106 protein-coding genes and 15 pseudogenes (1 of these 121 cut by a window edge) are annotated in these 108,464 nt (G+C 70.1%); 50 read left to right on the forward strand and 71 right to left on the reverse strand.

The window, feature by feature from the left end; genetic code table 11:
• Positions 1–254: the 5' portion of a hypothetical protein gene (locus ACHMXE_RS20755; protein WP_395351085.1), read on the reverse strand. Its footprint begins 70 nt before the window's first position; only the first 254 of its 324 coding nucleotides appear in the window; the start codon lies at positions 252–254; its stop codon lies off the left edge, out of view.
• 65 nt (positions 255–319) lie between these two features.
• On the opposite strand from ACHMXE_RS20755, the gene ACHMXE_RS20760 reads away from it, so the two are divergent.
• Positions 320–862, forward strand: coding sequence for an SOS response-associated peptidase family protein (locus ACHMXE_RS20760; protein WP_395351086.1), 543 nt, complete (start codon positions 320–322; stop codon positions 860–862).
• A 336-nt stretch (positions 863–1,198) separates the two neighbouring features.
• Here ACHMXE_RS20760 and gloA read toward each other — a convergent pair whose 3' ends face one another.
• The 6 genes and pseudogenes from gloA to ACHMXE_RS20790 all read right to left on the reverse strand — a co-directional run bounded on the left by gloA (position 1,199) and on the right by ACHMXE_RS20790 (position 7,094).
• Positions 1,199–1,645 carry a lactoylglutathione lyase gene (gene gloA, locus ACHMXE_RS20765; RefSeq protein ID WP_395351087.1) on the reverse strand — a complete coding sequence of 149 codons (447 nt, stop codon included), beginning with the start codon at positions 1,643–1,645 and terminating at the stop codon, positions 1,199–1,201.
• 61 nt (positions 1,646–1,706) lie between these two features.
• Positions 1,707–2,402 carry a glutathione S-transferase family protein gene (locus ACHMXE_RS20770; protein WP_395351088.1) on the reverse strand — a complete coding sequence of 232 codons (696 nt, stop codon included), beginning with the start codon at positions 2,400–2,402 and terminating at the stop codon, positions 1,707–1,709.
• Between the two features lie 101 nt (positions 2,403–2,503).
• Complete coding sequence (locus ACHMXE_RS20775; protein ID WP_395351089.1) at positions 2,504–3,190, reverse strand: ABC transporter ATP-binding protein; 687 nt, start codon at positions 3,188–3,190, stop codon at positions 2,504–2,506.
• A pseudogene (locus ACHMXE_RS20780) lies at positions 3,187–4,895 on the reverse strand (ABC transporter permease). Before ACHMXE_RS20780 ends, ACHMXE_RS20775 begins: the two are co-directional and overlap by 4 nt.
• A 124-nt stretch (positions 4,896–5,019) precedes the next feature.
• A pseudogene (locus tag ACHMXE_RS20785) lies at positions 5,020–6,031 on the reverse strand (Fe(3+) ABC transporter substrate-binding protein).
• Positions 6,032–6,192: 161 nt separating this feature from the next.
• Positions 6,193–7,094 (reverse strand): annotated as a pseudogene (locus ACHMXE_RS20790) (LysR family transcriptional regulator).
• A gap of 82 nt (positions 7,095–7,176) precedes the next feature.
• Here ACHMXE_RS20790 and argC point away from each other — a divergent pair.
• The gene (argC, locus tag ACHMXE_RS20795; RefSeq protein ID WP_395351090.1) at positions 7,177–8,106 is read left to right on the forward strand and encodes an N-acetyl-gamma-glutamyl-phosphate reductase; all 930 of its coding nucleotides are present in this window, start codon (positions 7,177–7,179) and stop codon (positions 8,104–8,106) included.
• 26 nt (positions 8,107–8,132) lie between these two features.
• Here the strand turns inward: argC and ACHMXE_RS20800 are convergent, their stop codons facing one another.
• Positions 8,133–8,681, reverse strand: coding sequence for a PaaI family thioesterase (locus ACHMXE_RS20800; RefSeq protein WP_203202126.1), 549 nt, complete (start codon positions 8,679–8,681; stop codon positions 8,133–8,135).
• Between the two features lie 56 nt (positions 8,682–8,737).
• Between ACHMXE_RS20800 and ACHMXE_RS20805 the strand changes: the two genes are divergently transcribed.
• The 4 genes and pseudogenes from ACHMXE_RS20805 (at position 8,738) to ACHMXE_RS20820 (ending at position 12,812) form a co-directional block, all read left to right on the forward strand.
• Positions 8,738–9,193 (forward strand): MarR family winged helix-turn-helix transcriptional regulator, encoded by a 456-nt coding sequence (locus ACHMXE_RS20805; RefSeq protein ID WP_093340068.1) that lies wholly within the window; start codon positions 8,738–8,740, stop codon positions 9,191–9,193.
• A gap of 109 nt (positions 9,194–9,302) precedes the next feature.
• Positions 9,303–10,625, forward strand: a complete 1,323-nt coding sequence (locus ACHMXE_RS20810) for an MFS transporter (RefSeq protein ID WP_395351091.1) — start codon at positions 9,303–9,305, stop codon at positions 10,623–10,625.
• A gap of 28 nt (positions 10,626–10,653) precedes the next feature.
• Positions 10,654–12,070, forward strand: a pseudogene (locus ACHMXE_RS20815) (MATE family efflux transporter).
• Between the two features lie 34 nt (positions 12,071–12,104).
• Positions 12,105–12,812, forward strand: a complete 708-nt coding sequence (locus ACHMXE_RS20820) for an SDR family oxidoreductase (protein WP_395351092.1) — start codon at positions 12,105–12,107, stop codon at positions 12,810–12,812.
• A gap of 63 nt (positions 12,813–12,875) precedes the next feature.
• Here ACHMXE_RS20820 and ACHMXE_RS20825 read toward each other — a convergent pair whose 3' ends face one another.
• The 5 genes and pseudogenes from ACHMXE_RS20825 to ACHMXE_RS20845 form a co-directional block, all read right to left on the reverse strand.
• Positions 12,876–13,190 carry a hypothetical protein gene (locus tag ACHMXE_RS20825; RefSeq protein ID WP_203202122.1) on the reverse strand — a complete coding sequence of 105 codons (315 nt, stop codon included), beginning with the start codon at positions 13,188–13,190 and terminating at the stop codon, positions 12,876–12,878.
• A gap of 280 nt (positions 13,191–13,470) precedes the next feature.
• The gene (locus ACHMXE_RS20830) at positions 13,471–14,208 is read right to left on the reverse strand and encodes an aldolase (protein ID WP_203202121.1); all 738 of its coding nucleotides are present in this window, start codon (positions 14,206–14,208) and stop codon (positions 13,471–13,473) included.
• A gap of 36 nt (positions 14,209–14,244) precedes the next feature.
• Positions 14,245–14,808 carry a 2-dehydro-3-deoxy-6-phosphogalactonate aldolase gene (locus ACHMXE_RS20835; RefSeq protein ID WP_395351094.1) on the reverse strand — a complete coding sequence of 188 codons (564 nt, stop codon included), beginning with the start codon at positions 14,806–14,808 and terminating at the stop codon, positions 14,245–14,247.
• A gap of 82 nt (positions 14,809–14,890) precedes the next feature.
• Positions 14,891–15,794: pseudogene (locus tag ACHMXE_RS20840) on the reverse strand (2-dehydro-3-deoxygalactonokinase); the annotation flags it as partial.
• A gap of 8 nt (positions 15,795–15,802) precedes the next feature.
• Entirely contained in the window at positions 15,803–17,542 is a 1,740-nt protein-coding gene (locus tag ACHMXE_RS20845) for an IlvD/Edd family dehydratase (RefSeq protein ID WP_395351096.1), read from the reverse strand.
• 171 nt (positions 17,543–17,713) lie between these two features.
• Here ACHMXE_RS20845 and ACHMXE_RS20850 point away from each other — a divergent pair, with 171 nt between their 5' ends.
• From ACHMXE_RS20850 to ACHMXE_RS20870, 5 genes and pseudogenes are all read left to right on the forward strand, one after another.
• Complete coding sequence (locus tag ACHMXE_RS20850; RefSeq protein WP_203202117.1) at positions 17,714–18,463, forward strand: FadR/GntR family transcriptional regulator; 750 nt, start codon at positions 17,714–17,716, stop codon at positions 18,461–18,463.
• A 92-nt stretch (positions 18,464–18,555) separates the two neighbouring features.
• Complete coding sequence (locus ACHMXE_RS20855) at positions 18,556–19,122, forward strand: TRAP transporter small permease (protein ID WP_203202116.1); 567 nt, start codon at positions 18,556–18,558, stop codon at positions 19,120–19,122.
• Positions 19,119–20,420: a TRAP transporter large permease gene (locus tag ACHMXE_RS20860; RefSeq protein WP_208513005.1), complete on the forward strand. Its 1,302-nt coding sequence runs from the start codon at positions 19,119–19,121 to the stop codon at positions 20,418–20,420. Before ACHMXE_RS20855 ends, ACHMXE_RS20860 begins: the two co-directional genes overlap by 4 nt.
• A 61-nt stretch (positions 20,421–20,481) precedes the next feature.
• Complete coding sequence (locus ACHMXE_RS20865) at positions 20,482–21,489, forward strand: TRAP transporter substrate-binding protein (RefSeq protein WP_203202114.1); 1,008 nt, start codon at positions 20,482–20,484, stop codon at positions 21,487–21,489.
• 191 nt (positions 21,490–21,680) lie between these two features.
• Positions 21,681–22,878, forward strand: a pseudogene (locus ACHMXE_RS20870) (mandelate racemase/muconate lactonizing enzyme family protein).
• A 141-nt stretch (positions 22,879–23,019) separates the two neighbouring features.
• Here the strand turns inward: ACHMXE_RS20870 and ACHMXE_RS20875 are convergent.
• Positions 23,020–24,051 carry an endonuclease/exonuclease/phosphatase family protein gene (locus ACHMXE_RS20875; RefSeq protein WP_395351097.1) on the reverse strand — a complete coding sequence of 344 codons (1,032 nt, stop codon included), beginning with the start codon at positions 24,049–24,051 and terminating at the stop codon, positions 23,020–23,022.
• Between the two features lie 88 nt (positions 24,052–24,139).
• On the reverse strand, positions 24,140–25,927 hold the full coding sequence (locus ACHMXE_RS20880) for a DEAD/DEAH box helicase (RefSeq protein ID WP_395351098.1): 1,788 nt from the start codon (positions 25,925–25,927) through the stop codon (positions 24,140–24,142).
• 343 nt (positions 25,928–26,270) lie between these two features.
• Here ACHMXE_RS20880 and ettA point away from each other — a divergent pair, with 343 nt between their 5' ends.
• On the forward strand, positions 26,271–27,932 hold the full coding sequence (gene ettA / locus ACHMXE_RS20885; protein WP_395351099.1) for an energy-dependent translational throttle protein EttA: 1,662 nt from the start codon (positions 26,271–26,273) through the stop codon (positions 27,930–27,932).
• Positions 27,933–27,947: 15 nt separating this feature from the next.
• Here ettA and ACHMXE_RS20890 read toward each other — a convergent pair whose 3' ends face one another.
• The 5 genes and pseudogenes from ACHMXE_RS20890 to ACHMXE_RS20910 all read right to left on the reverse strand — a co-directional run bounded on the left by ACHMXE_RS20890 (position 27,948) and on the right by ACHMXE_RS20910 (position 33,268).
• Positions 27,948–28,385, reverse strand: a complete 438-nt coding sequence (locus ACHMXE_RS20890) for a carboxymuconolactone decarboxylase family protein (protein WP_395351100.1) — start codon at positions 28,383–28,385, stop codon at positions 27,948–27,950.
• Entirely contained in the window at positions 28,318–28,836 is a 519-nt protein-coding gene (locus tag ACHMXE_RS20895; RefSeq protein ID WP_395351101.1) for a MerR family transcriptional regulator, read from the reverse strand. Before ACHMXE_RS20895 ends, ACHMXE_RS20890 begins: the two co-directional genes overlap by 68 nt.
• 69 nt (positions 28,837–28,905) lie before the next feature.
• Positions 28,906–30,653, reverse strand: a pseudogene (gene pabB, locus ACHMXE_RS20900) (aminodeoxychorismate synthase component I).
• 47 nt (positions 30,654–30,700) lie between these two features.
• Complete coding sequence (locus ACHMXE_RS20905) at positions 30,701–32,215, reverse strand: TAXI family TRAP transporter solute-binding subunit (protein WP_395351102.1); 1,515 nt, start codon at positions 32,213–32,215, stop codon at positions 30,701–30,703.
• An 18-nt stretch (positions 32,216–32,233) separates the two neighbouring features.
• Entirely contained in the window at positions 32,234–33,268 is a 1,035-nt protein-coding gene (locus tag ACHMXE_RS20910; protein WP_395351103.1) for a P1 family peptidase, read from the reverse strand.
• 47 nt (positions 33,269–33,315) lie between these two features.
• Here ACHMXE_RS20910 and ACHMXE_RS20915 point away from each other — a divergent pair, with 47 nt between their 5' ends.
• Positions 33,316–34,758, forward strand: coding sequence for an NAD(P)/FAD-dependent oxidoreductase (locus ACHMXE_RS20915; protein WP_395351104.1), 1,443 nt, complete (start codon positions 33,316–33,318; stop codon positions 34,756–34,758).
• 167 nt (positions 34,759–34,925) lie between these two features.
• On the opposite strand, the gene ACHMXE_RS20920 is transcribed toward ACHMXE_RS20915, so the two are convergent.
• The 18 genes from ACHMXE_RS20920 to ACHMXE_RS21005 form a co-directional block, all read right to left on the reverse strand.
• Positions 34,926–35,216, reverse strand: a complete 291-nt coding sequence (locus ACHMXE_RS20920; RefSeq protein ID WP_395351105.1) for a copper-binding protein — start codon at positions 35,214–35,216, stop codon at positions 34,926–34,928.
• A 35-nt stretch (positions 35,217–35,251) separates the two neighbouring features.
• The gene (locus tag ACHMXE_RS20925; RefSeq protein WP_395351106.1) at positions 35,252–35,710 is read right to left on the reverse strand and encodes a DUF411 domain-containing protein; all 459 of its coding nucleotides are present in this window, start codon (positions 35,708–35,710) and stop codon (positions 35,252–35,254) included.
• A complete protein-coding gene (locus ACHMXE_RS20930; RefSeq protein WP_395351107.1) occupies positions 35,692–36,243 on the reverse strand; it encodes a hypothetical protein in 552 nt (183 codons plus the stop codon). Before ACHMXE_RS20930 ends, ACHMXE_RS20925 begins: the two co-directional genes overlap by 19 nt.
• A 39-nt stretch (positions 36,244–36,282) precedes the next feature.
• The gene (locus ACHMXE_RS20935) at positions 36,283–37,668 is read right to left on the reverse strand and encodes a multicopper oxidase family protein (RefSeq protein WP_395351108.1); all 1,386 of its coding nucleotides are present in this window, start codon (positions 37,666–37,668) and stop codon (positions 36,283–36,285) included.
• 1 nt (position 37,669) lies between these two features.
• On the reverse strand, positions 37,670–39,151 hold the full coding sequence (locus ACHMXE_RS20940) for a TolC family protein (protein WP_395351109.1): 1,482 nt from the start codon (positions 39,149–39,151) through the stop codon (positions 37,670–37,672).
• 77 nt (positions 39,152–39,228) lie between these two features.
• The gene (locus ACHMXE_RS20945) at positions 39,229–39,654 is read right to left on the reverse strand and encodes a hypothetical protein (RefSeq protein ID WP_395351110.1); all 426 of its coding nucleotides are present in this window, start codon (positions 39,652–39,654) and stop codon (positions 39,229–39,231) included.
• 26 nt (positions 39,655–39,680) lie between these two features.
• Positions 39,681–39,920 (reverse strand): hypothetical protein, encoded by a 240-nt coding sequence (locus ACHMXE_RS20950; protein ID WP_057596498.1) that lies wholly within the window; start codon positions 39,918–39,920, stop codon positions 39,681–39,683.
• A gap of 38 nt (positions 39,921–39,958) precedes the next feature.
• Positions 39,959–40,981, reverse strand: coding sequence for a glycerophosphodiester phosphodiesterase (locus ACHMXE_RS20955; RefSeq protein WP_395351111.1), 1,023 nt, complete (start codon positions 40,979–40,981; stop codon positions 39,959–39,961).
• A complete protein-coding gene (locus ACHMXE_RS20960) occupies positions 40,978–41,547 on the reverse strand; it encodes a DUF1439 domain-containing protein (RefSeq protein ID WP_203202097.1) in 570 nt (189 codons plus the stop codon). The genes ACHMXE_RS20955 and ACHMXE_RS20960 overlap by 4 nt, the downstream gene beginning before the upstream one ends.
• Positions 41,548–41,658: 111 nt before the next feature.
• A complete protein-coding gene (locus tag ACHMXE_RS20965) occupies positions 41,659–42,144 on the reverse strand; it encodes a GNAT family N-acetyltransferase (protein ID WP_395351112.1) in 486 nt (161 codons plus the stop codon).
• 29 nt (positions 42,145–42,173) lie between these two features.
• Positions 42,174–42,668, reverse strand: coding sequence for an AAA family ATPase (locus ACHMXE_RS20970; RefSeq protein ID WP_395351113.1), 495 nt, complete (start codon positions 42,666–42,668; stop codon positions 42,174–42,176).
• Between the two features lie 192 nt (positions 42,669–42,860).
• Positions 42,861–43,643 carry an amino acid ABC transporter ATP-binding protein gene (locus ACHMXE_RS20975; RefSeq protein ID WP_395351114.1) on the reverse strand — a complete coding sequence of 261 codons (783 nt, stop codon included), beginning with the start codon at positions 43,641–43,643 and terminating at the stop codon, positions 42,861–42,863.
• Entirely contained in the window at positions 43,627–44,280 is a 654-nt protein-coding gene (locus ACHMXE_RS20980) for an amino acid ABC transporter permease (RefSeq protein WP_395351115.1), read from the reverse strand. The genes ACHMXE_RS20975 and ACHMXE_RS20980 overlap by 17 nt, the downstream gene beginning before the upstream one ends.
• A 7-nt stretch (positions 44,281–44,287) precedes the next feature.
• Positions 44,288–44,950, reverse strand: a complete 663-nt coding sequence (locus ACHMXE_RS20985) for an amino acid ABC transporter permease (RefSeq protein WP_203202094.1) — start codon at positions 44,948–44,950, stop codon at positions 44,288–44,290.
• Between the two features lie 15 nt (positions 44,951–44,965).
• Positions 44,966–45,766, reverse strand: a complete 801-nt coding sequence (locus ACHMXE_RS20990; protein WP_395351116.1) for a transporter substrate-binding domain-containing protein — start codon at positions 45,764–45,766, stop codon at positions 44,966–44,968.
• Positions 45,763–46,536: a GntR family transcriptional regulator gene (locus tag ACHMXE_RS20995; protein WP_395351117.1), complete on the reverse strand. Its 774-nt coding sequence runs from the start codon at positions 46,534–46,536 to the stop codon at positions 45,763–45,765. The genes ACHMXE_RS20990 and ACHMXE_RS20995 overlap by 4 nt, the downstream gene beginning before the upstream one ends.
• Before the next feature lie 440 nt (positions 46,537–46,976).
• Positions 46,977–47,942, reverse strand: a complete 966-nt coding sequence (locus ACHMXE_RS21000; protein WP_395351118.1) for a Bug family tripartite tricarboxylate transporter substrate binding protein — start codon at positions 47,940–47,942, stop codon at positions 46,977–46,979.
• Positions 47,943–47,989: 47 nt separating this feature from the next.
• Positions 47,990–48,430: an OsmC family protein gene (locus ACHMXE_RS21005; protein WP_057596490.1), complete on the reverse strand. Its 441-nt coding sequence runs from the start codon at positions 48,428–48,430 to the stop codon at positions 47,990–47,992.
• Positions 48,431–48,717: 287 nt separating this feature from the next.
• Between ACHMXE_RS21005 and ACHMXE_RS21010 the strand changes: the two are divergent.
• Positions 48,718–50,414: pseudogene (locus ACHMXE_RS21010) on the forward strand (long-chain fatty acid--CoA ligase).
• Between the two features lie 9 nt (positions 50,415–50,423).
• On the opposite strand, the gene ACHMXE_RS21015 reads toward ACHMXE_RS21010, so the two are convergent.
• The gene (locus ACHMXE_RS21015) at positions 50,424–51,125 is read right to left on the reverse strand and encodes an aspartate/glutamate racemase family protein (protein WP_395351119.1); all 702 of its coding nucleotides are present in this window, start codon (positions 51,123–51,125) and stop codon (positions 50,424–50,426) included.
• Between the two features lie 11 nt (positions 51,126–51,136).
• Entirely contained in the window at positions 51,137–51,859 is a 723-nt protein-coding gene (locus tag ACHMXE_RS21020) for an SDR family oxidoreductase (RefSeq protein WP_395351120.1), read from the reverse strand.
• Positions 51,860–52,059: 200 nt separating this feature from the next.
• Between ACHMXE_RS21020 and ACHMXE_RS21025 the strand changes: the two genes are divergently transcribed.
• Positions 52,060–52,587, forward strand: a complete 528-nt coding sequence (locus ACHMXE_RS21025; protein ID WP_203202087.1) for a thermonuclease family protein — start codon at positions 52,060–52,062, stop codon at positions 52,585–52,587.
• Positions 52,588–52,706: 119 nt separating this feature from the next.
• Positions 52,707–54,609: pseudogene (locus ACHMXE_RS21030) on the forward strand (PhoX family protein).
• Between the two features lie 30 nt (positions 54,610–54,639).
• Here the strand turns inward: ACHMXE_RS21030 and ACHMXE_RS21035 are convergent.
• Together ACHMXE_RS21035 and ACHMXE_RS21040 are read right to left on the reverse strand one after the other, a co-directional pair.
• On the reverse strand, positions 54,640–54,891 hold the full coding sequence (locus tag ACHMXE_RS21035; protein WP_209545429.1) for a hypothetical protein: 252 nt from the start codon (positions 54,889–54,891) through the stop codon (positions 54,640–54,642).
• Between the two features lie 24 nt (positions 54,892–54,915).
• Entirely contained in the window at positions 54,916–56,262 is a 1,347-nt protein-coding gene (locus tag ACHMXE_RS21040; protein ID WP_395351121.1) for an NAD(P)/FAD-dependent oxidoreductase, read from the reverse strand.
• A gap of 175 nt (positions 56,263–56,437) precedes the next feature.
• Here ACHMXE_RS21040 and egtB point away from each other — a divergent pair, with 175 nt between their 5' ends.
• The 5 genes and pseudogenes from egtB (at position 56,438) to ACHMXE_RS21065 (ending at position 61,266) form a co-directional block, all read left to right on the forward strand.
• Positions 56,438–57,691 (forward strand): ergothioneine biosynthesis protein EgtB, encoded by a 1,254-nt coding sequence (gene egtB / locus ACHMXE_RS21045; protein WP_395351122.1) that lies wholly within the window; start codon positions 56,438–56,440, stop codon positions 57,689–57,691.
• A 2-nt stretch (positions 57,692–57,693) separates the two neighbouring features.
• On the forward strand, positions 57,694–58,734 hold the full coding sequence (egtD, locus tag ACHMXE_RS21050) for an L-histidine N(alpha)-methyltransferase (protein WP_395351123.1): 1,041 nt from the start codon (positions 57,694–57,696) through the stop codon (positions 58,732–58,734).
• A gap of 868 nt (positions 58,735–59,602) precedes the next feature.
• A complete protein-coding gene (locus ACHMXE_RS21055) occupies positions 59,603–59,887 on the forward strand; it encodes a DUF427 domain-containing protein (protein ID WP_209545435.1) in 285 nt (94 codons plus the stop codon).
• On the forward strand, positions 59,884–60,627 hold the full coding sequence (locus ACHMXE_RS21060; RefSeq protein WP_203202075.1) for a 2OG-Fe dioxygenase family protein: 744 nt from the start codon (positions 59,884–59,886) through the stop codon (positions 60,625–60,627). The genes ACHMXE_RS21055 and ACHMXE_RS21060 overlap by 4 nt, the downstream gene beginning before the upstream one ends.
• Positions 60,628–60,824: 197 nt before the next feature.
• Positions 60,825–61,266: pseudogene (locus tag ACHMXE_RS21065) on the forward strand (universal stress protein).
• A 40-nt stretch (positions 61,267–61,306) separates the two neighbouring features.
• Here the strand turns inward: ACHMXE_RS21065 and ACHMXE_RS21070 are convergent.
• Entirely contained in the window at positions 61,307–61,996 is a 690-nt protein-coding gene (locus tag ACHMXE_RS21070; protein WP_395351124.1) for an RluA family pseudouridine synthase, read from the reverse strand.
• A 203-nt stretch (positions 61,997–62,199) separates the two neighbouring features.
• On the opposite strand from ACHMXE_RS21070, the pseudogene ACHMXE_RS21075 reads away from it, so the two are divergent.
• Positions 62,200–63,394: pseudogene (locus ACHMXE_RS21075) on the forward strand (MFS transporter).
• A gap of 1 nt (position 63,395) precedes the next feature.
• On the opposite strand, the gene ACHMXE_RS21080 reads toward ACHMXE_RS21075, so the two are convergent.
• From ACHMXE_RS21080 to ACHMXE_RS21090, 3 genes are all read right to left on the reverse strand, one after another.
• Positions 63,396–63,686: a 2Fe-2S iron-sulfur cluster-binding protein gene (locus ACHMXE_RS21080; protein ID WP_203202073.1), complete on the reverse strand. Its 291-nt coding sequence runs from the start codon at positions 63,684–63,686 to the stop codon at positions 63,396–63,398.
• Positions 63,683–63,910, reverse strand: a complete 228-nt coding sequence (locus ACHMXE_RS21085; protein WP_395352731.1) for a VF530 family DNA-binding protein — start codon at positions 63,908–63,910, stop codon at positions 63,683–63,685. The genes ACHMXE_RS21080 and ACHMXE_RS21085 overlap by 4 nt, the downstream gene beginning before the upstream one ends.
• A 74-nt stretch (positions 63,911–63,984) precedes the next feature.
• Positions 63,985–64,134 carry a hypothetical protein gene (locus ACHMXE_RS21090; RefSeq protein WP_209545442.1) on the reverse strand — a complete coding sequence of 50 codons (150 nt, stop codon included), beginning with the start codon at positions 64,132–64,134 and terminating at the stop codon, positions 63,985–63,987.
• An 87-nt stretch (positions 64,135–64,221) separates the two neighbouring features.
• On the opposite strand from ACHMXE_RS21090, the gene ACHMXE_RS21095 reads away from it, so the two are divergent.
• From ACHMXE_RS21095 to ACHMXE_RS21105, 3 genes are all read left to right on the forward strand, one after another.
• The gene (locus tag ACHMXE_RS21095; RefSeq protein ID WP_395351125.1) at positions 64,222–64,740 is read left to right on the forward strand and encodes a GNAT family N-acetyltransferase; all 519 of its coding nucleotides are present in this window, start codon (positions 64,222–64,224) and stop codon (positions 64,738–64,740) included.
• Between the two features lie 161 nt (positions 64,741–64,901).
• A complete protein-coding gene (locus ACHMXE_RS21100) occupies positions 64,902–65,585 on the forward strand; it encodes a PepSY-associated TM helix domain-containing protein (protein ID WP_395351126.1) in 684 nt (227 codons plus the stop codon).
• Positions 65,586–65,727: 142 nt separating this feature from the next.
• Positions 65,728–66,624 carry a DUF808 family protein gene (locus ACHMXE_RS21105; protein ID WP_209545444.1) on the forward strand — a complete coding sequence of 299 codons (897 nt, stop codon included), beginning with the start codon at positions 65,728–65,730 and terminating at the stop codon, positions 66,622–66,624.
• Positions 66,625–66,636: 12 nt separating this feature from the next.
• On the opposite strand, the gene ACHMXE_RS21110 is transcribed toward ACHMXE_RS21105, so the two are convergent.
• Positions 66,637–66,855 (reverse strand): hypothetical protein, encoded by a 219-nt coding sequence (locus tag ACHMXE_RS21110; RefSeq protein ID WP_057597821.1) that lies wholly within the window; start codon positions 66,853–66,855, stop codon positions 66,637–66,639.
• A gap of 118 nt (positions 66,856–66,973) precedes the next feature.
• On the opposite strand from ACHMXE_RS21110, the gene ACHMXE_RS21115 reads away from it, so the two are divergent.
• From ACHMXE_RS21115 to ACHMXE_RS21125, 3 genes and pseudogenes are all read left to right on the forward strand, one after another.
• Positions 66,974–67,246: a DUF2164 domain-containing protein gene (locus ACHMXE_RS21115; protein ID WP_203202069.1), complete on the forward strand. Its 273-nt coding sequence runs from the start codon at positions 66,974–66,976 to the stop codon at positions 67,244–67,246.
• 97 nt (positions 67,247–67,343) lie between these two features.
• A complete protein-coding gene (locus ACHMXE_RS21120; RefSeq protein ID WP_395351127.1) occupies positions 67,344–67,748 on the forward strand; it encodes a hypothetical protein in 405 nt (134 codons plus the stop codon).
• A 49-nt stretch (positions 67,749–67,797) separates the two neighbouring features.
• A pseudogene (locus ACHMXE_RS21125) lies at positions 67,798–68,596 on the forward strand (enoyl-CoA hydratase/isomerase family protein).
• A 12-nt stretch (positions 68,597–68,608) separates the two neighbouring features.
• Here the strand turns inward: ACHMXE_RS21125 and ACHMXE_RS21130 are convergent.
• Both ACHMXE_RS21130 and ACHMXE_RS21135 read right to left on the reverse strand, forming a co-directional pair.
• Complete coding sequence (locus ACHMXE_RS21130; RefSeq protein WP_395351128.1) at positions 68,609–69,718, reverse strand: M14 family metallopeptidase; 1,110 nt, start codon at positions 69,716–69,718, stop codon at positions 68,609–68,611.
• Positions 69,719–69,756: 38 nt separating this feature from the next.
• Positions 69,757–71,067 carry an MFS transporter gene (locus ACHMXE_RS21135; protein WP_395351129.1) on the reverse strand — a complete coding sequence of 437 codons (1,311 nt, stop codon included), beginning with the start codon at positions 71,065–71,067 and terminating at the stop codon, positions 69,757–69,759.
• 151 nt (positions 71,068–71,218) lie between these two features.
• On the opposite strand from ACHMXE_RS21135, the gene ACHMXE_RS21140 reads away from it, so the two are divergent.
• Entirely contained in the window at positions 71,219–72,121 is a 903-nt protein-coding gene (locus tag ACHMXE_RS21140) for a LysR family transcriptional regulator (protein ID WP_057595638.1), read from the forward strand.
• On the opposite strand, the gene ACHMXE_RS21145 is transcribed toward ACHMXE_RS21140, so the two are convergent.
• The 5 genes and pseudogenes from ACHMXE_RS21145 to ACHMXE_RS21165 all read right to left on the reverse strand — a co-directional run bounded on the left by ACHMXE_RS21145 (position 72,122) and on the right by ACHMXE_RS21165 (position 76,749).
• On the reverse strand, positions 72,122–72,901 hold the full coding sequence (locus ACHMXE_RS21145) for an enoyl-CoA hydratase/isomerase family protein (protein WP_395351130.1): 780 nt from the start codon (positions 72,899–72,901) through the stop codon (positions 72,122–72,124). It lies immediately after the preceding gene.
• Positions 72,898–74,115, reverse strand: a complete 1,218-nt coding sequence (locus tag ACHMXE_RS21150; protein ID WP_395351131.1) for a CaiB/BaiF CoA transferase family protein — start codon at positions 74,113–74,115, stop codon at positions 72,898–72,900. The genes ACHMXE_RS21145 and ACHMXE_RS21150 overlap by 4 nt, the downstream gene beginning before the upstream one ends.
• A 35-nt stretch (positions 74,116–74,150) precedes the next feature.
• Positions 74,151–75,132, reverse strand: a pseudogene (locus ACHMXE_RS21155) (tripartite tricarboxylate transporter substrate binding protein).
• A gap of 67 nt (positions 75,133–75,199) precedes the next feature.
• Entirely contained in the window at positions 75,200–76,123 is a 924-nt protein-coding gene (locus ACHMXE_RS21160) for a LysR family transcriptional regulator (RefSeq protein WP_203202061.1), read from the reverse strand.
• The gene (locus ACHMXE_RS21165; protein WP_395351132.1) at positions 76,120–76,749 is read right to left on the reverse strand and encodes a glutathione S-transferase; all 630 of its coding nucleotides are present in this window, start codon (positions 76,747–76,749) and stop codon (positions 76,120–76,122) included. Before ACHMXE_RS21165 ends, ACHMXE_RS21160 begins: the two co-directional genes overlap by 4 nt.
• Positions 76,750–76,891: 142 nt before the next feature.
• Here ACHMXE_RS21165 and zigA point away from each other — a divergent pair, with 142 nt between their 5' ends.
• On the forward strand, positions 76,892–78,085 hold the full coding sequence (gene zigA, locus ACHMXE_RS21170; protein ID WP_395351133.1) for a zinc metallochaperone GTPase ZigA: 1,194 nt from the start codon (positions 76,892–76,894) through the stop codon (positions 78,083–78,085).
• On the opposite strand, the gene ACHMXE_RS21175 is transcribed toward zigA, so the two are convergent.
• Entirely contained in the window at positions 78,009–78,563 is a 555-nt protein-coding gene (locus tag ACHMXE_RS21175; RefSeq protein ID WP_256222257.1) for a Fur family transcriptional regulator, read from the reverse strand. The two genes, zigA and ACHMXE_RS21175, sit on opposite strands and share 77 nt — an antisense overlap.
• Positions 78,564–78,715: 152 nt before the next feature.
• On the opposite strand from ACHMXE_RS21175, the gene ACHMXE_RS21180 reads away from it, so the two are divergent.
• From ACHMXE_RS21180 to ACHMXE_RS21200, 5 genes are all read left to right on the forward strand, one after another.
• On the forward strand, positions 78,716–79,684 hold the full coding sequence (locus ACHMXE_RS21180; protein WP_395351134.1) for a cupin domain-containing protein: 969 nt from the start codon (positions 78,716–78,718) through the stop codon (positions 79,682–79,684).
• 136 nt (positions 79,685–79,820) lie between these two features.
• On the forward strand, positions 79,821–80,771 hold the full coding sequence (locus ACHMXE_RS21185) for a tryptophan 2,3-dioxygenase (protein ID WP_395351135.1): 951 nt from the start codon (positions 79,821–79,823) through the stop codon (positions 80,769–80,771).
• 33 nt (positions 80,772–80,804) lie between these two features.
• On the forward strand, positions 80,805–81,968 hold the full coding sequence (locus ACHMXE_RS21190) for an aromatic amino acid transaminase (protein ID WP_395351136.1): 1,164 nt from the start codon (positions 80,805–80,807) through the stop codon (positions 81,966–81,968).
• Positions 81,965–83,125, forward strand: a complete 1,161-nt coding sequence (locus ACHMXE_RS21195) for an FAD-dependent oxidoreductase (protein WP_395351137.1) — start codon at positions 81,965–81,967, stop codon at positions 83,123–83,125. The genes ACHMXE_RS21190 and ACHMXE_RS21195 overlap by 4 nt, the downstream gene beginning before the upstream one ends.
• A gap of 113 nt (positions 83,126–83,238) precedes the next feature.
• Positions 83,239–84,225, forward strand: a complete 987-nt coding sequence (locus tag ACHMXE_RS21200; RefSeq protein ID WP_395351138.1) for a Bug family tripartite tricarboxylate transporter substrate binding protein — start codon at positions 83,239–83,241, stop codon at positions 84,223–84,225.
• 8 nt (positions 84,226–84,233) lie between these two features.
• On the opposite strand, the gene ACHMXE_RS21205 is transcribed toward ACHMXE_RS21200, so the two are convergent.
• The gene (locus ACHMXE_RS21205; RefSeq protein WP_209545469.1) at positions 84,234–84,542 is read right to left on the reverse strand and encodes a hypothetical protein; all 309 of its coding nucleotides are present in this window, start codon (positions 84,540–84,542) and stop codon (positions 84,234–84,236) included.
• A 195-nt stretch (positions 84,543–84,737) separates the two neighbouring features.
• Between ACHMXE_RS21205 and ACHMXE_RS21210 the strand changes: the two genes are divergently transcribed.
• The 7 genes from ACHMXE_RS21210 (at position 84,738) to ACHMXE_RS21240 (ending at position 90,157) form a co-directional block, all read left to right on the forward strand.
• Positions 84,738–85,403 (forward strand): alpha/beta hydrolase, encoded by a 666-nt coding sequence (locus tag ACHMXE_RS21210; RefSeq protein ID WP_395351139.1) that lies wholly within the window; start codon positions 84,738–84,740, stop codon positions 85,401–85,403.
• A gap of 42 nt (positions 85,404–85,445) precedes the next feature.
• A complete protein-coding gene (locus tag ACHMXE_RS21215; RefSeq protein ID WP_203202051.1) occupies positions 85,446–85,793 on the forward strand; it encodes a putative quinol monooxygenase in 348 nt (115 codons plus the stop codon).
• A gap of 141 nt (positions 85,794–85,934) precedes the next feature.
• On the forward strand, positions 85,935–87,494 hold the full coding sequence (gene gshA / locus ACHMXE_RS21220; RefSeq protein ID WP_395351140.1) for a glutamate--cysteine ligase: 1,560 nt from the start codon (positions 85,935–85,937) through the stop codon (positions 87,492–87,494).
• A 200-nt stretch (positions 87,495–87,694) separates the two neighbouring features.
• Positions 87,695–88,081: a response regulator transcription factor gene (locus ACHMXE_RS21225; RefSeq protein WP_203202049.1), complete on the forward strand. Its 387-nt coding sequence runs from the start codon at positions 87,695–87,697 to the stop codon at positions 88,079–88,081.
• Between the two features lie 110 nt (positions 88,082–88,191).
• Positions 88,192–89,115 carry an SDR family NAD(P)-dependent oxidoreductase gene (locus tag ACHMXE_RS21230; RefSeq protein ID WP_203202048.1) on the forward strand — a complete coding sequence of 308 codons (924 nt, stop codon included), beginning with the start codon at positions 88,192–88,194 and terminating at the stop codon, positions 89,113–89,115.
• A gap of 108 nt (positions 89,116–89,223) precedes the next feature.
• A complete protein-coding gene (locus ACHMXE_RS21235; RefSeq protein ID WP_395351141.1) occupies positions 89,224–89,670 on the forward strand; it encodes a nuclear transport factor 2 family protein in 447 nt (148 codons plus the stop codon).
• Positions 89,657–90,157: a MerR family transcriptional regulator gene (locus ACHMXE_RS21240; RefSeq protein ID WP_395351142.1), complete on the forward strand. Its 501-nt coding sequence runs from the start codon at positions 89,657–89,659 to the stop codon at positions 90,155–90,157. The genes ACHMXE_RS21235 and ACHMXE_RS21240 overlap by 14 nt, the downstream gene beginning before the upstream one ends.
• Positions 90,158–90,160: 3 nt before the next feature.
• Here ACHMXE_RS21240 and ACHMXE_RS21245 read toward each other — a convergent pair whose 3' ends face one another.
• The 7 genes and pseudogenes from ACHMXE_RS21245 to ACHMXE_RS21275 form a co-directional block, all read right to left on the reverse strand.
• Positions 90,161–90,526 carry an HPF/RaiA family ribosome-associated protein gene (locus ACHMXE_RS21245; RefSeq protein WP_203202045.1) on the reverse strand — a complete coding sequence of 122 codons (366 nt, stop codon included), beginning with the start codon at positions 90,524–90,526 and terminating at the stop codon, positions 90,161–90,163.
• Between the two features lie 140 nt (positions 90,527–90,666).
• A complete protein-coding gene (locus ACHMXE_RS21250; RefSeq protein WP_395352733.1) occupies positions 90,667–91,374 on the reverse strand; it encodes a hypothetical protein in 708 nt (235 codons plus the stop codon).
• Positions 91,351–91,632 (reverse strand): annotated as a pseudogene (locus tag ACHMXE_RS21255) (hypothetical protein); the annotation flags it as partial. The gene ACHMXE_RS21250 and the pseudogene ACHMXE_RS21255, both read right to left, overlap by 24 nt.
• A gap of 105 nt (positions 91,633–91,737) precedes the next feature.
• Positions 91,738–91,968: a hypothetical protein gene (locus tag ACHMXE_RS21260; RefSeq protein WP_395353112.1), complete on the reverse strand. Its 231-nt coding sequence runs from the start codon at positions 91,966–91,968 to the stop codon at positions 91,738–91,740.
• Positions 91,969–92,030: 62 nt separating this feature from the next.
• Positions 92,031–92,654, reverse strand: a pseudogene (locus tag ACHMXE_RS21265) (tetratricopeptide repeat protein); the annotation flags it as partial.
• A 143-nt stretch (positions 92,655–92,797) separates the two neighbouring features.
• Positions 92,798–93,001 carry a CBS domain-containing protein gene (locus ACHMXE_RS21270; RefSeq protein ID WP_395351143.1) on the reverse strand — a complete coding sequence of 68 codons (204 nt, stop codon included), beginning with the start codon at positions 92,999–93,001 and terminating at the stop codon, positions 92,798–92,800.
• Complete coding sequence (locus ACHMXE_RS21275; RefSeq protein WP_395351144.1) at positions 92,998–93,225, reverse strand: CBS domain-containing protein; 228 nt, start codon at positions 93,223–93,225, stop codon at positions 92,998–93,000. Before ACHMXE_RS21275 ends, ACHMXE_RS21270 begins: the two co-directional genes overlap by 4 nt.
• Positions 93,226–93,494: 269 nt before the next feature.
• Between ACHMXE_RS21275 and ylqF the strand changes: the two genes are divergently transcribed.
• The 4 genes from ylqF to ACHMXE_RS21295 are packed head-to-tail and all read left to right on the forward strand — an operon-like array spanning position 93,495 to position 96,176.
• Complete coding sequence (gene ylqF / locus ACHMXE_RS21280) at positions 93,495–94,469, forward strand: ribosome biogenesis GTPase YlqF (RefSeq protein WP_395351146.1); 975 nt, start codon at positions 93,495–93,497, stop codon at positions 94,467–94,469.
• 11 nt (positions 94,470–94,480) lie between these two features.
• Positions 94,481–95,086, forward strand: a complete 606-nt coding sequence (locus ACHMXE_RS21285) for a Crp/Fnr family transcriptional regulator (protein ID WP_395351147.1) — start codon at positions 94,481–94,483, stop codon at positions 95,084–95,086.
• Between the two features lie 34 nt (positions 95,087–95,120).
• Positions 95,121–95,705, forward strand: a complete 585-nt coding sequence (locus ACHMXE_RS21290) for an anthrone oxygenase family protein (RefSeq protein ID WP_395351148.1) — start codon at positions 95,121–95,123, stop codon at positions 95,703–95,705.
• A 57-nt stretch (positions 95,706–95,762) separates the two neighbouring features.
• Entirely contained in the window at positions 95,763–96,176 is a 414-nt protein-coding gene (locus tag ACHMXE_RS21295; protein WP_395351149.1) for a PaaI family thioesterase, read from the forward strand.
• Between the two features lie 5 nt (positions 96,177–96,181).
• Here ACHMXE_RS21295 and ACHMXE_RS21300 read toward each other — a convergent pair whose 3' ends face one another.
• A complete protein-coding gene (locus tag ACHMXE_RS21300) occupies positions 96,182–97,411 on the reverse strand; it encodes an acyltransferase family protein (protein WP_395351150.1) in 1,230 nt (409 codons plus the stop codon).
• A gap of 193 nt (positions 97,412–97,604) precedes the next feature.
• Between ACHMXE_RS21300 and ACHMXE_RS21305 the strand changes: the two genes are divergently transcribed.
• Positions 97,605–98,573 (forward strand): LytTR family DNA-binding domain-containing protein, encoded by a 969-nt coding sequence (locus ACHMXE_RS21305; RefSeq protein ID WP_395351151.1) that lies wholly within the window; start codon positions 97,605–97,607, stop codon positions 98,571–98,573.
• Positions 98,574–98,777: 204 nt separating this feature from the next.
• Positions 98,778–99,980 carry an ammonium transporter gene (locus tag ACHMXE_RS21310; RefSeq protein ID WP_395351152.1) on the forward strand — a complete coding sequence of 401 codons (1,203 nt, stop codon included), beginning with the start codon at positions 98,778–98,780 and terminating at the stop codon, positions 99,978–99,980.
• Positions 99,981–100,002: 22 nt separating this feature from the next.
• Here ACHMXE_RS21310 and ACHMXE_RS21315 read toward each other — a convergent pair whose 3' ends face one another.
• Complete coding sequence (locus tag ACHMXE_RS21315; RefSeq protein WP_395351153.1) at positions 100,003–100,344, reverse strand: hypothetical protein; 342 nt, start codon at positions 100,342–100,344, stop codon at positions 100,003–100,005.
• A gap of 144 nt (positions 100,345–100,488) precedes the next feature.
• Here ACHMXE_RS21315 and ACHMXE_RS21320 point away from each other — a divergent pair, with 144 nt between their 5' ends.
• Together ACHMXE_RS21320 and ACHMXE_RS21325 are read left to right on the forward strand one after the other, a co-directional pair.
• Positions 100,489–101,553 (forward strand): GNAT family N-acetyltransferase, encoded by a 1,065-nt coding sequence (locus ACHMXE_RS21320; protein WP_395351154.1) that lies wholly within the window; start codon positions 100,489–100,491, stop codon positions 101,551–101,553.
• 126 nt (positions 101,554–101,679) lie between these two features.
• Positions 101,680–102,615 carry a succinylglutamate desuccinylase/aspartoacylase family protein gene (locus ACHMXE_RS21325; protein WP_395351155.1) on the forward strand — a complete coding sequence of 312 codons (936 nt, stop codon included), beginning with the start codon at positions 101,680–101,682 and terminating at the stop codon, positions 102,613–102,615.
• Positions 102,616–102,635: 20 nt separating this feature from the next.
• Here ACHMXE_RS21325 and ACHMXE_RS21330 read toward each other — a convergent pair whose 3' ends face one another.
• The 6 genes from ACHMXE_RS21330 to ACHMXE_RS21355 all read right to left on the reverse strand — a co-directional run bounded on the left by ACHMXE_RS21330 (position 102,636) and on the right by ACHMXE_RS21355 (position 108,405).
• Positions 102,636–102,770: a hypothetical protein gene (locus tag ACHMXE_RS21330; protein WP_395351156.1), complete on the reverse strand. Its 135-nt coding sequence runs from the start codon at positions 102,768–102,770 to the stop codon at positions 102,636–102,638.
• Positions 102,767–103,381: a restriction endonuclease gene (locus ACHMXE_RS21335; protein ID WP_395351158.1), complete on the reverse strand. Its 615-nt coding sequence runs from the start codon at positions 103,379–103,381 to the stop codon at positions 102,767–102,769. Before ACHMXE_RS21335 ends, ACHMXE_RS21330 begins: the two co-directional genes overlap by 4 nt.
• A 46-nt stretch (positions 103,382–103,427) precedes the next feature.
• Positions 103,428–103,673 carry a hypothetical protein gene (locus ACHMXE_RS21340; protein WP_395351159.1) on the reverse strand — a complete coding sequence of 82 codons (246 nt, stop codon included), beginning with the start codon at positions 103,671–103,673 and terminating at the stop codon, positions 103,428–103,430.
• Between the two features lie 17 nt (positions 103,674–103,690).
• On the reverse strand, positions 103,691–105,439 hold the full coding sequence (locus ACHMXE_RS21345) for a hypothetical protein (protein WP_395351160.1): 1,749 nt from the start codon (positions 105,437–105,439) through the stop codon (positions 103,691–103,693).
• A gap of 149 nt (positions 105,440–105,588) precedes the next feature.
• Complete coding sequence (locus ACHMXE_RS21350) at positions 105,589–106,488, reverse strand: peptidoglycan DD-metalloendopeptidase family protein (RefSeq protein ID WP_395351161.1); 900 nt, start codon at positions 106,486–106,488, stop codon at positions 105,589–105,591.
• Positions 106,489–106,590: 102 nt separating this feature from the next.
• The gene (locus tag ACHMXE_RS21355) at positions 106,591–108,405 is read right to left on the reverse strand and encodes a glutamine--tRNA ligase/YqeY domain fusion protein (protein ID WP_395351162.1); all 1,815 of its coding nucleotides are present in this window, start codon (positions 108,403–108,405) and stop codon (positions 106,591–106,593) included.
• Positions 108,406–108,464: the final 59 nt, after the last annotated feature.

Here is a 108,464-nt window from a genome sequence, read left to right on the forward strand (position 1 = left end):
CCCTCGTCGTGCCAGCACTCCCGCTGGATGCCCGAGATCAGCATGCCCGGTGCCTTCCCGTTCGGGAGGATGGTCGGCGTGGACATGTGGAGCATGCTGCGCATCCTCGCGGTGCCGTAGGCCTCCCAAAGGTCGGCCACCGGGGCATATGGCTCAGACTCGTGCATGCGGTTCATCTCGCCAAACACGACCATGCCGCGCATCGGCGGCGCGCGGCGGTCAGGCGCGATACGCTCGCCATCTTCGGCGAGCAAGGGGGTGACAACTGCGTAGAACACTGTACGAGCATACAGTATTAAAGCGGCGCAAAATCGACCGGATGTGCACCCGCTACATCACCCCCGAGGACCGTGAGATCGAAGCCTTCTGGGCGATCAACCGGAAGACCAATCGCCGCAACGACTGGAAGAACCTGCTGCAGGTGTTTCCGCTGTCAGGTGCAGCCTTCATACGCCGCGCGCGCGACGTGACGGAATACGAGCGGGAGATGGTTTTCGGGCAGTGGGGGATGATCCCGCCGTGGTCACCGACGCACATCCCTCAGGCGAAGCAGACCAAGGAGCAGAAGGAAAAGGACCAGCCGGGCAAGAGGCTCAGCACGGTCAACTCGCGCACGGACCGCATGGAGAAGTCCTTCACGTTTCGCAATGCGTGGAAGCGGGGGCAGCGGTGCATCATCCCTGCCAGCAGCTTCGATGAGCCCAACTGGGAGACCGGGAAGAATGTTTGGTGGCGTTTCCGCCGTTCCGACGCGAAGCCGTGGGGCCTGGCTGGTCTCTGGGACGTCTGGAAGGACCCCAAGACCGGCGAAGAGTGGACAGCTACACGATGCTCACCATCAACGCGAACCTTCACCCGTTGATGTCGCGCATGCACAAAATCGAGATCGATCGGAAGACCGGCCAAGAGATCTTCGACAAGCGGTCCGTCGTACCACTCGAGCAACACAACTTCGACCGGTGGCTGACGTGCACCGTGGACGAGGCGCGCCAGATGCTAGAGCTGCCTTCGGCTGACCTGATGGCGGCCGGCCCGGCTGCAGAGGGGGGGCGCCAGAGGCCGAGGAAGAGGCCGCTGAGCCCTGAAGACTACCGCGGTGCGCAAGGCCCGAGACACCGGGGGAGCCACCGATCCCCGCGCATCCGCAGCCCGTCAGGGTGCCCCACCCGAGCCATTGCCACGCACCCGGCCGAATTGGCTATGCCGCTCGCAAAGCGTCAGAATTGGCTTCCGATTGGCGGCTGTCTCCGTAAGTTGTTGATTTCTTTTCGATTAATTCGATCTTGTAGCCGTCGGGATCGGTCACGAACGCGATCACCGTGGTGCCGCCTTTCACGGGGCCGGCCTCGCGCGTGACGTTGCCGCCCGCGGCCTTGATCTTCTCGCAGGCCGCGTAGGCATCGGGCACGCCGAGCGCGATGTGGCCGTAGGCGGTGCCGAGCTCGTAGCTTTCGGTGCCCCAGTTGTAGGTCAGCTCGATCTCGGCCTGGCCGGGATTGCCCTCGTCGTAGCCGACGAAGGCCAGGCTGTACTTGTACTCGGGGTTCTCGGAGGTGCGCAGCAGGTTCATGCCGAGCACCTTCGTGTAGAAGTCGATCGAGCGCTGCAGGTTGCCGACGCGCAGCATGGTGTGGAGGAGTCTCATCGCGTGGAGTCCGTGGGTGTTGTCGTGGGAGCCCGCTATTGTCGGTCTCCCGGCGCCCCGATCAAGCCGCTCGGACTTCCTCGGCGCGCGTGAGCAGCAGCGACTCGTGCTTGCGCAGGAAGTCCATCAGGTGCTCGGGGTACTCGGGCACCACCGCCGCGCGCACGCTGGGCCGCGCGGCCAGCGCCCGGCGCCAGGCATCGACGCGCGGCAGGGCATCGAAGAGCTTCGAGTCGACGAGGCGGTCGAACACCTCGAAGTAGCGGAACACCGGCGCGAACACCGCATCGACCAGGCTGAGGCGCTCGCCCGCGAAGAAGGGGCCGGCGCCGAGCGCGGCTTCGACGCGCGCGAACTTGTCGGCCAGGGCCTGGCGCTTCTGCGCGAACACCTCGGCGTCCTTCGTGGTCTCGTAGCCCCAGAGGTCGGCCAGGATCGCCGAGCCGAACTCCATCCAGGCGCGGTGCTCGGCGCGCGCGAGCGGGTCCTCGGGATGCAGCCGCGCGCCGGGCTGGGTCTCCTCGAGGTACTCGCAGATCACGTTGCTCTCGAACAGCACGGTCTCGCCGCCGTCGGGCCGTTGCACGCGCAGCAGCGGCACCTTGCCCAGCGGCGAGATCGCGAGAAACCACTCGGGCTTGGCCGAGAGGTCGATCACGACGCGCTCGAAGGCGACGCCCTTTTCGTGCAGCGCGATCGCGGCGCGTTGCACGTAGGGGCACAGCAGATGGCTGACGAGGGTGAGGGGCTGGGACATGGACGGGCGCTCCGGATGAATCGGTGGGGCCGGATTCTTCCGGGGGCGAACAACCTTTTCCCGAAAAGCCCATTCGGCAAAAGAGCGTCCTGTGCTAGGCCTCAGCGGCTCGAGGTCTCGATCCAGCGCGTGATGCGCCCCCCATGCATCACGCCGATGCGGTCGGCCATGGCCTGCGCCTCGGCCTCGTTGTGGGTCACGAGGATCGCGGTCTGGCCGGCCTGGCGCAGGATCGCGCGCACCTCCACCGTGAGCCGTTCGCGCGTGGCGCCGTCGAGGTTGGAGAAGGGCTCGTCGAGCAGCAACAGCGCGGGCGCGGGCGCCAGCGCGCGGGCCAGCGCGATGCGCTGCTGCTGGCCGCCCGAGAGTTCGTGCGGATAGCGCTCGCCGGCCTCGGCCAGCCCGACCAGCGCGAGCATCTCGGCCACGCGTGCCTGCTGTCGAGCGCGCGGCAGCCGGCGCAGCCCGAAGGCGATGTTGCGCGCCGCGTCGAGGTGCGGGAACAGCGCGTACTCCTGGAACATCATGCCCACGCGCCGCGCCTCGGGCGGCAGGTGCTGCTGCGTCGAGGACAGCGTGCGCTCGCCGAGCCGGATCTCGCCCGCGCGCAGCGGCTCGAAGCCCGCGATGGCGCGCAGCACCGTGGTCTTGCCGCAGCCCGAGGGGCCGAACAGGCAGGCGATCTCGCCGGCCGCGAGCGCGAGCGAGAAGCCGTCGACCACGACGTGCGGGCCGCGCGGCGTGTCGTAGGCGAGGCGAAGGGCGTCGATGTGCAGGTTGGCGCTCATGGCGTGGCGGAGGATACGGGCTGGGGATCGGCCGCGTGCGCGGCCGCGAGCTGGCTGCGCGCCAGCAGCATCACGGGCAGCAGCCCGGCCGCCACGATCAGCAGCGCCGCGATCGCGCCTTCCTCGTAGGTGCCGCGCGCGGCCTCGGCATAGAGCCAGGTCGCGAGGGTGTCGAAGTTGGCGGGCCGCAGCAGCAGGGTGGCGGGCAGCTCCTTCATCGCGTCGACGAAGACCAGCAGCGCGCCAGCGGCGATCGAGGGCTGCAGCAGCGGCAGGTGCACGCGCCGCAGTGCGCCGAGGGCGCTCTCGCCGAGCAGGCGCGCGGCCTGCTCGATGGCCGGCGGAATGCGCGCCAGGCCGGCCTCGATGCTGCCGACCGGCATCGCGAGGAAGCGGATGGTGCAGGCCACCACCAGCACCACGCCCGCGCCCATCAGCGGCAGCCCCTGCCAGCCGAACGCGGTGGCGAGCGCGGCATCGAAGGCCAGCGCCGGCGTGAGCAGGCCGATGGCCAGCACCGTGCCCGGCACCGCATAGCCCAGCGTGGCCACGCGCGCGGGCCAGCGGCCACGCCGCGCGGCGCCGCCCTGGCCGCCCGGGTTGCGCGCGGCCCAGGCCACCAGCAACCCGGCCGCCACCGCGGCCACCGTGACGCCGGCCGCCAGCGCGATGGTGTTGGCCAGGCTCGCGAGCAGCCCGTGCGAGATGCCGCCGCCCTGGCGCAGCCGCTTGGCGCTTTCCCAGACCAGGTAGAGCGCCGGCGCGACGAAGCCGATCAGCACCGGCAGCGAGGCCGCCGTCGTCGCGGCCCAGGCCATGGCGCCGCGCAGCGGCCGCGGCTGCAGCGCGCGCATGCGCTGCGCCGAGCCGTAGCGCTGGTGGCGCCGGCCGTTGCGTTCGAGCCAGACCAGCGCGATCACCATGGCGAGCATGGCGCAGGCGATCTGCGCCGCGCCCGCGAGGTCGGAGCGCGTGATCCATGTGGTGTAGACGGCCACGGTGAGTGTCTGCACGCCGAGGAATTCGGAAGCGCCGATGTCGTTGAGCGTCTCGAGCAGCGCCAGGCTCAGGCCCACGGCCAGCGCCGGGCGCGCCAGCGGCAACGCGACGCGGAAGAAGGCGCCGCGCCGGTTCTCGCCGAGCATGCGCGCGGCCTCCATCAGGTGCGCGGGCTGGCTCATGAACATCGCGCGCGCCGTCATGTAGACGTAGGGATAGAGCACTAAGCCGAGCACGAAGACCGCGCCGCCCATCGAGCGCAGGTCGGGCAGGCGGAACTGGCGCGGGCTGTCGTAGCCCAGCAGCCAGCGGATCGCGCCCTGCACCGGGCCGATGGGATGCAGCAGGTCGAGGTAGGCGAAGGCGACGATGTAGGTCGGCATGGCCAGCGGCAGCAGCAGCGCCCAGTGCAGCACGCGCCGCCCCGGAAAATCGCAGGCCGTGACCAGCCAGGCGCAGCCGGTGCCCAGCGTCAGCACCAGCAGGCCGACGCCGCCCAGCAGCATGGCCGTGTTAGCGTGGCCTGCGGCAGCACGTGCGCGAACAGCGATTGCCAGTGCGCGAAGCCCTGGGCGCCGGGCCCGAGCGCGAGCCACAGCAGGGCGAGCACCGGCGCGAGCACGCCGGCCGCCACGAGCAACGCGGCCCCGCGCCACAGCGGGCCCACCGTCTGCAGCGTGCGGGGGCCGCGCGAGGCCCTCAGCATGATCTGCGATCGGAGAGAACCGGTCGATCCACGAGAACCGTTCGGGCTGAGCTTGTCGAAGCCTTGCGCGGCGCTTCGACAGGCTCAGCGTGAACGGTTTCTACTTCTCGAGCGCTCCCCGATCTCACTGGTCGAAGCCGACCTTGTCGACCAGCGCGCTGGCCTGCTTGCGGTACTTCGCGATCTCGGTCAGCGGCAGCGGATCGACCTTCAACTCGCCGATGGTCTGGCCGATGATCGGGTCGAGCGCGACACCCTTGCGCACCGGGTATTCGTAGTTGGCGTCGGCATAGAGGGACTGGGCCGGCTCGGACACCAGGAACTCGAGCAGCTTGACCGCGTTGGCGCGCTGCGGCGCGTTCTTCGCCACCGCCCGCGCCGCTGATGTTGACGTGCGTGCCGCCGCTCTTGGCGAAGGTCGGGCGCACCACCTTGATGGCATCGCCCCACTTGCGCGCGTCGGTGCCTTCCTTGGCGCTCTTCATCTGGCCCACGTAGTAGGAGTTCGCCAGGCCCACGTCGCAGATGCCGCCGAGGATGTCGCGCGCCACGTCGCGGTCGCCGCCGGTGGCCTTGCGCGCCAGGTTGGCCTTCACGCCGCGCAGCCACTGCTCGGTCTTGGCTTCGCCGTCGTGCGCGATCAGCGAGGCCACCAGCGCGGTGTTGTAGGGATGCTGGCCCGCGCGGATGCAGACCTTGCCTTTCCACTTGGGATGGGCGAGGTCCTCGTAGCGGAAGTTCGTGAGCGGCTGCGCCTTGTCGGCATAGAGCACGCGCGCGCGCATCGAGAGCGCGAACCACTGGCCATCGGCGCCGCGCAGGTTGGCCGGGATCGCCGATTCGAGCGCGGCCGACTTCACGGGCTGCGTGACGCCGCCGTCGACCAGGTCGACCAGGTTGCCGATGTCCACCGTCATCAGCACGTCGGCCGGCGAGCGCGCGCCCTCGGCCTTCACGCGCTCGAGCAGGCCGTCCTTCACGAACACCGTGTTGACCTTGATGTTGCTCTGCGCGCTGAAGGCCGCGATCAGCGGCTGGATCAGCGCCGGCTCGCGCGTGGTGTAGAGCGTCAGCTCTTCCGCCGCGTGCGCGGGCAGGGCGGCGATGGCGAGCCAGGCGCCGGTGGCGCCGATCAGGGCGTGTGCTGCGCGCGCGCGCCGATGCGTTGGGTCATGACGGGATCCTCCAGGGCGGTGATGTGTTCTAGGGCGATGCGGCGGCCGGCCCGCGGCGCCGATGCGAACGATTATCAACAGGGAGGAGAAGCGCGCGTCGTTTGGACTTACAAGCCGCAGGCTTACTCGCCCGGGCCGCCGCGACCCTTCGACGCCTGCAAGGCATCGAGCACGAAACGCGTCGGCCCGCCGACGTCGCGGTCGCCGACCGCGAGGCCCAGCTGCCGCCACAGCGCCGGGCTCAGCGGCCCGGATCGCGAGGCGCGGATCGGGCGCGCGCCCGTCCGCTTCCTCGGGCAGCAAGGCCGCGCCGTAGCCCGCAGCCACCAGCGTGCGGATCGCGTCGTTGTAGTTGAGCTCGATGCGCGGCCGGCAGTGCACGCCGGCCGCGGGAGAACCATTCGGCCGTCTGCCGGTAGAGCCGCGTGGAGGCGTCGTTCATGATCAGCGGCCGCTCGGCCAGCCATTGCGGCGTGAGGCGCTTCGGTGCCTTCCAGCTCGCCGGCAGGAAGCCGACCACGGCCTCGCGCCGCAGCGGCGTGACGTGCACGCCGCGCACCGGCGGCTGCGGCAGCGCCACCACCGCGAGGTCGAGGCTGCCCGCGGCGAGCCGCGCCATGCTGTCGTTGGAGGTCAGCACCTGCACGTTGACCTCGATGCCCGGATGGTCGCGCGCCAGCCGTTCGAGCGCGGGCGGCAGCAGGTGCGCGATCGCACCCGTCGAGGCGCCCACGCGCACGCGGCCGGTCTGCCCCGCGAGCTGGCGCCGCACGTCCTCCACGGCATCGTCGGCATCGGCCAGCAGCCGGCGGGCACGCGCGATGAAGCGTTCGCCCAGGGCCGTCGGCTGCGCGGGCCCGCGCCCGCGAACCAGCAGCTGGCCGCCGAGACGCGACTCCAGTTCCGCGATCTGCACGGTGACGGTGGGTGCGGCCAGGTGCAGCGCGCGCGCCGCATTGGCCAGCGACCCCAGATCGGCGATGGCGACCAGGGTGCGCAGGTGGTCGAGGCTCAGTTCTCGCATCGGTCTAATTTATCTTTTCTTAATCTGGAGTTCCATATATTTAGCTGGAGCCATCGCGGTCTCGTCCCTACGATCGCGCTCCATGGACCTCAACCTCTTCATCGACGGCGATCAGGGCACCACCGGCCTCGATCTGCAGAACCGGCTGCGCGGCGGGGAATTCCGCATCCGCACCCTGCCCACCCACCTGCGCAAGGACCCGGCCGCGCGCCGCGCCGCGCTCAACGAGGCCGACATCGCGATCCTGTGCCTGCCCGATGCGGCGGCACGCGATGCGGTGGCGATGATCGAGAACCCCTCGGTGCGCGTCATCGACGCGAGCTCGGCGCATCGCACCAGCCCCGGCTGGGTCTACGGCTTGCCGGAGCTGGCCGCGGGGCAGGGCGAACGCATCGCCTCGGCATCGCGGGTCACGAATCCCGGCTGCTATCCCACCGCCGCGATCGCGCTGCTGCGGCCGCTGACGGATGCGGGGCTGCTGCCCGCCGACTATCCGCTGGTCATCCATGCCGTCTCGGGCTATTCGGGCCAGGGCAGGGCGGGCGCGGAAGCGCACGAGGCCGGGGCTGGCGCGCATTCGCTGACCGTCTATGGGCTCGCGCTCGAGCACAAGCACGTGCCGGAGATCGAGGCCTACGCCGGCCTGTCGCAGCGGCCGCTCTTCGTGCCGGCCTACGGCAGCTACCGACAGGGGATCGTGCTGACGATCGGGCTGCATGCGCGGCTGCTTCCCGCCGGCGTATCGGGTGCGCGCATCCATGAATGCCTGGCCGAGCGTTATCTGGATGCGGCGCATGTGCGGGTGCTGCCGATGTCTTCCGATGCGCCCTTGACCGCGCTGGATCCGCAGGTCCACAACGGGACGAACGACATGAGCCTGGCGGTGGCGTTCAACGAACGCACGGGTCAGGTCGTGTTGAGCGCGGTGCTCGACAACCTGGGCAAGGGTGCGGCGGGGGCGGCGGTGCAGAACCTGCGGTTGATGGCGGGGGCGCTGGCGCCCGCGCAGTAGCGCCGGCGACCGCCCGGACCCGGAGCTCAGCGCCCCGCCGGAATCTCGAACACGAAGCAGGTTGTCGTGGCATGCGCATACAGCGTGCCATCGGCGCCCACCAGCCGCGCTTCCGCCGTCGCGAGCTGCCGCCCGCAGTGGATCACCTTGCCCTCGGCGCGCACGCGCTGCACCTTGGGCGTGAGGCCCTTCACGTAGTTCACGCCGAGCTCGGCCGTGGTGTAGCTGCGACCGGGCGGCATCATCGTGTGGACCGAGCAGCCCAGTGCGGAGTCGAGCAGGGTGGCGACCCAGCCGCCGTGGATGGTGCCCAGCGGGTTCAGGTGCTGCGGCAGCGGGGTGCCCTGGAAGATGGCGACGCCGGGGCTGATCGAGATGACGGTGAAGTCGAGCGTCTTGGCGATGGCGGCATAGGGGATGTCGCCGCGCAGCATGGCCTGCATGATCTCGAGGCCGGTCTTGCCGCTCACCTGCTCGGGACGCGCCACGCCGGGGCCCGGGCCGGCTTCGAGCTTCGCGATGATGTCCCGCTCCTCGGCAAGCCAGGTCTCGAGCAGGTTCTGGGATTCGGTCATGCGGTCATTCCTCCAGTTAGTTGCATATGCAATAGTTGCAGCTACGATAATAGCCCATGGACGCTCCCACCAAGCCACGCGGCTGCACCAGTTTCAAGGTGCGCCAGCTCTCGCGCCGACTCTCGCAGCACTATGACGCGGAGGTGTCGCGCAGCGGACTCAAGACCACGCAGTACTCGCTGCTGTCGCACCTGGCGCGGCTCGGTCCCTCGCGCCCGGTCGACCTGGCGGGCGAACTCAAGATGACGCCCTCGACGCTGAGCCGCAACCTGCAGCCGCTGATCGCCGCGGGCTGGATCGCGCAGGGCGCCGGCGCCGATGCGCGCAGCCGCCTGGTGCAGCTCACCGACAGCGGCGAAGCCAAGCGCCGCGAGGCGCTGGCCCACTGGAAGACGGCACAGCAGAAGCTCAATGCGCTGCTGGGCGTGGAGCGCGTGCTCGCGCTGCACCTCTTGATCGATGAATCGCTCGAGCTGCTCGGCGCGGACGACCAGGCCTGCGAGCTGGACTGACGCCCACCCGCACCGGCCTCTCCTTCTTCGCACACCCCACGCCCGCAGGCCCCGCGGTCCAGGCCCCTCTTTTCTCCGATTCCTCCATTCCCATTCCTCCAGAGGTCCCATGTTCGCCACCCAAGTCTCCGCATGGCTGCAGCGCCGCGGCATCCACTACGGATGGATCGTCGCCGCCATCACCTTCCTGACCATGCTGACGATGTCGGCCGCGCTGGGCCTGCCCGGCGCGATGCTGCAGCCGCTCGGCAAGGAGTTCGGCTGGAGCACCGAGCAGATCTCGTCCTCGCTCGCGCTGCGCTTCGCGCTGTTCGGCCTGATGGGTCCGTTCGCCGCGGTGCTGATGGAGCGCTGGGGCCTGCGTGCGGTGATCTGCACCGGCCTCGCGCTGGTCGGCCTGGGCATGGCGCTGGTGACGATGGCCTCGCAGCTGTGGCAGCTGTTCGTGCTGTGGAGCCTGATGCTGGGCCTGGGCACCGGCATGACGGCGCTGGTGCTCGGCGCGGTGGTGGCCAACCGCTGGTTCGTGGCGCGCCGCGGGCTGGTGGTGGGCATGCTCACGGCGAGCTCGGCCACCGGCCAGCTCGCCTTCCTGCCGGTCGCGGCCTGGATGATCGAGCACTGGGGCTGGCGCTCGGCCATCGTGCCGATCGTGATCGGCAGCCTGCTGATCGGCGTGCTGGCGCTGTGCCTGATGCGCAACCGGCCGTCCGACCTCGGCCTGCGTCCCTTCGGCGAAGCTGCCGACGCACCGCGGGCGCCGGCCGCGCCCGCCGCGGCGATCACCTTCGCCACGCCGTTCCGCGTGCTCAAGGAGGTCGCGACCAACCGCACCTTCCTGATCCTCGCCGCCACCTTCTTCATCTGCGGCCTGAGCACCAACGGCCTGGTGCAGACCCACTTCATCTCGCTGTGCGGCGACAACGGCATGGGCGCGGTGCCCGCGGCCTCGGTGCTCGCGATGATGGGCGCCTTCGACTTCGTGGGCACCATCCTGTCGGGCTGGCTGTCCGACCGCTACGACAACCGCAAGCTGCTCTTCTGGTACTACGGCCTGCGCGGGCTGTCGCTCTTCTGGCTGCCGCACTCGGAATTCACCATCTACGGCCTTGGGCTGTTCGCGATGTTCTACGGCCTCGACTGGATCGCGACCGTGCCGCCCACGGTCAAGCTCGCGGGCGCCACCTTCGGCCCGGCCAAGGTCGGCATGGTGTTCGGCTGGGTGTTCGCCGCGCATCAGCTCGGCGCCGCCACCGCGGCCTATGGCGCGGGTTTCGCGCGCACGCTGCTGCTGACCTACACCCCGGCGCTCTACGTCGCCGGCGCGGCCTGCCTGCTGGCGGCGCTGATGGTGATGGCGATCCGCCGTCCGTCGGCGCCCAAGAACAATGCGGCGCCCGCCACGGGCGGCACCGCCCCGGCCCGCGCCTGATCGTCCCCACGCCACGGAGTACCCGGCCATGACCGCTTCCGCCGCCGATCTCGATCCGCGCACCCGCCGCCTGCTCGAGGCGCCCATCGTTCCCACGCTGCTGCGGCTGGCCGCGCCCAACGTCCTCGTGATGGTGGCGCAGGCCTCGGTCGGCCTGATCGAGACCTACTTCGTCGGCAAGCTCGGCACCGACGCGCTGGCCGGCATGGCGCTGGTGTTCCCGATCGTGATGCTGATGCAGATGACCTCGAGCGGCGCCATGGGCGGCGGCATCTCGTCGGCCATCCGCGCGCGCGCTCGGCGCGCGCCGCCGCGCCGATGCCGACTCGCTGGTGTGGCATGCGATCGTCATCGCGCTGGGCTTCGGCGTGCTGTTCTCGCTCGCGCTGTTGTTCGGCGGCCGCTGGCTCTACGGGATCATGGGCGGCAGCGGTCCGGCGCTCGAGGCGGCCCTGACCTATTCCAACTGGGTGTTCTCGGGCGCGGTGCTGGTGTGGCTGTTCAATTCGCTGTCGGCCATCCTGCGCGGCACCGGCAACATGGCGGTGCCGGCCAACGTCACGGTGGTGGGCGTGGTGTTCCTGATCCCCGCCTCGCCGCTGCTGATCTTCGGCTGGGGCCCGCTGCCGGGCATGGGCATCGCGGGCGGCGCGATGGCGCTGCTGCTCTATTACCTGCTGGGCTCGATCGCGCTGATCGTCTACCTGCGCTCGCCGCGCAGCCTGCTCAAGCCCGCGCTGGCGGCGCTCAAGCTGCGCTGGCCCTTCTTCCGCGACATCCTGCGCGTCGGTCTCGTGGGCACGGTGTCGACCGTGGCCACCAACCTGTCGATCGGCATCGCCACCGCGCTCACCGGCCACTTCGGTCCCGAGGCCCTGGCCGGCTACGGCACGGCCTCGCGGCTCGAGTACCTGCTGGTGCCGCTGGTGTTCGGCCTGGGCGCGCCGCTGGTCGCCATGGTCGGCACCTGCATGGGCGCGGGCCAGCGCGAGCGCGCGCTGCGTGCCACCTGGATCGGCGCCGCGCTGGCCTTCACGCTGGCCGAGACCATCGGTCTGCTGGCCGCGCTGTTCCCGCGGCCGTGGCTGATGCTGTTCGGCCACGACACCGCGATGCTCGACACCGGCATCCACTACCTGCGCGTGGTCGGTCCGCTCTATGGTTTCTTCGGCGTCGGCCTGGTGCTGTACTTCGCCTCGCAGGGCGCGGGGCGCTTGCTGTGGCCGGTGATCGGCAACCTCGCGCGGCTGGCCGTGGCGGGTATCGGCGGCTGGCTGGCGCTGCGCTGGGGCGCGGGGCTCACCGGCGTGTTCGCCGCGCAGGGCATCGCGCTCGTGGTCTACGGCCTGGTGATCGGCTCGGCGATCGCGGGCGGCGCCTGGTTCGGCCGCGTCGGCTGGCCGCGCACCACCAGCGGGCTGCTGCGGCGCATGGCGCAGGCCTGAAGCTTTTCTTTTCTCCACTGTCCAAAGGTCTGCCATGAACATCAAGGATTCGGTCGTCTTCATCACCGGCGCCAACCGCGGCCTGGGGCTCGCCTTCGCCAAGGCCGCGCTCGCGGCCGGCGCGCGCAAGGTCTACGGCGCCGCGCGCGACCCGAAGACCATCACCCTGGCCGGCGTGGTGCCGGTGGCGCTCGACGTGACCCAGCCGGCGCAGATCGAGGCCGCGGTGCGCGCCTGCGGCGACGTGTCGGTGCTGGTCAACAACGCCGGCATCTCGCGCGGCTCGAACCTGCTCGGGCCCGACGCGGTGGCGGCCGCGCGCGCCGAGCTCGAAACCAACTTCTTCGGTCCCTGGGCGCTGTCGCGCGCCTTCGCGCCGGTGCTGGCGGCCAACGGCGGCGGCGCCATCGTCAACGTGCTGTCGGCGCTGGCCTGGACCACCTTCCCGAGCGTGGCGACCTACAGCGCGACCAAGTCGGCCGCCTGGTCGCTGAGCAACGGCCTGCGCAACGAACTCGTGGGCCAGGGCACGCAGGTGGTCAGCGTGCACGTGGGCTACATGGACACCGACATGGCCGCGCACGTCGATGCGCCGAAGACCTCGCCCGACGAGGTGGCGCGGCTGGCTTACGAGGGTGTGGAGAAGGGCCTGCCCGAGGTGCTGGCCGATGCGATCTCGCGCGGGCTCAAGCAGGGCTTCGCCAGCGACGCGCCGCCCTACGCGCAGGTGCCCGCGGCCTGAATGCGGCGGCCATGAAAAAGCCGGGCGCGAGGCCCGGCTTTTTCGTTGCTGGTGACGACCGCGTCAGTAGCGGTACGGATTGTTGGGACGGCGGTCGTAGCGGTTCGGCACGCCGTCGCGGTCGTTGTCGTGGCGCCCGTAGCGGCGGCCTTCGTAGCGGTCATGGCGGTAGTAGCGATCGCCGCGGTGATAGCCCGGGTGGTAGTGAGGCGGCGGCGGGGGCGCGTAGTAGCGGCGGTCGTAGTGGCGATGCGGCGGTGCCGGGGTCACGTAGACCTGGGCCTGGATGAAGGGGCCGCTCTGCGCCTGGGCCGGAGCGCTGATCGCCGCCAGCGAGAGAAGGGCCGCGGCGCCGAATGCGTAGGTGAGCTTTTTCATGGCAACTCCAGGGGAGTGGTTGTTGATGGGTGTCATCCTCCCGCGTTCTTGTCAACGCTTTGTAAGGCGCGGGCGAAATCCGATGAAGCGCTGTAACGCCGGGGCGTAGGACTTCGCTCACGGCGACGGGGCGGATTCTGCCCGCGCGAATGCCGCGTCCAGCGCCAGACGTAACGCGCCGCGGCCACCGCCGCAAGGCAATTGAAAGCACGGGAAACGCCTCGACACAAAGAGGCCGCCGCTGTCGCCGCATGGCGACGAGAAAAGCGCGCGAAAAGGCTCAGCCGCGCGGTGCCGGCAGCATGCGCCGCAGCGCTTCGAAGAACAGGTCGGACTGCTCGCGCTCGCCCTGGATCTGCGCCGCCACGCGCGCGGCCAGCTCGCGGTTGACCGGTGCCAGCGGACGGCCCGTCGACTGCGCGATCACCTGGTGCAGGCAGGCGCGCTCGAGGTAGTAGAGGTCGTCGTAAGCATGGGCGATGGTGGCGCCCGCCACGATCACGCCGTGGTTCGCGAGGAAGGCCACGTCCTTGCCGGCCATCGCGCGTGCGATGCGCTCGCCCTCGGCATCGTCGAGCGCGAGGCCGTTGTATTCTCGGTCGACGGCGATGCGGTCGATGTAGCGCATCGCGTTCTGGCTCGCGGTCGGATCGAGCGCGCGGTCGACCGTGATGGTGAGCGCGGTCGCATAGGGCATGTGGCAGTGCAGCACCACCGCATGGCCCGCGATGCGGTGCACCGCGCCGTGGATGAACAGGGCGGTGGGCTCCACGCGGTGGCGGCCCGCGAGCACCTCGCCGTGCACGTCGATCAGCACGATGTCGTCGGCGCCGATCTCGCTCCAGTGCAGGCCGCGCGGGTTGATCAGGTAGCGGTCCTGCCGGCCCGGCAGCATCACGCTGAAGTGGTTGCACACGCCTTCCGACAGCCCGTGGTGGGCGGCGGCGCGCAGCGCGAGCGCGAGGTCTTCGCGCAGCTGGCGCACGTCGGGGCTGGCGTAGTCGGCATCGGCGGACATCGTGATCCTCTGGTGTTCTGCGTGGGGGGAATCGAATCAGGCGCGCGTCGTGCCCGTATACGCGGCGATGAAGCGCTGCGCATCGTCGCGCACGGCCTGCGCGTTCTTGCCGGGCTTGAACAGCGCCGAGCCGATGCCGAAGCCGGCGGCACCGGCCTCGCGCCATTCGGTCATGTTCGAGGGCGTGATGCCACCCACGGGCATCAGCGGCGTGCCGCGCGGCAGCACCGCCAGCAGCGCCTTCACCACCGCGGGCGAGGCCAGCTCGGCCGGGAACAGCTTGAGCCCGGTGGCGCCCGCGGCGAGCGCGCCGAAGGCCTCGGTCGGAGTCATCACGCCGGGCAGGCACACCAGGCCCAGGCGGGCCGCCTCGCGCACCACCGCGGCATCGAAGTTCGGCGACACGATCAGCTCGCCGCCGGCGGCCTGCACCTCGCGCACCTGCTGCGCATCGAGCACCGTGCCGGCGCCGACCAGCGCCTGCGGAAAGCGCGCGCGCAGCCGGCGCGATGCTGTCGAGCGGCCGCGGCGAATTGAGCGGCACCTCGAGCAGCTGGAAGCCGGGCTCGACGATGGCGTCGCCGACGGCATCGGCTTCATGCGGCTCGAGCCCGCGCAGGATGGCCACCAGCGGCAAGGTGCGCAGGGCGGCGTCGAATTTGTCGAAGGGCGTGGTCATGATGGGGTGGCGGAGGAAATCGAGGAAGCCGGACAGCGCATGCAGTCCGGCCCAGGTGGCTTCGGCGCCCAGCGAGCGCGTGGCCGTGCCGCTGGCGCGCAGCGCGAGTGCGTAGCGCTGGGTGAGGGCGGACGAGCCGATCAGCACCACCTCGCCCGCGGCCTGCAGCGACTGGGTGCGCAGCTCCTCGCCGATCAGCAGGCCCGAGATAGCTCGCGAGCTCGGCGCGCGGCATGCGCTCGAACAGCGCCAGCGTGCGCGCGCCGAAGGCGTTGTGCAGCAGGCCCTGGCCGTTGTCGGCGCGGGTCACGCCCTCGACGAAGGCGGCTTCGTCGAGCGGCGCCGACGCGTCGAGCGTGCGCGAAAGAATCGAGTGCTGGCTCAGCAGCGCATAGAACTCGCCGGTCATGAAGGTGCGGAAACCGGTCACGCGGCCCTTCTTCACCGTGGCCCACTTGTTGTGCGTGCCCGGCAGCACGAACAGGCCCTCGTCGCGGCCCAGCAGCGACAGCGCGCCGAAGATCTGCACCTCCTCGCCGCGCATCACATCGGGCACGCCGTCGTGCTCGTCACTCAGGCCCGGCACCATCGCGATGCGCTGGCCGGGAATGGCATCGATGGCGATGATGCTGCGGCCGACCTCGACGCGGCCCGCGGGGCAGGCGCAGTAGGGTGCCTCGACCCAGCCCTGCTTGCTGCCGGCCATGCCCGAGATCAGGCAGCGCGCGCCGCGCTCGCGCATCCAGTCGCCGAACAGCTGCTCGAACACCGCGGGGAAGCCGCCCGCCGGCACCGCGAGGATGCCGCGCGCGTCGCTGCGCTCCTCGCGCACCGTGCCGTCGGCCGCGATCAGCGCGCCGCGCAGCGAGCTCGTGCCCCAGTCCACCGCGACCAAGGGACCCGTCATCGCCGCCATCAGTGGTTGTCGCGCGGCACGAAGGCGCCGCGGCGGCCGCGCAGGAACGACAGGTCGGCGCCTTCGTCGGCCTGCAGCACGGTGTCGACGTAGAGCTTCCAGTAGCCCGAATCGAGCGGTGCCTTCGGCGCGACCCAGGCAGCGCGCCGGCGCGCCAGTTCCTCGTCGCTCACGTGCAGGTGCAGCTTGCGGTTCGGCACGTCGAGCTCGACGATGTCGCCGTCCTGCACCAGCGCCAGCGGACCGCCGGCCGCGGCCTCGGGCGCGGTGTGCAGCACCACGGTGCCGTAGGCGGTGCCGCTCATGCGCGCGTCGCTGATGCGGACCATGTCGGTGATGCCCTTGCGCAGCACCTTGGGCGGCAGCGGCATGTTGCCGGCCTCGGCCATGCCGGGATAGCCCTTGGGGCCGCAGTTCTTGAGCACCATCACGCAGTGCTCGTCGATGTCGAGGTTCTCGTCGTCGATGCGGCGGTGCAGGTCGTCGGCGCTCTCGAACACCACCGCGCGGCCCTTGTGCACCAGCAGCTCGGGCGTGGCCGCGCTGGGCTTGATGATCGCGCCGTTGGGCGCGAGGTTGCCGCGCAGCACGCAGATGCCGGCCTTGTCCTTGAACGGCTCGGCCTGGGTGCGGATCACCTGCGGGTTGTAGTTCTCGGCGTGCTTCACGTTCTCCCACACGCTCTGTCCGGTGACGGTGAGGATGTCCTTGTGCAGGTGGTCGGCGATCTCCTTGATCACCACCGGCAGGCCGCCGGCATAGCAGAAGTCCTCCATCAGGAACTGGCCCGAGGGCTGCAGGTTCAGGATGCAGGGCAGCTCGGAGGCCAGGCGGTCGAAGTCGTCGAGCGTGAGCTCGACGCCGATGCGCCCGGCGATCGCCAGCAGATGGATCACGAAGTTGGTCGAGCCGCCGATCGCGGCGTTGACCTTGATCGCGTTCTCGATCGCCTGGCGCGTGAGGATCTTCGACATGTTCAGGTCCTCGTGGACCATGCCGACGATGCGCCGGCCCGCCTCGCGCGCGAGCACGTTGCGGCGGCCGTCGACGGCCGGGAAGGCCGCGTTGCCCGGCAGGCCGATGCCCAGCGACTCGACCATGCTGGCCATGGTGCTCGCGGTGCCCATCGTCATGCAGTGGCCGTGGCTGCGGTGCATGCAGCTCTCGGCCTCGAAGAAGTCCTGCAGCTTGAGCGTGCCGGCGCGCACCTGCTCGCTCATCTGCCACACGCCGGTGCCCGAGCCCAGTTCCTGGCCGCGCCACTTGCCCGAGAGCATCGGGCCGCCCGACACGCCGATGGTCGGCAGGTCGACGCTGGCCGCGCCCATCATCAGCGCGGGCGTGGTCTTGTCGCAGCCCATGAGCAGCACCACGCCGTCGAGCGGATTGCCGCGGATGCTTTCCTCCACGTCCATGCTCGCGAGGTTGCGATAGAGCATGGCGGTGGGGCGCAGCAGGGTCTCGCCGAGCGACATCACCGGGAACTCGAGCGGGAAGCCGCCGGCTTCGTAGACGCCGATCTTCACCTGCTCCGCGAGCGTGCGGAAGTGCGAGTTGCAGGGCGTGAGTTCGCTGAAGGTGTTGCAGATGCCGATGACCGGGCGGCCGTCGAACTGGTCGTGCGGCACGCCCTTGCCCTTCATCCAGCTTCGGTAGATGAAGCCGTCGCGGTCGTGTCGTCCGAACCACTGCTGGCTGCGCAGCTCTTCGGGATCTTTCTTCTTGGGAGGGGTGCTCATCGAGGGTGTCTCCGGTTGCGGGAAGGCGCCGCGGGGTCAGGGTTTGTCCTGCCGAACCGCATTTTCAATCATCATATGATAAGCGCGCTGTCCTGGCGGGGCGCTCAGGGTTTCCGAGCGAGCGGGGCGCGCCGGGCGGCCTTGGCCGCGTCGCACAACCAACGGCTTCGCATGATCAAGAACGTCCACGGCAACACGGTCGATCGGCTCGGCAGCGACATCGTCGCGGGCCGCTACGCGCCCGGCGCCGCGATCCCGCCCGAGCCGATCCTGTGCGAGGAACTCGGCGTGAGCCGCACCGTGGTGCGCGAATCCATCAAGTCGCTGATCGCCAAGGGCCTGGTCACCACCGGCCCCAAGGTCGGCACGCGCGTGCAGCCGCCCGACCAGTGGAACTGGTTCGATGCCGACGTCATCGTGTGGCAGACGCAGGCCGGCCTGTCGATCGAGTTCCTGCGCGACCTGCAGGACCTGCGCCGCGTGGTCGAGCCGGCCGCGGTGGCGCTGGCCGCCTCGCGCGCCACGCCCGAGGACATCGCCGACATGGAGGAGGCCTACGCCGGCATGAAGCAGGCCATCGAGTTCGGCGGCGACTACATCACGCCCGACCTGCGCTTCCACCAGGGGCTGATCCGCTCCAGCCACAACCGCATGCTGGTGCAGATGAGCCGCGCGCTCGGCGCGCTGCTGCGCACCAGCTTCGAGATATCGACCACGCGCAAGAACGGTCCCGCGAGCTCGCTGCCGCTGCACCGCGCGGTGCTCGACGCGGTGATCGCGCGCAACCCGGCACGCGCCGAGAAGGCGGTGCTGGTGCTGATCGACGGCGCGCGCCAGGACATCGAGACCGTGCTGGCCTCGCGCCGCAAGATCCCGCGCATCAGCCGGCCCGCGACCCAGCTCAAGGCCTTCGCGCTCTAGCAGGCGAAGGCGACGAGGCGGCAGGAGGCCGCGCGCAGCCGCGCAACGACGGAACAAGCGAACAACAACACAAGGGCAACAGGAGACATCGAATGAAGAGGTTGATCGACGGATTCTTCCGGGTGCTGGAATTCCTCGTGGTCGCATGCATGGTGGCGATGGTCGTCATGGTGTTCGGCAACGTGGTGCTGCGCTATGGCTTCAACTCGGGCATCACGGTGTCCGACGAGATGTCGCGCTACTGCTTCATCTGGCTCACCTACATCGGCGCCATGGTCGCGATGCGCGACGGCGCGCACCTCGGCGTCGACACGCTGATCCGCCGCCTGCCGCGGCTGGGCAAGACCATCTGCTTCGTGCTCAACCAGCTGCTCATGCTGTTCTGCAACGTGCTGTTCTTCATGGGCACCTTCGAGATGCACGAGCTGCAGCGCACCAACGTCTCGCCGGTGGTCGGCATCTCGATGATCTGGGTCTACGGCATCGGCTACGTGGTGTCGGTGGTGATGGGCATCATCAACCTCAACAAGCTGTGGCGCCTGGCCACCGGCCGCGTCTCCGACGAGGAGCTGGTGCAGGTGATGGAGTCGGAGGACGTGGCGCACGAGCCCGTCGCCGCCCCCGCTAACGCTTCGGGCACCGCGGGAGGTGCGCGATGACGGTCACGGTCTTCATCGTCTCGCTGCTCGCCGCCATGGCGATCGGCATGCCGATCGCCTATGCGCTGCTGGTCTGCGGCGTCTCGCTCATGGGCTGGCTGGCCTACACCGGCGGCCTGCCGGCCTTCGACAGCCAGATCATCGCGCAGCGCTTCGTCGACGGCGCCGACAACTTCCCGCTGCTGGCCGTGCCCTTCTTCCTGCTGGCCGGCGAGTTCATGACGGCCGGCGGACTGAGCCGGCGCATCGTCGACATGGCGATGGCCTGGGTCGGCCATTTCCGCGGCGGCCTGGGCTACGTGGCGGTGGTGGCCGCGATCATCATGGCCTCGATCTCGGGCTCGGCGGTGGCCGACACGGCGGCGCTCGCGGCGCTGCTGATCCCGATGATGAACCGCGCGGGCTACGACACCAACCGCTCGGCCGGCCTGATCGCCGCGGGCGGCATCATCGCGCCGGTGATCCCGCCGTCGATCGGCTTCATCGTGTTCGGCGTGGCGGGCAACGTCTCGATCACCAAGCTCTTTCTCGCCGGCATCGTGCCGGGCATCCTGATGGGCGTGGCGATCGGCATCGCCTGGTGGATCGTGGCGCGCCGCGACAAGGTGCAGGCCGCGCCGCGCGTGCCCTTCGGCGAGCGGCTGGCGATCACCGCGCGCGGCAGCCTCGCGCTCGCGCTGCCGGTGGTGATCATCGGCGGCATGAAGTTCGGCATCTTCACGCCGACCGAGGCGGCCGTGGTGGCGGCGGTGTACTCGTTCGTGGTCGGCATGTTCGTCTACGGCGAGCTCAAGGTCTCGATGCTCTACCGCCTCACGCTGGCGGCCGGCAAGACCACCGCGGTCGTGATGTTCCTGGTGGCCGCGGCCATGGTCAGCGCCTGGCTCATCACGGTGGCCGACATCCCGGGCGAGGTCACGCGGATGCTCGAGCCCTTCATGGGCAACAAGACGCTGCTGATGCTGATGATGATGGTGCTCATCGTCATCGTGGGCACCGCGCTCGACTTCACGCCCACGGTGCTGATCCTCACGCCGGTGCTGATGCCGGTGGTGCTCAAGGCCGGCATCGACCCGGTGTACTTCGGCGTGCTGTTCATCATGAACAACGCCATCGGCCTGATCACGCCGCCGGTGGGCACCGTGCTCAACGTGGTGTGCGGCGTGGCGCGCATCACCATGGACGATGCCTTCAAGGGCGTGATGCCCTTCCTGATCGCGCAGCTCATCGTGCTGTTCGCGCTGGTGTTCTTCCCGCAGATCGTCACCGTGCCGCTGTCGTGGTGGCTGGCGCGCTGAGGGCGTTTCGCAGAGTTTCCCGTCCGTTCGTTCATCACCCAAGAAGTAGGAGACACAGACCATGATCCAGCGCAGAACCCTCATGGCGGCAGCGACCGCCGCGGCCCTGATGGCGGCCACGCCGGCCTTCGCCCAGTTCGCCGAACGCACCATCAAGTTCACCAACGGCGTGAACGAGGACCATCCGGTGGGCCTGGGCGTGAAGAAGATGCAGGAGGTGCTGGCCGCCAAGACCGGCGGCAAGATGAAGATCGTCGCCTTCTGGGGCGGCGCGGCCGGCGGCGACCTGCCGGCCACGCAGGCGCTGCGCGCGGGCACGCAGGAGATGGTGTGCACCTCTTCCTCGCCGCTGGTGGGCATCGTGAAGGAACTCGGCGTGTTCGACCTGCCGTTCCTGTTCAACAACGAGAAGGAGGCCGACGCGGTGCTCGACGGCCCGGCCGGCGAGTACTTCAACAAGAAGCTCGAGGCCGCGGGGCTGGTGAACCTGGCCTACTGGGAGAACGGCTTCCGCAACCTCACCAACAGCAAGCGGCCGGTGGCCAAGGTCGAGGACCTCGAGGGCATCAAGGTGCGCGTGATGCAGAACAACATCTTCCTCGACTCGTTCAAGACGCTGGGCACCAATGCCGTGCCGATGGCCTTCGGCGAGATCTTCACCGCGCTCGAGACGCGCACCATCGACGGCCAGGAGAATCCCTTCGTGACCATCGAGACCTCGAAGTTCAGCGAGGTGCAGAAGTACCTGAGCGTGACGCGCCATGCCTACACGCCGTTCCTCGTGCTCTACAGCAAGAAGCTCTGGGACCAGCTCAAGCCCGAGGAGCAGGCGGTGCTGCGCGAGGCCGCGATCGAGGGCCAGAAGGTGGAGCGCGCCGCCAACCGCGCGCTCAACGAGAAGTCGCTCGCGAGCCTCAAGAAGACGATGACGGTCAACGAGGTCTCGCCGGCCGAGCAGAAGCGCATGCTCGACAAGGTGAAGCCGGTGTACGACAAGAACGTGCCGGCGATCGGCCCCGAGGCCGTCAACGTGGTGATGGACGCGCTGAAGAAGGCGCGCGGCGGTTGAGCTGAAACACGGGCAGCCGGACGCAGAGGACGCGAAGGTTTCGCAAAGGGCGCGAAAGAGAAACTCAAAATTTTTCTTGTCTCCCTTTTGCGAGCTTCGCGAATCCTTCGCGTCCTCTGCGTTCGGAAGTTCGTTCCCGCTTTCGAACCCATTCGCCATTTCGTGCCCTCTGGGGGCCATGGATGACTGACATGAAGATCACGCAGCTCGAAACCATCCGCCTCGGCGAATTCCCCAACATCCTCTGGGTGCGCCTGCACACCGACGAAGGCCTGGTCGGCCTCGGCGAGACCTTCATGGGCGCCGAGGCGGTCGAGGCCTACCTGCACGAGTGGGGCGCCCACAAGCTGCTGGGCACCGACCCGCTGGCGATCGAGGCGCGCAACCGCGACCTCACGGGCTACCTGGGCTGGCGCGGGTCGGGCGTGGAGACGCGCGGCAACTCGGCCGTGGACATCGCGCTGTGGGACCTGTTCGGCAAGGCCGCGAACATGCCGGTGCACACCGCGCTCGGCGGCAAGAGCCGCGACGCGATCCGCATCTACAACACCTGCGCGGGCTACCAGTACATCCGCAGCGCCACCAACCAGACCAGTTCCAACTGGGGCATCGGCAACGCGGCCGGGCCCTACGAGGACCTGCAGGGCTTCCTGCACCATGCCGACGAGCTGGCCGAGTCGCTGCTGTCGGAGGGCATCACGGCGATGAAGATCTGGCCCTTCGATCCGGCGGCCGAGCGCAGCCACGGCCAGTACATCAGCAACGCCGACCTCGACGCGGCGCTCGAGCCCTTCCGCAAGATCCGCGGCGCGGTCGGCAAGCGCATGGACATCATGGTCGAGTTCCACAGCCTCTGGCGGCTGCCGATGGCGCAGAAGATCGCGCGCGCGCTGCAGGAGTTCGACACCTTCTGGCACGAGGACGCGATCCGCATGGACAGCCTCGACCTGCTCAGGCAGTACGCCGTCGACTGCAAGGCGCTGGTCTGCGCCAGCGAGACGCTGAGCTACAAGTCGGGGCTTCAAGGACTACTTGCAGACCGGCGTGGCCGGCGTCGCGATGCTCGACCTGAGCTGGTGCGGCGGCCTCACCGAGGCGCGCAAGATCGCGGCCATGGCCGATGCCTGGCAGCTGCCGGTGGCGCCGCACGACTGCACCGGCCCGGTGGTGTGGGCCGCATCGACGCACCTGAGCCTGCATGCGCCCAATGCGCTGATCCAGGAGAGCGTGCGCGCGTTCTTCACCGGCTGGTACCAGGGCCTGGTGACCGAGCTGCCGAAGGTCGAGAACGGCATGATCAGCCTCAACGACAAGCCGGGGCTGGGACTCGAGCTGCTGCCCGACCTGCACAAGCGCGCCGATGCGATGGTGCGAGTTTCCAAGGTCTGAAGGCGGGAGCGGACAGCCGGACGCAGAGGACGCGAAGGTTTCGCGAAAGACGCAAAAAAGAAAATCAAAAATTCTTTGGCTGTTCTTTTGCGTTCTTCGCGAAATCTTCGCGTCCTCTGCGTCCGGACCCCGATCCCGTATTCAGTCCGTCCGCAACCGCAGCAGCGCCCGCACGAACCCGTGGTCCGAGCGCGAGCGGTCGCGCCCTTCGTGCAGGTGGTCGTTGAAGTAGTCCACGCGCCGCACGTCGCCCAGGCTGTGGCGGCTGCCCGCGATGAACTCCTCGCTCACCAGGATCTGGTCGAGCACCTCCGGGTAGCCCTGGTGCACGTGCGAATAGGCCACGTCCTTCTTGAGCGCGGCCTCACCCTGCATCTCGTAGGCATTGAACAGCGCCACGTCGCGCGCCGCCTTGTCGTAGGCCACCTCGGAAGTCGCGGCCACGAGCTGGGTGGTCACGCTGTGCGGGTTGTCGTTGAAGTCGCCCATCACCACCAGCGGCACGTTGGTGCCCTGCAGCAGGTCGATCACGATGCAGCGCAGGGCCGCGGCCTCGGCGCCGCGCATCAGCAGCGAGCGCAGCGAGGCCATCGCGCCCACCTTGCGGTCGTCGCGGTCCTCGAGGTGGTTGCCCTGCGCGTCCTGCAGGAATTTGGGCCGCTTCGACTTCAGGTGCACCGTCAGCACGTGCACGGCCTGGCCGTGCTTCATGCGCAGCGTGGCCAGCAGCGGCGGCCGCTCGAAGCGGGTGTGCGGCCCGAGGCCCGGCACCTCGACGCCGAAGCCCGGCGGGAAGCCGACGAAGGACTGGATCCGGTCGACCTTGAGCCGCGTGGCGATGCCCACGCGCGGCGTGCCCTGCGCGCCGGAGCGCGGCGGCAGGCCGGGCTGCGCCGGCGCGTTCTCGGCGCCGGGCACGGCCACGAAGTCGTAGCGCAGGCCGCTGCGGTGGATCGCGGCCTTCAGCGCCGCCTCGTCCCAGACCTCCTGCACCGCGAGCACGTCGGCATTGAGCGCATGGAAGCGCTCGCCGAGCCAGTCGATCTTGCGTTCGTACTCGCGCTCGTTGTAGGCGTCCTGGTTCTCGTAGTACACGCGGTGCGGGTTCGCGAGATTGAGGAGGTTGCAGGTGGCCACGAAGAGGGTGGCGAAGTTCGGCGGGATGTACTGCATGGAGACGATTGTGTCCGGAAGGTGTTCCGGCACCAGGCGGACATGAAAAAGGGCGCCGAAGCGCCCTGTGTTCCGTGTGCGTCGCGCCTCAGCGGCCGAACGAACGGCCACCGCCGCCGCCGCCCGAGCGGCCACCGCCGCCACCGTAGCCGCCGCCACCCGAACGGCCACCGCCGCCCGAACGGTTGCCGCCGCCGTAGCCGCCACCGCCGCCCGAGCGGCCGCCGCGTCCGCGGCCGCCACCCATGTGGTCGACGCTGGTGCGCAGCGGATCGGGCTGGCCGGCCGCGCCGGCGATCGCCTCGGCGCGCAGGTGCGCGACCTGGTTGGCCTGGGTCGGGCTGTGGCTGTTGCCGTGATGGCGCGGCTGGCGCTCATCGTGCGGCTGATGGTTCTGCGGATGCGCCGCATGGTGATGCGGACGCGGCTGAGCCTGCGGGGCGCGGCCTTGCGGCGCGCGATTGCCCGGACCCTGGCCCTGGCCGCGCGGGCCCTGCTGGCCGCCGCCATTGGCAGCGCGGCCCTGGCCTTGGCCCTGGCCGCCGCCACCGGCGCGGCGCTGGCCATTGCCGCCACCACCGCCCTGGCCGGCCTTGTTGTCGCGGATGCGCTGCATCATCTCGCTGCGCGCCGCCTTGGCGGCCGCCTGCATGACTTCGCGGCTCGGCGGACGGCCGGCGCCGCCCCAGATGGTCTGGCGGCCCATGGCGATGGGCTCGGCGCGTTCGCCGTCCTCGGGACCGAAGCCCTCGATCACCTGCACGGGGATCGTCTGCTTGGTGAAGCGCTCGATCTCCTGCATGAAGCCTTCCTCGTCGAGGCAGACGAAGCTCACGGCCTCGCCGCTCGAGCCCGCGCGGCCGGTGCGGCCGATGCGGTGCACGTAGTCTTCGCTGACGTTCGGGATCTCGTAGTTCACGACGTGCGGCAGCTCGTCGATGTCAATGCCGCGGGCCGCGATGTCGGTGGCCACCAGGGCACGGATGTCGCCGCTCTTGAAGCCGGCCAGCGCCTGGGTGCGCGCGCTCTGGCTCTTGTTGCCGTGCAGCGCCATCGCCTCGATGCCGTTCTTGGTGAGGAACTCGGCCACGCTGTTGGCGCCGAACTTGGTGCGGGTGAACACCAGCACCTGGCTCCACTGGTGCTCGTTGATGATGTGCGCGAGCAGCGCCTTCTTCTTGCCACGGCCCACGGGGTGGACCACCTGCGTGATGCGCTGCACCGTGGTGTTGCGCGGCGTGACCTGGATGCTCTGCGGGTTGCGCAGCAGGCCGTTGGCCAGTTCGCGGATCTCGTCGCTGAAGGTGGCCGAGAACAGCAGGCTCTGCTTCTGGGCCGGCATCAGCGCCAGCACCTTCTTCACGTCATGGATGAAGCCCATGTCGAGCATGCGGTCGGCTTCGTCGAGCACCAGGATCTGCACGGTCGACAGGTCGAGCATGCCCTGCTGTTGCAGGTCGAGCAGGCGGCCGGGGGTGGCCACCAGGATGTCGACGCCGCGCTTGAGGCGGTCGATCTGCGGGTTCATGCCCACGCCGCCGAAGATCACGGTCGAGCCGAGCTGCAGGTACTTGCCGTAGTCGCGCACCGATTCCTCGACCTGCGCCGCGAGTTCGCGGGTGGGCGTGAGCACCAGGGCGCGGATGCCGATGCCGCCGAACTTGTTGGTGGCGCTGCGGCTCATGGTGAGCTTGTGCAGCATCGGCAGGGTGAAGGCGGCGGTCTTGCCGGTGCCGGTCTGGGCGCCGCCGAGAAGGTCGTGGCCCTCGAGGACGGCCGGAATGGCCTGGGCCTGGATCGGGGTGGGGGTCTCGTAGCCCTGCTCGTGCACGGCCTTCAAGATGGCCGGAGCCAACTTCAGTTCATCAAAAGTCATTGTGTGAAACAACAAGCGCCATACACGGCGCGGTGACATCGGCCCGCTCGGCGTCTTTCGTTCTTGTGACGCGAGCCAGTCAAGGCTGATGAAGGTCAGGAGTGGGAGCCCGAAAAACCGACTTACGGAAGGGTTTTCTTCGTCCCCGGCAGAGAGCCGGTGTGCGGGCAACTGGACCCGGCACGGTGGCGATTGTCGCATGAGTCGATAATCACTGCTTTTCGCGCTCCGTTTCCGCGATTCCGCGCGCCGGGCCTGCCGCCGTCTTCCAGGGGCTTCCTCCAGGGGATTTCGGCTTTTTCCGGCTTTCGCCACCTCAGCAATCAGCAGTCCTACACAGAAGATGGCCCAGTACGTCTACACCATGAACAGAGTCTCCAAGACCGTGCCGCCCAAGCGGCAGATCTTGAAAGACATCTCGTTGTCCTTCTTTCCCGGCGCCAAGATCGGCGTGCTCGGCCTGAATGGCTCGGGCAAGTCCTCGCTGCTCAAGATCATGGCCGGCGTCGACAAGGAGATCGAGGGCGAAGCCATTCCGATGGCCGGCCTGTCGATCGGCTATCTCGAGCAGGAGCCCAAGCTCAATCCCGAGCACACGGTGCGCAACGCGATCGACGAGGCCATGGGCGAGGTCAACGCCGCCAAGGCGCGCCTCGAGGAGATCTATGCCGCCTACGCCGAGGAAGGCGCCGACTTCGACGCGCTGGCGGCCGAGCAGGGCGAGCTCGAGGCGGTGATTTCCGCTGCCGGCACCGATTCCGAGCACCAGATCGAGATCGCGGCCGACGCGCTGCGCCTGCCGCCGTGGGACGCCAAGATCGGCCTGCTGTCGGGCGGCGAGAAGCGCCGCGTGGCGCTGTGCAAGCTGCTGCTGTCCAAGCCCGACATGCTGCTGCTCGACGAACCCACCAACCACCTGGACGCCGAATCGGTGGAGTGGCTCGAAGTGTTCCTGCAGCGCTTCACGGGCACCGTGGTGGCCATCACCCATGACCGCTACTTCCTCGACAACGCCGCCGAGTGGATCCTCGAACTGGACCGCGGCCGCGGCATTCCATGGAAGGGCAACTACAGCACCTGGCTCGAGCAGAAGGGCGAACGCCTGGCGCAGGAGCAGAAGAGCGAGGAAGCCCACGCCAAGGCCCTGAAGAAGGAACTGGAATGGTCGCGCCAGAACCCGAAGGCCCGCCAGGCCAAGAGCAAGTCGCGCCTGGCCCGCTTCGAGGAGCTGAGCGACGTCGAATACCAGAAGCGCAACGAAACGCAGGAAATCTTCATTCCGGTGGCCGAGCGCCTGGGCAGCCAGGTGATCGAGTTCAAGGACGTGAGCAAGAGCTTCGGCGACCGCCTGCTGATCGACAAGCTGAACTTCAACATCCCCGCGGGTGCCATCGTCGGCATCATCGGCCCGAACGGCGCCGGCAAGTCCACGCTGTTCAAGCTGATCGCCGGCAAGGAACAGCCCGACAGCGGCGAGGTGGTGGTCGGCCAGACCGTGAAGTTGGCCTTCGTCGACCAGCACCGCGACGAACTGGCCAACAACAAGACCGTGTGGGAAGACATCTCGAACGGCCTGGACATCATCAACGTCGGCAAGTTCCAGATGGCCAGCCGCGCCTACGCGGGCCGCTTCAACTTCAACGGCCAGGACCAGCAGAAGAAGGTCGGCAACCTGTCGGGCGGCGAACGCGGCCGGCTGCACCTGGCCAAGACGCTGATCCAGGGCGGCAACGTGCTGCTGCTGGACGAACCCTCGAACGACCTGGACGTGGAAACGCTGCGCGCGCTCGAAGACGCGCTGCTCGAATACGCGGGCACCGTGCTGGTGATCAGCCATGACCGCTGGTTCCTCGACCGCATCGCCACCCACATCCTGGCCGCCGAAGGCGACTCGCAATGGGTGTTCTTCGACGGCAACTACCAGGAGTACGAAGCCGACAAGAAGAAGCGCCTGGGCGAAGAGGGCGCCAAGCCCAAGCGCGTGCGCTTCAAGGCCCTCAAGTAAGGCCCGCGCCGGCCCTCAGGCCGGCTCGACCAGGGCGCGCGGTTCCGCAGGGGGCCGCGCGCTTTTTTCATCGTCGGCCGCGAACACCTCGCGCGCGGCACTCAGGCCGTTGAGCGCGGCGGGGAAGCCCGCGTAGACCGCCATCTGCATGATCACCTCGACCACTTCCTCGCGCGTCACGCCGACGTTGAGCGCGCCCTGGATGTGTACCTTGAGCTGCGGCGCCGCATTGCCCATGGCGGTGAGCGCGGCCACCACCGCGATCTCGCGCGAGCGCAGGTCGAGGCCGGGGCGCGAATAGACGTCGCCGAACGGGAACTCGATCAAGAGGCGCGCGAAGTCGGGTGCGATGTCGGCCAGGCCTTCGACGACCTTGATGCCGCCCTCACCGTCGATCTGCCGCAGTTTCGCGAGGCCGCGCGCGTAGCGCTCGCCGGTCGCCTGGCTGGTCATCGTCGGTTGGGGTTGGTGTTGCTGCTGCTGGTGCATGTTTCTTCCTCTTCGTTGAAGCCGGGGCATGGCCCGATGAAGAGGGACGCCGGGCCTCGATCCCGCGGTAGTGCTCGATCTTGTGCGCCAGCGCCTGCATCGATTGCTGCAGCGCCTCCACCTTCGAGCGAACCTCGGCGAGATGCGATTCGAGCATCGCGCGGCGTTCGCCGATGCTCGCGTCCCCCTGACTGCGAAGCCCGGCGAAGGCCTGCATGCCCTGGATGGGCATGCCGGTCTCGCGCAGGCGCAACAGGAAAGCGAGCCATTCCATGTCGGCGGCGGCATAGCGGCGCTGGCCGCCCGGTGCGCGCGACACGGCGGCTATCAGGCCGATGCGTTCGTAGTAGCGCAGCGTGTGGGCCGTGAGGCCGGTGCGCCGTGCCACTTCCGCGATGCTCAGGTTGCTTTCCATGGGGGAATTCTCGAAGTTGGAGCGCGCTCCAAGTCAAGCGCTTTTCGCATCTTCCTCCGATGCGGCGATTCAGGGGACGAGTTCCGCCTCGATCCAGCCGCGCAGGCTGTTGACGAAGGCCAGCGCGGTCACCCGCGAGAGCTGCTCGCGCCGCACCGTCTGCTCGACCAGCGAACCCTCGGCCAGCCGCTGCGCGCGCCCGATGCCGGGCAGCAGGCCGCAGCGCAGCGGCGGCGTGACCCAGCGCCCGTCGTCCAGGCGCAGCGCGACGTTGCCGCGCGTGCATTCGGTGAGTTCGCCCTCGGGGTTCCACAGCAGCGTGTCGAAGGCCTCGGGCAGGGTCGGCGCGAAGGCCTCGTAGTGCGCGCGGCGCGTGGTCTTGAAGCGCGTGAACTCGCTGTGCGCTTCGTCGAAGGGGCGGTCGGCCAGCTGCAGCTTCACGCGCTCGGGTGCAGCGCCCATTTCAAACGCTTCGACGCGTGGCAGGCCCCGCGCATCGAGCAGCAGGCGCACGCGCCAGCTGCCTTCGGCATGCGCATCGCGCAGCGATTGCAGCGCCGCCTCGACGCGTGCGGCATCCCAGGCGAAGCCGAAGTGGGCGGCCGCGCCGGCCATGCGTTCGATGTGCAGCGGAGCATCGCGCAGCGTGCCGTCGACCAGCGCCAGCGTTTCGAGCAGTTCGAAGCCGGGCGCCTCGGCAACGGCGGCCGCGCCCAGGAAGGCCCGCTTGTGGCCCCACTCGGCCCATTCGGCGTCGGCCGTGGCATCGGCCGTGATGCCGCTGCCGATGCCGCAGCGCGCCTGGCCATCGCGCAGGGTCACGGTGCGGATCGGCACGTTGAAGGTCGCATGCCCGCCCGGCCGCAGCACGCCGACCGCGCCGCAGTACACGCCGCGCGGCGCCTGCTCGAGCTCGCGGATCAGCCGCATCGCCGCCACCTTGGGCGCACCCGTGACCGAGCCGCAGGGGAACAGCGCATCGAACACGTCGACCAGCGAGGTGCCGGGCCGTACCGCGGCTCCCACGTCCGAGGTCATCTGCCACACGGTGGGCAGCGCTTCGGTGTGGAACAGCCGCGGCACGCGCACCGAGAAGGGCTGCGCGATGCGCGACAGGTCGTTGCGCAGCAGGTCCACGATCATCACGTTCTCGGCCCGCTCCTTCGGCACGCTGCGCAGCCGCTGTGCCTGGGCCTCGTCCTCGGCCGGCGTGGCGCCGCGCGGTGCGGTGCCCTTCATCGGGCGCGCGAGGATGCGCTCGCCGTGCCAGTCGAAGAACAGCTCGGGCGACAGCGACAGCACCTGTTCCTCGCCGCTGTCGATGAAGGCCGCGTAGCCCGCGGGCTGGTTGAGTCGCAGCGCGGCGAACAGGGCCAGCGGGTCGCCGGCATGGTCGCCGAGCAGCGGCGCCGTGTGGTTGATCTGGTAGAGGCCGCCGGCGGCGATCGCGGCGTGGATGACTTGCATCTGCCGGTCGAAGTCGGCGCGCGAGAGGCTGTCGCGCCAGGCGATGGGGGGCTCGCGGGCGGCATTTCCTCGGGCCAGGGCAGGGCCTGGTCGTGCACCCCGAACCAGGCCAGCGGCCCGCCGTCGCCCGCATGCGTCTCGAACGCGGCATCGAAGGCCGCGGCCGCCTCGTAGCGCAGGTAGCCCACGCACCAGTGGCCCGCGCGCGCCAGCGCCTCGGCCTGCGCGAGCACGGGCCGCACCTCGGCCAGGCTGCGCGCCACGAGCGTGCGGGAAGGGGCGCCGAACGCCAGGCGCAGCCGTTGCGCGCCATCGGTGCGCGGGTCGGCGAAATCGATCAGGGTGGACACGATGGAGTCTGTGGAGAAGGCACGGGCGCCAGCGCGCCGCGTGCCGGTCAGCGCGGTGCGGAAGGCGAAGGCGGTGGTGGCATCGCGGGCCCGGCCGGCGCACCGGCGCCGCGCGCCAGCGCCCGCTTGCGCACCGCATAGATGTTGTTGCGCAGCGCATAGAGCTCGTCGGCATACGACAGCGGCACCGCCACGCGGTTGACCACGCGGTCGAGCTCGTCGAGCTCCTTCGTGAGCTCGGCCGGATCGCCGCGCTGGCCGTCGACCTTGCCCTCGATGTCGCGCAGCCGCGCATACCAGCGGAACACGCGGCGGCGCACGCGGAACTGGTAGAGCGGCGGCACCACGCGGCTCAGCGGCAGCATCAGCACCAGCAGGCCGCCGAGCACCAGCCACATGCGCTCGATCAGGTTGCTGGCCCAGAACGGCAGGTAGCGCTGCCAGAACGGCGGCGTGCCGTTGATGGCGCGGTCGCCCTCGGGGCTCACCGGCAGTTCGCTGGTGCGCGTGTTCGGGAAGTCGCGCGGCCGGTTGAACCAGCCGGCACCGCCATGCAGGTGTTGCGCGGCCTGCGCGAACAGCTGGCGCAGCGCGGGATGGGTGTCCTCGCGCGACAGCAGCGAGGTGGTGGCCGCGAGCAGCGACACGTCGCCGGCCGGCAGGTCCTTCGACAGGTCGACCACGCCGCGCGGCAGGGTCACGGCCGAGAGAAAGGGAAAGCGCCGCGTGTACGCATCGGCCTGCACGAAGTCCATGAGCCGGATGTCGTTCGCGCGCAGCAACCGCTGCACCTGCGGCGACTGCGGCGCCGACGACAGCACGATCGCATCGAGCAGCCCGGCCTGCAGCGCCTCGGCGGCTGCGGACTGCTCGAGGTTCGACAGCAGCAGCGCGTCGGGCGCGAGCCGGTTGGCCTCGAGCAGCCGGCCCATGAGTTCGGGCAGGCCGCTGCCGGGCATGTCGACGTTGACGCGCAGGCCGCGCAGTTGCGTCAGCGAGGTCAGCGGGATCGGCGCGGGGGGCACGGCGGGTTGCGGTGCCGCAGCCTTCCTGCGCTCGGCACCGCGGCGGCCCTTCGCGGCGGCCTTGGCCGCCTTCTTCGCCTTCTCGGCCTCCGCCGCCTGCTGCGCGATCACGCTGTCGGGCGCGCGCGTGATCGCATCGGGCCGGTAGAACAGCCAGACCGGTTCGAAGAACAGGCTGCCGAGCGAGCTGAGGCCGGCCTCGTCGTCGGCCACCGGGTCGGCGCTGCCGCCGCGCACGAAGCCCACGTCGGCCTCGCCCTTGCGCAGCAGCTCGAGGTTCTCCGACGAGCCCGAGGTCGGCTTGAGCACGACCTCGATGCCGCTGGTCTTCAGTGCCTCGGCATAGCGCTTGCCGAACTGCGCGTAGGCGCTGCCCGTGGGACCGGTGGCCAGCGTCACCTGCTTGGGCGGCTGCGGCTGCAACCACCAGTAGGCGGCGATCAACAGGCCGATCACGAGGAACAGGATCGGGCCGGCGGAGGCGATCAGGTCGCGGATCGACAGCAGGATCAGCTTGAGGGTTCTCGGGAAGGCCATGGTGTCTCGCTCGTGAGGTCAGCGCGGCGCGGTGCCGAGCTCGGCGGCCGAGGGGATGTGCAGCTCGCCGACCGTCACCGAGCGCGCCGCCAGCACCGCGCGCAGGGTGGCGCGCGCGGCGACCTCGGCCGCCATGGTGCTGAGCACCGTCATGCCCGGGCCGTCGGCCGCCAGCGGCACGCGGCCGGTGGCGAGCGCGAACAGGGTGTCGCCGTCGCTCATGGTGTGCACGGGGTTGATGGCGCGCGCCAGGCCGTCGTGCGCCACGGTCGCGAGCCGGTTGGCCTGCACCTTGGTCAGCACCGCGTCGGTGGCGATCACGCCGATGGTGGTGTTGGTGCCGGCCAGCAGCGGCCTGGGCAGGTCGCCGCGCAGCAGGGCGCGGCGCGTGTCGAGCAGCGCGCGGCCGTCCTCGGTGCGCGCGCCGGCCACGGGCAGCGCGGTGTAGTGATCGATCACGTCGCCGAGCGAATTGACCGCGATCAGCGCGCCGACCGTGACGCCGCCGACCGTGACCGAGGCGGTGCCGATGCCGCCCTTCATCGCGCGCTGCACGCCGAACAGCTTGCCCACCAGCGCGCCGGTGCCGGCGCCCACGTTGCCCTCGGCCGGCGCGTCGCGGCCCGCGGCCTCGCAGGCGGCATAGCCGGCCGCGGCATCGGGCCGGATGCGGGCATCGCCCATCGGCAGGTCGAACAGCACCGCGGCGGGCACGATCGGCAAGGTGCCGAAGCGCACGTCCATGCCCACGCCGCGCTCCTCGAGCCAGCGCATCGCGCCCTCGGCCGCGGCCAGGCCCCAGGCGCTGCCGCCCGCGAGCATCACGGCGTGCACCTGCTGCACCAGGTTGCCGGGCGCGAGCAGGTCGGTCTCGCGCGTGCCGGGCGCGGCGCCGCGCACGTCGACGCCGGCCACCGCGCCTTCGCGCGCGATGATCACGGTGCAGCCGGTGGGCCGGCGGGTGTCGGAGAAGTGGCCGACCTCGATGCCGGCGACGTCGGTGATGGCACCGTCGGAAGAGGAGAGGGAAGCGGGGGAAGGCGTGGCGGACATGGCGGCCGATTATGGAACCATGCCGCGTGGCCCCTACGATGGGCGCCATGACAGTTGAAAGAAGTGGTTTCCAGTCCGGCGCGCGGCGCCATGCGGTGGTGATCGGCGCGGGCGCCGTCGGCAGCGCCACCGCCATCGAGGCCCTGCGCGCGGGCCTGCGCGTCACCGTGGTCGAGCCGGGCGAGCCCGGCGCGCCGCAGGCCACCAGCTACGGCAACGCGGGCTGGCTCTCCTCGCATTCGGTGGTGCCGCCCGCGCTGCCCGGTGCGTGGCGCAAGGTGCCGGGCTGGCTGGCCGATCCGGTCGGCCCGCTGGCGGTGCGCTGGCCCTACCTGCCGCGCGCGCTGCCCTGGCTGCTGCGCTACCTGGCCTCGGGCGCCACCGAGGCGCGCGTGCAGCGCATCGCCGACGCGCTGCGCACCTTGCTGGTCGACGCGCCCGCGCTGCATGCGCGGCTGGCGGCCGAGGCCGGCGTGCCGCAACTGGTCGAGCAGCGCGGCCTGCTGCATGCCTACCGCTCGCGCGCCGAGTTCGAGGGCGATGCGCTGGCCTGGCGCGTGCGTGCGCGCACCGGCGTGCAATGGAGCGAATGGGGCGCCGACGAGCTGCGCCGGCAGGAGCCCGACCTCGATGCGCGCTACACGCTGGGCATCCACGTCGGCGAGGCCGGCTACTGCCGCGACCCGGGCACCTACGTGGCGGCGCTGGCCGCGCATGCGCGTGCGCTTGGCGCCGACCGCGTGGCCGCGCGCGCCACCGGTTTCCGCATCGAGGACGGCCGGCTGCGCGCCGTGCGCACGGAAGCCGGCGAGATCGCCTGCGACACCGCCGCGATATGCGCCGGTGCGCGCTCGGGCGCCCTGGCCGCCGCGGCCGGCTCGCCGGTGCCGCTGGAATCGGAGCGCGGCTACCACGTCGTGCTGCCGAAGGCCGCGGTGGGCCCGCGCACGCCGGTGATGGTGGCCGACGGCAAGCTCATCGCGCACTGGATGAACGGCGGCCTGCGCGCCGCCGGCCAGGTCGAGATCGCGGGGCTCGAGGCCGCGCCCGACTGGCGCCGCGCCGAGATCCTGCACGAGCATCTGCGCTCGATGTTTCCCTCGCTCGCCGACGCGCCGCCCGCCGAGGCCGATGTGCAGCGCTGGCTCGGCCATCGCCCGAGCCTGCCCGACGGCCTGCCCTGCATCGGCCCCGCCGCCGGCAGCGCCGACGTGGTGCTGGCCTTCGGCCATGGGCACGTGGGGCTGTGCGGCTCGGCGCGCACCGGGCGGCTGGCGGCGCAGGCGATGGCGGAGCTGGCGCCGGAGATCGCGTTGGCGCCGTTCGATCCGCGGCGCTTCGGGCGTAGCGCTCGCTCCGAAGACGACTGCCGAGGGTCAGGTCTTCAAGAGGGTCTTGACCTCATCCCAAGAGATCACTGCACCCGGGTCGGCGCGATGCGCTGCGAGAAGGCGCACGATCTCTTGTTGTTCAAGGGGACTCAACTCTGACGACTCGGCGTTGCCGCCCGTGCCATGTCGTAGTTCTTCGGGTGATTCGATGCGCTCCAGCGCACATGGCGAAGCGCGTTGGGTGCCGGAGCTTTTCATCTCGATCTCCCGAAGAGTGGATCAACGCTGCATTTTCCAGGCGCCGACGACGAAAGGTCCCAAGGCCCTCAGTTCGCAGGCGCGATCGACAACACCGTGAGCGCCCCATCTACCTTGTCGGCCGTGAACTGCACCTTGTCGCCGGGCTTCACCTGCGTGAGCAGCGCCGGGTCCTTCACGCGGAAGACCATGTTCATGCCGGTCATCTCGAGGTTGGGGATGTCGCCATGGCGCAAGGTGATCTTGTTCGCCTCGGTGTCGATCTTGCGGACCTCGCCCTCGACGGGCGGCAGGGCCGTCTGCGCGAAGGCGAGGGCGGCGAACAGGGTGGCGCACAGGGCGGTGAACAGCTTCTTCATGGCGGTCGGTCTTTCTTGCAAGGGGATCGGAGGATTCATCGGTAGCTCTGGAACACGCGCGTGCCGCCATCGGCCAGCACCAGCAGCACGTCGTAGGGGTCGCGCTGGTCGCCGTAGGCCGGCCCGTCCATGCCCGGCGAGCCGACCGGCATGCCGGGCACGGCGAGGCCCACCGCCCTGGGCTTCTCCTTGAGCAGGCGCTGGATCTCGCGCGCGGGCACGTGGCCCTCGATGGCGTAGCCGCCGACCTGGCCCGTGTGGCACGAGCCCAGCTTCTCGGGCAGGCCCAGGCGCTTGCGCGCGGCGACGTTGCCTTCGTCGTGCACGCGCGTGGCGAAGCCGTTCCTGTTGAGGTGCTTGACCCAGTCCTGGCAGCAGCCGCAGTTCGGGTCCTTCCAGATCTCGACCATCGGCGCCGCGGCGTGCGCGGCCCGCGCGATGAAAGGCAGGGCGGCGGTGGAGGCCAGGGCCAGCATCAGTCGTCTTCTTTGCATGGGAGTTCCTTTCGGGGTTTCAGGATTTGCCGGCGGCGGGCAGCACGCGCACGCGGCCGGCCATGCCGAGTTCGTAGTGGTCCTTCACCAGGCAGGCGAAGTCGAAGTCGCCGGCGCGGTTGAAGGTCCAGACCAGCTCGCCGGTCCGGCCCCGGCGGCACGTGCGCCATCCAGGGCTCGTCGTGCTCCATGCCGGGGAATTTCTTCATCATGGCCGCGTGGGCCTCGATCTCGGCCGTGGTGCCGAGCACGAGTTCGTGCAGGTCACGGCCCTTGTTCTTCAGGCGCAGGCGCAGCGTGTCGCCCTCGCGCACCTCGATCACCGAGGGCGTGAAGGTCATGTCGTCGGCCATCACGATGTCGATGGTGCGCTTCACGGCGCCGGGCTTGCCGACGATGCCCCAGGGTTTCTGCTCGGGCGCGAGTTCGGCCGCGCCCTTGGGTTTGGCGAAGTGGTTCTCGTGCGCCGGCGAGGCGGTGGCGAAGGCCGCGAGCGCGAGGCCGGCGGCGGCGAGCTTGAGTGTCTTGTTCATCGATGGAACTCCGAGAAAATCGAAAGGGAATGAGCGGCTTCAGTGTTGATGCGCGCCATGGCCCGAGGGCTTGCGCACGGTGGCATCGGGCTCGGCGGCCGATGGGGCCGGTGCCTTCGCGCGCGGGGCCGGCGGCACGTTGGCGTTCGGCACTTCGCGCGCGACCGTGCCCGGCGGATGCCTGAACCAGCCCGGGTCGCGGTAGTCGCCGGGCTTCTGGTCGCGGCGCACCTTGAGCAGCGTGAACATGCCGCCCATCTCGGCCGAGCCGAAGGGGCCGGTGCCCGTCATCATCGGCACCGTGTTGTCGGGAATGGGCATCTCCATCTCGCCCATGTCGGCCATGCCCTTGTCGCCCATCACCATGTAGTCGGGCACCAGCTTGCGGATCTTCTCGGCCACGCCCTTGTGGTCCACGCCGATCATGGTCGGCACCTCGTGGCCCATCGGCCCCATGGTGTGGTGCGCCTTGTGGCAGTGCAGCGCCCAGTCGCCTTCCTCGTCGGCGATGAACTCCATCTGCCGCATCTGGCCCACCGCCACGTCGACCGACACCTCGGGCCAGCGCGCGGTGCGCGGCACGGGACCGCCGTCGGTGCCGGTCACCTCGAACTCGTGGCCATGGATGTGGACCGGGTGGTTGGTCATCGTGAGGTTGCCCACGCGGATGCGCACGCGGTCCCCCTTGCGCACGTTGAGCGTGTCGATGGCCGGGAACACGCGGCTGTTGAAGCTCCAGAGGTTGAAGTCGGTCATGGTGCTGACCTTGGGCGTGGCGCTGCCGGGCTCCACGTCGAAGCTGCCGAGCAGGAAGCAGAAGTCGCGATCGACCTTCTCGATCAGCGGGTGGTCGGCCTTCGGGTGCGTGACCCAGAAGCCCATCATCCCCATCGCCATCTGCACCATCTCGTCGGCATGCGGGTGGTACATGAAGGTGCCGGGGCGGCGCGCCGTGAACTCGTAGACGAAGGTCTTGCCCGGCGGGATCTGCGGCTGCGTGATGCCGCCCACGCCGTCCATGCCGTTGGGCAGGCGCTGGCCGTGCCAGTGCACGGTGGTGTGCTCGGGCAGCCGGTTGGTCACGTAGATGCGCAGCCGGTCGCCCTCGACCACCTCGATGGTCGGTCCCGGCGACTGGCCGTTGTAGCCCCACATGTTGACCTTGAAGCCCGGCGCCATCTCGCGCACCACGGGCTCGGCGACCAGGTGGAATTCCTTGACGCCGGCGTTCATGCGCCACGGCAGGGTCCAGCCGTTGAGCGTGACGACGGGGTTGTAGGGCCGGCCGTTCGGCGGCACGAGCGGTGCGGCCGTGGCGGTGGAGCTCTGCGAGACGGGCTCGGGCAGCGCGGCCATCGAGACGCGGCTGACGGTGGTGGCGGCGACGGCCGTGGCGGCGCCCGCGAAGAAATTGCGGCGGTTCATCTCAGTGTCCTCCCGCCGCGGGGGCGTCGCTGGCGGCCGCGGTCTGCAGCGCCGTCATGCCGCCGGGCGAGCTGCCCGTGAGCACCAGTTGCAGGTCGGTGTCGGCCAGCCAGAAGTCGCGCTGCGCCTCGATGCCGGCGTTCACCGCGAGCATGCTCGCGCGCGTCTCGGCGAGCAGCTCCCACACGCTCGCGAGCATGCCGTTGTAGCGCAGCACCATCTCCTCGTTGACCTTCCTGCGCAGCGGCAGCACCTCGTCGCGGTAACGCCGCGCCAGGCCATAGGCGGTGTTCCAGCCGCGCCAGGCCTCGCGCGCCTCGCTCGCGGCCAGCACGCCCACGTCGCGCACGCGCGCGGCCGACTGCATGTACTGCGCCTCGGCGCGGCCGGTGCGCGCCTGGCCCCAGTCGAACAGCGGCAGCGGCAGGTCGAGCTCGAAGCCGCGCTGCGTGGCGCGCGAACGGTCGGCGTCGTTCTCGAAGGTGGTGTTGCGCACCACGCCGAGCTCCATCGCGTTGATGACGCGCGTGGCATGCACGAGGCCCAGCGAATCGGCCACGGCCGTGTTCTGCGCCTGCGCCGAGCGCACGTCGAGCCGGTCGCGCAGCGCGCGCGCCTGCACGTCGCCGAGCTCGGGCGCGGCCTGGGGCAGCGGCGGCAGGCGGTCGGGCAGGGTGTAGGCGGCGCGTTCGCCCGTCAGCCCCAGCAGCCGCGTGAGCTGTTCGCGCGAGGCCACGGCGGCCTGCTCGGCGCGCGCGAGCTGCGCCGCGGCATCGGCCAGCAGCAGCTGTTCGCGCGTGCGCTGCAGCGCGCTCCAGTTGCCGACCTGGGCCATGCGGTGCGCGAGCTCGGCGCCGGCCTCGGCCGCCTCCCTGGCATCGCGCAGGTAGATCACGCTCTGCTGCGCCGCCACCGCGCGCACCCAGGCGCGGCGCGTGTCGGCGGCCAGCAGCAGCACGCTCTGCGCGGCCTGCAGCTTGGCGGCCTCGTGGCGCTGGCCGGCCCAGCGCGCCTGCCACGGCAGCGTGACCAGGCCGATCACGTTGAAGCTCAGCATGCGCTCGAGCTCGCGCTCGCGGCCCTGCGCCAGCCGGCTGAACGAGAGCACCGGGTTCGGCAGGCTCGCGGCCTGCGCGCGGTCGGCGTCGCTCAACTGCAGGGTGGCGAAGGCGTCCTGCACGCGCGGGCCGTTGACGAGCGCGATGCGCACGGCGGCCTCGGCGTCGAGCGGCCTGGCGAGCAGCGCATCGACGCTTTTCTGCGAGGCCTCGTCGGGCATGCGCTGGGCCGGCTGGCCCGCCATCAGGGGATTGCCCGCGACCAGGGCCTGCACGTCGGCCGTGCCGCCGTCGGGCGAGAGGCTGGCGCAGCCGGCCAGGAACAGGGCACTGGCGAATGCGAGGGCGCGCCGGGGCAGCGCGTCAGCTGTTCGACAGCGAAAGGGAAAGGGGCCGGCCATCTGCCGGCGAACGATAGGGTTCACGCTCGATCTCCATGAGCAATACGATCGACGCCGCGAGCCGGCAAGGGCTCACCGCGGACGGACTACGGGCAGGGAGATCAGGAAATGGGCGGCTTCAAGCCCAGGAAGGGCTCGGTGCTCGCGAAGCGAGCCGCCGGGGCCGCGGGCGCGGCCTGGGGGGCATCGTGCGCGATGCCCCTGAGTTCGGTGCCGCCGAGCGCCACCGAGTGGCAGACCTGGCAGGCGGTGCAGGTGCCGCAGCCCTGGTGGCTGGCGTGGTCGCTGTCGCTGCCGTCGCCGTGGGTGTCGGCCATCGCGTGCTCGACGTGCGAGGCGTTGTCCATGGCCGTCATGGCCATGTCGCCGGCCTCGTGGCAGTGGGCCTCGGTGGCCGCCTGTGCCACGCCGGCGACGGCCTCGGCCGCGGGCATCGAATGCCGCACCATCTCGATCGCCATCGCGTCGCCGAGCCAGCCGCGAACCGGCAGCAGGGCGATCATGAGGGCGAGGAACAGGGTGCGCATGGAGGGCCGATGATAAACCGCGTGCCTCAGCCGCCGAGCTGCGCGCGGGCCTTGTCCACCCACAACGACAGGTTGTCGAGCAGATCTTTCTGGCTGAACGAGCAGCTTTCCTCACTGAACAGTGCGCTCGATTCGAGCCGGTCGAGCAGGTTCAGAAGCACCTCGCCATAGCGCGGCGGCAGGGCGGCCAGCAGCGCGGCGCTGCCGCGTGCCTGGTCCGACAGCAGGCCGGCGGGGCCGCCGCCCTGGCGGCGCAGCGCGTCGATCTGCCCGGCGATGGCGTCGAGCTGTTGCAGCGCGGCGTTCACGAGGCGTTCCTTCCCGAGGGCGGCAGCGGCAGCCCGCGTTCGCGCACCAGGTCGCGCAGCACGTCGGGGTAGTCGGTGATGATGCCGTCCACGCCCAGGTCCATCAGCCGGATCATGTCGGCGCGCTGGTTCACGGTCCAGGGCAGCACCTTCATGCCGAGGCCCTGCGCCTCCTTCACCTGCGCCGCGTTGAGGTCGGCGAAGGCCGGCGACCAGACGAGCGGACCGCCACTGGTGCCGGCCGCGGCCTTCACGAGCCGCGGCGTGGAGCCGAAGCCCGCGGCATCGAGCCCGGCGGTCCAGCGCTTGTCCTTGAGCGTGCGCGGCGTGCTCAGGTAGGCGCGCGACATCGCGGGCGCCAGCTGGCCCACCAGCGCCAGCGTGCGCCAGTCGAAGCTCTGCACGGTCACGCGATCGGCCATTTGCGCCTTGTCGATGACGGCCAGCAGCGCGCGCACCATGGGCTCGGGCGCGGCGGTCTCGTCGGGCTTGGTCGGATCGACCTTGGTCTCGATGTTGAAGCGCACGGTGGCCGCGGCCGGGCCGCGCGCGCGCACCAGGTCGAACACCGCCTCGAGCGTGGGGATGCGTTCGCCATCGCGCGGCTGCTGCAGCGCGAACTGGCGGCCGTAGCTGCTCGAGGGATTGAGCCGGCCCACGTCGTAGGCCTGCAGTTGTGCCAGCGTGAGCGAACGGATCGTGGGTCCGCTGCGGCCGTTCGCGAGCGCGAGCCACTGGCCGGCGGCATCGCGCGTGTGGTCGGGGTTGAGGGCCGTGTCGTGCGACACCACCACCACGCCGTCGGCACTCAGGCCGATGTCGAGTTCGAGCGTGGTCACGCCGAGGTCGATGGCATTGGCGAAGGCCGCCAGCGTGTTCTCGGGCGCGAGGCCGCGGCCGCCGCGGTGGGCCTCGAGGTCGAAGCGCGTGCGCGGCGTGGGCGCGAAGCCGGTGCAGCCCGCGGCGAGCGCGGCCGTGGCGCCCAGGGCGAGCAGGAGCGTGCGTCTGCGATGTGTCATTTGAGCTGTACCTTGATGCCGTCGGCGAGCACGGTGATGTCGCCGATCTCGTAAGTCTTGCGCCCGACGGTCAGTTCCTCGGGCTTGAAGGTGCGCAGCGGCTGGCCCTGCAGCAGTTCCTGCGCGACCAGCGCGCCCACGCGCCGCAGCCGCTCGGCGTCGCGCCCGTCCAGGCCCTGCAGCTCGATGCGCTCGGCCTTGGGCTGGTCGAGCCGCAGCGCGCGCGTGGCGGCGTCGTACCTGAGCGCGCTGCTGACCGCCACCGTGCCCTGCACCGGCCCGCCGCCGAGCAGCGGGCTCGCGATGGTCAGCGTGGCGGTGATCGCGGCGCGGTTGGTGGCCGCGTCCAGGCCCAGCTGCGGATCGCGCAGCCCGACCGTGAACAGCTCGGCATAGCGCTCGGCCACCGGGAAGCGGCGCGCGATCTGCGCCTGCAGCTCGTCGCGGCTGGCGGTGTATTCGCTGGTGAAGAAGTTGAAGCCCGCGAAGGCGGCGAACGGCGCCTGGAGCGCTGCGGCGCCGAGCAGGGCGCCCAGCGCGCGGCGGCGGGTCGGGGAGGGGAGCATGGAGCGGCGGTGGCTTGGCATGGCGGTGGGAGCTTGCCACAGGTGCGCAAGTTCGCGCCGATTTGGTTGCAGGACGTGACTGGCGTGGGGATGTACGGGCGACAGCCGAACTCAGCCCAGCGGCAACTCGTAACGCGCGAAGACACCGAAGTCGTTGCGGATCTCGCTGTGCAGCGCGAAGCCGAAGCGCTCGTAGAGGCCGCGCAGCGGCGCGCGGTCGGCCACGCAGTCGAGCCGCAGGTGGCGCAGCCCAAGCGCCGTCGCCCGTTCGCGCGCGAACACCAGCAAGGCGTTCGACACGCCTTGCCCCGCGAAGCCGCGGCGCACCGCGAGCTTGTGTACGTAGAGCGAGCTGCCGGCCTCGATCTCGGGCCAGAAATACGGATCCTCGAGGTCGAGCCGGACCACGCCGGCCACCTGGCCATCGATGCGCGCGATGAAGTAGCCGCCGGCTGCGCAGTCGCGCTCGATGCGCGCGGGCGCGATCTCCGGCCCCGACCACAGGGTGCGGCCTTCGTCGACCAGCCATTGCGCGGCCTCGTGCAGCACTTCGACGACGGTGGGGGCTTCCTCGGGGCGGGCGGGTTCGATCTGCATGGGCTGCGAAGCATAGCGGCCCGGCCCGCTCAGGCGTGCCGCTTCACTTCGAAGCCTTCCTCGGGCGTCGGCGCGACGAAATGGCTGCCGATCAGGTCGAACTGCGCCTCGCTGGTCTCGAAGGGGTGCGTGCCGCTCGCGTTGCGCTCCCGCAGGCGCTGCTTGCAGACCGCGTCAGGCAGTTCGAGCAGGTGCAGCACGTGCGCGGCGCCGGCCGCTTCGAAGAGGCCGCGCATCCAGCGACGGTTCGCGACCGTGTTGGCCGGGAAGTCGAGCACCACCGACACGCCGGCCGCGAGCAGCGCCGCCAGGTGGCCTTCGATGGCCTGCTTCAGGCGGTCCGCGCAGCGCACGTAGTCGGGCAGCTCGCGGATCTCGCCCGGGTAGAGCGCCGCGAGCCAGGCGTCCTCGCTCACGAGCACGGTGGCGGGCGCCGTGGCGAGCCGGCGCGCGAGCGTGGACTTGCCCGCGCCGATCTTGCCGCAGACCATGTGCAGCACGGGGGTGGAAGGGGTCGCTGTCATTTCGTTTTCTCCGGAGGGTGGTGGGCTTGGAAGAAGCGCCCCGGAAAACGAAAAACCCGCCTTCTGGGGCGGGTTGCATGGCATGAACTCAAGGAACCGTGCGTCAACCCACCATCTTCAAAATGGTGCGAATGATCGACGCGATGATGCGCGGGCAGGCCATGGGCCGAGCATAGCCCAAGGCCGGGCGCTTCAGTCGTGCAGCGACGAGAGGAACTGCCGCAGCTCCGGCGTGCGCGGGTTCGCGAACAGCTCGGCGGGCGCTCCCATCTCGTGCACGCGGCCCTGGTGCATGAAGATCACGCGGTCGGCCACCTTGCGCGCGAAGTTCATCTCGTGCGTGACCATCAGCAGCGTCATGCCCTCGTCGGCCAGCGACTCGACCACGCGCAACACCTCGCCCACCAGTTCGGGGTCGAGCGCCGAGGTGATCTCGTCGCACAGCAGCACGCCCGGCTCCATGGCCAGCGCGCGCGCGATCGCCACGCGCTGCTGCTGGCCGCCCGAGAGCTGGTCGGGCATGGCGTCGAACTTCTCGGCCAGGCCCACGCGCGTGAGCAGCTTGCGCGCCTGCGAGGCGGCCTCGAGCGACGAGCGCTTCTTCACCAGCGTGGGTGCGAGCATCACGTTCTTGCCGACCGTGAGGTGCGGGAACAGGTTGAAGCCCTGGAAGATCATGCCCACGCGCTGGCGCAGCTCGCGCATCGCCATCGCGCTCTCGTGCAGCAGCGGCTTGCCGTCGACGGTGAGCGAACCCTCCTGGAACACCTCGAGGCCGTTGATGCAGCGCAGCAGCGTGCTCTTGCCCGAGCCGCTCTTGCCGATGATGGCGATCACCTCGCCGCGCTTGACGTCGAGGTCGATGCCCTTGAGCACCTCGTTGCTGCCGTAGGACTTGCGCAGCGCGGTGATGCGCACGATCGGCGAGCCCACCGCGACGGCGGGTTGTTGTTGCGGTTCAAGCACGGCGGCCATGGGTTTTCCTCTCGAGGGTCTTGGCGTACAGGCTCACGGGAAAGCACAGCACGAAATAGAGCAGGGCCACGCAGCTGAACACCACGAAGGGCTGGAAGGTGGCGTTGGAGATCATGCTGCCGGCCTTGGTGAGTTCGACGAAGCCGATGACCGACGCCAGCGCCGTGCCCTTGATGACCTGCACCAGGAAGCCCACGGTGGGCGCGATCGCGATCCTCACGGCCTGCGGCAGGATCACGTGGCGCAGCTGCTCGCCGAAGCTCAGCGCGAGGCTGCCCGAGGCTTCCCACTGCCCCTTCGGGATCGAGGCCACGCAGCCGCGCCAGATCTCGGCGAGGAAGGCGCTGGTGTAGAGCGTGAGTGCCACGCTGGCGGCGGTCCAGGCCGACACGTCGATGCCGAACAGGGCGATGCCGAAGTAGGCCAGGAACAGCTGCATCAGCAGCGGCGTGCCCTGGAACAGCTGCACGTAGAGGCCCACGGCCTTGCCGATGGCGGGGCCGCCACGCAGGCGCAGGAACAGCAGCAGCGCGCCGACGATGCCGCCGCCGACGAAGGCGATGAGCGAGAGCACGACGGTCCAGCGCAGCGCCAGCAGCAGGTTGCGCAGGATGTCCCAGAGGGAGAAATCGGTCATGGCGGATTCAGCGGCCGAAGAAGAAGCGGGGACCGGCCCAGTCGAGCAGCCGCCGCAGCGCCACCGAGAGCGCGAGGTAGATCAGCGTGGCGACGATGAAGGCCTCGAAGGCGCGGAAGTTGCGGCTCTGGATCAGGTTGGCCGCGTAGCTCAGCTCCTCGGTCGAGATCTGCCCGCACACGGCCGAGCCCAGCATCACGATGACGATCTGGCTCACCATCGCGGGCCACACCTTCTTGAGCGCCGGCGGCAGCACCACGCGCAGGAACACCTGCGAGCGGCTCAGCGCCAGGCTCACGGCGGCCTCGATCTGGCCCTTGGGCGTGGCCTCGATGCCGGCGCGGATGATCTCGGTGGAATAGGCGCCGAGGTTCAGCACCATCGCGATCACCGAAGCCACCTCGGGCGAGAGCTTGACGCCCGCGGCCGGCAGCCCGAAGAAGATGAAGAACAGCTGCACGATGAAGGGCGTGTTGCGGATCAGCTCCACGTAGGTGCCCACGATGGCGCGCAGCCAGCGCGGGCCGTCGGCGCGCGCCCAGGCGCAGAAGGTGCCGACGATCATGCCCAGCACGGTGCCCACGGCCGTGAGGCCGATGGTCCACGCGATGCCGCGCAGCAGCAGCGGCCATTCGGCGAGCACGGCGCCAAAGTCGAATTCGATGCCCATGGCCGCGCCGTCCGATCAGACCGGCAGGTCGCCGGCGGCCTTGCCGAGCCACTTCTTCGACAGGGCGTCGAGCGTGCCGTCCTTCTTGGCCGTCGCGATGATCTCGTTGACCCTGGTCTTGAGCGCGGTCTCGCCCTTGGCGATGCCGACGAAGCAGGGGCTGTCTTTCAGCAGCAGCTTGAACTCGGCGCTGACCTTCGGGTTCTTGGCGAGCATGTCGCCGGCGACGGCCGCGCTGGTCGCGAGGGTCTGGGTCTGGCCCGCGACGAAGGCCGCGATGGTCGCGTTGTTGTCCTCGAAGCGGCGGTAGTCGACGTTCGGCGGCGCCACCTTGTTGAGTTCCTGGTCCTCCATCGCGCCGCGCGTCACGGCCACGGTCTTGCCGGCCATGTCGGCGAAGCTCGCGAGCTTCATGCTCTTGGCGGCGTAGACGGCCTGGAAGAAGGGCGCATAGGCCGACGAGAAGTCGATGACCTTCTCGCGCTCCGCGTTCTTGCCGAGCGTGGAGATCACGAGGTCGGCCTTCCTGGTCTGCAGGTAGGGGATGCGGTTGGCGCTGGTCACGGGCACCAGCTCGACCTTGACGCCGAGCTTGGCGCCGATGAGCTCGGCCATCTCGACGTCGAGGCCCTGCGGCTTCATGTTCTTGTCGACCGAGCCATAGGGCGGGTAGTCGGTGGGCACGGCGATCTTGATGGTCCTGGCCTTGAGCACGTTGTCGAGCGCGTTCTGGGCGTGGGCACCGCCGGCCGAGGCCAGCAGGGCGAGGGAGGCGAGCGCGAGAGCGACGCGGCGTTTGGATGCGAGGAAGGTCATAGCAGGGCTCCTAGGTAAGTCGAAGAGTCGGGATCGGGGGCCGCGCCGGGCTTGCGGCGCTTGCTCCGGGGGGCAGGCGTGGTGGCCGTGTTCTGGAGCGGCGCCAGTGCATCGCGCAGCTGGGCCAGCGGATCGGCGGGTGCCTGCACGCGCAGGGCCGACTGCACCGTGCCGATGTGCTCGGCCATCAGGGCCTCGGCGGCGGCATGGTCGCCGCGCTCGAGCGCGGCGACGATCTGCACGTGGTCCTCGCAGGACTGCACCGCGTCGTGCGTGGATTGGTAGAGCATGGCGATCAGGGTGGTGCGCGCCGTGTAGTCGCGCAGGGTGTCGGCCAGCAGCGTGTTGCCCAGGCATTCGGCCAGGCAAACGTGGAAGTCGCCGAGCAGGAAGCTGCGGTTGCCGACGTCGCTTTCCTTGAGCGCGGCCTTCTCGCGCTGCAGGTGCGTCTTCAGCTGGCGCAGCGCGCTCTTCTGGAGCTTGCCCGCGGTGCCCGCGCTTCGGATGAGGCCGAGCTCGATCACGCGCCGCGCCTCGAAGGCCTCGCGCGCCTCGTCCTGCGAGGGCTCGATCACGAACCAGCCGCGCCGCGCGCTCACGGTGACGATGCCGCGCGCCGCCAGCCGCGTGAGCGCCTCGCGCACGATGGTGCGGCTGCAGTCGAACAGCATCGCGAGCTGCTGCTCGCCCAGGCGCGAACCCGGCGCGAGCTTCTGCGCCATCACCGCCTCGACGATGCGCGCACTGATTTCGGAAGCGGAGGTGGCCATGTGCCTGCATACCAGCAGCTTCCGTGCCAACTGGTATGCAAGATGTGTGCACCGAAATGGGCCGGCGGCGTGCGCCGGTGGTGCGGGTGCCTTGGGGGTGCTGAAGCTTTCGCGCTCAGCGGGACGGGCTCAGCGGGACGGGCTCACGCCGATGGGGTACTCCCCTCCGCGAATGTCCCCCGCCTTCGGCTCCTCCTTTATTTCGCTGCGGGGAGTACCCCATCGGCGTGAGCCTGGACGCGGCGGTCGTTGGACCGCTCGCACCACCGCTGCGCCCACGTGCACAGGGCAGCGGGTGCTTCCCGCAGCGAAATAAAGGAGGAGGCCGAAGGCCGGGGGACATTCGCGGAGGGAAGTACCCGCTGTCCTGTGCACGCGCCCCCGACGTATCTGAGGCCTCCAGCCCCTGCTCTTCGAAGCAGCAGCCCGCCCCAGCCAGCTCAATCCATCCGCGCGCCCGAAGCCTTCACCGCCTCGCGCCAGCGCGGCGTCTCGGTCGCCAGGAAGCGCGCGAACTCCTCGCTGCCCAGGAAGGCCGGGTCGGCGCCCTGGCTCACCATGCGCTCGCGCACCTCCGCGCTGGTCAGCACCTGCCTGAAGGCCTCGCTGAGCTTCGCCACCACGTCCTTGGGCGTGTCCTTGGGCGCGAAGAAGCCGTAGAAGCCCACCACCTCGAAACCCTTCACGCCCGATTCGGCCACGGTCGGGATGTCGGGCAGCGCGGGATTGCGCTCGCGGCTGGTCACGGCCAGTGCGCGCACCTTGCCCTGCTTGTGGTAGTTGGCCGCCTGCGGGATCGATTCGGCCATGAACTGCACCTGCCCGCCCATCAGGTCGGTGAAGGCGGGCGCGCTGCCGCGGTAGGGGATGTGCACCATGAAGATGCCGGTCGCGGTCTTGAACATCTCGGGCACCAGGTGGCTGATGCCGCCGTTGCCGGCCGAGCCGTAGTTGACCTGGCCCGGCCGCGCCTTCGCGTAGTCGATGAACTGCCTGAGGTTCTGCACCGGCAGCTTCGGTGTGACCAGCAATGCCAGCGGCTGCATCGCGGTGCGCGCGATCGGCACGAAGTCGCGCTGCGTGTCGTAGGGCAGCTTGCTGTAGAGCGCGCCGTTGATCACGGCCACGCCGGTGTTCGCGAGCATCAGCGTGTAGCCGTCGGCCGGGCTCTTGGCGACCGCGTCGGCGCCCACCGAGCCGCCCGCGCCGGGCTTGTAGTCCACGATCAGCGGCTGGCCCAGCGCCGCCTGCAGCTTGTCGGTCAGCAGGCGCGCATGCTGGTCGAGCGGGCCGCCGGCCGGGAAGCCGATCACGACCTTGATCGGCTTGTCGGGAAAGGCCGCCGTGGCGGCGGTGCCGAGGGCGAGCGACAGGACCGCGAGCGCGGTCCGCAGGGTGTTGTTCATGATCCGTCTCCTTGTTCTTGGCGAGGAGACGATCATAGGCAAGCCGCTCAGCCGGCCAGCGTCGCCTTCAGCGTGATCTCGGGCACGCTCGCGAGCGCCTTCGACAGCGGGCAGCCGGCCTTGGCGGCGGCGGCGATCTGCTGGAACTTCGCCTCATCAAGGTTGGGCACCGCGGCGTCGAGCTCGAGCGCGATGCGGTCGATCTTGAAACCCTCGCCGTCCTTGGCCAGGCGCACGGCCGCGCGGGTGTCGATCTTCGTGGCGGCCAGGCCCTCCTTCTCGAGCGCGAAGGCGAAGGCCATCGTGAAGCAGGCCGCGTGCGCGGCGCCGACGATCTCCTCGGGGTTGGTGCCGCGCCGGTCGTCCTCGAAACGGCTGGCGAAGCCATAGGGGTAGTCCTTGAGCGCGCCGGTCTCGGTGCTGACCTGGCCCTTGCCGGTCTTGCCTGCGCCTTCCCAGTGAACGCTCGCGTGCTTTTCTGCTGCCATGGAGATGCTCCTTCGGTGGTCGGTGGATGGGTGAACGGGATGCGAAGCTCCCGGTATCGCCGAAACGGAGCGCCGCGTCTGTAGTCGCCCGCGCTGTCGCCCTGGCCGTTTCGGCGGGCCGCGATCGGGCGACGTAGAAAAAAGGGCGTCGCCAAGGTGACGCTCCGGGGGCTTCCCCGATGGGAGCCGCGCCGCGCTCGGCTTAGGCTGGCGTGCGGTTCGCGCGCCCGGCAATTCCGCCGGACGCGCCCCGCCCCGGATTCCCCATTTCCTTCCGCTCGCCTGCCATGACCCTGGAACCACGCCCGCATCACAAGTTCTGGCCCAAACGCCTGCCGCATTCGATCACCGTGCCCGCGGTGTCGCTCTGGCACAACCTCAAGACCGCCGCCGAGCGCTACCCCGACAACAAGGCCCTGGTGTTCTTCGGCCGCGTCACCAGCTACCGCGAGCTGGCAAGCCAGGTCGAGCGCCTGGCCGGCACCCTGCATGCGCTGGGCGTGAAGCGCGGCGACCGCGTGCTGCTCGACATGCAGAACTGCCCGCAGCTGGTGATCGCGCATTTCGCGATCCTGCGCGCCAATGCCGTGGTGGTGCCGGTCAACCCGATGAACCGGGCCGAGGAGCTCAAGCACTACATCACCGACGCCGACGCCAAGGTGGCGATCACCACCGGCGACCTCGCCGGCGAACTGGCCAGGGCCAGCGACGCGCTGCCCGAGGGCGAACGCCTGTCGAGGATGATCGTGACCCAGTTCACCGACGCCTTCGATCCCGGCGTGACCGGCGACGACGCGCCCGCGGCCGCCTGGGTCGACTGGCTCGGCACCCGCCATCCGCTGCCCGCGCTGGCCGGCGGCGAGGTCATGGCGTGGACCGAGGCGCTCGAGACCAGCCACCCGGTGCCCGAGCACGTGGTGGGCGCCAACGACATGGCGCTGCTGCCCTACACCAGCGGCACCACCGGCCTGCCCAAGGGCTGCATCCACCACCATTCGAGCCTGATGCACAACGCCATGTCGGGCATGCTGTGGGGCTGCGCGCATTCCGAGGTGGTGGTGCTGGCCGTGGTGCCGATGTTCCACATCACCGGCGTGGTCAGCATGATGCACACCGCGATCCTCGCGGCCGCCACGCTGGTCATCATGCCGCGCTGGGACCGCGACGTGGCCGGGCGCCTGATCTCGCGCTGGAAGGTCTCGAGCTGGACCAACATCCCGACCATGGTGATCGACCTGATGGCGAGCCCGCACTTCGCGAGCTACGACCTCTCGAGCCTCAGCTACATCGGCGGCGGCGGCGCGGCCATGCCGCAGGCGGTGGCGCAGCGGCTGCAGGACCAGTTCGGCCTCAAGTACCAGGAAGGCTACGGCCTCACCGAAACGGCCGCGCCCTCGCATTCGAACCCGGCCGAGCATCCCAAGCAGCAGTGCCTGGGCATCCCGTTCATGAGCACCGACGCGCGCGTGGTCGACCCGACACGCTGAAGGAACTGCCGCCGGGCGAATCGGGCGAGATCATCATCCACGGCCCCGAGGTGTTCCAGGGCTACTGGAAGCGGCCCGAGGCCACGGCCGCGGCCTTCGTCGAGTTCGAGGGCAAGCGCTTCTTCCGCTCGGGCGACATGGGCCGCATGGACGAGGAGGGCTACTTCTTCATCACCGACCGCCTGAAGCGCATGATCAACGCCAGCGGCTTCAAGGTCTGGCCGGCCGAGGTCGAGCTGCTGATGTTCCGCCACCCGGCGATCCAGGAAGCCTGCGTGATCTCGACCAAGGACGCCTACCGCGGCGAATCGGTCAAGGCCGTGGTGGTGCTGCGCGCCACCCACAAGGACACCACCGCGCAGCAGATCATCGACTGGTGCCGCGAGAACATGGCGGTCTACAAGATACCGCGCCAGGTGCAGTTCGTCGACGCGCTGCCCAAGAGCGGCAGCGGCAAGGTCATGTGGCGCCTGTTGCAGGAAGCCGAGAACGCCTGAGGCGCCGAGTCAGCGCGCCGGGCGCGCCGCCCGGTGCCGCAATCCCAGCCGGACCTGCGTTGCGGCCAGCAGCACCGCGCTGCGCAGCGGATGAATCACGGGCACCGCGAGGCCCTGGGCCGCCAGGGCCCGCGCGAGCGCATCGCTCACGCCCAGGAAGCCGGTGCAGCCCAGCACGATCGCATCGGCGCCATCGTCGCGCACGGCCCGCGCCGCCGCTTCGGTCAGGCGAGCGAGCAGCCGTTCGGGATCTGCGTCGAGTTCGCGCACCGCGGTATCGACCACGCGCAGCGGCGCCAGCCGCGGGCCCAGCGCGGTGCGCTCGGCGAGGGCATCGATCATCGGGCACACGCTCTCGAGCACCGTGACGATCGCGAGCCGCCGGCCGAGCGTCGCCGCTAGGTGCAGGCTGGCCTCGCCCGGGCCGATGACGGGCATTGCCACGCGCTCGCGCGCGGCCGCCACGCCGGGGTCGGCGAAACAGTCGACCACCACCGCATCGAGGCCCTGCGCCTCGGCCTCCTCGATGCGCGCGAGCACGCCGGGCAGGCAGCGGTGCTCGTCGGCCGGGCTCTCGATCGCGCGCGGCCCGTCGGCGATGTTGACCTGCGACAGCTGCAGTGCGCCGCCTTCGGCGAGATCCTCGATCTTGCGCAGCTTCGCGGGCACCGGGGCGACATGGGGCGTGACGACGCGGATGCGGATCGGCATGGCGCGACTCCTCAGCGCAGCGTGTAGCCGCCGTCGGCGAACAGCGTGGTGCCGCTCATGAAGCCGTTGCCCATGAGGAACACCACCGCGTCGGCCACTTCCTCGACGGTGCCGACCCGGCCCAGCGTGCTGATCGCGGCGAAGCCCGCATAGGCGGCTTCGCGCGCGGCGGCCGGGCGCCCGCGCCACAGCGGGCTGTCGATGGTGCCGGGCGACACGGTGTTGACGCGCCGCGGCGCCAGGTCGATCGCGAGCGCGTGCCCCAGGCCCTCGATCGCGCTGTTGCAGGCCGCGTAGCTGGCGACGCCCGGCAGCGGCCGCGCGCCCGCGCCGCCCGACATCAGCACCACCGAACCGTTCGGCGACAGCTTGGCGAGCGCATGGTGCACGGCCCAGTACTGGGGCCAGAACTTCTGGCGGAACGGGCTTTCGACCTGCGCCACGTCCTCGCTGCCGAAGGGCGCGACGCTGTAGCTCGCGCCGGGCGTGAACAGGTGGTCGATGGCGGGCAGCGGTGCGAAGAAGCGCGCGAGCGAATCGGCGTCGGAGGAGTCGACCGTCGCGCCGGTGGCCGCGGGACCGAGCTGCTCGAGGGCCGCCGCCAGCCGCTGCGGCGAGCGACCGCCCACGTGGACCTGGCCGCCCTGCTGGACGACGCGTTGCGCCACCGCGAGGCCGATGCCCGAGGTACCGCCGACGATGGCGACGCGTTGCTGGGAGAAAGTGTTGCTCATGATTGGATTCTTTCGAGTTCCATATTTCGGAACTTGAATCAAGATAATTGAACTCGATCATAGAAGGCCGCGCCGCCCTGTCAAGCGCGCGGCACGGTGCCGCGCGCCGCTGGAAAAAATGTGTGTCCCCACCGCGCCCGGCACGCGAATCCCTTAGCCTCGATGCGTCCTCATCCGTTGTCGCTCCGTCCGTCTTCTTCATGCACCTGCGCGCGTTCCTTCCCATCCTTCTTGCCTTCCCCCTGCTGGCCCATGCCGCCGCTTCCCGCAACTGCCTCGTCGTCGGCGTCAGCGACGGCGACACGCTGACCGCGCGCTGCGGCCGCAGCGGCGCCTATGAACAGGTCAAGGTGCGCATCGCCGCCATCGACGCGCCCGAGAAGGCGCAGCCTTATGGCCAGCGCAGCCGCCAGGCGCTGAGCCGGCTCTGCTATGCCGAGCAGGCGCGGATCACCGCGCGCGACACCGACCGCTACGGCCGCACCGTGGCCGACGTGTCGTGCAACGGCGAGGACGCGGGCCGGCGCATGGTGTCGGAGGGCTGGGCCTGGGTCTACGACTACCACGGCATCGCGAGCAAGCGCGGCGGCGACCTGTTCCGGCTGCAGGACGGCGCCCGCGCGCAGCGCGCCGGGCTGTGGGCCGACACCAGGCCCACGCCGCCCTGGGAATGGCGTCGGCAGCGGCGCGAATCGCATTGGAGCGACAACTTCTTCTCGTCGTTCTGAGTGCCTTCGGGTCGGGCATGGCCCATGTCACGCGAGATTCATGCGGCGCGAAGAGCATCCGGGGTTCTTGCAACCCCCGCACCGCGGAGAACAACGACATGGCCAAGAATTTCGACCGGATGGAGGACTCCAACCCCAGCGCCAATCCCACGATCCACGAGGTGTCCGATCCGGCGCGCCGCGTGCTCGTGCGCGGCGGCCTCGCGGCCGCGGTGGCGGGCCTGTTCGGCCCGCTCGCGGGCTGCGCATCGACCGCCGCTGGCGGCGGTGGCGCGGTCGCCGGCCTGGGCCGCGCGATCGGCTTCAAGGGCATCGCGATGGCCGCGGTCGACCAGGTGGTGGTGCCCGAGGGCTACAGCGCGCAGGTGCTCTACCGCTGGGGCGATCCGACCGGCGTGGCCGGCAGCATGCCCGCCTTCAGGACCGACGGTTCCAACTCCGCCGACGACCAGGCGCTGCAGGCCGGCATGCACCACGATGGCATGGCCTTCTTCCCGCTCGAAGGCTCGAACCGCGGCCTGCTGGTGCTGAACCACGAATACGTCGACGACGGCCTGCTGCACACCGACGGCATGAAGACCTGGACGCCCGAAAAGGTGCGCAAGTCGATGAACGCGCACGGCGTGTCGGTGATCGAGCTGCGGCGCGACGGCGCGAAGTGGTCGCAGGTGCTGCCCTCGCGCTTCGCGCGCCGCGTCACCGCGCTCACGCCGATGACGCTGAGCGGCCCGGCCGCCGGTCATCCGATGCTGCGCACGGCCGCCGATCCGAGCGGCACGCAGGTGCTCGGCACCTTCAACAACTGCTCGAACGGCCAGACGCCCTGGGGCACCTACCTGACCTGCGAGGAGAACTTCGCCGACTACTTCGAGGGCCCCGAGTCGCCCGACGCGCACCAGAAGCGCTGGGGCATCCGCAAGGGCAATGGCGCCAAGTACCGCTGGCACGAGCACGAGCCGCGCTTCGACGTGACGAAGAACCCGAACGAACCCAACCGCTACGGCTGGGTGGTGGAGATCGATCCGCAGGACCCGGCCTCCACCCCGCGCAAGCGCACCGCGATGGGCCGTGCCGCGCACGAGGGCGCGGCCACCGCGCTGACCGCCGACGGCCGTGCCGTGGTCTACATGGGCGAGGACTCGCGCTTCGAATACATCTACAAGTTCGTGAGCCGCGACGCGGTGAAGCCCGGCGGCGCGGCCGCCAACCGCGAGCTGCTCGACCACGGCACGCTCTACGTGGCGCGCTTCGACGTCGACGGCAGCGGCGAATGGCTGCCGCTCGTGCAGGGCCAGAACGGGACTCGTGGCCGACAAGGGCTTCGCGAGCCAGGGCGACGTGCTGATCAAGTCGCGCCAGGCCAGCGACCTGCTGGGCGCGACCAAGATGGACCGCCCGGAGTGGACCACCGTCGATCCGCTGACCAAGGAGGTCTACTGCACGCTGACCAACAACAGCAACCGCGGCGGTGCCGGCCAGCCGTTCATGGATGCGGCCAATCCGCGCTCCAACAACACCATGGGCCAGATCATCCGCTGGAAGGAGCAGGGCGACCTCGACGGCACGAAGTTCGCGTGGAACCACCTGGTGCTCGCGGGCGATCCGAAGCAATCGCGCTGGGAAGCGCAGGGCAACGTCAAGGGCGATGCCTTCGGCAGCCCCGACGGTCTGATGGTCGATGCGCGAGGCGTGCTGTGGATCCAGACCGACGTCTCGACCTCCACGCTCGGTAAGGGCGACTACACGAACCTGCCGAACAACCAGATGCTGGCCTGCGACCCGACCCAGGGCGAGATTCGCCGCTTCCTGCTCGGCCCGGCCGGCTGCGAGATCACCGGCCTCACGGCCACGCCCGACCTGCGCACGCTGTTCATCAACATCCAGCATCCGGGCGAACCGGCCAACGAGCGCAGCGATCCCGATCGCCCGCTCGCGGTGTCGAAGTGGCCCGACGGCGCGGGCCGCCCGCGCTCGGCGACGGTGGCGATCACGAAGAACGATGGCGGTGTGGTCGGGACCTGAGCGCGGGGCCCCGGGAGCGGACGGCGGCGCTCAGCAGGCGCCGCCGTACCAGCAGCGCAGCGCGGGCATGAACAGCCCGAGCACGAAGCTGATGCCGCACACGATCAGCATCAGCAGCGCGCACATGCGCAGGCCTTCCTCGCTCCAGCGCGGCGCGAAGATGCTCACCAGGAAGCCCGAGGCGAAGGTGCCTTCGAGCCAGTGCGCGCCGCCCCAGCGCAGGATCCAGAGCCAGAACAGCGCGGTGAGGGCGTGCAGCGCGATCCAGGGCAGCAGCGACATGCGGACCTCCGGCTGTGGCGCGGCTCAGGACTCGCTGCGGCCGTTCACGTCGGCCACCACGCGTGCGTTGCGCTGGAAGCTCCAGTAGGCGCTGGCCCAGTCCATCATCACCACGATGCGATTGCGGAAGCCGATCAGGAAGTACGCGTGCGCGAACAGCCAGAACAGCCACGCGAGCCGGCCGCTGAAGCGCAGCGCGCCGAAGGGCGTGCCCAGGTCGACCACGGCCGAGTTGCGGCCGATGGTCGCGAGGTTGCCGTAGTCGCGGTAGCGGAAGGCCTGCGTGGGCTGGCCCGCGATGCGGCGCAGGATGTTGGCGGCCGCGGCGCGCCCGGCCTGCTTGGCGCCGGGCGATACGCCGGGCACCGGCCGCGGCTGCTTGCCGGGCGCATGGCTCATGGCGGCCGCGAGGTCGCCGACCACGCTGATCTCGGGATGGCCCGCGAGGCTCAGGTCGGGTTCGACCTTGATGCGGCCCGCGCGGTCGCATTCGACGCCGGTGGCGGCGCCGAGCATGCGCCCGAGCGGCGAGGCCGCCACGCCCGCGGCCCACACCACGCAACTGCTGTCGATGCGGTAGCTCTGCGCGGGCGCGCCGTCGGCGCCGCCGCCGGTCTGCACCTCGAGGCCGGTGGCGTCGATCGCGGTCACGCGCGCGTTGAGCCGCACCTCGACGCCGAGCTTCTCGAGCTGCTCGAGCGCCTTCTGGCTCAGGCTCTCGGGCATCGCCTGCAGCACGCGCGGGCCGCCCTCGACCAGCAGCACCTGCGCGCTCGCCGGATCGATGTGGCGGAACTCGCCCGCGAGCGTGTGCTTGGCGATCTCGGCCAGCGTGCCCGCCATCTCCACGCCCGTGGGGCCGGCGCCGATCACCACGAAGGTCAGCAGCGCGCGGCGGCGTTGTTCATCGGTCGTGAGTTCGGCGGTCTCGAAGGACAGCAGCACGCGGCGGCGGATCTCGAAGGCATCGGCCAGGGTCTTGAGGCCCGGCGCATTGGCCGACCATTCGTCGTGCCCGAAATAGCTGTGGGTGGCACCGGCCGCGACGATCAGGTGGTCGTAGGGCACCGGGTTGCCGTCGGCCATGCGCACCGTGCGCGCGGCCGGATCGATGGCCGTGACCTCGCCGAGCAGGGAGGTGATGTTGGCCTGGCCGCGGAACAGACCGCGCACCGGCGCCGCGATCGACGGCGCCGCCAGTCCCGCGGTCGCCACCTGGTAGAGCAGCGGCTGGAACAGGTGGTGGTTGGTGCGGTCGATCACCGTCACGTCGACGTCGGCGCCTTGCAGCTTGCGAGCCGCTTCGAGCCCGCCGAAACCGCAGCCGACGATGACGACGCGGGGGCGGCCTGGGGAGTTGGTCGTTTGCATCGAACGGATGATACGCAGCGCCCTGCAGGCGAAGCCATCTTGTGCCAAAGTGGCCGACCCGCCGAGGAACGAGAACCACGCGGGGACGGCGTGCGCCCCGGCGCGGGCCCTTGTCCTACGCGCCGCCGCCGAAGGCTTCGGCTACAAACTTCGTTGACCCGCGACTGGAGAACCCATGACGCTTTCCCGGCCGATCACGCTGGCAGCCGGCACCGTGCGAGAGCAGTTCCGCTCCGTGCGCGCCGCCAGCCTCGCGCTTGCCGCACCGCTTTCCGCCGAAGACCAGTGCATCCAGTCGATGCCCGACGCGAGCCCGACCAAGTGGCATCTCGCGCACACCACCTGGTTCTTCGAGACGGTTCTGCTGCAGCCGCATGCCAGCGGCTACCAGCCCTTCGACACGCGCTTCCATTACCTCTTCAATTCCTACTACGAGGCGCTGGGTCCGCGCCATCCGCGTCCGCAGCGCGGCCTGCTCACGCGGCCCTCGCTCGACGAGGTGCAGGCCTACCGCCGCCATGTCGACGCGGCCGTGCTGGCCTTCCTCGACAGCGACGAGGCAGCGGCCGCGTGGGCCACGCTCGAGCCCATCGTCACGCTGGGCCTGAACCACGAGCAGCAGCACCAGGAGCTGCTTCTCACCGACATCCTGCATGCGCTGTCGTGCAACCCGCTGCTGCCCGCCTACAAGCCCGCCGGCGGCCCCGCGCTGCGGCTGGCCGCGGTGCCGCCCGCCATGCGCTGGCTGCCGCACGAGGGCGGCCTGGTCGACATCGGTCATGACGGCGCGGGCTTCTCGTTCGACAACGAGACCCCGCGCCATCGCGCGCTGCTGCAGCCGCATGCGATCGCCGACCGGCTCGTGAACTGCGGCGACTTCGCGCAGTTCATCGCCGATGGCGGCTACCAGCGGCCCGAGCTGTGGCTGTCCGACGGCTGGGCCACGGTGCAGTCGCAGGGCTGGCGTCATCCGGCCTACTGGCTCGCGCCCGACGATCCGCGCCTGGGTGCCCCGTCGGCCAATGCCGGCGGCTGGCATGTGTTCGGCCTGCATGGCGTGCGGCCGATCGAGCCCGAGGCGCCGGTATCGCAACTGAGTTTCTACGAGGCCGCCGCGTATGCCGAGTGGTCCGGCGCGCGGCTGCCGACCGAGTTCGAATGGGAGGCCGCGTTCGGCAACCTGGGCATCTCGCAGATGACCGGCCACGTTTGGCAATGGACGCGTTCCTCGTACGACCCGTATCCGGGCTTCAAGCCGCTGCCCGGTGTCGCGGCCGAATACAACGGCAAGTTCATGGTGGGCCAGCTCGTGCTGCGCGGCGGCAGCGTGGCCACCCCCGAGGGCCATGCGCGCCCCAGCTATCGCAACTTCTTCCCGCCGGCCGCGCGCTGGCAATTCACCGGCCTGCGGCTCGCGAAGGATCTCTGACCATGCGCCCATTCGCTCCCATTCCCGAGGCAGCTTCGACTGCTTCGGCTTCTTCTTCGTCTTCTTCGTTGCCGTTCTCGGCGAAGAAGCGTCCCGCCGTCGTTGCGCCCGCTACGACCGCGCCGCTGTCCGAGTTCGCGCGCGAGATGCAGGCGGGGCTGGCGCGCATGCCGCGCAGCATCTCGCCGAAGTTCTTCTATGACGTCGTGGGCTCGCAGCTGTTCGATCAGATCTGCGATCTGCCCGAGTACTACCCGACGCGCACCGAGCTGCGCATCCTCGGCGAATGCGCGGGGGAGATCGCGAAGCAGATCGGGCCGAATGCGGAGATCGTGGAGTTCGGGGCGGGGTCGTTGACCAAGATCCGCTTGCTGCTCGATGCGCTGGAGTCGCCTAAGCGTTATCTGCCTATCGATATCTCGGGCGAGTATCTCGAAGGGGCTGCTGCGCGCTTGCGTGCGGACTATCCGGAGTTGGCCGTGCAGCCGATTGCCGCGGACTACACGATGCCATTGGTGTTGCCCGCGCCGATGCTTGGGGCGGGGCGGCGGGTGGGGTTCTTTCCGGGGTCTACGCTGGGGAACTTCGAGCCCGACGAGGCGCTGGCCTTTCTGCAGCTGGCGGCTCGGATGCTGCGCGGTGGGGGGATGCTGATCGGGGTGGACCTGGTGAAGGATCCGGCGCGGTTGCATGCGGCCTACAACGATGCGCAAGGGGTGACGGCGGCGTTCAATCTCAATCTGTTGCGGCGTGCCAATTCGGAGCTGAATGCGGACTTCGATCTCGATGGGTTCACGCATGCTGCGTTCTTCAATGCGCCTTTGCGGCGGATCGAGATGCATCTGGTGAGTCGGCGGGCTCAGAGCGTTTCATTGAATGGCGAGACGTTCGGGTTCGAGGAAGGGGAGACCATTCATACGGAGTACTCGCACAAGTTCACTGTGGATGGGTTTCGTGCTTTGGCTGTGAAGGCGGGGTTTCGGCCGGGGGCGGTTTGGGTGGATTCGGAGAGGTTGTTTAGCGTGCATTGGTTGGGGGCTTGAGGGGTCTTTTTCTAGGGCTCTTTTAGGAGGTGTTTTCTTGCTGAGGCCGTTGGCCGGGACTCGCCCCGGCGGGCGAGTCACTTTCTTTTGCTTCGCCAAAAGAAAGTAACCAAAGAAAAGGCGACCCACTGTCTGCGTCCCTCCGCTTCGCTACGGGCAACCTGCGGTGCTCGCGTTTCGCGGGGTCTCGCAGAACTCGCTCCGCTGCGCTGCGCTCAGACAGCTGCGAGCCCTTATCCGCGAAACGCTGCGCTCCTCGGCGCAGCCAGAGGGGGTGGGTCGGGCCTTTGCTGCGCTCGGCCTTGCAATGCTGGTCGGGCCATCGCTTCGCTCGGCCTTGTGTTTGTCTTGTCCCCTCTCCCTCTGGGAGAGGGTTAGGGTGAGGGCACCGGGCCTCACCGATGTTGCGACGGTATCCACCGCCCGGAGCCCTCACCCCAGCCCTCTCCCAGAGGGAGAGGGAGCAAGACCGCCGAGCGCAGCGAAGGCCCGTTGGGTATGCAAGGCCGAGCGAAGCAAAGGCCCGAACGCCCCCCTCTGGCTGTGCCGAGGAGCGCAGGGGAAAGCGGGATCAGGGCCGCAGTTGTCTGAGCGGAACGAAGTGCAGCGAGTTCTGCGGACCCCCGCTTTCCCCGAGCACCGCAGGTTGCCCGCAGCGAAGCGGAGGGACACAGACAGTGGGGTCGCCTTCTTTTGCTTACTTTTCTTGGCGAGACAAGAAAAGTGAGTCGCCCGCCGGGGCGAGACCCGGCCTACGGCCTCAGCAAGAAGAGCAACCCAAAAAACCACCCCCACAAAACACCAGAAACCAAACAGTCACAATACCCCTCCGGCCAAACACATCCCCCAGTCGGAGACCCAAACCCAAATGAAAGCCACCTGGAACGGCGCCACCATCGCCGAAAGCGACGACACCGTGCTCGTCGAGGGCAACCACTACTTCCCCATCTCGTCGCTCAACCGCGACGTCGTGACCTTCAGCAACCACAAGACCACCTGCCCCTGGAAGGGCAGCGCGAACTACTACTCGCTGCTGGTCAACGGCGAACTCAACACCGACGCCGCCTGGTACTACGCCGACCCCAAGCCCGAGGCCGAGATGGTCCGCGACCGCGTCGCGTTCTGGAAAGACGTGAAGGTCACGGCGTCGTGACCACCCCGGCCTTCGATCCACCCTTCATCCACCCCGCGGAACTGCCCGCCGCACTGCGCGACCAGGGCTATGCGGTGCTTGGGCCCCAGGCCGTGGGCGACTGGCTCGGCCTGCCGGTCGCGCAGCTCGAGGCGTTGCATGCCGACTGGAACGATCTTCCGCCCGACGAATACCTGAAGGACGGCGGCCGCTATCGCACGCGGCGCCACGAATGCTTCACCGTCGATGGCGAGGCGATGCAGCAGGTGCCGCGCCGCGCGCACTGGCAACCGGTCGAATACAACGCACTGCATGGCGGCATGCAGCGCTGGTTCGCGCCGATGCTGCCGGCCACGATCGCGCAGCCGGCCTGGCAGCGATTGATCGTCAAGCTCGGCGAAGCGGCGAGCCAGTTGCGCGGCGCGCAGCGCTGGTACGTGGAAGCGCACCAGTTCCGTATCGACACCGCGGGCGGCATCGGCCGGCCCACGCCCGAGGGCGCGCACCGCGATGGCGTGGACCTGGTGGCGGTGGCGCTGGTGGGCCGCCACGACATCAAGGGCGGCGAGACGCGCGTGTTCGAGGCCAACGGGCGGCGCGGCGAGCGCTTCACCATGACCGAGCCTTGGACGCTGCTGCTGCTCGACGATGCGCGCGTGATCCACGAATCGACGCCGATCCAGCCGCTCGAGGAGAGCGGCGCGGGCTGGCGCGACACGCTGGTGATCACCTGCCGCGCCCAGGGTTTTCAGGGCGACTGACACCCGCGTCGCGAGGCGCCGCGCGGCCTGCGGACGCGGGCCGCGCGCAGGCGGGCATCCGCGATTTCCCTGGCTGGGAAGCGTCCTACAGGTGTGTCGCGGCCTTGCGGTTAAATTCGGGGCCCGGTCTTCGGCCATCTCACAAGGCCCGTGGACTGGACCCTGTCTGCCTGCGAACGAAGAAAGCGAGGTCCGCCATGTTCAATCACATCCTGGTCCCCATCGACGGCTCCGAAAACTTCCATGCTCGCGGTCAGCAAGGCCAGCGGATTGGCGCTGGCCTTCGGAAGCCGCATCACCCTGATCCACGTGATCGACAACTACCCCTTCATCGGCGTGGGCGCGGACTATGCGCTCGGCCAGAACGAGTACCTCGCGGCGGCCACCTCGAGCGCCAATGCGGCGCTCGCTCGCGGCGTGGCCGCGCTGGCGGCCGAAGGCCTGCACAGCGACCAGCGCGTGATCGACGGCCACGTGGTGCACGAAGGCATCGTGGACACGGCCATCGCCATCGCGGCCGACCTGATCGTGATGGGCTCGCACGGCCGCAGCGGCATCGAGAAGCTGCTGCTCGGCAGCGTGACGCAACGCGTGCTGCAGGACTCGATGGTGCCGGTGCTGGTGGTCAAGGGCGGCTGAGAAGAACGCCGCGCCACTCACCCCTTCGAATCCCGCGGCCTCACGTCGCGCCTTCTCTCACCTCCCGCAACGCCTCGAAGCGCGGCCCGAAATCGGGCCGGCTCGCGAAGCGCATGCGCTCGCGCGTGGCCGGGTGCTCGAAGCTCAGCGCGCTCGCATGCAGTAGCAGGCGCGGCGCGCGTGCCTGCACTTCGGGACTGCCGTAGAGCGCATCGCCGAGGATCGGGTGGCCGATCGATGAGAGGTGCACGCGCAACTGGTGCGAGCGGCCGGTGAGCGGCTCCAGCAGCAGGTAGCTGCAGGGCGCCTCGCCCTCGATGCGGCCCAGGGCGCGCCAGCGCGTGAGGCTGGGCTTGCCGGCCGGGTCGATCTTCTGCAGCGGGCGGCGTGGCCAGTCGGCCATCAGAGGGGCGTCGATTTGGGCCCATTCCGCATCCACGGGCAGCAGGCCGTCGACGACAGCTTCATAACGCTTGTCGACCTGGCGCGTGGCGAAGGCGTCGCTCAGCGCGCGCTGCATCTCGAGGCCGCGTGCCATCAGCACCAGGCCGCTGGTCGCCATGTCGAGCCGGTGCACGATCAGCGCATCGGGCCACTGGCGCTGTGCGCGCGCGCTCAGGCAGTCCTGCTTGTCCTCGCCGCGGCCGGGCACGCACAGCAGGCCGGCGGGCTTGTCGAGCACCAGCAGGTGGGCGTCTTCGTGAACGGGTTGCAGCGGGGGCGGGGCCATGGGAGGGCCCGAGTGTAGAAGCGTGGCCGGGCAGGGGCGTTGGCGGGCGCTCATGCGCGACTCACGGTGGGTGGGCTATCCTCGGATGGATGTCCGGCCCCGCCACTGGCTCCCCAGCCTCCGCCTCTTCCCCCCTCGATGCCGCCGCCGGCGCGGTGCCGCCCCCACCGAGTTTTTCCGATCTCACGCGCGAACGCCCGTTCATGCAGATGTGGGTGGCGCGCCTGTTCGGCACCGCCGCCTCGCAGATGCTGCTGGTGGCCATCGGCTGGCACATGTACGACCTGACCAACAGCGCCTGGGACCTGGGCCTGGTCGGGCTCTACCAATTCGTGCCGGCGCTGCTGCTGGCGCTGCTCGCGGGTCACGTGGTCGACCGCCACCACCGCGGCCGCATCGTCGCGGCCTGCTTCGCGGTCCAGGGGCTGGTGGCGCTGGCGCTGCTGTTCGCGGTGCTGCGCGGCCACGACAGCCGTACGCTGCTGCTGGGCCTGTCGCTGGTGCTGGGCGCGGTGCGTGCGTTCCAGATGCCGGCCCAGCAGGCGTTGACGCCGATGCTGGTGCCGCCGGTCATGCTGGCGCGCGCCATGGCCTTCAGCTCGGCCGGCATGCAGGGCGCGATCATCGGCGGGCCGGCGCTCGGCGGGCTGCTGTTCGTGGCGGGCATGGCGGTGGTCTATGGCGCGAGCGTGCTGTTCTTCGTGGTGGCCTGCGCGCTGGTGCTGCGGCTGCGCTATGCCTACGTGCCCAAGGCGCGCGAGCCGGTCACGCTCGGCACGGTGTTCGCGGGCGTGAACTTCATCTGGAACCGCAAGCCGGTGCTCGGCGCGGTCTCGCTCGACCTGTTCGCAGTGCTGCTGGGCGGCGCAGTGGCGCTGCTGCCGATCTATGCCAAGGACATCCTGCACACCGGCCCCTGGGGCCTGGGCCTGCTGCGCGGCGCGCCGGCAGTGGGCGCGCTGGTGATGTCGATCGCGCTCACGCGCCGGCCGATCGAGCGCCGCGTGGGCCGCGCGCTGTTGATGGCGATCGCGCTGTTCGGCCTGTGCATGGTGGTGTTCGGCATCTCGCGCAGCTTCATCGTCTCGCTGATCGCGCTCGCGGTCTCGGGCGGCGCCGACATGGTCAACGTGGTGATCCGCCAGACGCTGGTGCAGCTCGAGACGCCCGACGCCATGCGCGGACGCGTCAGCGCGGTCAACTCGATCTTCATCGGTGCCAGCAACCAGCTCGGCGAATTCGAATCGGGCGCCACCGCGGCGCTGCTCGGGCCGGTGGGTTCGGTGGGTGGTGGGCGGTGTCGGCACGATGCTGGTCGCGCTGACCTGGTTCCGGCTCTTCCCCTCGCTGGCGCAGCGCGACCGGCTGGTGGTGGCGGCGCCGGCTGTGCGCGGCTGATTCAGGCGTCGCCGAACAGCGAGAAGGCCTGCGGCGCGTCGATCGCGATGTCGCCGAGCGCCTCGGCCACGCAGGGCAGGATCCAGCGCTCGGCCTTTTCCTCGGCGCTCAGGCCCGGCCATTCGATGGTGTGGCGTGCCTCGCCCTCGAGCAACTGGCAGATGCAGGTGCGGCAGGTGCCGTTGCGGCACGAGCTCGGCATCTCGATGCCGGCCGCCTCGGCGGCCTTCAGCACGCTGGTGCCGGCCTCGGTCTCGAAGACCAGGCCCGAGGGCTCGAGGCGGACCTTCATGGCCGCGGTGTCGACGTGCCCTGGCGGCGCTGCTCGCGCAGCATGAAGAGGTAGAGGCTCTCGACCTTCTCGCGCGCCCACGGCGTCTTGCGCAGGAAGCGCAGGCTCGAGCCCACGCTGGGTTCGTGCGTGAAGCAGCGCACCGGCACCAGCTCGCCCAGCTGCTGCCAGCCGTAGTGCGCCTGCAGCGCCGTCACGATGGCTTCGAGCGTGAGCCCGTGCAGCGGATTGCGCGGCTGGGCCGGGGGCGCGGCGGGGGGAGGGCGGCGATGCCGGGGCGTCGCTCACGGGCGGCGGATCACTTGTTCTTGAGCTTGCCGCGCGGAATCACCGAGGTGGTGACGACCGCGCGCACCGGCTCGCCGCCGAGTGCCGGGGCCTTCGGCGGGGAGGTGTCCTTCTTCGGTTTCTTGGTTTCCTTGTTGGAACGTTGCTGACCCTTGGCCATGAGGTTTCTCCTGAGCTGCTGCGATGATGGGCTGGGAGTTTAGCGGTGCGGCGACAATAGGCGGTTCCATCCGTTTTTCCCGCATTCATGTCCGACCACGAAGTTCGCCCCGCCACGATGCGCGATGCCAAGGCCATCGCAGAAGTCCACGCCGCCGCCGCCAAGGCCGCCTACGAAGGCATCCTGCCCGAGGAGGAGCTGCGCGCCCTGGCGCTCGCCTCGCGCGAGGCCAAGTGGCGCGAAGCCATCGAGTTCAGCGAACCGCAGGTCCATGTGGCCGAGCTCGACGGCAAGGTCGTCGGCTTCGTCGGCTTCGACCGCTCGCGCGACCCCAAGACCCCGTCCACCGCGGGCGAGATCTGGGCCCTCTACGTCCGTCCCGAGCACTGGGACAAGGGGTTGGGCGTCGCCCTCTGGGACGCCGCGCGCGAGGGCCTCGAGGAAGAGGGCTGCACCACGGTCACCATCTGGGTGCCGATCCGCAACGACCGCGCGATGCGCTTCCACGAGCTGGCCGGTTTCAAGCGCGAGATGAAGACCGCCAAGACCACGCAGATCGGCAGCGTGCGCATCGAGGAAATCCGCCTCAAACGCAACGTCGCCTGAAGTGAGTCACCCCCGAATCTCCGCGCACTTCGTGTCGCTTCGGATCCCCCCTCAAGGGGGCGCACCCGGCGGCCCGGCAAAGCCGGTTCCGCGGGTGCCTGCGAACGGGCCACGCTGACGCGGGCCATCGGAGAGCGCGGGCAACACTCTGGATCGCTGATATGCAAACCGACAACATTTCGGGCCACGCCCGCCGTGTGCCATCGCACCAGCGCCGCACGCTCGCCGTGCAGTGGATCCGCCGCACCCATGGCTGGTTCGGCCTCTGGGGCGCGGTGCTCGGGCTGTTGTTCGGCTTCAGCGGCATCTGGCTCAACCATCGCAACGTGCTGAAGCTGCCGCAAGCACAGGAACGCAGCCGGGCCCAGCTCGCGCTGCCCGAGCCGGCACCGGCCACGCCCGAGGCGATGGCCATCTGGCTGCAGCAGGCCCTGCGCACCGACGGCCCGCCGCGCTCCACGCGCATCGAGCCCGCGAAGCCGGTGGCCTGGGTCGACCGCAAGGCCGATCCCGAGGCGCCCGCGCTGACCCAGCCCGCGCACTGGACCTTCAACTTCGGCGGCCCGAACGAGATCGTGCAGGCCGACTACTGGCAGGGCAACCGCTCGGTGGGCGTGGCCACCACGCGCAACGGCCTCGTCGCCACCCTCACCAACATGCACAAGGGCGGCGGCATGCCGCTCGCGTGGATCCTGCTGGTCGACACCCTGGCCGGCAGCCTGATCTTCCTGTCGCTCTCGGGCGTGGCGCTGTGGCTGCTCACGCACCGCCGCCGCGCCGTCGGTCTCGCGGTGTTCGGCGTCTCGCTGGCCACGATGCTGGCGATCGCGCTGAGCGCGCTCTGACGGCTCAGGCCTTCGGCCGACTGCTTTCGGTGTACATCGCGTGGCCGCATCGTGCGGCGCGGGCGCTCCCCATGCGGATATTCACGGGCCCTGCACACGGCAGCGGCTAAGCTCGCGCCTTTCATTTTCCTTTCGCCCATCCATGGCCTCCAGCCTGCTCCTGCTGCTCGACGACATCGCGACCGTGCTCGACGACGTATCGGTTCTCACCAAGGTCGCCGCGAAAAAGACAGCCGGGGTGCTCGGCGACGACCTCGCGCTCAACGCGCAGCAGGTCACCGGGGTCAAGGCCGACCGCGAACTGCCCGTGGTCTGGGCGGTGTGCAAGGGCTCGCTGGTCAACAAGGCGATCCTGGTGCCGGCCGCGCTGGCCATCGGCACCTGGCTGCCCTGGCTGGTCACGCCGCTGCTGATGGTGGGCGGCGCCTTCCTGTGCTTCGAGGGCTGCGAGAAGCTGGCCCACAAGTTCCTGCACAAGGAGGAACACGCGGCCGACACCGCACGCCACGAGCAGGCCGTGGCCGATGCCGCGGTCGACGTGGTGGCGGTCGAGAAGGACAAGATCAAGGGCGCGGTGCGCACCGACTTCATCCTCTCGGCCGAAATCATCGCGATCACGCTGGGCACCGTGCAGGGCCAGCCCTTCACCACCCAGCTCAGCGTGCTGGTGGGCATCGCGCTGATCATGACCGTCGGCGTCTACGGCCTGGTGGCCGGCATCGTGAAGCTCGACGACGCGGGCCTCTACCTGAGCCAGCGCGGCAGCGCCGCCGCGCGCGGCCTGGGCCGCGCGCTCCTGGCGGGCGCGCCCTGGCTCATGAAGGGGCTGTCGATCGCCGGCACCGCCGCGATGTTCCTGGTCGGTGGCGGCATCCTGGTGCACGGCGTGCCCGCGCTCGGCCATGCGGTCGAGGCCTGGGCCGCGACCTCGGGCGTGTTCGGCACGCTGGGGTCGATGCTGGTCAATGCCGGCGTCGGCATCGTCGCGGGCGCGGTGGTGCTCGCGGTCGTCGAACTGGTCAAGAAGCTGCGGCGCTGAGCGGCGCGCGGCTCAGCGCCGTTGCGAATCCTTGCCGCGCTTCACCAGCTCGACCACCACCAGCGCCGCACCCAGCGCGAGCGCGAACCAGCCCACCACCGAGGCGCCCGCCACCATCTCGAACCAGCGCGTGCCCTGCAGGAAGTGCGGGCCCAGCAGCACGGCGGCGCCGATGAGCAGGCAGAGGATGCCGCGTTCGAGCATGCGGGGCTGGCGGGAGGGACGGGCCATGGGATCGATCGGTTCGGTTGTGGGACAGCGGCGGCCGCGTTCGTGTCGCGGCCGGGGCCCCGATTCTCCACGCATCGGCACAATGCTCCATTCGAGCATCCAGGAAGGACCCCGCCGCATGACCATCGAGATTTCGCGCGAGCTGCGCCAGCAGGCCATCACCTCGATCGAGCGCTATTTCCGCGAGAACATGGAAGAGCCGATCGGCAACGTCGCCGCCGGCGCGCTGCTGGGCTTCTTCATTGAGGAGATCGGCCCCACGATCTACAACAAGGCCGTGGCCGACGTGCAGGAGCGGCTGCAGGCGCGCGTGTCCGAGGTCGACCTCGAGGTGCACGAGGACGAGTTCCGCTACTGGCACAAGTTCGACAAGCAGAAGAAGGGGCGGTAGGCCGCCGCGCGTGGCGCCCGCGCATCGGACTGAAGCCAAGCTGTCAGCAAACGTTGCAGAATCGACGGCCATGCCACGCCATCGCATCGCCCCTTCCGTGTCGACCCCCACGCGCGTGTTGCGCGCCGCCTGCCTGCTGCCGCTGCTGCTGGGCGCCTCGCTCGCCTGCGCGCAGTCGCAGAACCCGGCCGACTTCCCGCTCGAATCGGTCGGCTACCTCAACGAGGAACTGCCGCGCATGGAGGCCGCCGTCGCCTCGAGGAACCGCGAGTTCTTCCATGGCGCGATGGCGCGCACCATCGAGTTCTCGGAGCGCTGGGGCTTCAAGTCCAGGGCCAACCCGCAGCTCGCCAGGTACCCGATGTGCACCGACGCCGTGATGGACTACGTGGTGGTCGGCCTGTGCCGGCTCGATCCCGCGGGCGATGTCTGCGAGCCCGGGCTCGCGCCGCGGCTCGATGCCCACGTGAAGCGCTGCCGCGAGGTGGCGGCGCAGCGCTGAAAGAACAACGAGCGTGCGCGATCGGCGCGCACCGGAGACAGGAAAGACCATGGACTACGCCCGCTACCAGACCCTCGCCATCACGCGCCGCGGCGCCAACGGCACCGTGCTCGACATCCAGATGCGCGCGGCCAACGGCAAGCTGCCCACGGCCGGCCACGACGGCCACCGCGAACTCGCCGAGATCTGGCGCGACGTCTCGGCCGACGACTCGGTGCGCTGCGCCGTGCTGCGCGGCGAGGGCATGGGCTTCTCGGGCGGCGGCGACCTCGGCATGGTGCAGGACATGACGGCCGACGACGCGATCCGCCAGCGCGTGTGGCGCGAGGCGCGCGACCTGGTCTACAACATCATCAACTGCGACAAGCCGATCGTGAGCGCGATGCACGGCCCGGCCGTGGGCGCGGGACTGGTGGCGGGCCTCTTGGCCGACATCTCGATCGCCACGCGCGGCGCGAAGATCGTCGATGGCCACACGCGCCTGGGCGTGGCGGCCGGCGACCATGCGGCGATCGTCTGGCCGCTCCTGTGCGGCATGGCGAAGGCCAAGTACCACCTGCTGCTGTGCGAGCCGGTCAGCGGCGAGGAGGCCGAGCGCATCGGCCTGGTGTCGCTGGCGGTCGACGACGCGGAGCTGCTGCCGCGCGCCTACGAGGTGGCCGACCGCCTCGCGGCCGGCAGCCAGAGCGCGATCCGCCTGACCAAGTACGCGCTCAACAACTGGCTGCGCCAGGCCGGTCCCACCTTCGACGCCTCGCTGGCGCTCGAATTCATGGGCTTTCGCGGGCGCCGACGTGCGCGAGGGCGTGGCCTCGCTGCGCGAGAAGCGCGCGCCGAACTTCGGCTGACGCGTCCCGTCTTCAGGCCTTGCGCAGGCCCTGCAGCGTCTGCAGCAGCACCACGCGCGCCTGCCCCAGCACCATGCCCTTCCACTCGTCGTTGTCGCAGTAGAAGGCGTCGCGCAGCTGGCGGCGGATCTCGCGCTGCTGCGCGTCGGAGGCTTCGGGATGGCGACGCAGCCAGGTGTCGGCGCGCAGGCGCGTGAGCACCTCGTTGTCGGGCAGGGTGCCGAACTCCAGGCCCATGGGCGCGATGCGCGCGTTCGGGCATTCGTCGTAGGCGGTCGAGATCACCGGGCCCGAGACGTCGGCCGAGGCCGAGTCGCCCGCGAAGGGCGCGAACACGTCGGCACCCCACCAGGCATGGGCCATGGCCAGGTCCTCGGGCGTGTTGCGGCCCGGGTAGATCTTCTCGCCGTGGCCATAGGGGCCGAGGCCCGTGTGCACGTCGATCCAGCCGATGTGGGTGGCCGAGGCCGCGTACTTGCGCAGGATCGACCGGATGGTCTTGTTGCTCCACGAGGGCGCGGTGCCGCCGTAGAACAGGCCGTCGGGCGAGACGTACTGGCCCTTGGTGACGGCGGCGCGGAAGGCGCGCATGCCGTGCTTGTCGATGTAGGCGGCCACGGCCGCTTCGTCGGCAGGCGTGGGTGGCCAGGTCGCGGGCAGCACCAGCGGTTCGACATCGGTGTACTCGGCATTCGCCGGCAGCGGCGCGCCGAAGTCGATGTGGTTGCGGTTGAGGTCGATGTTGTCCTCGTTGGTGCGGTGCAGGTGCGAGAAGCCGTGCGGATTGACGGCATGCACCAGCAGCAGCGCGACGCCGGCCTGCTGCAGGCGCGAGAGCAGGTCCTCGTCGTGCAGGGTCGCGACCTGCGTGCCCGAGCCGCAGAAGCCTTCGGGGCCATGCGTGCCCGAGGTCACGAGCAGCAGCTTCTTCGCATCGACGGCGCCGAGCAGTGCGACGTCGGTCGCGAGTTCCTCGCCGAGGGCGCCGCGGTGGGCCTCGTTGACGAAGGATTCGATCGAAGCGCCGCGAGCGCGCGCGGCCTCGAGGAACTTGGCGCGGGCCTCGACATAGGTGCCCGAGAAATGCCGCGTGGCGGCGGTGCTGTGGGTGAGAGCGGTCATGGAGGGATCGTGGGGAGGAATGTTCGAGACGATGGAGATCAGGCGTGCGCGCCGGCCGCGTCGATGTCGCGGCCCGTGTGGTCGCGCAGCCAGAGCAGGCCCAGCAGCGAGACCAGGGTCATGACGACCAGGTACCAGGCCGGCGCGAGCTTGCTGCCGGTGGCGTTGAGCAGCCAGGTGCTGATGAAGGGCGCGAAGCCGCCGAACAGCGCCACGCCCACGCTGTAGACCAGCGACATGCCGCTGGCGCGCACCGCCTTCGGGAACATCTCGGGCAGCATCGTGATGCCGGGCACGGTCTGGCCCACCAGGCCCAGGCTCAGCACGCCGAGCACGATGAACAGCACCGCGGGCGTGGGCGAGGCATTGAGCCAGAGGAAGCCCGGGTAGATCAGCACCACGAGGAAGACGCGGCTCCACAGGATCAGCGGCTTGCGGCCCACGCGGTCCGACAGCAGGCCCACGAAGGGCGCGAAGGCGAACGAGATCAGGCCGGTGAGCGCGGCACCGAACAGCGCCACCGAGGGCGTGAGGCCGAGTTCGCGCACCGCGTAGGTCGGCATGTAGAAGGTGACGACGTAGGCCGCGGTGGTGCCGCCGACCAGCGCGAGGATGGCGGCCAGCACGGTCTTGCCGTGCTGCGAGCAGACGATCTTGAGGCTGCTCTCGCGACGCGGCGCGGTGGCCGATTCGGGCGCGATCTGCAGCGATTCCTCGAGATGGCGGCGGATGTACATGCCCACCGGCGCGATCAGCATGCCGAGGACGAAAGGCACGCGCCAGCCCCAGCTCTGCATGTTCTCGGGCGACAGCGTGAAGGTGAGCGCGCCCACCACCACCGCGCCGAGCATCACGCCCAGGCCCTGGCTCGCGAACTGCCAGCTCGCCATGTAGCCGCGGTTCTGCGGCGTGGCGTGCTCCACCAGCAGCGTGGTGGAAGCACCGACCTCGCCGCCGGCCGAGAAGCCCTGGATCAGCCGCGCCAGCACGATCAGCACCGGCGCCGCGACGCCGATGCTCGCGTAGGTGGGCGTGAAGGCGATCACCGCGCAGCCGAGTGCCATCAGGAAGATGGTCAAGGTCATGGCCTTCTTGCGACCCGCGCGGTCGGCATAGGCGCCGATCACGATGCCGCCGAGCGGCCGCATGATGAAGCCGACGCCGAAGGTCGCGACCGTGAGCAGCAGCTGGCCATAGCCGCTGAAGGTGGGAAAGAACAGCTTGCCGATCACCAGCGCGAGAAAACCATAGACGGTGAAGTCGAAGAACTCGAGGCCGTTGCCGATGGTGGTGGCGACGATGGTCTGGCGCCGGCTGGCGGCGCTGTGCGCGGGACGGGTGGGGCTCATGTCTCGGGGTGTTGGTGTGGTTCTGTGGAATGCGGGTAGGTCGAAGGTCTTCGGCCGCGACGGATGCTAGAGAGTCGGTTGCTCGCTGAAAAGACAATAATTGGGCCAGTACGATAACTTTTGGTTGTCGCCCGTCCGGCACCCGTTCTCCATGAAACCCAACCAGTTGCACGCCTTCGTCGCGGTGGTCGAGCAGATGAGCATCCGCGCCGCGGCGCGCGTGCTCGGCATCTCGCAGCCCGCGGTGACCAAGATCGTGCGCGAGCTCGAGCGCGAGGTCGACGCGCCGCTGGTCGAGCGCAGCGTCAAGGGCGTGCGGCTCACGCCCTTCGGCGAGGCCTTCGCGCCGCGCGCGCGCATGCTGCTGGCCGACATGCAGCGCGCCCGCGAGGAGATCGCGCAGATCCGCGACGGGCTCACGGGCCGGGTCGCGCTGGCCGTCAGCACCTCGTTCGCGCAGACCATCCTGCCGGCGGCGTTCAAGGACTTCCATGGGCGGCTGCCGGCCGTCGACGTGCAGTTCAGCGAGGCGGTGCTGCCCTGGATGCTGGCGCGCCTGCGCGAGGGCTCGCTCGATTTCGCGGTGGCCCATGTGGTGCCGGGCCGGCTCGATCCGCAGTTCGAGGCGATCGAGCTGTTTCCGGTGAAGCTGGTGGTGGGACTGCGCGAGCGCCATCCGCTGCGCGCGAGCCGCTCGATGGCCGAACTCGCGACCGCCGAGTGGATCCTGCCGGGCGACGATCACTTCAGCGGCCGCGAATCGATCTCGGCGCTGCTGCCGCTGGGCCTGCCGGCGCCGCAGCGCGTGATCCAGGGCCACTCGGTCACGGTCGCGCTGTCGCTGGTCGGGCAGATGGACCTGATCGGCCTGTTCGTCGAGCCGCTGGCCGCGCTGAGCTTCAAGCGCCACGGCATCCGGCGCGTGGACGTGGTCGAGACGCTGCCGACGCTCAACGTCTGCGTGGTCAAGCGCCGCGGCCAGTTGCTGACGCCGGCCGCGCAGCACTTCGTCGAGTGCATCCAGCGCGCCTCGGCGCGCGCGGTGGCGGCCTGATCAGCGGCCGCGCCAGGCCGGCGGCCGTCCCTCGGTGAAGGCCGCCACGCCCTCGGCGAAATCGGCGCTGCCGTAGCAGCGGCGCACGAGGTCGTCGGTGTCGGGCGCGCCCTGCGTCGTGCCGCGGCGCAGCGCTTCCTTGGCGGCCGCCTGCGTCACGGGCGCGAGCGCGGCCAGCCGCGCGCACAGCGACTGCAGCGCGCCGTCGAGCGCCTCGGCCGCGCAGACCTGCTCGAGGAAGCCGCAGGCCAGCGCCTCGTTCGCATCGAGGATCTGCGCCAGCAGCAGCATGCGCCGCACCGGCTGCAGGCCCCAGGCCGCGCGCAGCCGCGCGAAGTTCAGCGACGACAGCGTGTTGCCCAGCGTGCGCGCGATCGGCACGCCGAAGCGCGCGCCCGGCGTCGCGAGCCGGAAGTCGCAGGCGGTCGCGATCGCGAGCCCGCCGCCCACGGCCCAGCCCTCGACCACCGCCACGGTGGGCATCGGCAGCGCCTCGATCAGGCCGATGCCGGCATCGATGCGCCGCTCGTAGGCCACGCCGTCGTCGCCGCCCGCGAAGTCGCGGAACTGCGCGATGTCGGTGCCGGCCACGAAGGCCTGTCCGCCCGCGCCGCGCAGCACCGCCACGCGCACCTCGCCGGCGCGCGCGGCCATCGATTCGCAGTGCGCGGCGAGCGACTGGTACATGGCCCAGGTCATCGCATTGCGCGCGGCCGGCCGGTCGAACACCAGCGTGGCGATGCCATCCGCCACCGAGAGATGAACGCTGCCTTCGCTCATGACCCGAAGGCTCCGGCCGCTGCCAGCGCGCGCTGCGCCGGCGCATCGATGCCGAGCTCGGCCAGCACCTCGGCCGTGTGCTGCCCGAGCAGCGGCGGCGCGCGCCGCACCTGCTGCGGCGTGCCGCCCATCTTCACCGCGAAGCCGATGTTCGGCACCTTGCCTTCCACCGGATGGTCGATCTCGATGCGCATGCGGCGGTGTCGGCCATGCTCGCTCTCGAAGGCCTCGGGGTAGCTGAGGATCGGCCCGGCCGGGATGCCCACGGCCAGCAGCCGGTCGATCCAGTGTTCGCAACCTCGTTGCGCGAAGCTGCGCTCGAGGCTTTCGATGAGCGCGTGCCGGTTGGCCAGGCGTAGCGACACCGTCGCGAAGCGCGCGTCATCGAGCAGGTCGGGCCGCTCCAGCGTGGCGCACAGCGTCTGCCACAGCTTCTGGTTGGTCGCGCCCATCACGAAGTGGCCATCGGCCGCCTTCATCGCCTGGTAGGGCGCGCTCATGCGGTTGGCGGTGCCGAGCTGCTCGGGATCGCGGCCGGTGCCCCAGTACTCGCTGATGTCCCAGATCGAGAAGGCCAGCGCGGAATCGAACAGCGAGGCATCGACATACTGGCCGCGTCCCGTGGCCTTGGCGCCGATGTAGGCCGACAGCATGCCGTAGGTGGCGAACAGCGCGCAGCCGATGTCGGCCACCGGCACGCCGGCCTTGGCGGGCGGGCCGTCGGGATGGCCGGTCACGCTCATGATTCCCGACATCGCCTGCGCCATCAGGTCGAAGCCCGGCCGGCCGGCCCAGGGTCCGGTCTGGCCGAAGCCCGAGATGCTGACGTAGACCAGCCGCGGGTTGATCGCACTGAGCGTCTCGTAGTCGGTGCGCAGCCGCTTCATCACGCCGGGGCGGTAGTTCTCCACCAGGATGTCGGCCTGCGCTACCAGCTTGTAGAGCACCTCGCGCCCGCTGTCGGACTTGAGGTCGAGCGCGATCGAGCGCTTGTTGCGGTTCATGTTGAGGAAGCCCATGCTGTCCGTGCCCTTGAGCTTGAAGCCCATGGCGCCGCGCGTCTGGTCGCCGCCCTGCGGCGGTTCGATCTTGATGACGTCGGCGCCGAGGTCGGCCAGCAGCATGCAGGCATAGGGGCCGGCCATGACCTGGCTCACGTCGAGCACGCGCACGCCGGCCAAAGGGAGGGGACGGGAGGAGGAGGTGTCGCTCATCGGTTGGCGTCTTTCAGGGGGAAAGGAAAATGGTCTCAAGCATCGGCGCGCACGCCGGCTTCTTTCACGATGCGGCCCCATTTCGCGTATTCGCTCGCGATGAAGGCGCCGAACTTCTCGGGGCTGCCGCCCGCGTCCTCGGCGCCGAACTCGTCGAGCCGCTGCGCGATGTCGGGCAGGGCCAGCACGCGGTTGATGTCCTCGCTCATGCGCTGCACCATCGGCGCGGCCATGCCGCGCGGGCCGACCAGGCCGTACCACGAGGCCGCGTCCAGCCCCGGAAAGCCCGACTCGGCGAGCGTGGGCACGGTGGGATGGCTCGCGCGCGCGCTGCAGCCGCGTCTGCGCGATCGCGATCACCTTGCCCTGCTTCACGAAGGGCGTGGCCGCGGTCATGGTGTCGAAGGCGTAGTCGATCTGGCCTCCGAGCAGGTCGACGATCAGGGCGCTCGAGCCCTTGTAGGGCACGTGCACCGCATCGACCCTGGCCTGCAGCTTGAACATCTCGAAGGCCAGGTGCTGCGCCGAGCCGATGCCCGAGGAGCCGAAGGACACGCGGCCCGGCCGCTCGCGGCACAGGGCCACGACGTCGGGCAGGGTGCGTGCCTTCTGCGCCGGCGCGCAGGTCAGCATGTTGGGCGTCACGCCCACCAGGGTCAGCGGCGTGAAGTCGCGCCGCGGGTCGTAGCGCACGCCGGTCAGCAGCGCCGGTGCGATCGCGTGGCTGTTGACGTGCGCCATCAGCAGGGTGTTGCCGTCGGGCGGCTGCTTGCTCACGTAGTCGGCCGCGATCGCGCCGGTGGCGCCGGGCTTGTTCTCGACCACCACCGAGACGTTCCACATCGCGCCGAGCTTCTGGCCGATGACGCGCGCCAGCACGTCGGTGCCGCCGCCGGGCGCGAAGCCCACCACGATCTTCACGGGGCCGGCCGGTGGCGCCGCCTCGTTCGCGGCGCGCACCAGTGCCGGTGCGGCGAGGGCGGCCGCGGCCGCCAGGGTGAAGCTTCTGCGTTGCATGCTGCGATGTCTCCGTCGTTCTGTGGATGCGACGGATGGTGCGCAAGGCCCGCACCGGGCGCCATCGCTATTTGGGCGAGGCTGGATTCGCGTTTTGCGTATCCGCGAGCACGCGCGCCACGCTGGCCGCGGCGCGCGACAGCGAATCCTCGGCGCGATGGCACAGCACGAACTGGCGCCGCGCCCAGTCGCCGCGGATCGGCAGTCGCGCGAAGCGGCTGCCCGCCGCCACATGGCGCGCGATCGCCGCCGGCATGACGCCGATGCCCAGGTCCTGCGCCACCAGCGCCGCGATGCTGTCGAAGCCGCCCACGCGCATGCGCATGCGCAGCAGCTGGCCGGTCTCGTCGGCCAGCCGCGCGAGCATGAGCGAGATCGCCGAGCCCTCGTTGAGCACGATCAGGTCGCAGGCCAGGATGTCCTCGAGCACCACCTCGCGCCGGCCGGCCAGCGCATGGCCGCGCGCGGTGACGGCCACCAGCTCATCGCCGCGGTAGGGCAGCATCGGCAGGTCGATGGCGCCGAGGCTGGCCTCGTAGATGCCGATGTCGACCGTGCCGCGGCGCAGCGCCTGCTGCACCACCTGGCTGTTCATCTCCTGCAGGTCGATGCGCACGCCGGGGCAGGCGGCGGCGCAGCGCTCGATGTCGCGCGGCATGAACTGGATCACCGCCGACTTCGGCGCCGCCACGCGCACCACGCCCTGCTCGCCGCCGAGGTAGGAGGCCGCGTCGTCCTGCATGCGCAGCACGGTGTGCGTGATGTTGCGCGCATGCGCGAGCATCGCGCGCCCGGCGTCGGTCAGCACCATGCCGTGCGGGCGGCGCTCGAACAGCGCCACGCCGAACTGCGATTCGAGCTCGAGGATGCGGCGCGAGGCCGCGGCCGGCGCCATGTGCATGCGCTCGGCGCCGCGCGTGACGCCGCCGAGTTCGGCGGTGGCGATGAAGAGCTGGACCGTCGTCAGGTCGAAATGCAGGCGCGTGCTCATTGGAAGGCGATGCCGACCTCGCCGCTGCGCCAGGGCGGGTTCTTGCGCATGACGCTGTCGAACAGCGGCGAGGCGATCCAGTCCGCGAGCCAGGCGCGCAGCCGTGGCCAGGGCTGGGCCTCGAACCAGGCCGGCTCGACCATCGCGTACTGGCGCACGAAGGGCATCAGCGCGGCGTCGGCCAGGCTCGCGTGGGCGCCGAGCAGGAAGGCCGAGGCCGCCAGCCGCGCCTCGAGCTCGCGCAGGAAGCGCGCGCCCTGTTCGCGGGCCTCGGCCTGCACCGCGTCGGCGAAGCGGCCCGGGTACTTGTAGCGGTCGAGCTGCGGCTTGAAATGGTCGTCGCAGGCGGCGACCAGCGCCTCGGTGTCGCCGGGCTGCAGCCAGCGCAGCGGATCGTGGGCCGCGAGCGCCCATCGCATGATGTCCAGGCTCTGGTCGATCACCGTGCCGTCGGCCAGCACGAGCACCGGCACCGTGCCCTTGGGCGAGGCGGCCAGCATCTCGGGCGGCTTGCGCTTGAGCTCGACCTCGCGCAGCTCGCAACGCTGGCCGCTCGCCGCCAGCGCGAGGCGGGCGCGCATCGCATAGGGGCAACGGCGGAAGCTGTAGAGCACGGGCGGGGTCATCGGCGGCGGGAAGGCGGAGGCGGGCCCCGAGTCTATCGGCGCGGCCGGAGAGGGCGGTGGCGGGCGGTTTTTCGGGTTACATGCAACCGTGTTGCGTCATTCATATAATGCAATGCAGTTGCATATCAACGAGACCCACGCCATGCCCCAACGCCTCCCCGTCACCGTGCTGTCCGGCTTCCTCGGCGCCGGCAAGACCACGCTGCTCAACCACATCCTGCACAACCGCGAGGGCCGCCGCGTGGCGGTGATCGTCAACGACATGAGCGAGGTCAACATCGACGCCGCGCTGGTGCGCGAGGGCGGGGCCGAGCTGTCGCGCACCGACGAGCGGCTGGTCGAGATGAGCAACGGCTGCATCTGCTGCACCTTGCGCGAGGACCTGCTGATCGAGGTCGGCCGGCTCGCGAAGGAAGGCCGCTTCGACCAGTTGGTGATCGAGTCGACCGGCATCTCCGAACCGCTGCCGGTGGCCGAGACCTTCACCTTCGCGGGCGAGGACGGCAAGAGCCTGGCCGACGTGGCGCGGCTCGACACCATGGTCACGGTGGTCGATGCCTTCAACTTCCTGCGCGACTACGGCTCGGCCGACAGCCTGCAGCAGCGCGGCCAGTCGCTCGGCGACGAGGACGCGCGCACCGTGGTCGACCTGCTGATCGAGCAGATCGAGTTCTGCGACGTGCTGGTGGTCAACAAGACCGACCTGGTGAGCGCGGCCGAGCGCGAGCGGCTGATGGCGATCCTCAAGAGCTTGAATCCGCGCGCGCGCATCGAGCTGTCGGAGTTCGGCCGCATCTCGCTCGACCGGGTGCTCGACACCGGCCTGTTCGACTTCGCGCAGGCCGAGCAGGCGCCGGGCTGGCTGGCCGAACTGCGCGGCGAGCACCTGCCCGAGAGCGAGGCCTACGGCATCCGCAGCTTCGTCTACCGCGCGCGGCTGCCGTTCCATCCGCGGCGCTTCTGGGACCTGGTGCAGCAGGAATGGGAGGGCGTGGTGCGCTCCAAGGGCTTCTTCTGGCTCGCGAGCCGGCCCACGCGCGCGGGCAGCTGGTCGCAGGCCGGGGGCGCCTGCCGCTACGGCGCGGCGGGTTTCTGGTGGGCGGCGGTGCCGCGCGAGCACTGGCCCAGCGATCCCGAGGGAATGGCGCTGATCCAGAGCCACTGGGACCCGGCCACGGGCGACGCGCGGCAGGAACTGGTGCTGATCGGCATCGGCATGGACGAGGCCGCGCTGCGCGCGCGGCTCGATGCCTGCCTGCTCACCGAGGAAGAGATGCGCTACGGCGCCTCGTGGTGGCAGAACCTGCCGGACCCTTTCCCGTCCTGGAACGCGTAGGGCGGGCGGCGGGCCGGGCCGCGGGTGCGGCTTCGGCGGGCACGCAGTCGCCGCAGGTGCCGTGCAGGGTGAGCGCGGTGCGGCGGGTGTCGATGCCCTGCTTGCGCAGCGCGCGGCCGAGCCGGCCCATGACCTTCGGCAGCTCGGGGTCGGAGGGCAGGGCCAGCACCTTGTGGCACTGGTCGCACTCGAAGGTGTTGCCCGAGGCGGCCTCGACGTGGCGCGCGAAGCGGTTCACGCGGTCGGCGCCGACGCGCCGGTCGCACAGGCCGACCTCGACCAGCCGGTCGAGCACGCGGTAGATCGTGACCCGGTCGGGTTCCTCGCCGGTGGCGGTGGTGTAGGCCGCGGCGACTTCGTCGTGCGTGAGCGGTTGGGAGGTGTGCTCGAGCAGCTCGAGCACGGTCTGGGCGGCGCGCGTGACGCGCAGTCCGCGGTCGCGCAGCTGGCTTTCGCTGTCGAAGGTTGCGTGGGCCATGGGTGGCTTCGGTTGCGAGGTCGTTGTCTTCATGCGAGCCGCCATTGTGTTGCATCCCGCGCCGTCGTGGGCGCGGGACGGGGAATCGCCCGGCTTCCATGCCAGATAATCCGCGCCAATCGGACAGACCACGGACGCCACGACACGACAGCATGGACACGGGACGCGACGGCGACGCACTGAGCCACCTGCTCGCGGGCTACAAGTCCGAGCGCGCCGTCACGGCCCGCTTCTCGCTCTCGGCGCCGTGGGCGCTGCACTCGACCGGCGTGGACGGCCCGCTGATCCGCCTGTGCACCGGCGCGCCCTACTGGATTTCGGTGGCCGGTGCCGAGCCGGTGCAGATCGCGCCGCACGACATCGCGATGCTGCCGCAGGGCGGCGCGCACACCGTGTCGTCGGCGCCGGGGCTCGAGGCGCGGCCGTTTCGCGAACTGATCGCCGCGCATTCCACCGGCCGCCACGGCGACCATCCGATCGTGTTCTCGCACGGCGGCGGCGGTCCGGTCACCGAGCTGTTCTCGCTGCATCTTTGGATGCCGGCCCAGGGGCTGGGCTCGATCATCGCGAACCTGCCGCCGCTGATCGTGCTGCGCCAGGCGCAGATTCCCACCACCGCCTCGCTCGCGCTGGCGATGGAGACGCTGGTCAACGAGACCGTGGCGCAGCGCCCGGGCTGGCAGCTCTCGGCCGCGCGCATGGCCGACCTGCTGCTGGTGCACGTGCTCTGCGAACACCTCTACGCGCAGCCGGCCGCGGCGCCGGCCGAGCGCCTGGGCACCCTGCGCGGGCTCGACGACGAGAGCATCGCGCGCGCCATGGCGCTGATGCACGAGCGGCCCGGGCATCCGTGGTCGGTGGCGACGCTGGCGCAGGCCAGCTATCTGTCGCGCACCATCTTCAGCGAGCGCTTCCGCGCGCTCGTCGGCGTGACGCCGATGCACTACCTGGGCTCCTACCGCATGACGCTGGCGGCCGAGAAGCTCAAGAACCGGCAGCTGAGCCTGTACCAGGTGGCCGAGTCGGTGGGCTACGCGTCGGAGAAGGCCTTCTCGCGCGCCTTCCAGCGCTGGACCGGGCTCACGCCCAGCGCCTACGCCCGGCGCCACGGCGCCTCCTGAACCCCGTCATCGTCCGGTCACGGACGAACGGTGACCAAATCCGGCGCGCCGGAGGTTGAGCCGCCGGCCCCGGGCCTGAAGAATCGCCGCATCCCCATCACGGTCCGCACAGCACGCGGGCCAGAGAGACGATGACATGACGGCCTCCCCCTCGCGCCCCCGGCGGCAGCGCGCGATCCCCACGGTGCGCGATCCCGCGCTCGAGCTGTCGCTGGTCAAGCCGATCGCGACCGGCGACAACCACCAGCGCGCGGCCACGGTGCAGGACACCGACGGCGAGCCGCTGCTTCAGTTCGAGGGCCGCAGCAACCCCTACCTCGAGCACCAGCGCAACGACCTGCTGCTGAGCCTGCAGCACATGCGCAGCGAAGGCCACGACGAGATGGTCTTCATGTGCATCACCCACTGCAAGGAACTGAGCTTCAAGGCGATCCACTACGAGCTCTCGAACATGCAGTTGCGCGTGCGCGCCGACGACGTGGCCGGCGCGCTGCAGCTCGCGCCGCGGGTGCGCGCGCTGCTCGAGTTCCTCGGCAAGACCTGGGACGTGCTCTCGACCATCACGCCGCACGAGTTCAACCAGTTCCGCAACACGCTGGGCATCGCCTCGGGCCAGCAGTCCTACATGTACCGGCACGTGGAATTCATCCTCGGCAACAAGTCGATCCCGCTGGCGCGCGCGCATGCCAACAACCCAGATGTCTGGCCCTACATGGAGCGCGCGCTGAATTCGCCCAGCCTCTACGACGATGTGCTCGCGCTGCTGCACCGGCGCGGCGTGCCCGTGCCGGCCGAGGCGCTCGAGCGCGACTGGTCGGCCAGCTATGCGCCCAACGCGGGCGTGGAGGCCGCATGGCTGCAGGTCTACGGCGACCCGGCGCCCGAGAACGATCTCTACCGGCTCGGCGAGGCGCTGATGGACATCGCCGACGTGTTCTCGCAGTACCGCTGGCGCCATTTCGTCTCGGTCGAACGCATCCTGGGCTTCAAGCCCGGCACCGGTGGTTCGGCCGGCGTGGGCTGGCTGCGCAGCGTGGTCGACCACCGCTTCTTTCCCGAGCTGTGGTCGGTGCGCACGCGGCTCTGAGTCTTTCCTTTCGTTTTTCTTTCTGGAGCACGCGTGTTCGATCAACTGCCGGCCCATGCCGACGATCCCATCCTCGGCCTGTTCGAGGCCTACAAGGCCGACCCGCGGCCGCACAAGGTCAACCTCGGCATCGGCATCTATTGCGACGAGCAGGGCCGGGTGCCGGTGCTGGCTTCGGTGCGCGCGGCGCGCGCGTTGCTGGCCGAGGCCGACGCACCCAGCGTCTATGCGCCCACCGAGGGAGCGCAGCCCTACCGCGACGCGGTGCGGCGGCTGGTGTTCGGCGAGCTCGAAACGGCGCCGCTCGTGGTGGTGCAGACCGTGGCCGGCACCGGCGCGCTCAAGACCGGCGCGGACCTGCTGAAGGACCTGTCTCCCGAGGCCACGGTGTGGATGCCCGACCCGACCTGGGCCAACCATGCGGCGATCTTCGAGGGCGCGGGGCTGCGCGTCGATCACTATCCCTACTACGACGGCAGGACCGGCGGCTTCGACCTCGACGGCGCCATCGCCACGCTCGGCAAGCTTCCGGCCGGCGACATCGTGCTGCTGCATCCCTGTTGCCACAACCCGACCGGCGTGGACCCCTCGCACGACGAGTGGCGCGCGCTGTTCGACACCATCGCGCAGCGCGGCCTGCTGCCCTTCTTCGACATGGCCTACCAGGGCTTCGCGCAGGGCGTGGACGAGGACGCCTGGGCCGTGCGCGAATGCGTGCGGCGCGGCATCGCCTGCCTGGTGGCGAGTTCGTTCTCGAAGATCTTCTCGCTCTATGGCGAACGTGTGGGCGCGCTCGCCGTGCATGCGCCGGGCGCCGACGCGGCGCGGCTGCTGGGCCGGCTCAAGCTCGGCATCCGGCGCAGCTATTCGTGCCCGCCGGGGCAAGGCGCGGCGCTGGTGCAGGCGATCCTCGCGGACCGCGCGCTCGAGGCGCAATGGCGCGCCGAGCTCGAGGCGATGCGGCTGCGCATGCGCGCGATGCGCACGGCGTTGCATCGTGCGCTGGGGCCGGGCTCCGGCTACCTGGTGGCGCAGCACGGCATGTTCAGCTACACGGGGCTCGCGCCCGCGCGGATCGATGCGTTGCGCGAACGCTTCGGCGTCTACCTCGTGGGCTCGGGACGGCTGTGCGTCGCGGGGCTCAACCCGTCGAACATCGAACGCGTGAGCGCCGCGCTCGCGGCGGTGCACGCATGAGGCGGCCCGAACGCATCCTCGTGGTCGGCGCCGGCATCGCGGGCTGCTCGGCGGCGATCGCGCTGGCGAGCCGGGGCTTCGGCGTCACGCTGGTCGAGAAGCAGGCCGAATGGCGCTTCCAGAGCTCGGGCATCTTCATCTACGGCAACGGGCTCGAGGCGCTGCGCGCGGTCGGCGTGCTGCCGCGCATCCTCGAGGCCGGCTTCGCGATCGAGGACGGGCGCAACGTCTACCTCGACCACCACGGCGCGCCGATCGTCGACGTGTTCTATCCGCGCTCGCAGGGCGGCGCCGCGCCGATCGTGGGCATCAAGCGCTCGGAGATGCACCGCGTGTTGGCAGACAGGCTGTCGGCGCTGGGCGTGGAGATCCGGCTCGCGACCACGGTGGAACGGGTCGACACCGAGGGCGAGCGCGCGCGGGTGCTGCTGTCCGACGGATCGGCGCAGGCCTTCGACCTGGTCGTCGGCGCCGACGGCATCCGCTCGCAGCTGCGCGAACAGGTGACGGGAGCGCTCGCGCCGCGCTACACCGGCTTCGGCGTCTGGCGCAGCGTGCATGAGCGGCCGCGCGCGCTGGTGGCCAAGATCATGATGATGGGCATCGGCAAGCGGCTGGGCATCATGCCGATCGCCGACGACCGGCTCTACCTGTTCGGCACCGTGGCCGAGCCGGCCGGCCGCTGGTATCCGAAGGAGGACTGGCCCGCGCGCATGCGCGAGCGCTTCGCCGAGTTCGGCGGACCGGCGCGGCCCTTCCTCGACCAGCTCGGCGCGGACTCGGAGCTGCTCTACACCGCGGTCGAGGAGGTGCAGGCGCCGCTGCCCTGGCATGCGGGGCGCATCCTGCTGATCGGCGACGCGGCCCATGCCTCGACGCCGTTCATGGGGCAGGGCGGCGCGATGGCGGTGGAGGATGCGGTGGTGCTGGCCGAGATGCTGGCCGACGATGGCATCTCGGACGCCACCTTGCGCGCCTTCGGCGAGCGCCGCTATCCGATGTGCCGCTTCGTGCAGGACGCCTCGCGCCAGGTGGGCGAGGCCGGCGCGGTGGAGGACGCCGCGAGCTGCGCGCTGCGCAACGCGGCGATGCGCGAGGGCGCGCAGCGGCAGGTCGACGCGTTCTACGGCCGCCTGGACGCGCTGCGCGTGGCTTGAGCAGGGCGCTTATGTCCGGATCGACCTAAGCATCTGACGAATGGGTCGTTCGTGCCCGGGCGGCGGCGCGACAGAATCGCGCGCGTTCTCCAGCCCGTACCCGAAAGTTCTCCATGCGCGTCCCCTCCCTGTTCAAGCCGGCCCTCCTGTTCTGGGCCGGCGCGTCGATCGCCCTGGGCGCGCAGGCGCAAACCCCCGCCGCTTCCTATCCGGCCAAGGCGGTCCACATCACCGTGGCCAACACGCCCGGCAGCTCGCCCGACGTGCTCGCGCGCTACCTCTCGACGCGGCTGTCGGAGCAGTGGAAGCAGCCGGTGGTGGTCGACAACAAGGCCGGCGCGGCCGGCATCCTCGCGGCCGACGGGCTCGCCAAGGCGCAGCCCGACGGCTATTCGCTGCTGGTGGGCGCCGACGGCCCGATCACCATCCTGCCGAACCTGCAGGCCAGCCTGCCCTACGACGCGCGGCGCGACCTGGTGCCGGTGGTGTCGCTGGGCCAGATCGACTTCGTGCTGGTGGCCAATCCGAAGACCGGCTATCGCAGCGTGGCCGACTTCGTGCGCGCCGCCAAGGCGCAGCCGGGCCGCATCAACTACGCCTCGGCCGGCAACGGCAGCCCGCAGCAGCTGGGCATGGAGCTGTTCAAGCAGAAGGCCGGCATCTACGTGACCCACATCCCGTACCGCGGCGGCCCGCTGGGCATGCAGGACGTGATCGCGGGCCAGGTCGACGTGATGCTGATCGCCGTGGGCCCGGCGCTGCCGCACATCCGCAGCGGCCGGCTGGTGGCGCTGGGCACGGGCGGCGAGAAGCGCCATCCGCTGCTGCCCGAGGTGCCGACCCTGGCCGAGAGCTACCCCGGCTACCGCGCGGGCACCTGGTTCGGTCTGTTCGCGCCCGCGAACACGCCACAGCCGGTGGTCGACGCGATCGCGCAGGAGGCCGGCCGCATCGTGCGCACGCCGGCCGCGCGCGCCGACCTCGCGGCCCAGGGCATCGAGGCCACCGGTTTCGCGCAGCGCCAGTTCCAGGGCCAGGTGGCGGCCGAGTACGAGCGCTATGCGCAGATCGTGAAGGCGAACGGGATCAAGGCCGAATAAGGCGCCGGTCAGCGCACCGACTTGGCCAGCGCCCGCGCGAAGGCCGCGACGTCCTCGTCGCGGCAGACCTCCGCGACCAGCGGCGCATGGCCCTGCGCCACGGCCGCCAGCGCCATCGCCTTCTTCGGGCACAGGCCCAGGCAGCTCGACTGCACCACGCGCAGCCGCAGCGGCAGGTCGCGCAGCTCGTGCTTGAGTTCCTTGCGCACCGGCTTCGCCTGCAGCCTGGCGGGGCCGTCCTTGCGCGCCTCGCATTCGCCGCAGACCAGCACGAGGCCGCCGAGCTTGGTGTCTACCAGGGGTGGGGAATGGCTCACGCGGGGTCCTTCGCTGGGGTTCTTGCAAATCATCTTGGGGGGCGTGCGCGCGCCGCGCAAGTCGGCCGAGCGGCCGTCCGGCTGCGCGGGATGGACCGGATCCCTGCGCTGGATCAATGTCCGGGGCCGCCCGAATGCGCTAAGGTCCGGCCATCCGCGCCTGTTTGGCGTACTTTTTCACGACTTTCACCGACCATGTCCCGTCCCCCCATCGAGATCGAAACCGCCCCCCATCCCACCGCCACGGTGATCGTGATGCATGGCCTGGGCGCCGACGGCAACGACTTCGTGCCCATCGCCAACGAGCTCGACCTCGCCAGCGTGGGCCCGGTGCGCTTCGTGTTCCCGAACGCGCCCGTGATCCCGGTCACCATCAACGGCGGCTACCAGATGCCGGCTTGGTACGACATCGCGGTGGCCGACCTGGTGGCGCGCGAGGACGAGGTCGGCCTGCGCCGCTCGCAGGCCACGATCGAGGCGCTGATCGCCAACGAGAAGGCGCGCGGCATCGCGGCCGAGCGCATCGTCGTGGCCGGCTTCTCGCAGGGTTGCGCGATGGCGCTTATGACCGGGTTGCGCCACGGCGAGCGGCTCGCGGGCATCGTCGGCCTCTCGGGCTACCTGCCGATCGCGGCCACCACCGCGGCCGAGCGCCATGCGTCCAACCACGACACGCCGGTGTTCCTGGCCCACGGCCGGCAGGACCCGGTGGTGCCGATCGCGCGTGCCCAGCAGTCGCGCGACGCGCTCGCGGCACTGGGCTACACCATCGAATGGCACGAGTACGCCATGGCGCACTCGGTCTGCATCGAGGAGATCGGCGACCTCAACGCCTTCCTGCTGCGCGTGCTCGCACGCTGAACCGGCGGGCCGAGGCGCCCGCGACAACGAAAGGAGACACCCATGATCCTCGTCATCGGCCATGCCACCGCCAAGCCCGACACCCTGCAGGCCATGCTGGCGATCAGCACCGAGCACGTGCAGCGCTCGCGCGCCGAGCCCGGCTGCCTCTCGCACGAGGTCTCGACCGATGCGATGCAGCCGCTGCGGCTCACCTTCGTCGAGCGCTGGAGCGACATGGCGGCGCTGCAGGTGCATTTCCGCGTCGAGGCCTCGCGCGCCTTCGGCAAGGCGCTGGCCGCGATGGCCGACGGGCCGCCGCGGATGCACGTCTACCAGTCCGAGGAGATCGACCTGGCCGGCCTCGCCGGCCGCTCGGGCGGTGCTTCCAGGCCCCCCGAAAAGAGCTGATCGCATGGCTGAATCCGGAGGTGGTGCTATGAAAAAAATAGCAGTCCGCAGCATAGCCGGCAGCGGGTTTCCCTGCACGAGCAGCGCCCGCGCCGCCGTGCTACCTTCCAGCCCCTCAGAAGATTGATGGGTCATAACAATATGAGCAACAGATTGCAGGAGAGGCTGGGTTCGCTCTCGGCCGGGCGGTTGAAGGGCATGCGGCGCGGCATCGAGAAGGAAAGCCTGCGCGCGCTGCCCGACGGCAAGCTCGCGCTGACGCCCCATCCGCTCGCGCTCGGCTCGGCGCTGACCCATCCGCACATCACGACCGACTTCAGCGAGTCGCAGCTCGAGCTGATCACGGGCGTGCACGGCGACGCCGAGGCCGCGCTTGACGAGCTGACCCGCGTCCACCAATACACCTACCGCGTGCTCGACCAGCTCGGCGACGAGCGCATGTGGGTCTCGAGCATGCCCTGCGGCCTGCCGACCGACGAGACCATCCCGATCGGCCGCTACGGCTCGTCGAACGTGGGCCGCGCCAAGAGCGTCTACCGCATGGGCCTGAGCCACCGCTACGGCCGCCGCATGCAGACCATCTCGGGCATCCACTACAACTGGTCGCTGCCCGAGGTCTCGAGCGAGGAGTACTTCGCGCTGATCCGCAACTTCCGCCGCCACGCCTTCCTGCTGCTGTACCTGTTCGGCGCCTCGCCGGCGCTGTGCTCGAGCTTCGTCGCGGGCCGTCCGCACGAGCTGCAGCCGCTGGGCGACGGCAGCATGTTCATGCCGCACGGCACCTCGCTGCGCATGGGCCGCCTGGGCTATCAGAGCGACGCGCAGGCCTCGCTGGCCGTGAGCTACAACAGCCTCGAGGGCTACGGCGCCTCGCTGCAGGACGCGCTCACGCGCCCGTGGCCGGCCTACGAGGCGATCGGCATCCGCAACCTCGGCGGCGACTACAACCAGCTCGGCACCAGCCTGCTGCAGATCGAGAACGAGTTCTACGGCACGATCCGCCCCAAGCGCGTGATCAACCCCGGCGAGCGCCCGCTGCATGCGCTGCGCGAGCGCGGCGTCGAATACGTCGAAGTGCGCCTGATGGACCTCGATCCCTTCGAGACCGTGGGCATCAACGCCCAGACCATGCGCTTCCTCGACGTGTTCCTGCTGCACTGCCTGCTGAGCGACAGCCCCGACGACACGCCGCAGGAGATCGCCGACCTCGCGCACAACCAGCACCTGACGGCCGCGCGCGGCCGCGAGCCGGGCCTGGCGCTGCGGCGCGGCGGCCAGCCGGTGTCGCTGGTCGACTGGGGCCTGGAACTGGTCGAGCAGTGCGCGCCGATCGCCGAGCGGATCGATGCCGCGCACGGCGGCACGGCCCATGCCGAGGCGGTGCGCGCGGCGCGCGAGGCGCTCGGCAACCCCGACAGCCTGCCCTCGGCGCGCGTGCTCGCGGCCATCGAGCACGAGCATGCCAACTCCTTCATCGGCTTCATCCGCGCGCGTTCCGAGCAGACCCGCGTCGCGCTGATGGCGCTGCCCTTCTCCGACGCCCAGCGCGCCGAATTCGCGCGCATGACCGAGGACTCGATCCAGGAACAAAAGCGCATCGAGATGGCCGACACCCTGCCGTTCGAGATCTACCGCGAGCAGTACGTGTCGCCCACGCGCCTGGGCGTGGGCAAGAGCCAGCGGGTGGCCGTCGCGGCCTGAAGCCGGGGCCGCCCGGCCTCCGGCTGACGACAGCCGTCTTGGCCCGTGGCCTACAGGCGGTCGGTGCCGCTGACTCACGCTGCACCGCCGCATGGCTGAGAGGATTGCGCCATGCAAGCTGTCGTCAACCCGCCTTTTCCGCCCGCACCGTTGCGCCTTCCGGCCGCTGCGCCAGAGGGCATCGCCCGGAGCGGGCGATCATGAGTCTCAAGGCCTATCTCGTCGAAGACAGCCCCGTGATCCGCGAGAACCTCGTGGGTTTCCTCGAGGACGTGACCGAGACCGAGGTGCTGGCCGTGGCCGGCAGCGAGGACGAGGCCGTGGCCTGGCTGCAGCGCCACCGCGACGCCTGGGATCTGACCATCGTCGACCTGTTCCTCGAGCGCGGCAACGGCCTGGGCGTGCTCGATGCCTGCCGCCAGCGCTCGCCGCACCAGAAGGTGGTGGTGCTCAGCAACTACGCCACCGCCGAAATGCGCGACCGCTCGCGCGTGCTGGGCGCCGACGCCTTCTTCGACAAGTCGGCCGAGCTCGACCAGCTCGTCGCCTACTGCGAGACCCTGCAGGAAACCTCGTCGCACGAGTGACTGGCGGGAGCGCCCCGGGTGCGGCGCACGGTACTTTCTGAGGTAAAACGCGCCGCGGCGCGTGCGGTTCGGACGCGCCCTCCATCCATCCTCCGAGAGACCGAGACGACATGAGCAACGACAGCAGCAGCATCGACTTCCAGGGCCGCGTGGCCATCGTGACCGGCGCCGGCGGCGGCCTGGGCCGCCAGCATGCGCTGGCCCTCGCGGCGCGTGGCGCCAAGGTGGTGGTCAACGACCTCGGCGGCGCGCGCGACGGCTCGGGCGGCTCGGTGAGCGCGGCGCAGGCGGTCGTCGACGAGATCAAGGCCGCGGGCGGCGAGGCGATCGCCAACGGCGCCTCGGTCACCGACTTCGAGGCCGTGCAGGCCATGGTGCAGCAGGCGGTCGATGCCTGGGGCCGGGTCGACATCCTCGTGAACAACGCCGGCATCCTGCGCGACAAGAGCTTCGCCAAGATGGAACTGGCCGATTTCAAGCTCGTGGTCGACGTGCACCTGATGGGCGCCGTCAACTGCACCAAGGCCGTCTGGGCGCTGATGAACGCGCAGAAGTACGGCCGCATCGTGATGACCACCTCCTCGAGCGGCCTGTACGGCAACTTCGGCCAGAGCAACTACGGCGCCGCCAAGCTGGCCCTGGTGGGCCTGATGCAGACGCTGAGCATCGAGGGCGCGAAGAACGACATCCGCGTCAACTGCCTGGCGCCCACCGCGGCCACGCGCATGACCGAGGACCTGTTCCCGCCCGACATGCTCGAGGCCTTCCAGCCCGAGGCCGTGGTGCCGGCGATGCTGGTGCTGGCGGCCGAGAACGCGCCCACGCGCGCCATCCTGTGCGCGGGCGCGGGCACCTTCGAGGCCGCGCACATCACGCTCACGCAGGGCGCCTGGATCGGCATCGGCGGCGACACGCCCGAGCAGTTGGCCGCGCGGCTCGACGAGGTGCGCGCGCGCGAGGGCGAGCAGGTGCCCCAGAGCGGCACCGCGCAGGGCGCGAACGAGGTCGCGAAGGCGAAGGCGGCGCGCGGCTGAATTCGCGCCTGGCGTTCATGGCGCTTGACCTCGAGTGCACACGAGCACTTCCAATGGAATTCACCGGGCCCTCCGGTGCCTTCCATCGACGCTCGAGAGGACATCGCCATGACCACCACCATCAGCACCGCCGCCAGCAACAAGGCCTTCATCCAGCACATCCACGCCCAGCTCGACCAGGGCAACAGCCGGCCCTTCCTCGAGGGCTTCGCCGAGGACGCGACCTGGAAGCTCGAGGGCAGCACCGCCTGGTCGCGCACCTACCGCGGCAGGAAGGCGATCCGCGAGGAGCTGCTGAACCCGCTGTTCGCCCAGTTCGCCACCCCCTACACCAGCCGCACCGAGCAGGTCCTGGCCGACGAGGACCGGGTGGTGGTGCAATTCAGCGGCGACGCGCTGACCCATGCCGGGCGCCGCTACAACAACCGCTATTGCTACGTCTACCGACTCGAAGGAGGCCTGGTGAAGGAACTGATCGAATACTTCGACACCGGCCTGGTGGCCTCGGCGCTCGACGCGCCGGCGCTTCCGGCCCCGGCCGATGCCGGCGCCTGAGGCCCGGCGCGGCGTCGCGCAGGGCACGCCGTTCCTGATCGGCGAACTGGCGCAGCGCACCGGCCGCAGCGTGCACGCGATCCGCTGGTACGAGAGCCAGGGGCTGGTGCCCGGCGTGGTGCGCGACGCGGGCGGGCGGCGCCTTTACGGCGAGCCGCACATCGGCTGGCTCGACCTGATGGACCGGCTGCGCCGCACCGGCATGTCCATCGCCGAGATGCGCGAATACACGGCGCTCGCGCTGCGTGGCCGCGCCACGCTGACCGAGCGGCGCGCGCTGCTCGCGGCGCACCGCGAGCGCGTGAACCAGACCATCGCCGAATGGAAGCGCGCGCTGTCGCTGGTCGACCGCAAGATCGACTTCTACGACGCCTGGATCGAGAGCGGGCAGCGCCCGCCGCTGGTTCCCGTGGGCGCGAGCGGACCGGCCCGGCTGCCGCGCCAGCCCGACACGCCGGCACCTTCGCGCCGCGCGCGTCGAAGCTGAAGGCTATTCGGCCACCAGACCCATGCCGCCGTCGCGGCGGATCGATTCGCGGTCGCGGTGGTTGTGCAGCCGGCCCAGCGTGCTGTCGAGCAGGCGCTTGAGCTTGTCGGCCGCGCCGCGGAAGGCCTCGTCCATGCTGGACGCGTGCTGCTTCACCGCCAGCGGCTGGTGGTGCGCGAGCCGCGCTTCCATCACGCAGCACTTGTCGCGTTCGCCGGCCTTCTCGTGGTTTTCATCGCTCAGGTGCACTTCCACCCGCGTCACGTCGTCGCGGAAGCGCTGCAGCTGTTGCTGGATCTCGGTGTCGGCCCAGCGCTCGAGCGCTTCCTTGTTGTCGATGCCGTTGCTCGTGTTGACCTGTATCTGCATGCCCAGTGTCTCCCTTCTTGGATGTCAGGTTGGAGGATCGAAACGAGTCTTCACTCTGAACGCTGAAACCGCGGCGTGCGTAGGCCAACGCCCTGCCGGCGGGCCGGGCAGGGCTGGCGATCCGGAGACGGGATGGTCGGCTAGGCGCCGAGACGCGGCACCACGATGTGCTCGGGCGGCAACTGCGCGCGGTGGCGTTCCCACGTTGTGGTGAAGCCCGCCTCGAGGTGGCGCGCGTAGGTCGCGGTGTCGAACAGCGCGCAGTGCGCGCGCGCGGCGGCGAGTTCGGCGCGCAGCGCCGCGAGGCGCGGCGGGTCGGTCGCGAGCGCCAGGGCCAGCGCCTCGTAGGCCGCGGGCGAGTCGGTCGCCAGTTGCGGGAAGCCGGCCGCGCCCAGCAGGCTGCCCGCCACGCGGCCGGCGAAGGTCTGGCCCACGCAGCTCACGAGCGGCAGCCCGGCCCACAGCGCGTCGCTCGCGGTCGTGTGGGCGTTATAGGGCAGGTTGTCGAGGCACAGGTCGGCCAGCGCCAGGCGCCGCAGGTGGGCCGACTGCTCGGCCCAGGGCGCGAACACCAGCCGCTCGGGCGCGATGCCGTGGGCGGCGGCGCGCTCGCGCAGGTTTCGCTCGTAGGCCTCGGTATCGCCCCGCAGCCACAGCACGCTGCCCTCGACCCGCGCGAGCAGCCGCAGCCAGATGTCGAGGAACGCGGCCGTGAGCTTCTGGCCGTTGTTGAAGTTGCAGAAGACGAAGGCCGCTTCGGGCAGGCCGGCCTCGGCGCGCGACAGCGGCCCGGTGGCGGTCTCGCGGCGCGAATCGTTGGGCTGGTAGCTGTCGGGCAGGTAGAGGATCTTCTCGCTGTAGTCCGCGCGCGCCGCCTCGGGAATCAGGAAGGCGTCGGCCACCAGGTAGTCGATGAAGGGCGCGCCCAGCGTGCCCGGGAAGCACAGGTAGCTGACCTGCAGCGGCGCCGGCCGCAGCGCCAGCACCGAGGGCCGCGCGTCGATGGTGTAGCCGCCGAGGTCGACCAGGATGTCGATGCCGAGGTCGGCAATGGCCTGCGCGGTCTCGGCGTCCGACAGCTCGTGCGCGTCGACGAAGCGCTCGAAGGCCCGCTCGAGCGCGCGCGCGCATCGCGCTGCCGTCGCTCTCGCGCAGCGAGATCGCCGTGACCTCGAAGCGCGCGCGGTCGTGGCGCTCGAACAGCTCGGCGGTCAGGAACGAGGTGGGGTGGCGCCGAAGTCGGCCGAGAGGTAGCCGATGCGCAGCCGCTCGCCCGCGGCGCGCGCCGGCGCATGCAGCGGCTGCGGCGCCATCGGGTAGTGGCGCTGCGCATGCAGCCGCGCCACCTGCAGCTGTTCTTGCGGCGTGGAAGGCAGCACCAGCAGCGCGAAGGGCTCGATGCATTCGCGCTGCGCGCGGATGTCCTCGCGCAGGAGCGCCATCTGGGCGTCGAAGTCGCGCCAGTCGGCGCTGGCCGCGCGCGCATAGAGCAGGCCGCCGCGCGCGCGAAGGCGTAGGCGGCGTCGCCGGGGTGCTCGCTCAAGGTGCGCTCGTACAGGCGGGCCGCGTCCTCGAAGCGCCGCGCCTGGCACAGCGCGGTGCCGTAGTTCTCGATCAGCGTGGGATGCGCTGGCTGCAGCGCCAGCGCGCTTTCGTAGCACTGAAGTTCCTGTGCATGCAGCCGCAGCTTGCCGCAGGCCGCGCCACGGTTCATGTGGGCCTCGAACGAGTCCGGGCGCAGTTGCACCGCGCGGTCGAAATGGGCCAGCGCCTCGCGGGCCTTGCCGAGCGCGAGCAGCGCGAGGCCCAGGTCGTGCTCGGCCTCGAACAGGTTCGGCTGGCGCTGCAGCAGCGCGCCGAAGGCCTCGGCCGCGGCGCGGTGCTGGCCCGACTTCTGGCAGGCCACGCCGAGGTAGTACCAGCTCTCCGGGGAGTTCGGGTCGTAGCGCAGCGAGGCGCGCAGCCGCTCGATGGCTTGCGGGAAGTCCTGCGTCTGGCCCGCGATGAAGCCCAGCAGGCGGTTCGCGCCGGCCATGTGCTGGCCTTTCTTCAGCAGCTGCAGCAGCACTTTCTGCGCAGCGGAATACTGGCCCTGCCGGAAAAGCAGCTCGGCCGACTGCAGGCTCATTGCAGGCCCTTGTTGTTCGATGGTCTGGGGGGAGGAGGAGCCACGGGATGGCGCCCGGCCGCGAGGGCGGGCGCGCGCAGTCTAGCGTCGCCGTGTTGCGTCTGCCTGACGCGGGAATTAGGGCGCGGCGGCGCCCCTTGCACTCAACTCTGGATGTAGTGGGTGAGCTGCTCGATGGTCTGCTCGTGGTCGGAAATGATGTCGTCCATCAGGTCCTGGATCGAGATCATGCCCACCACCCTGTCGCCGTCGACCACCGGCAGATGGCGGAACTTGCGCTGGCTCATCAGCGCCATGCAGGTGTGGGTGGGGGTCTGCGGGTTCACGGTCATCACGTCGGGCGTCATGATTTCCGAGACCTTGACCTCCTGGAGTTCTTGCCCTGCAGCGCCACCTTGCGCGTGTAGTCGCGCTCGGAGAGGAAGCCGACCAGCCGGTCGCCCTCCATCACCATCAGGGCACCGACCTCGAAATGCGCCAGCGTGGCCAGCGCATCGAACACCGTGGTGCCCGGCGAGGTGCGCCAGGCCGAGGAATCGTGGCGTTTGAGCAGTTCGGAGACGGGTTTCATCGCGGCAACTCCTTGAAAAAAAGTCTGGATTCGACCGACGCCGGAAGGCGCGCTCTCGGACAAATCATAGGGGCTGGCACGCGCGAGCGGCGCAAGACTTTGCAAGCGCGCCGGCCGACCCCCGCGCGGCAAAGACCCCGGTATCCCCGCGCGGCAGGGGCGTATCGATCCATTCAGGTTCGCGGTTCACAATGCGCACCCCGGACCGGTGCATGCACCGCCCCGGCTCCCCGCAGCCACAGACACAGAAACAAGAAAGACACGCACCGATGGCGATCCAGTGGTTCCCCGGTCACATGCATCTCACGCAGAAGGCGATCACCGAGCGCGTGAAGGACATCGACGTGGTGATCGAGCTGCTCGACGCGCGGCTGCCCGGCTCGAGCGCCAACCCGATGCTCGCGCGGCTGACCGCCAACCGGCCGGCGCTCAAGGTGCTCAACAAGCAGGACCTGGCCGATCCCGAGCGCACCGAGCGCTGGCTCGCGCACTACAACGCGCTGCCGGCAACGCGCGCGATCCCGCTCGACGCCAGCCTCTCGACGCCCGCGCAGCAGATCGTGCGCGCCTGCCATGCGCTGTCGCCCAACCGCGGCGGGCTCGCCAAGCCGATGCGGGTGCTGATCTGCGGCATTCCCAACGTGGGCAAGTCCACGCTGATCAACACCCTGACTGGCGGGCGCAAGGCCAAGACCGGCGACGAGGCCGGCATCACCAAGCTCGAGCAGCGCATCACGCTGGCCGACGACTTCTACCTCTGGGACACGCCCGGCATGCTGTGGCCGCGCATCGTGGTGCCCAAGAGCGGCTACAACCTCGCGGCCAGCGGCGCGGTGGGGCGCAATGCCTTCGACGAGGAGGAGGTGGCGCTCGAGCTGCTCGGCTACCTCAAGCAGCACTACGCGGCGGGGCTGGTCGCGCGCTTCAAGCTGGTCGAGCACGAGCACGCGCCCGGCGAACTCGCCGAGATGCGCGACGAGGCGCTGCTCGACACCATCGGCCGCAAGCGCGGCGCGCTGCTCGGCAAGGGCCGCGTGAACCTGCAGAAGGCGGCCGAGATCGTGATGCACGAGTTCCGCGCCGGCAACCTCGGGCGCATCACGCTCGAGACGCCCGAAGAGTTTGCCCAGTGGCTGGCCGAGGGCCAGCGCGCCGATGTCGAGCGCGAGGCGAAGAAGGCCGCGCGCAAGCAGCAGCGCAAGGGCGGCAGGGCCGCGGCGGCCGAGGACGACGCGGTCGCCTGAGGCACCGGGCCATGCAGCTGCCGGCCGCCACCGATGCCGCCTGGCACGCGGCCCTGGCACGCCGCTTCCCCGAACTCGGCGCCGGCCCGCTCGCCGCGCTCGCCGGCGCGGCCCGTCGCGAGACCCTGGCGCCGCACGCCGTGCTGCTGGCCGCGGGCAGCGCGTGGCGCCATGCCTTCTGGGTCGAGCGCGGGCTGCTGCGGCTCTATTACCTCGACGCCGAGGGCCGCGAATCGAACAAGAACTTCCATGCCGAGGACGCCTTCGTCTGGCCCGTGACGCCGCTGCTGCGCGACGAGCCGGCGGCCTTCTTCATCGCCGCGCTCGAGCCCGCCGTGGTGCGCTGCCTGCCGTGCGAGGCGCTCGACGCGGCGGTCGCGCCGCTGCCCTCGTGGACCGCACTGCGGCTGGCGGCGCTGGCGGCCCTGTTCGACGACAAGCTGCGGCGCGAGCAGGCCTTCCTGCAATGCGACGCGCGCGCCCGCTACGCGGCGCTGCTGCGCGAGCGGCCCGACTGGGCGCGGCGAATTCCGCTGCGCCATCTCGCGTCCTACCTCGGCATGACCGATGTCTCGCTGTCGCGGCTGCGCGCGGAGATGGGACTTATCGCAGGTTAAGGCGGGCCGGGGCGGCGCGCGCCACAGTCGGCGCATGCCGTCACGCACCTCACCGATCTCCTTCGCGCTGTTTTCCGCCGGCTGGAGCCTGCACGGCCTCGCCGTCTTCGCCTTCGGCCTCATGGCCGGCTTCTTCTGGACCTACGGCTTCAACGTCAGCCTCGCCACGGCGCACATGGACGGCGCGAGCTATGCCGTCGTGCAGTCCAGCCTCAACCGCCATGTGCGGCATGCGATGTTCTTCGGCTTCTTCTTCGGCCCGCCGGTGCTGTGCGCGCTGGCGCTCGCGGCCGGCCGGGATGAATGGCGGCGCGGCTGGTTCGGCCTGCTCGCGTTCGCGGGCGTGCTCTATGCGCTGGGCATCGTGCTGTTCACCGCGCAGGTGAACCTGCCGCTCAATGCGTACACGGAGTCGTGGGACCCGCGGGCCCTGCCGCCCGATTGGGCCGAGACGCGGGCACGCTGGAATGCCGCCAACCTCTGGCGCTGCGCGGCCAGCGCGCTGGCCTTCGCCTTGTCGATCGCGGCGCTCGCGCTGCGTGCGCGGGCTGTCGCCGATGCAACTGCCGCGCGCGTTCCGGTCACGGACGCGACGGACCGGGCAGGGAGCGCTTCGTAGAGTGGGCTCGACCCATTCTGGTCGACAAGGAGAGTCCCCCTCTCGAAGGAGCATCCGATGCTAGACACCATCCAGGCCTTGAATCGAACGGCCGCATTCAACCGCTGGGCCGGCTTCGAGGTCGTGCGCGCGGAGAACGGCGAGGCCGAGCTGCGCATGGCATGGCGCGAGGCCGACATGGGCCAGTACGCCGGCTTCCTGCATGCCGGCATGATCGGCGCGCTGCTCGACACCGTCTGCGGCTTCGCGGCCGCCACCGTGGCGGGCCGCGTGCTGGCCTCGCACTTCTCGGTCGATTGCATGGCGCCCGCGCTGGGCCGCGTCTTCGTGGCGCGCGGGCGCGTCGTGAAGGCCGGGCGCAAGCAGGTCTTCACCGCCGCCGAGCTGTTCGGCGAGGCCGAGGACGGCACGCTGAAGCTGCTGGCCACGGGCAGCACGATCCTGGTGCCGGTGCCCGACGACAAGGGCTGAGGCCTTCAGCGCGCGGCCGTCAGGGCCGCCGCGGGCGCCCGCTGCGGCGCCTGCTTCTCCCGCATCGGCAGGCCGAACAGCGGCCGCAGCCAGCGCACGCGGCGGATCAGCGCGTCGTTGAGCAGCCAGCAGCCGCCCAGCGTGGCCGCGAGGATCAGCGCTGGCTCGAGCACCGGGCCGAGCGCCAGCGGCGCCAGCCAGACGATCGCCAGCACGATCAGCGTCTGGTGCAGCATGTACCAGGGATAGACCGAGGCATTGGCCCAGCGCAGCCAGGGCCAGGGGCGGTTCAGGTGGCGGTGGCCATGGCCGAGGAGGGTGGCGACCGCGGTCCAGAGGTAGAGCGAGCGCAGCACGGCGTTGACCTCGTCGGGCACGCGGCCGGCGCCCAGCGTGCGCGCCGCGATGTAGGCGCCGACCACCGCCACGGCCAGCGCCAGCGACACGCGGCGCAGCCGCTCGAGCTCGCGCCAGATGCCGCTGTCGGCGCCCATCCAGTAGCCGTAGAGGAAGACGGTGAAGTAGATGCTGTGCAGGAAGGGGTCGCGCACCAGGTCGTGGGTCGGCGGGTAGTGCGGCGCCAGCAGCAGCGTGAAGGCCGCGAGCGGCAGCGCCGGCAGCAGCAGCAGCCAGCCGCCGCGCAGCCCGTTGAAGGCCCGGCGCAGCGCCTGGCCCGGGCCCGAGCGCCACAGCGGCAAGCTGAGCGCCACCGCGGCCGTGTAGACGAACAGGTACGGCAGGTACCAGAGGTGGTTCCAGGTGATGCCGAACTCGGCGCCCGCGAAGGCGCCTTTCGGCCAGGGCTGGCTCATCGGCAGGTAGCGCGCGAGGAAGGCGCCGAAGCCCGGCGCCACCAGGCCGTGGGCCACGCCCTCGGCGTAGGCCTGGTACGGCACGACCACCGCCATGCCGAAGGCCAGCGGCAGCATCAGCCGCAACCCGCGGCCGCGCAGCAGCGCCGCCGTGCCCTGGTGGCGGCTCAGGAAGGCCAGCGAGACGCCCGAGATCAGGAACACCAGGTCCATGCGCCAGAGGTTCAGCAGCCGCATCGGCCATTGCAGCCACTCGGCCGCATGCGGGCTCTTGAGGTGCCAGGGCCAGTCGGCCACGTAGTACATCGCCACGTGATAGACGATGACGAGCAGGAAGGCGAGGGCGCGCAGGGCGTCGATGTCGTGCCGGCGCGCTTCGGCGGCCGGCGGGACGGGGTTGCGTGGAAAACGGTCGGTGGGCATGAAGGCTCCTGGATCGGGGACTGAACGAGCGGCCATGGTCCGGGCCCGGCGCGACGACGGCGCGGCCGGGGGACGGATCGCGGGCGCTTTGTGACGAGCGGTGGCCCCGGTGGGACGAAACAGGGGGCGAAATCCGTCCCCCGGGCCGCCCCTGTCGCCCCATTCGTCACGTGGATCGCGACAATCGCCCGCCATGGCCGGCCCGCGCAAAGACCTCTACCACCGCTACGAACCGATCCGCCGCTACGTCGAGGTCGGCTTCTGGATCGTCGTGATGGCGCTGCAGGCGCTGTTCAACACCACGGTGGCGATGGTCGACGCGCGCTCGCGCGCGGTGCCGCGCGAAACCTGGGAGATCGTGGTCTGGGAAGGCTCGAGCCATCTGGTCCTGCTGCTGCTGGTGCCGGCCATCGTGGCGCTGGAGCGGCGGCTCTCGCCGCTGGCCTCGCTCGCGCCCGGCAGGCTGGTGCGCTACCTGGCCTGGCATCTCGCGGCCAGCGTGGCGTTCAGCCTGGTCCACGTGATGGCGATGTTCGCGCTGCGCTCGCTGGCCTATGCCGCGGCCGGCGAGCACTACGCGTTCGGCGGCTGGGCCGCGCAATGGGGCTACGAGTACCTGAAGGACGTGCGCGCCTACGTCTCGATCGTGTTCGGGATCTGGGCCTACCGGATGTTCATGCTGCGCTGGCAGGGCGAGGCGCGCGTGCTCGACGCGCCGGACGAGGCGCCTGAAGGGCCGCAAGGGCCGCCACGCCCGGCCGATGCCGAGCCAGCGCCGGCCGCGGACGCGCCGCCGCCGCCCGCCGAACCCGCGCCGCCGCCGGCGCCCGCGCGTCCCGAGCGCTTCCTGGTGCGCAAGCTGCGCCGCGAATTCCTGATCGCCGCCGGCGACATCGACTGGCTGCAGGCCGAGGGCAACTACGTCGGCCTGCACGTCAACGGCCACGACTACCTGCTGCGCGCCACGCTGACCGACTTCCTGACCCAGCTCGATCCGGCGCTGTTCGTGCGCGTGCACCGCAGCCACGCGGTCAATCTCTCGCGGCTGCGCGAGATCGAGCCGCTCGACGGCGGCGATGCCCGGCTGCACATGCACGACGGCAGCACCGTGCCGTGCAGCCGGCGCTACCGCGAGGCCCTGCGCGGCGCGACGGCCTCCTGAACCGCCGCGCGGGTGCTTCATGCACCGTCAGGCGGCATCCGTTCCGGTGCGTCGCGCCTGCCCATCGGGCTCATTCGGCCCCATCTCGGCCCGTTTCGCACCATTGACGAGCTTGCAGGCACCATTTTTGCTTCATTGGCCCGCCGTCCTGCTGAATTCAGGTGCGGCGCACCAAATCAATCCAAAAACCAGCAAGAAGCTCCAATGGACGCACTCAAACAGGGCGCAGACGCGCTGTTCATCCTTCTAGGCGCGATCATGGTGTTGGCCATGCATGCGGGATTCGCCTTCCTCGAACTCGGCACGGTCCGCAAGAAGAACCAGGTCAATGCGCTTGTGAAGATCCTGGTCGACTTCTCGGTCTCGACCATCGTCTACTTCCTCGTCGGCTACGGCGTGGCCTACGGCACCCACTTCTTCGTCAGCGCCACCGAGCTGTCGGCCAGGAGCGGCTACGACCTGATGAAGTTCTTCTTCCTGCTGACCTTCGCGGCCGCCATCCCGGCCATCATCTCGGGCGGCATCGCCGAGCGCGCCAAGTTCTGGCCGCAACTGATCGCCACCGCGGTCATCGTCGGCTTCGTCTATCCCTTCTTCGAGGGCATCGCCTGGAACAAGCACTTCGGCGTCCAGGAGTGGATCGCCTCGGTCACGGGCCATGAATTCCACGACTTCGCGGGCTCGGTGGTGGTGCATGCCGTGGGCGGCTGGCTCGCGCTGCCGGCCGTGCTGCTGCTGGGTGCGCGGCGCAACCGCTACCGCGGCGACGGTTCGCTGGCCGCGCATCCGCCGTCGAACATCCCCTTCCTCGCGCTCGGCGCCTGGGTGCTGTGCGTGGGCTGGTTCGGCTTCAACGTGATGAGCGCGCAGACCATCGACAAGATCTCGGGCCTGGTGGCCGTCAACTCCGTGATGGCGATGGTCGGCGGCACGCTGGTGGCGCTGGCCATGGGCAAGAACGACCCCGGCTTCGTCTACAACGGCCCGCTGGCCGGGCTGGTGGCGGTGTGCGCGGGCTCCGACCTGATGCACCCGATCGGCGCGCTGGTGGTGGGCGGCGTGGCCGGCGCCATCTTCGTCGCGATGTTCACGCTGACGCAGAACAAGTGGAAGATCGACGACGTGCTCGGCGTCTGGCCGCTGCACGGCCTGTGCGGCACCTGGGGCGGCATCGCGGCCGGCATCTTCGGCACCCAGGCGCTGGGCGGCCTCGGCGGCGTGAACTTCGGCGCGCAACTCATCGGCACCGCCATGGGCGTGGTCTGGGCGCTGCTCGGCGGCGCCGTGGTCTACGGCGTGCTCAAGAAGACCGTCGGGCTGCGGCTGTCGCAGGAAGAGGAATTCGACGGCGCCGACCTCTCGATCCACCACATCTCGGCGACGCCGGAGCGCGAAGTCAACTGGTGAACGGTTCGCGGCGGGGGGCGGCTCAGCACTTCTGGAAGCGCGGGCACTCGGCCACCGCGCGGATCGACACCACCGTGTTCTCGCCCTCGAGCCGGCGCGAGACGAACTCGACCGGCGTGCCGTCGGCGATGTCGGCCACGAGCTTGCGGTCGGCCAGCCTGAAGGTCTGGGTGGTGAACGGGATCTTCGAGCGCGGCGGGATCTTCAGGTGCAGGTACAGCTTGCCGCCGGGCTCCTCGTGCGAGGACATCAGGCGCGCGCGCGTGTAGACGGGGTCGGTCTTCGGTTCCTGCGCGGCGACGCCCGCGAGCGCGAGCAGGGCCGCGGCGGCCAGGACCAGGCGGGACAGCGGCGGGAAGGGCATGTGCGAACTCCTCGTCGAAGGGGGCGGAAATGCCATTGTCGAAGCGCCAACCTTCGGCCAAGCCAAAGATGCGTTCGCCCGCACCCGCCACGCGACCGCGCTTCGGCACAATCGCGCCCCCCGCAGGAACACGGAGGACGGGAGATGGCGAACGACACGATCGAGATCCGGCGCTTCGATGTCCATGCGGACGATGCGTCCGAATGGGCGCGCTTCCACCGCTACCGGCGCATCCGCGACGAGGAGCTGCACCCCGGCGAGCCGCAGTCGGCCGATGCCGATTTCGAGCACGACGCGCGGCGCCGCATGCCCTTCCACGAGGCCGAGCGCTTCGTCGCGCGCGAGGGCGACGACCTGGTCGGCAACCTCATCGTCTGGCGGCGCCGGCCCGACGCGCCGAACAGCGAGCCCTTCGCCTTGCACGCGGAGGCCTGGCTCGGCGTGCTCGGCGCGCACCGGCGCCGCGGCATCGGCAGCCGGCTGCTCGTGCCGCTGCTGGCCTTCATGCGCGCGCACGGCAAGACCGTCGCCACGATGAACACCTTCTACCCGCCGGGCCATGCCTTCCTTGAAGCCTCGGGCGCGGTCCTCAAGCACCGCGTGGTCGAGAACCGCATGCGCATCGACGGCCTCGACGCGGCCGAGCTCGCGCGCTGGAAGGCGCAGGGCACGGCCGGCGGCGCGCTGCGCTTCGAGATCCATCCCGGTCGCACGCCGATGGCGCGCCTCGCGCAACTGCTGGCGCCGTTCTCGGACCTGTTCAACGACATGCCGCTCGGCGAACTCGAGCTGCCGCCCGCGCGCTACGAGCTCGACGGCTACGCCAACTGGTACCGCGAACTCGACCGCAGCGGCGGCGAGCACCACCTGGTGCTGCTGGTCGACGCCGACGGCACGCTGGCCGCGATGTGCGAGGCGCACTGGGACCCGCGCACCCCCGAGCGCCTGCACCAGCGCCTGACCGGCGTGGCGCGCGCCTGGCGCGGCCGCTCGCTGGCCAAGGCGGTGAAGGCCGCGATGCTCGAGAGCGTGCGCGCGCTGCATCCGGAACTGCGCACCGTCGCGACCTACAACTCGGAAGCCAACGCGCCGATCCTCGCGATCAACCGCCGGCTGGGGTTCGAGGTGCATCGGCGGCAAGGGGTCTATCAGCTGGGGGTCGAGGCGCTGGCGGAATGCCTGGCGCGGCGCGGCGAATTGGCGGCCTGAAGCGCAAATTGCGCCGATACGCTTCAGATTTGAAGCGTATCGGGCCGGAACCGGTGCCCAGCACGAACGCGCCGCCTGTAGCAAACTCGCGCGACCCCGTTCCCGCCCGAGCCGCCACACCCCACCATGACCCAATCCCCACCCGCCCTCGAAGTCCTCCCGCGCGACCTCTCCGCCTACCGCCAGGGCAATGTCGGCGTCGACTACGTGCACCGCTTCGAATCGGGCAAGCCCGGCCCGCACGTGCTGATCAACGCCCTGACGCACGGCAACGAGATCTGCGGCATGACGGCCGCCACGCACCTGCTCGACCACGGCGTGCGGCCGAAGATCGGCACGCTCACCGTGAGCTTCGCGAACATCGACGCCTACGAGTCCTTCACCGAGGCCGCGCCCTACGACAGCCGCCAGATCGTCCACAACCTCAACCGCATCTGGTCGCCCGAGTGGCTCGACGGCACCGAGGACAGCCCCGAGCTGCGCCGCGCGCGCATCCTGCGGCCGGTGGTCGATGCGGCCGACCACATCCTCGACATCCATTCCACCAGCCAGCCGGTGGTGCCGTTCTGGGTCTACCCGTCCTTCGAGCGCAACGCCAAGGTGGCGATGGCCATCGGCCGGCCGCCCGTGCACCTCGTGATGCCCGACGGCCTGGGCTCGGGCACGCCGCTGATCCAGTACGGCAGCCATGGCGGGCCCGACGGAAAGGGCGTGGCGATGGTGGTCGAGTGCGGCCAGCACTTCCTGCGCTCCGCCTCCGACCTGGCGACCGCCGTCACCTACGACTTCCTCGCCTACTTCGGCCTGGTCGACAAGGACCCGGCCGCGCCCGCGCCCGAGCCGCAACGGCGCTTCAAGCTGCTGCAGACGCACGTGATCCAGAGCGAGGACTTCGCCTTCGTGCGCCCGCTGATCGGCTTCGAGACCTTCGCCAAGGGCGAACTGATCGCCACCAACGGCCCCGACGAGATCCGCGCGCCGGTCGACGACTGCACCGTGTTCATGCCCGCGCAGCGCGTGATCGTGGGGCGCGAGGCGCTTTACCTGACGCAGCCGATCTGAGCCGGACCGCGGGCCGGTGCTCAGCAGATGAGCAGATGCCGCGGCGTGCTGACCGTGCCGTAGTCGGCGTGCCAGTAGTGCGGGTCGTCGCAGAGGCTGAACACCGCTTTCTCGTTCGCATGCCGATCGCCGAGGCGGAGCCCCTCGGAACTCATGCGCGGGCCTTCGGAATCGTCTTGCCTCGGCAGCGCGGATAGTTCGCGCAGCCCCAGAAGCTGCCGTCGTTCTTCGCCGAGTGGCGTTCGACCATCTTGGTCCCGCAGCTGGCGCAGGTCGGGCGCCAGTACTCGCCTTCGTAGGCGACCTCGAGCAAGGCCGCCTGTTGCGCGGGCGTGCGCTGGCCGATGAGCTTGAGCAGCGCCTCGCCGTCCTGGATATGGATGCGGTTGGCCTTGGCGAAGGCGATGGCATCGCTCGAGAACCTCGAGCTCGTGACGTAGGTGCCGCTCTTCAGACCGTGCGAGGTCATCACGCCGAGGAATTCGCGCAGCTCCTTCACGCCCACCGGCCGGTTCTGCCAGTGCTTGCACTGGACGATGCGCGGCTGGTCGCTGTGTTGGGACTGCAGCCAGATGTCGACGCCGCCGTCCGCGCCATGCGACTGGCTTCGGGTGGCGAAGCCCGCCTGCGCGTAGAGCGCTTCGCACACCGCCTCGAAGCGCCGCCATTCGATCTCGGCGAAGACGGCGGCGCTCCATGTCGCCGCGGTCTGGCTGCCGGCATCTCGCCGGGGGTAGAGCGGCGACGCGGCGCTGGTGTCGAGCACGGGCTCGGTCCGCGCGCGGGAGGCCGAGGCCGGATCCGCTTTGGACTCACCGGCCGCCTTGGCCGCCCGATCGGTGAAATGGTGGAGCGCCAGCAGCACCGCGCCGATGGCGAGCGCCGCCCAGCCGGCGGGCCGAAGCGCCGCGCCCCAGGCCGGCCAGCATCGGCCCGCGCAGGAACATCGGCACGACCAGCAGCAGCAGCAGGCCGACGAGCACCGCGGTCCAGCCCTTGCCCGCCAACTCCCGGCGCGCCCGCTCGCGGCGTCGGTCCTGGCGCTTGGATCGGGCCATCTGCGCTGCCTCGCCGCTCAAGCCGCCAGCGCACTGCGCGCCGGAATCTTCTCGAAGCAGTGGTTGCACAGCGACTGCTTCACGAAGGCCGCGTGCGTGGTGTCGACCGGCTTCTTGCAGTGCTCGCACATGAAGGCCTCGCCGACCGCGAGCTGGAATTTCTGGAAGAAGGCGTCGCTCAGGTGGATGCGGCGGATGTCCCGGATGTCGTCGCGCACCTTGAGGTTCTCGAGCGTGTTGTTGTCGAGCGCGGTGCGCGTGATGTTCAGGTGGTTGTAGCAGCCGTAGTCGATCGAGTAGACGTTGAAGGTCTCGCCCGCCATGTCCTTGTGCGAGTAGCCCTTCTTGCGCAGGTGCAGCACGCGGAAATCCACCAGTCCGAGGATGTGCGGGTTGGCCGAGTACTTCTCGCTGATCATGAAGTGGCTCGAGTTCTTGCCGACCACGATCTCCTGCACGATCTTCTCGAGCAGGTTCTTCTCGACCGAATGCTCGTCGACCTGCTTCTTCTTGTCGGTCTCGTACCAGCCCGAGGTGGCGGCGCGCACGTTCTTGATCGAGATGTGCTTGGAGCCCGAGCTCTTGAACTGCGCGTACGAGTGGATGAAGAGGTTGATGAAGTCGCGCGGGATGCCCGCGCTCGCGATCAGCAGCTCGCCCAGCGCCTTGTTGGTGAGGAAGGCGTTGATGAAGGCGTCGTTGTTCTTGCGCGAGGGCAGCAGCAGCTCGTCGGACAGGCTGGGGCTGTGCTGCTCGAGGTGCTTGCACAGCAGCTGGTTGAAGAAGTTGCGGGTCTTGGCCTTGTCGATCTCGAACACGTAGCGGTTGTCGAGCTGGTAGCCGAAGATGTCGCCGCCGTCCTCCAGGCCGTAGAACTTCTCGTCGGTCTTGTGGCCGAGGTCGGTGCGGTTGGGGATCGCGGCGATCTTGAAGCTGAAGCGGCTCGCGATGAAGGATTTCTTGACCAGCTCGGCCAGGTGCTTCTGGGCCGAGTTCGGGATCTCGGACCATTCGTCGATCAGGCAGAAGACGCGGTTCAGTTGCAGTTCCTCGCTCAGGTCCTGCAGCAGGTTCGCGATGTCGAAGATGCTGATGAACTGGTCCTTGAGCCTCGACTCCTGCGACTTGGTCTGCAGGCTGCCCGAGGCCTGCAGCTCGGGCGCCTTCGAGAGCTTGAGCGAGGCGCCGGCCTGCGCGATCGACTCGACGGCGAGGGCCGTCTCCTTGAGCTTGTTGAGCGAGCTGCCGTCGAGCTCGCGCTGGATGGCCTCGAGCCGCTGCTGCAGCTGCCGCTCGGCCTCGTCGTCGCGCGGATCGTGGCGCAGCGGGATGACGTCGTCGCGGCCGTGGATGGCGCGCAGGTTGGTCGAGAACGCGTTGACCAGGCTGCGGATGATGTTCTTGAACAGGATGACCGCGTACTGTTCCCAGCTCAGGCCGTCGGCCTCGGCATGCGGCAGGATGGTTCGCGCATCGATGTAGACCGCGATCCGCCGCGAGGCCGCGAAGTCGTTGTTGATCTTCTCCTGCAGCGCCTTTAGCAGGTGGGTCTTGCCCGAGCCGCGGCGGCCGTAGACGACCTGGTTGTTGAGGTTGTCGATGTCGTGCAGCGCGTCCTCGCCCACGTACAGGCCGAGGTAGCTCTGGTCCTGGATGTTCTCGGCGCGCAGCGCGTTCGAGAGCGTCGCGACGGCCTTCTGGATCTGGGCGTCGCTGATGGGCATGGCATTGCCGGTCCGGGGCGCGCTGGTCGTGTTCTTCTGCATGAGGGCTGGTGCAAGTGAAGCGGACCGGCGCGCGTCCCCGAGATGGGGCCTCCCGGCGCGCGGTCTGCAAACGAATTGTTACTTGCGTTGGGCGCCTTGCCAACAGAGGCGCCCCGGCCCGGGCCGCCGGCGAGGTGCCGGCGCAACGCTCAGGCGGAAATGAACAGCGCCGGATCGACCATCGCGCGGTTGAGCATCACCGACCAGTGCAGGTGCGGGCCGGTCACGCGGCCGGTGGCGCCGACCGCGGCGAGCTTGTCGCCGGTCTGGAGCACGTCGCCGACCTTCACGTCGACGCGGCTCAGGTGGCAGTACATGGTCAGCAGGCCGCCGCCATGGTCGAGCCAGACGGTGCCGCCATTGAAGAAGTAGTCGCCGGTGTCGATGACCTTGCCCGGCAGCGGCGCGAGCACCGGGGTGCCGGTGCCGGCCGCGATGTCCATGCCGCTGTGGGGATTGCGCGACTGGCCGTTGAAGACGCGGCGCAGGCCGAAGGAGCTCGAGCGCCGGCCCGGCACCGGCACGCGCATCTGCAGCGCGGCATCGGGGCGCAGCTCGGTGCGGGTGGCGGTCACGGTGGCGAGGTGGTCGCGCTCGCGCTCGTAGCGCGCCTGGTCCTCGGGCGAGAGGTCGACGGTGCGCGGCGCCACGTTCAGGCGCTGTTCGCGGTACTGCTTGGGCGCGATGGAGTAGCCGAGCTGGCGCGGCGCGGCGTCGGGGCGGGCCTGCACCGAGATGCTGGCCTCGCCGGGTTCGGCCGCGAGCGGGATGCCGACGATGGCGGTCCATTCGATGGGGTCGCCGAGCACCAGCACGGGCTGGTTGCCGTCGCCGCCGGTGGTGGCCAGCGGGCGCGTGGCCGCGGGGCCGAGCGAGAGGCGCGCGACGCCGCCTGGGACCTGGGAGGCGCGGGGCCAGACTTCGGGCGGCTGGGGTTTGGCGGCGCCGGCCTTTTTGGTCGCCGCGGAGGCGGGCAGGGCGAGCAGGGCGGCGGTGCCGAGCAGGAGCGTGCGGCGGCCGGAGAGCGGAGCGTGAAGGATGCGTGACATGGGCCGCATTGTGGCGGCATGGCCCGCGCCCGATTGTCGGAAAGCACCATGAAAAACCGGGGCGCGCGGCCCCGGTTCGTGATGCGGCGAGAGGGCCGGCGCCTACTTGCCCCAGCTGTCGCGCATGCCCGCCGCGCGGTTGAACACGCGCTGTCCGGCGGCGGCCGCCTTGGCGTCGAGCACGAAGTAGCCGTGGCGCTCGAACTGGAACGCCGCTTCGGGCTTCGCGTCGGCGAGCGAGGGCTCGATATAGGCCGCGCAGACCTCGAGGCTGTGGCGGTTGAGCTCCTCGAGCAGTTCGCCGCCGCCTGGATTGGCTTCGGAGAACAGCCGCTCGTAGAGCCGCACCTCGGCCTGCACCGCGTCGGCCACGGCCACCCAGGTGATGTTGCCCTTGACCTTGATCGCGTCGGCGCCCGGGGTGCCGCTCTTGGTGTCGGGCACCAGCTTCGCCTGTACCTCGATGAGCTTGCCCTCGGCGTCGCGCGTGGCGCCGGTGCACTCGATGACGTGGCCGTACTTGAGCCGCACCTTGTTGCCGGGGAACAGGCGGAAGAAGCCCTTGGGCTGCACGTCCTCGTAGTCGGTGCGTTCGATCCAGACCTCGCGGCCCAGCTTGAAGGCGCGCTTGCCGAGTTCGGGGTGGTGCGGATGGATCGGCGCCGAGCAGTCGTCGAGCGCAGCGTCGCCGCCCATGAGTTCACCCCAGTTGCTGATGACCAGCTTGACCGGGTCGAGCACCGCCATCGCGCGCGGCGCCACGGGGTCGAGGGTGTCGCGCAGCGCGGCCTCGAGCGCGGCGTAGTCGATCCAGCCGCCCGACTTGGTGGTGCCGCTGCGTTCGCAGAACAGGCGCAGCGCCTCGGGCGTGTAGCCGCGGCGGCGCAGGCCGGCCAGCGTGGGCATGCGCGGGTCGTCCCAGCCGTCGACGTGTTTTTCCTCGACCAGCTGGCGCAGCTTGCGCTTGCTGGTGAGCACGTGCGTCACGTTGAGGCGCGCGAATTCGTACTGGCGCGGATGCGGGCTGGCGATCAGGCCGCCTTCGGCGAGGCGGTCGAGCAGCCAGTCGTAGAACGGGCGCTGGTCCTCGAACTCGAGCGTGCAGATGCTGTGGGTGATCTGCTCGAGCGCGTCCTCGATCGGGTGCGCGTAGGTATACATCGGGTAGATGCACCACTTGTCGCCGGTGTTGTGGTGCGTGGCCCGGCGGATGCGGTAGAGCGCCGGGTCGCGCATGTTGATGTTGGGGCTCGCCATGTCGATCTTGGCGCGCAGCGTGGCGGCACCGTCGGCGAGCTGGCCGTCGCGCATCGCGCGGAAGCGCGCGAGGTTCTCCTCGGGCGTGCGGGTGCGGTAGGGGCTGTCGGTGCCGGGCTTGCCGAAGTCGCCGCGGTTGGCGCGCACTTCCTCGGCCGATTGCTCGTCGACATAGGCCAGGCCGGCGCCGATCAGGTATTCGGCCGCGCGGTACATGAAATCGAAGTAGTCGCTCGCGAAGTACTCGTGCGGCTGCATCACGCCGGGGGCGCTGGGGCGGTCGGCCAGGTAGGTCTCGTAGCCGAGCCATTCCACGGCGTCGCGGATCGAGTCGACGTACTCCTGCTCTTCCTTCTCGGGGTTGGTGTCGTCGAAACGCAGGTGGCAGACGCCGCCGTATTCGCGCGCCAGCTCGAAATTCAGCCAGATGCTCTTGGCGTGGCCGATGTGCAGGTAGCCGTTGGGTTCGGGCGGAAAGCGCAGGCGGACCCGGGCCGGGTCGTTCATGCCATGGGCGTGGTGGTCGGCATCGCCCGGAGCCCCACCCCAGCGGCGGCCGGTGTAGGCGCCCTGGGCGAGGTCGTTTTCGATCACGTGGCGCAGGAAATTGCTGGGTGCGGCGGGTGTTTTTGCGACGTCTTTGTCGGTCGGGGAGGTCATCGACGCATTCTAATTAGGGGGATCTTCAGGTTACCTTTGGCAACGCTCTTCACAATGCG

Origin of the sequence: Variovorax sp. UC122_21 (genome assembly GCF_044056785.1) — a bacterium.
GTDB lineage: Bacteria > Pseudomonadota > Gammaproteobacteria > Burkholderiales > Burkholderiaceae_C > Variovorax.

Coding starts and splice junctions, on each gene's coding strand:
- ACHMXE_RS21145 (WP_395351130.1), bottom strand. CDS start 72,901: ATGAGCGAAGGCAGCGTTCATCTCTCGGTGGCGGATGGCATCGCCACG.
- ACHMXE_RS20915 (WP_395351104.1), top strand. CDS start 33,316: ATGACAGTTGAAAGAAGTGGTTTCCAGTCCGGCGCGCGGCGCCATGCG.
- ACHMXE_RS21180 (WP_395351134.1), top strand. CDS start 78,716: ATGGACACGGGACGCGACGGCGACGCACTGAGCCACCTGCTCGCGGGC.
- ACHMXE_RS20835 (WP_395351094.1), bottom strand. CDS start 14,808: ATGAAGCCGATGCCGTCGGCGACGCCATCGTCGAGCCCGGCTTCCAGC.
- ACHMXE_RS20955 (WP_395351111.1), bottom strand. CDS start 40,981: ATGACACATCGCAGACGCACGCTCCTGCTCGCCCTGGGCGCCACGGCC.
- ACHMXE_RS21245 (WP_203202045.1), bottom strand. CDS start 90,526: ATGCAGATACAGGTCAACACGAGCAACGGCATCGACAACAAGGAAGCG.
- ACHMXE_RS21025 (WP_203202087.1), top strand. CDS start 52,060: ATGCACCTGCGCGCGTTCCTTCCCATCCTTCTTGCCTTCCCCCTGCTG.
- ACHMXE_RS21000 (WP_395351118.1), bottom strand. CDS start 47,942: ATGAACAACACCCTGCGGACCGCGCTCGCGGTCCTGTCGCTCGCCCTC.
- ACHMXE_RS21350 (WP_395351161.1), bottom strand. CDS start 106,488: ATGTCACGCATCCTTCACGCTCCGCTCTCCGGCCGCCGCACGCTCCTG.
- ACHMXE_RS21330 (WP_395351156.1), bottom strand. CDS start 102,770: ATGAGTTCCGAGGGGCTCCGCCTCGGCGATCGGCATGCGAACGAGAAA.
- ACHMXE_RS21275 (WP_395351144.1), bottom strand. CDS start 93,225: ATGAAACCCGTCTCCGAACTGCTCAAACGCCACGATTCCTCGGCCTGG.
- ACHMXE_RS21270 (WP_395351143.1), bottom strand. CDS start 93,001: ATGACGCCCGACGTGATGACCGTGAACCCGCAGACCCCCACCCACACC.
- ACHMXE_RS20775 (WP_395351089.1), bottom strand. CDS start 3,190: ATGAGCGCCAACCTGCACATCGACGCCCTTCGCCTCGCCTACGACACG.
- ACHMXE_RS21070 (WP_395351124.1), bottom strand. CDS start 61,996: ATGGCCCCGCCCCCGCTGCAACCCGTTCACGAAGACGCCCACCTGCTG.
- argC (WP_395351090.1), top strand. CDS start 7,177: ATGGACCTCAACCTCTTCATCGACGGCGATCAGGGCACCACCGGCCTC.
- ACHMXE_RS21240 (WP_395351142.1), top strand. CDS start 89,657: ATGCCGGCGCCTGAGGCCCGGCGCGGCGTCGCGCAGGGCACGCCGTTC.
- egtB (WP_395351122.1), top strand. CDS start 56,438: ATGACGCTTTCCCGGCCGATCACGCTGGCAGCCGGCACCGTGCGAGAG.
- ACHMXE_RS21320 (WP_395351154.1), top strand. CDS start 100,489: ATGGCGAACGACACGATCGAGATCCGGCGCTTCGATGTCCATGCGGAC.
- ACHMXE_RS20830 (WP_203202121.1), bottom strand. CDS start 14,208: ATGTCCGCCGATGCCGACTACGCCAGCCCCGACGTGCGCCAGCTGCGC.
- ACHMXE_RS20890 (WP_395351100.1), bottom strand. CDS start 28,385: ATGACCAGCCAGGCGACCGGCGAGCGCTACGCGCGCGGCCTCGCGAAA.
- ACHMXE_RS21110 (WP_057597821.1), bottom strand. CDS start 66,855: ATGGCCCGTCCCTCCCGCCAGCCCCGCATGCTCGAACGCGGCATCCTC.
- ACHMXE_RS20910 (WP_395351103.1), bottom strand. CDS start 33,268: ATGTCCGCCACGCCTTCCCCCGCTTCCCTCTCCTCTTCCGACGGTGCC.
- ACHMXE_RS21340 (WP_395351159.1), bottom strand. CDS start 103,673: ATGGCCCGATCCAAGCGCCAGGACCGACGCCGCGAGCGGGCGCGCCGG.
- ACHMXE_RS21200 (WP_395351138.1), top strand. CDS start 83,239: ATGCGCGTCCCCTCCCTGTTCAAGCCGGCCCTCCTGTTCTGGGCCGGC.
- ACHMXE_RS21055 (WP_209545435.1), top strand. CDS start 59,603: ATGAAAGCCACCTGGAACGGCGCCACCATCGCCGAAAGCGACGACACC.
- ACHMXE_RS21295 (WP_395351149.1), top strand. CDS start 95,763: ATGCTAGACACCATCCAGGCCTTGAATCGAACGGCCGCATTCAACCGC.
- ACHMXE_RS20935 (WP_395351108.1), bottom strand. CDS start 37,668: ATGAACCGCCGCAATTTCTTCGCGGGCGCCGCCACGGCCGTCGCCGCC.
- ACHMXE_RS20925 (WP_395351106.1), bottom strand. CDS start 35,710: ATGCAAAGAAGACGACTGATGCTGGCCCTGGCCTCCACCGCCGCCCTG.
- ACHMXE_RS20905 (WP_395351102.1), bottom strand. CDS start 32,215: ATGGCCTTCCCGAGAACCCTCAAGCTGATCCTGCTGTCGATCCGCGAC.
- ACHMXE_RS21115 (WP_203202069.1), top strand. CDS start 66,974: ATGACCATCGAGATTTCGCGCGAGCTGCGCCAGCAGGCCATCACCTCG.
- ACHMXE_RS20970 (WP_395351113.1), bottom strand. CDS start 42,668: ATGACAGCGACCCCTTCCACCCCCGTGCTGCACATGGTCTGCGGCAAG.
- ACHMXE_RS20985 (WP_203202094.1), bottom strand. CDS start 44,950: ATGGGCATCGAATTCGACTTTGGCGCCGTGCTCGCCGAATGGCCGCTG.
- zigA (WP_395351133.1), top strand. CDS start 76,892: ATGCCCCAACGCCTCCCCGTCACCGTGCTGTCCGGCTTCCTCGGCGCC.
- ACHMXE_RS20965 (WP_395351112.1), bottom strand. CDS start 42,144: ATGCAGATCGAACCCGCCCGCCCCGAGGAAGCCCCCACCGTCGTCGAA.
- ACHMXE_RS20880 (WP_395351098.1), bottom strand. CDS start 25,927: ATGACTTTTGATGAACTGAAGTTGGCTCCGGCCATCTTGAAGGCCGTG.
- ACHMXE_RS21160 (WP_203202061.1), bottom strand. CDS start 76,123: ATGAGCACGCGCCTGCATTTCGACCTGACGACGGTCCAGCTCTTCATC.
- ACHMXE_RS21210 (WP_395351139.1), top strand. CDS start 84,738: ATGTCCCGTCCCCCCATCGAGATCGAAACCGCCCCCCATCCCACCGCC.
- ACHMXE_RS20875 (WP_395351097.1), bottom strand. CDS start 24,051: ATGCAGTACATCCCGCCGAACTTCGCCACCCTCTTCGTGGCCACCTGC.
- ACHMXE_RS20990 (WP_395351116.1), bottom strand. CDS start 45,766: ATGACCTTCCTCGCATCCAAACGCCGCGTCGCTCTCGCGCTCGCCTCC.
- ACHMXE_RS21290 (WP_395351148.1), top strand. CDS start 95,121: ATGCCGTCACGCACCTCACCGATCTCCTTCGCGCTGTTTTCCGCCGGC.
- ylqF (WP_395351146.1), top strand. CDS start 93,495: ATGGCGATCCAGTGGTTCCCCGGTCACATGCATCTCACGCAGAAGGCG.
- ACHMXE_RS20845 (WP_395351096.1), bottom strand. CDS start 17,542: ATGAGCACCCCTCCCAAGAAGAAAGATCCCGAAGAGCTGCGCAGCCAG.
- ACHMXE_RS20855 (WP_203202116.1), top strand. CDS start 18,556: ATGAAGAGGTTGATCGACGGATTCTTCCGGGTGCTGGAATTCCTCGTG.
- ACHMXE_RS21235 (WP_395351141.1), top strand. CDS start 89,224: ATGACCACCACCATCAGCACCGCCGCCAGCAACAAGGCCTTCATCCAG.
- ACHMXE_RS20760 (WP_395351086.1), top strand. CDS start 320: ATGTGCACCCGCTACATCACCCCCGAGGACCGTGAGATCGAAGCCTTC.
- ACHMXE_RS21230 (WP_203202048.1), top strand. CDS start 88,192: ATGAGCAACGACAGCAGCAGCATCGACTTCCAGGGCCGCGTGGCCATC.
- ACHMXE_RS21005 (WP_057596490.1), bottom strand. CDS start 48,430: ATGGCAGCAGAAAAGCACGCGAGCGTTCACTGGGAAGGCGCAGGCAAG.
- ACHMXE_RS21095 (WP_395351125.1), top strand. CDS start 64,222: ATGTCCGACCACGAAGTTCGCCCCGCCACGATGCGCGATGCCAAGGCC.
- ACHMXE_RS20945 (WP_395351110.1), bottom strand. CDS start 39,654: ATGCGCACCCTGTTCCTCGCCCTCATGATCGCCCTGCTGCCGGTTCGC.
- ACHMXE_RS20995 (WP_395351117.1), bottom strand. CDS start 46,536: ATGGCCACCTCCGCTTCCGAAATCAGTGCGCGCATCGTCGAGGCGGTG.
- ACHMXE_RS20895 (WP_395351101.1), bottom strand. CDS start 28,836: ATGGAAAGCAACCTGAGCATCGCGGAAGTGGCACGGCGCACCGGCCTC.
- ACHMXE_RS21020 (WP_395351120.1), bottom strand. CDS start 51,859: ATGAGCAACACTTTCTCCCAGCAACGCGTCGCCATCGTCGGCGGTACC.
- ACHMXE_RS21150 (WP_395351131.1), bottom strand. CDS start 74,115: ATGAGCGACACCTCCTCCTCCCGTCCCCTCCCTTTGGCCGGCGTGCGC.
- ACHMXE_RS21300 (WP_395351150.1), bottom strand. CDS start 97,411: ATGCCCACCGACCGTTTTCCACGCAACCCCGTCCCGCCGGCCGCCGAA.
- ACHMXE_RS20810 (WP_395351091.1), top strand. CDS start 9,303: ATGTTCGCCACCCAAGTCTCCGCATGGCTGCAGCGCCGCGGCATCCAC.
- ACHMXE_RS20825 (WP_203202122.1), bottom strand. CDS start 13,190: ATGAAAAAGCTCACCTACGCATTCGGCGCCGCGGCCCTTCTCTCGCTG.
- ACHMXE_RS20800 (WP_203202126.1), bottom strand. CDS start 8,681: ATGACCGAATCCCAGAACCTGCTCGAGACCTGGCTTGCCGAGGAGCGG.
- ACHMXE_RS21195 (WP_395351137.1), top strand. CDS start 81,965: ATGAGGCGGCCCGAACGCATCCTCGTGGTCGGCGCCGGCATCGCGGGC.
- ACHMXE_RS20980 (WP_395351115.1), bottom strand. CDS start 44,280: ATGACCGATTTCTCCCTCTGGGACATCCTGCGCAACCTGCTGCTGGCG.
- ACHMXE_RS21315 (WP_395351153.1), bottom strand. CDS start 100,344: ATGCCCTTCCCGCCGCTGTCCCGCCTGGTCCTGGCCGCCGCGGCCCTG.
- ACHMXE_RS20770 (WP_395351088.1), bottom strand. CDS start 2,402: ATGTCCCAGCCCCTCACCCTCGTCAGCCATCTGCTGTGCCCCTACGTG.
- ACHMXE_RS21080 (WP_203202073.1), bottom strand. CDS start 63,686: ATGAAGGTCCGCCTCGAGCCCTCGGGCCTGGTCTTCGAGACCGAGGCC.
- egtD (WP_395351123.1), top strand. CDS start 57,694: ATGCGCCCATTCGCTCCCATTCCCGAGGCAGCTTCGACTGCTTCGGCT.
- ACHMXE_RS21035 (WP_209545429.1), bottom strand. CDS start 54,891: ATGTCGCTGCTGCCCTGGATCGCGCTGCACGCCCTCACCGCGCTGTTC.
- ACHMXE_RS21040 (WP_395351121.1), bottom strand. CDS start 56,262: ATGCAAACGACCAACTCCCCAGGCCGCCCCCGCGTCGTCATCGTCGGC.
- ACHMXE_RS21285 (WP_395351147.1), top strand. CDS start 94,481: ATGCAGCTGCCGGCCGCCACCGATGCCGCCTGGCACGCGGCCCTGGCA.
- gloA (WP_395351087.1), bottom strand. CDS start 1,645: ATGAGACTCCTCCACACCATGCTGCGCGTCGGCAACCTGCAGCGCTCG.
- ACHMXE_RS20960 (WP_203202097.1), bottom strand. CDS start 41,547: ATGCTCCCCTCCCCGACCCGCCGCCGCGCGCTGGGCGCCCTGCTCGGC.
- ACHMXE_RS21130 (WP_395351128.1), bottom strand. CDS start 69,718: ATGACCGCTCTCACCCACAGCACCGCCGCCACGCGGCATTTCTCGGGC.
- ACHMXE_RS20820 (WP_395351092.1), top strand. CDS start 12,105: ATGAACATCAAGGATTCGGTCGTCTTCATCACCGGCGCCAACCGCGGC.
- ACHMXE_RS21140 (WP_057595638.1), top strand. CDS start 71,219: ATGAAACCCAACCAGTTGCACGCCTTCGTCGCGGTGGTCGAGCAGATG.
- ACHMXE_RS20860 (WP_208513005.1), top strand. CDS start 19,119: ATGACGGTCACGGTCTTCATCGTCTCGCTGCTCGCCGCCATGGCGATC.
- ACHMXE_RS20805 (WP_093340068.1), top strand. CDS start 8,738: ATGGACGCTCCCACCAAGCCACGCGGCTGCACCAGTTTCAAGGTGCGC.
- gshA (WP_395351140.1), top strand. CDS start 85,935: ATGAGCAACAGATTGCAGGAGAGGCTGGGTTCGCTCTCGGCCGGGCGG.
- ACHMXE_RS20865 (WP_203202114.1), top strand. CDS start 20,482: ATGATCCAGCGCAGAACCCTCATGGCGGCAGCGACCGCCGCGGCCCTG.
- ettA (WP_395351099.1), top strand. CDS start 26,271: ATGGCCCAGTACGTCTACACCATGAACAGAGTCTCCAAGACCGTGCCG.
- ACHMXE_RS21355 (WP_395351162.1), bottom strand. CDS start 108,405: ATGACCTCCCCGACCGACAAAGACGTCGCAAAAACACCCGCCGCACCC.
- ACHMXE_RS21310 (WP_395351152.1), top strand. CDS start 98,778: ATGGACGCACTCAAACAGGGCGCAGACGCGCTGTTCATCCTTCTAGGC.
- ACHMXE_RS21215 (WP_203202051.1), top strand. CDS start 85,446: ATGATCCTCGTCATCGGCCATGCCACCGCCAAGCCCGACACCCTGCAG.
- ACHMXE_RS20920 (WP_395351105.1), bottom strand. CDS start 35,216: ATGAAGAAGCTGTTCACCGCCCTGTGCGCCACCCTGTTCGCCGCCCTC.
- ACHMXE_RS21225 (WP_203202049.1), top strand. CDS start 87,695: ATGAGTCTCAAGGCCTATCTCGTCGAAGACAGCCCCGTGATCCGCGAG.
- ACHMXE_RS21105 (WP_209545444.1), top strand. CDS start 65,728: ATGGCCTCCAGCCTGCTCCTGCTGCTCGACGACATCGCGACCGTGCTC.
- ACHMXE_RS21165 (WP_395351132.1), bottom strand. CDS start 76,749: ATGACCCCGCCCGTGCTCTACAGCTTCCGCCGTTGCCCCTATGCGATG.
- ACHMXE_RS21090 (WP_209545442.1), bottom strand. CDS start 64,134: ATGGCCAAGGGTCAGCAACGTTCCAACAAGGAAACCAAGAAACCGAAG.
- ACHMXE_RS20930 (WP_395351107.1), bottom strand. CDS start 36,243: ATGAACAAGACACTCAAGCTCGCCGCCGCCGGCCTCGCGCTCGCGGCC.
- ACHMXE_RS21015 (WP_395351119.1), bottom strand. CDS start 51,125: ATGCCGATCCGCATCCGCGTCGTCACGCCCCATGTCGCCCCGGTGCCC.
- ACHMXE_RS21325 (WP_395351155.1), top strand. CDS start 101,680: ATGACCCAATCCCCACCCGCCCTCGAAGTCCTCCCGCGCGACCTCTCC.
- ACHMXE_RS21100 (WP_395351126.1), top strand. CDS start 64,902: ATGCAAACCGACAACATTTCGGGCCACGCCCGCCGTGTGCCATCGCAC.
- ACHMXE_RS21185 (WP_395351135.1), top strand. CDS start 79,821: ATGACGGCCTCCCCCTCGCGCCCCCGGCGGCAGCGCGCGATCCCCACG.
- ACHMXE_RS21135 (WP_395351129.1), bottom strand. CDS start 71,067: ATGAGCCCCACCCGTCCCGCGCACAGCGCCGCCAGCCGGCGCCAGACC.
- ACHMXE_RS21305 (WP_395351151.1), top strand. CDS start 97,605: ATGGCCGGCCCGCGCAAAGACCTCTACCACCGCTACGAACCGATCCGC.
- ACHMXE_RS20850 (WP_203202117.1), top strand. CDS start 17,714: ATGATCAAGAACGTCCACGGCAACACGGTCGATCGGCTCGGCAGCGAC.
- ACHMXE_RS21260 (WP_395353112.1), bottom strand. CDS start 91,968: ATGGCGCTCCTGCGCGAGGACATCCGCGCGCAGCGCGAATGCATCGAG.
- ACHMXE_RS21175 (WP_256222257.1), bottom strand. CDS start 78,563: ATGGCCCACGCAACCTTCGACAGCGAAAGCCAGCTGCGCGACCGCGGA.
- ACHMXE_RS21345 (WP_395351160.1), bottom strand. CDS start 105,439: ATGCAGAAGAACACGACCAGCGCGCCCCGGACCGGCAATGCCATGCCC.
- ACHMXE_RS20975 (WP_395351114.1), bottom strand. CDS start 43,643: ATGGCCGCCGTGCTTGAACCGCAACAACAACCCGCCGTCGCGGTGGGC.